Source organism: Sphingopyxis sp. MC1 (assembly GCF_000371385.1).
GTDB lineage: Bacteria > Pseudomonadota > Alphaproteobacteria > Sphingomonadales > Sphingomonadaceae > Sphingopyxis > Sphingopyxis terrae.
In genome coordinates this window covers 1-114,836 of the sequence record NZ_AOUN01000005.1, presented here as the reverse complement: position 1 = coordinate 114,836, position 114,836 = coordinate 1, and the positions used below count along the sequence as shown (strand labels likewise).

The following is a 114,836-nucleotide window of genomic DNA, read 5'->3' as shown; positions in this document are numbered from 1 at the left end:
GCCTGATTGATCGAGATTTCCTTCGGCACGCCGTTGACGAGGTCGCGGCCCTTGATGTGGATCGTCATACCGACGCCATCGGCGGGCACGCGCGCGATGCCGAAATCCTTCTTGATCCGCTCGGCGGTCGATTCGCCGATCAGCAGATTGTGATGGCGGCGAACGTAGGAGACGATCGCTTCGTCCATCTTGTCGCCGCCGGCGCGGACCGAGGTGGTGTAGGCGAGGCCGCGCAGCGAGAGCACCGCGACTTCGGTCGTGCCGCCGCCGATGTCGACGACCATCGACCCGATCGGTTCGGTAACCGGCATGTCGGCGCCGATTGCGGCCGCCATCGGTTCTTCGATCAGCCACACCTGGCTTGCCCCGGCGTTCGATGCGGCGTCGCGGATCGCGCGGCGTTCAACGCTGGTCGAACCCGACGGTACGCAAATCACGATTTCGGGGCTGCGAAACGCGTTGGCCTTGCCGCCGTGCACCTTGGTGATGAAGTGCTTGATCATCTGTTCGGCGACATCGATGTCGGCGATGACCCCGTCACGCAGCGGGCGGATGGCCTCGATGCTGTCGGGCGTCTTGCCCATCATCAGCTTGGCATCGTCGCCGACCGCTTTGACCCGCTTGATCCCGTTCAGCGTTTCGACCGCGACGACCGAGGGCTCGTTGAGCACGATGCCCTTGCCGCGAACGTAAACGACCGTGTTCGCGGTGCCGAGGTCGATTGCCATGTCTTGGGAATTGAACTTCAGAAAACGGGAAAAGAAGGACATCGATACTGCTTCCTGTCATCGGCACCTGCCAGCCGGGTGGGTCTGGTCCTGCCGCCATCGAATGTGAACCCGCGCGCCTACCGGCACAGGACCAATCAGGGGGAGATTCCGGCTCTTCCCGGACGGGGTGGCTGGACAAAATGATCAGGGCTGAGCGGATGGGTCGCGATTTGCGTCCGACTGCGCTAGGACAGCCCCCATGTCAATACGCCGCCTGCCGGAAAAGCTAGTAAATCGGATCGCAGCCGGTGAAGTGGTCGAAAGACCCGCCGCAGCGCTCAAGGAACTGGTCGAAAACGCCCTCGATGCGGGGGCGACTCGCGTTGCGGTGCGAATCGCCGAGGGCGGAATCCTGCGGCTGGAAGTCGACGACGATGGGTGCGGGATGACCGCGTCCGACATGGCGCTCGCGCTCGAGCGCCATGCGACGTCGAAATTGCCGACCGATGCGATCGAGGATGTGACGACGATGGGCTTTCGCGGCGAAGCCTTGCCGTCGATCGCCAGCGTTGCGCGGCTGACACTCGAAAGCCGCGTTGCCGGCGCGGACGGGTGGCGCCGTGTGATCGATAATGGCAGCCTCATCGCCGAAGGACCGGCGGCGCTCGCCAAGGGCACGCGGGTGATGGTCGAGGATCTGTTCGCGCGCGTGCCTGCCCGGCGCAAGTTTCTGCGCAGCGCACGCAGCGAATATGCCGCCTGTCTCGATGTCGTGAAGCGTCTGGCGATGGCGCGTGCCGACGTGGGCTTTACGGTCGAGCATGACGGGCGCCGCGTGCTCGACGTGCAGGGCGGCCAGGATCGTCTCAGCCGTGTCGCGGCACTGACCCAGCGCGACCTGGCGGCAAACAGCATCGGGGTCGATGTCGAGCGCGGCGAGGTCCGGCTCGGCGGCGTGATCAGCCTGCCCACCTACAACCGCGGCATCGCCGACCATCAATATCTGTTTGTCAACGGCCGTCCGGTGAAGGACCGGCTGCTCGTCGGGGCATTGCGCGGCGCCTATGCCGATCTGCTCGCGCGTGATCGCCATCCGGTCGTCGCGCTCTTCCTCGATCTGCCGACGAGCGAGGTCGATGTGAACGTCCATCCGGCGAAGACTGAAGTGCGGTTCCGCGATCCGCAGCTTGTGCGCGGGATGATCGTCGGCGGGTTGCGCCGCGCGCTCGACGAACAGGGGTTTCGCAGCATCCAGCGCCCTGCCGAAGCCGCGCTCGCGGCGTGGCAGCAGGAGCCGGCAGCGCCAGCGCCGACGAGCGGCTTTCTGTTCGGCCAGCGCAGCGAACCCGCGGTGCATCTGTTCGGCGCGGACGTCGCGCCGCCCCCCGCCGATGCGGCGCGCGTCTATGACCGGATGATGCCCTTTGCGGGCGCGTCCGCGCCGCTCGCGGGCCGCGCCGAAGTGGCCGAGGCGCCGCCGCCGGTGGCCGCCGACCATCCGCTCGGAATCGCACGCGGACAGATTGCCAACACCTATATCGTCGCCGAGGCCGAGGACGGTCTGGTCATCGTCGACCAGCATGCGGCGCATGAGCGTCTGGTGCTCGAACAATTACGCCGCGGCATGGCGGGGCAGGCGGTGCCGTCGCAGGGCTTGCTGCTGCCCGAGGTCGTCGAGATCGACGAGCCGGCGTGCGACCGCCTCGAAGCGGCGGCGGCGCAGCTTTCCGCGCTGGGAGTCGAGATCGAGCGCTTCGGTCCCGCGGCGGTGATGGTGCGCGCGACACCCGCGATGCTGGGTGCGATCGACTGCCACAAGCTCGTCACCGATATCGCCGACGATCTCGCGGGCTATGACGCCGCGCTGGGTCTGTCCGAACGACTCGAACTCGTGGCGGCGACGATGGCCTGCCATGGGTCGGTGCGCGCCGGGCGTCCGCTTAACGTCGCCGAAATGAACGCCTTGCTCCGCCAGATGGAAGTGACGCCCCATTCCGGCCAGTGCAACCACGGCCGTCCAACCTGGGTGAAGCTGGCAATGGACGATGTGGAGAAGCTTTTCGGGCGGAAGTGAGGGCGGCGCGAGCGTTCGGAATCATGATGGCCGGGAATCACAACGCCCGGGCCTCATCCGAGACCCGGGCGCCTGTGACGAACGTCGCCATCCCCCTTGTGCACAGGCCAGGCGACCGGCCTGCACTCCCTGGAACCGGGCCTTGCGCCGCGTTGAACCAGAAGCCATTGGGCTATGCGCCGCGCCGGGCTTTGTCACCCATTCGTCGACAGGCTGCGGCGCTTTTGCACCGCCCTGTGGCCGTTCGGCAACATATTCTGCGAATCGTTCGCAGCGAATTGCGCCCCACGGTGGCCATTGCCAGCGGCCCGGACGCCCCCTAAAGCGGCGGCATGACCGCAACGCGCACCGCGCCTGAAGGGGCGTCCGCCCGATGATCCTGCGTCCTTACGAACGCGCCATCTTCAAACGCTATCTGCTTCCGCAACGCGGCGAAGGCTTCATCTTCGTCGCGGCGGCGTTCAGCTTTACCGCGGTGATGCTGGGGGTCGCGGCGCTGGTTATCGTGATGAGCGTGATGAACGGCGTCCGCTCCGACCTGTTCGACAAGATCGTCGGGTTGAACGGGCATGCGGTGGTGCAGGGCTTTGGCGGCCGTCTCGACGACTGGCGCGATCTGCTCAAGGAGGTGAAGGCGACGCCGGGCGTGGTGTCGGCGACCCCGCTGATCGAGCAACCCTTGCTCACCACCTTCAACGGGCGGGTCGAGGGGGTGCTGGTGCGCGGGATGACCGTTGCCGACATTCGCGGCAACGGCGTGCTCAACGGCAAGGTGTTGCAGGGCAATCTCGATTCGCTGACGCCGGGGACGGACAATGTCGCCATCGGCAGCGAATTGGCGCGCAATCTGGGCGCGACAGTCGGGTCGATGATCACGATCATCAACCCCGCAGGCCGGTCGACGCCGTTCGGAACCGTGCCGCGCGAAATTGCCTATCGCGTGTCGGCGATCTTCGAGATCGGCGTCTATGATTTCGACAAGGCCTATGTCGTGATGCCGATGGAGAATGCCCAACTGCTGCTGCTCACCGGCGATCAGGTCGGGATGATCGAGATCAAGACGACCGATCCCGACAAGGTCGGCGAGATATTGCAGCCGCTGGCCGAAAAGGTCGCCGCGCAAGCGGTGATTTCGGACTGGCGATCGATGAACAGCAGCTTGTTCGAGGCGCTGTCGGTCGAGCGCGTCGCGATGTTCGTGATCCTGTCGCTGATCGTGCTCGTTGCCGCCTTCAACATCATCTCTTCGCTCATCATGCTCGTCCGCGCCAAGACGCGCGACATGGCGATCCTGCGCACCATGGGCGCGCCGCGCGATGCAGTGATGCGCATCTTCATGGCGATCGGCCTGTCGATCGGCGTCGCGGGAACCATTGTCGGCATGATCATCGGCTTCAGCCTGCTCTACTTCCGCGCCGGCGTGCTGCGCGGGGCGGAGTTCCTCACCGGGCAGCCACTGTGGGATCCGTCGATCCGCTTTCTGACCGAATTGCCGTCGAAGCCCGATCCGTTCGAAATCCTCGGCATTGCGGTGATGGCGATCGTCTTCAGCTTCCTTGCAACGCTCTATCCGGCGCTCAAGGCCGCAAATACCGATCCCGTGCAGGTGCTGCGCTATGAATGATGTCGTCCTGGAACTTGTCGACCTGAAGCGCAGCTTTACGCAGGGCGACGTTACCATCCATGTGCTGCGCGGCATCGATGCGGCGCTGAGGCGCGGCGAGATCGTCGCGCTGCTCGGCCCGTCGGGATCGGGCAAGTCGACGATGCTGCAGGCGGTCGGTCTGCTCGAAGGCGGTTTCGAAGGCACAATCCGCATCGATGGCGAGGATGTGACGCGCTTCGATCAGGGCGCGCGGACAACCACGCGGCGCGAGAAGATCGGCTTCGTCTATCAATTCCACCATCTGCTCCCCGATTTCAGCGCGGTCGAGAATGTCGTGCTGCCGCAGCTCATTCGCGGCGCGCGCCAGGCAGAAGCCGAAGAGCGCGCTGCCGACCTGCTTGGGCGGCTGGGGCTCGCCGAGCGTCTGCACCACAAGCCGAGCAAGCTGTCGGGCGGCGAGCAACAGCGCGTCGCGGTGGCGCGCGCGCTGGCGAACCGGCCGCTGCTCGTGCTCGCCGACGAACCCACCGGCAATCTCGACGAAGCGACGGCGGACCGCGTGTTCGACCAGTTCGTCAAACTCGTCCGCGATCATGGTTCTGCCGCACTGGTTGCGACGCATAACGAACGGCTGGCGGCGCGGATGGATCGCGTGTGGCGCTTGCACGAAGGACAGATCGAGGCGTAGGTTTTTTACCCCGCCCGCTTGCGGGAGGGGCAGCGAGACTTGGTTCGGTATAGCCGAACCTAGTCGCAGCGGGGTGGGCCGGTGACGATTTGGTTCAGCCCACCCCGTTGCGAGTAGCGAGCAAGCTCGCAACTCTCACTGCCCCTCCCGCAAGCGGGTGGGGACGAAGTGAGGAGAAGGCGAATGGGGCTCTACGATTTCTCAGCGAAACTGCCGGGCGGCGGATCGCAAGCGATGGCCGACTACAAGGGCAAGGTGCTGCTGATCGTCAACACCGCGTCCAAATGCGGCTTCACCCCGCAATATGAAGGGCTGGAGGAGCTCTACCGCGATTACAAGGATCGCGGGTTCGAGGTTCTGGCCTTCCCATGCAACCAGTTCGGCGCGCAGGAGCCCGGCGACGCGGAAGAAATCAAGAATTTCTGCTCGCTGACCTATGATGTCAGCTTCCCGCTGATGGCGAAGATCGATGTCAACGGCGACGACGCCGATCCGATCTTCAAGCATCTGAAGAAGGAAAAGACCGGGCTGCTCGGTAGCGGGATCAAGTGGAACTTCACCAAATTCCTCGTCGACCGCGACGGCAAGGTCGTCTCGCGCCACGCGCCGACGACCAAGCCGGAGCAGTTACGCAAAGAAATTGAGGAATTGCTGGGGTAGGGGATAGGAAGCCGATGCGCTTTCAATTCGATGCTTCTTTCGAAGCAAGGCCGCTCCATAGGGCAGAAGATGTTGTGTTGGATCTGGACAGCATCGAGAGCGCCCTGAAGTTGCTATTGCCGACGGAGCTTAGAGATTTGTTCGAGCAATTCGGAGCAGCGATAATCTTCGATCAGCAAGTGGAATTCCTGGCGCCGCATTGCATTTTTTCTAATGAGGCCGGCCGGATTGGATTGGATCTAATCTATGGTCCTCTTAACGGCGACCACGGAATCGTGAGACGCAATGAGCAACTTTCTTGCCAGTTGCCGGAATGGGCCGTCGCCTTTGCGGAGATTGGAGGTGGGAACATGCTCTTGATCGACCGGCGCGATCATGGTGTGTCCGTCTGGTTGCATGACGAGGTTCTGTCGTCGCGGGCCGTCACACCGATCTATGCGGGGTTCCGTGATTTTCTCGATGCGCTGGTCAGGATCGACGCCCCGCCGCTGCCTTCTATCGATGAGCTTGGGCTGGATTTAAAAGCGATGGGCCTGACGAAAGAATAATCATGGAACGGTGAGGCGCTTTTGTCGACCGCGACGGCAAGGTCGTCTCGCGCCACGCGCCGACGACGAAGCCCGAGCAGTTGCGCAAAGAGAATGAGGAATTGCTAGCATAATCGTCGCCCCCGCAAAGGCGGGGGGCGCTATCGGTTTACGCAGCGACGCTGAATCAAACCTCCAACGGCCCCCGCCTTCGCGGGGGCGACGATTATGGCCATGGTCGAATCGCCATCGTCACGTTAGCGTAATCAAATGGCCTATAGCCCCTTTGTTCCCCTGCGCGTCTTTTCCAGTTTCACCATGCTGGAGGGGGCGATCGAGCCCAAGGCGATCGCGAAAGCGGCGCGTGAGCGGGGTTTTCCGGCGATTGCGGTCGCGGATCGCAATGGGCTGTACGGCGTCATGGCCTTTGGAGATGCGTGCAAGGCGGCGGGCATCCAGCCGATCGTCGGTGCTCTGCTCAGCGTGGCGCGGCCGGGGCAGCGGCTGGCGAGCGGCGCGCCGCTGATCGACTGGATCGCGCTCTATGCGCAGGACGATGCGGGCTACAACAATCTGTGCGCGCTGGTGTCGGCGGCGCATCTCGGCCGACCCGTCGAGCAGGAGCCGCATGTGCTGCTGTCGGACCTTGCCGGCAAGACCGACGGGCTGATCTGCCTGACCGGGGGCGGCGAGGGCGCTCTCGCGCGCTTGCTGGCCGGCGAGCAGAAGGCGGCCGCCGACGAGTATGTCGAGCAGTTGGAGGCGCTGTTTGCCGGGCGGCTGTATGTTGAGCTATCGCGGCGGGGCGATGCAACCGAAAAGGCCGCCGAGGCAGCGCTCATCGAATTGGCCTATGCCCGCGCGCTGCCGCTGGTCGCGACCAATCCCGCCAATTTCGTCGATCCGCAGTTCCACCCCGCGCATGATGCGATGCTGTGCATTGCGCAGTCGGCCTATGTCGAAAGCGAGGATCGCCGCGCTTCCAACCCCGAAGCCTGGTTGAAATCGGCCGAGGCGATGGAGGACAGTTTCTCCGACCTGCCCGAAGCGATCCGCAACACGCTGGTCATCGCGCAGCGCTGCGCCTTCATGGCGCCGAAGCGCAAACCGATCTTGCCGAGCCTTGCGGGCGACCGCGAGGGCGAGGCGGCGCAGCTAAAGGCCGACGCCCACGCGGGCTTGGCCGAACGGCTGGCGCTCTATCCGGACCTTAGCGAGGAAGAACGGCAGGCCTATGTCGAGCGGCTCGACTTCGAGGTCGACGTCATCACGCAGATGGGCTTTCCCGGCTACTTCCTGATCGTTGCCGACTTCATCAAATGGGCGAAGGCGCACGATATTCCGGTGGGGCCGGGGCGTGGATCGGGTGCGGGCAGCCTCGTCGCCTGGTCGCTGACCATCACCGACCTCGATCCCTTGAAACTCGGGCTGCTGTTCGAACGCTTCCTCAATCCCGAGCGCGTGTCGATGCCCGACTTCGACATCGACTTCTGCGAAACCCGCCGCGGCGAGGTGATCCGTTATGTGCAGGAGAAATATGGCCGCGACACCGTCGCGCAGATCATCACCTTCGGTAAGCTGAAGGCGCGCGCGGTGCTGAAGGACACCGGCCGCGTGCTCCAGATGAGCTATGGTCAGGTCGACCGGCTGGCGAAGCTGGTACCGAACCATCCGACCGATCCTTGGACGCTCGAGCGCGCATTGAATGGCGTCAGCGAGCTGATGACCGAATATAAGCAGGATGACGGGGTGCGCCGCCTGTTCGACATGGCGCGCCAGCTCGAAGGCCTGCCGCGACACAGTTCGACCCACGCGGCTGGGGTCGTGATCGGGGACCGGCCGCTCGACCAGCTCGTCCCGCTCTATCGCGATCCGCGCTCGGATATGCCGGTCACGCAGTTCGACATGAAATATGTCGAGACGGCGGGGCTGGTGAAGTTCGACTTTCTTGGCCTCAAGACGCTGTCGGTGCTCAAGGAAGCGCGGCGCCTGCTCGCGCTGCGCGGGATCGATGTCGATCTCGACACGCTCGGCTGGGACGATCCCGCGGTCTATGAGCTGCTCCAGCGCGGCGACACCGTCGGGGTGTTCCAGCTGGAATCCGAAGGGATGCGGCGCACCCTGTCGGCGGTGAAGCCGACCAATTTTGGGGACATTATCGCGCTCGTCGCGCTGTATCGGCCGGGGCCGATGGACAATATTCCCCTGTTCGGCGCGCGCAAGAACGGGCGCGAGCCGATCGCCTATCCGCACCCGCTGCTCGAAGGCATCCTCGCCGAAACCTATGGCATCTTCGTCTATCAGGAGCAGGTGATGCAGGCGGCGCAGATCCTCGCCGGCTACAGTCTCGGCGGCGCAGACCTGTTGCGCCGCGCGATGGGCAAGAAGGTCCAGGCGGAGATGGACGCGCAGCGCGACACGTTCGTCAAAGGCTGCGGCGAGCATAATGGCATCGACGCCAAGGCCGCGAACGAGCTGTTCGACTTGATCGACAAATTCGCAGGCTATGGCTTCAACAAGAGCCATGCTGCGGCCTACGCGCTGCTTTCCTATCAGACGGCGTGGCTGAAGGCGCATTATCCGCACGAATTCTTTGCCGCGTCGATGTCGTTCGACAGCCACCAGACCGATAAATTGTCGATCTTCATCGACGATATGCGCCGCCTCGACATCGCGATCGCGCCGCCGTCGATCAACGACAGCGAGGCCGATTTTTCGGTCGGGCGCAGTGAAGACGGGCTGGCGGTTCGCTACGCACTCGGCGCGCTCAAAGGCGTTGGCGAAAAGGCGATGGAGGCTCTAGTCGCCGAGCGTCAAGCCAAGGGCGATTTTGCGAGTCTCGACGATTTTGCCGCGCGCATCGATCCCAAGCTGCTCAACCGCCGCCAGATCGAGGCGCTGGCGGGCGGCGGCGCGTTCGACTGCGTCGAGCCCGACCGCCCGCGTGCCTTCGCCGGGGCCGAGGCGCTGTTGGCCTGCGCCAATAGTTCGGCGCACGAACGCTCGACGGGGCAGGGCGGGCTGTTCGGCGGCGATGTCGCGATCGCGCCGGTACTCCAGCTGTCCGCCGCCGAACCCTGGACGCTTGCCGAGCGGATGGCGAAGGAGAAGGACGCGTTCGGCTTTTATTTCTCGGCACATCCGGTCGAACAATATGAGGCGGTGATCGCGGCGCGCGGCGCGCGGACCTATGGCGATATCTGCGAAACGGTCGAAATGACGCCCGGAACACGGATCCCGATGGTGATGGCGGCGATGGTCGAAAGCGCGCGCCCGCGCGTGTCGCAGCGCGGCAACCGCTTCCTCAATCTGACACTGTCGGACCGCAGCGGACAATTTCAGTCGAGCTGCTTCGACGAACAGGCGGGCAAGATATTGGAGGCCTTGGCGGCCGACGGTGGCTGCGCCCTGCTCAACGTCGAGCTCGATCTGCTGGAGGGTGAGGAAACGCCGCGCGTGACGGTGCGCGGGGCGCAGTCGCTCGCCGACATTGCGGCGAGTGCGGCGCTGCAACTCGACTGCCGGGTCGAACTGTCCGAGGCGCCGGGCGAGATGCTCCGCTATCTCGAACGGCGCGAGGATGCGCGCGGGCGGGTGATCGTAGCGACGACCGATCCGCTGACGGGCGAGGACATCCGGATCGAGCTGGGACGCGGCTTCGCGCTCGGCCCAGACACCGTCTCGCGGCTCCAAATGGTTGCAGGCGTAACCGATGTGGCGCTTTCGCTGGTTCCGCCGCGCGATTTTCGCGTCCGCTAGGCCCGCCCCCTCTTGCGCGCCGCGCATTTCCGGCCCTATCCCTGACGAAAGACACGGGAGAGACGCATATGGGAATGCAGGGCCAGCCGCTGCTCGTTACAAGCCTGATCGATCATGCGGCGCGCGAACATGGCGCACGCGAAATCGTCTCGCGCTGGGCCGACGGCAGCATGACGCGGTCGAGCTGGGGCGAGGTCGGCAAGGATGCCCGCCGCTTCGCCGCCGCCATGACGCGGCTGGGGATGACGAAGGGCGACCGCATCGCGACGCTCGCGATGAACCATGGCCATCATCTGGTGAGCTGGTACGGGACCGCCGGCATGGGCGGGGTGCTGCACACGGTGAATCCACGGCTGTTCGACGAACAGCTTGTCTATATCGTCAACCACGCCGAGGACCGCATTCTCTTCTTCGACGCGGCCTTTCTGCCGATCGTCGAACGGCTGCGCGATCAGCTTCCCACCGTCGAGCATTTTGTGCTGTTCGATGCGCCGGCGCGCGACGGCTATCTGTCCTACAAGGATCTGATCGAAGCCGAAGACGGCAGCTTCGAATGGGTCGACCTCGACGAGCGCGATCCGGTGGGCCTTTGTTATACCAGCGGAACGACGGGCAATCCCAAGGGCGTGCTCTATGAGCATCGCTCGAACGTCATCCACGCGATCACCGAGATTCAGCCCGACGTGTTCGACATGTCGAACCGCAGCGTCATCCTGCCGATCGTGCCGATGTTTCATGCCAACAGCTGGGGCATTCCCTTCGCGGCCGCGACGGTGGGGGCGAAGCTCGTGTTTTCAGCGACCAACGATGCGCAGGTGCTCTGCGAACTGATGCACGCCGAAGGGGTGACGCACAGCGCCGGGGTTCCGACGGTTTGGCTCGCGATGTTCGCGCATATGGATGCGACCGGGATCGACTATGGCAAGCTTTACCGCGTCATAATCGGCGGGTCGGCGGCGCCGCGCGCGATGATCGAGCGCTTCATGAAGGCCGGGATCGACGTCGGCCACGCATGGGGCATGACCGAAACCTCGCCGATCGGAACGATGGGCAAGCGGCCGTGGAACTGGGACGAAATGAGCTTCGACGAACGCGTCGATATCGTCTGCCGTCAGGGCTGCCCGCCCTTTGGCGTCGAACTGCGTATCGTCGACGAGGAGGAAAATGTCCTGCCGCGCGATGGGGTGACGAGCGGGCGGCTGCAATGCCGCGGACCATGGATCATCCAGCGCTATTTCAAGGCCGACGCCGATGCCGCCGACGGTGACGGCTGGTTCGACACCGGCGACGTGTCGGTGATCCATCCCGACGGCGTCATGCAAATCACCGACCGGGCGAAGGATGTCATCAAGTCGGGCGGCGAGTGGATTTCGTCGATCGAGCTCGAAAATGCCGCAGTGGGCGCGCCCGGCGTTCAGGAGGCGGCTGCGGTCGGCGTATTCCATCCCAAATGGGACGAGCGACCGATCCTGCTGATCGTCCGGAAACCCGGCGCCGAGGCGACCGAAGCGAGCATCCTCGATTATCTGAAGGACAAGGTCGCGAAATGGTGGCTGCCCGACGAGATCGTCTTCGTCGACGAATTGCCGCACACCGCGACGGGGAAGATCCTGAAGCGCCAGATTCGCGACGATTACAAGGATTACAAGCTGAGGTCGTTGGCGGAGGCGTGATGAGGTTCACAAGATAGACAAGTCGTCGCCCCCGCGCAGGCGGGGGCCGCTGTCGGCCTTGCTCAACCGCTGATGGTTTCAAACAGGTCCGCCCATTCCGGATTGGCTTCGCAGACCAGTCGCAGTTTCCATAGCCGGTTCCATTTCTTCAACGCCTTTTCGCGGGCAATGGCTTCGTCGATACGGTCAAATGGTTCGACATAGACTAGTCGCTTCAACTGCCATTTCCTGCAGAACTCCGATCCTGTCCCGGAGCGGTGGGCGGTAATTCGCGCTGGCAGATTGTCGGTGACGCCGATGTACAGAATGCCCATCGGTTTGTTGGTCATGACATAGACATGGGCGCTTCTCGTCACGCGCAGTTCCATGATGCTAGCGGCCCCCGCCTTCGCGGGGGCGACGAACCCCTCAGAACAACTCCATCTGGCCATCGCGTTCAGGTCGGCGGAACAGGTCGCTGCGGAGCGGCGGGAAGCTGCGGTCCATGCCATGTTCGCGCGCGGCGCGCTTGACACGGGTGCGGATGAGCTGCGCCCAAACGCCTCGCCCTTTCATGCGGGAAAAATACTCGGGGTCATTGTCGCGGCCGCCGCGAATGTCCTGCACCATGTGCATCACCTTGGCGGCGCGATCGGGATAATGGGCGTCGAGCCAGGCACGGAACAGCGGAGCGACCTCGTGCGGCAGGCGGAGCAGGATATAGGAGGCGCGGATAGCGCCGGCCGCTGCCGCTGCATCCATGATCGCCTCTATCTCGTGATCGGTAACAGCGGGAATGATCGGAGAGATATTGACCTGCGTCGGGACGCCCGCGTCGATCAGCTTGCGGATCGCCGCGAGCCGCCGCTGTGGATGCGGCGCGCGCGGCTCCAACGTTCGGGCGACTGTTGGGTCGAGCGTCGTGACCGAAATCGCGACCCCGACCAGATTGTCGCGCGCCATGTCGGCGAGCAGATCGATGTCGCGAAGGATGCGATCGGACTTCGTCGTGACGATCAGCGGATGCCGCGTTTCGGCCAGCACCTCGATAACCGCACGCGTCACGCCCCATTCGCGCTCGATCGGCTGATAGCCGTCGGTGTTGGTGCCGATGGCGAGTGGGGCGGGCACATAGCTGCGCTTGGCCAGTTCCTTGCGGAGCAAGGCGGCGGCATCGGGCTTGGCAAAGAGCCGGCTTTCGAAATCGAGCCCCGGCGACAGGTCGTGGAAGGCGTGGGTGGGGCGCGCGAAGCAATAGATGCAGCCATGTTCGCAGCCGCGATACGGATTGATCGAACGGTCGAAACCGATGTCTGGCGAGTTGTTCCGCGCGATGATCGTCTTGGGATGTTCGACGGTGACGGTCGTGCGCAGCGCCGGCGCGGCGCCGTCGATGTCTTCGGCCGTGTCGAGCCAGTCGCCGTCGGCTGCGCGGTCGAGCGATCCGGTCCGCGTAGGGCGGAGGTTGGTCGGGGCGCCGCGGCCCGAAATCGGGGGAAGAGGACGGATCGATTCCACTGCCGTAATCTAGTGGAATGTTGAGAACATATAAAGAACAAATATCGTCGCCCGCGGGAAGCCGGCGGCGACATTTCCGCTATTCCATCAATCGTGGGATCAGGTCGACGAAGTTGCAGGGGCGGTGCCGACTGTCGAGCTGGCTTTCCAAAATCCCCTCCCAGGCGTCGGTGACGGCGCCCGTCGACCCCGGCAGCGCAAAGATATAGGTGCCGCGCGCGACGACGGCGCAGGCGCGCGACTGGATCGTCGAGGTGCCGATCTTTTGAAAGCTGATCCAGCGGAACAGTTCGCCGAAGCCGGGAATATCCTTGCCGTCGAGCCGGTGCAGCGCCTCGGGCGTCACGTCGCGGCCGGTCAGGCCCGTGCCGCCGGTGGTGATGACGACATCGACCGCGGGGTCATCGATCCAGTTGTGCAGCCGCGATACGATAAGATCGGTTTCGTCGCGAATGATCGCGCGCGCCGCAAGCTCGTGCCCCGCGCCGGTCAGCAGTTCGACGAGCTTGTCGCCCGATGTATCGTCGTCGGTGCTGCGGCTGTCCGAAATCGTCAGGATGGCGATGCGAACGGGCTTGAACGGGCGCGCGGGATCAATCGGCATTGGCGAGGCCGGCGGGACCGGCGTAGGTCAGCCGTACCCGATCCTTGCTGTCGGGAAAGCGCGGCCATTTGCCCTGCGCAAGCGCGGCGCGGCTGACCGACGGCTTGCCCTGTTCGGCTTCGTACATCCAGTAATTGCGCAGCACGATGCCGACATAGGCGCGCGTCTCCCAATAGGGGATCGATTCCATGAACAGCAGCGGATCGCCATTGTCGCGCACTTCGGTCGACCAGCGCGCGACCGGCGCGGGGCCGGCATTATAAGCCGCGATCACCTTGGGCAGCAGGCCGCCGGTCGAGGAATCCTTGCTGAGATATTGCAGATAGCTCTGGCCGAAATCCATGTTCACCGCGGGGATGCGCAGGTCGGCGGGATTGACGCTTTCGCCGCGCCACCGCGCCAGATCCTTGGCGGTGCCGGGACGCACCTGCATCAAGCCATAGGCGCCCGCCGGGCTGACCACCGTGCGCTGGAATCGCGATTCCTGCAGCGTGTGGGCAAAGACCAGCGCCGGATCGACCTTCCAACCGCCATTGGGCTCCCACCGCGGCTGCGGATAGCGCGTCGCGGCGGCGAGCTTGCGGCCCTGCGGCGTGTTGTGGGCCAGATAAAGCTGGGTTTCGGGCAGGCTGAGCGCCTGCGCCATGGCAATAAGCTGTTCGTGCTGGCGCGGATCGCCGATGCGCGCCTGCTGGCGCAGCAGCGTGTCGGCGTAGCCGTCCTCACCAATCTCGGCCATCGCGACGGCGGCGCGGACATTGGGCAGTTCTTCGAGCGCGCGGAAGGCGCTGCGGTCGGCGCGGACATTCTCGCGCTGGATATTGGTTTCCACGCCCAGCGTTTCGGCGGCGAGAAGGCCGTAGAAGGTTTCCTCGTTGCTCGCGGCGGCACGGAGGCGGGGCTCGACAAGCTGCGGCTCGCCCGATGCGATCGCCGCGCGTGAGGCCCAATAATAAGCGGCGGCGCGCTGCTCGCTGTCGGGGGCTTCCTTGGCGACGCGGTCGAAAGCGACGAGCGCGGTGCGATAGTCGCGCAGGCGCCATGAAGCGAGGCCTTGCACCCACGCGCCCTGAACCGGCCATGCGCCTTGGCTCGCGCTGCATTCCGTCGCAAGGCGAAGCGCATTGGCGTCGTCATTCTCGATATAATAGGACCAGGCAATCTTCTGCCGCCATTCGTCGCGCGCCTCGGGCGTCAGCTTGTCGGCGACCGCTGCATAGAGCGCCTCGGCGCCGCCGGGATCGTCGTTCTTGATGCGATCTGGGATGGTGCGGGCCAGCCCGGCGGCGACCGGATCGCCGCCCACGCTGTCGGCGCCGAGCCGGCGCGGGGCGCTGCCCGACCAGCTCAAGCGATTCTGGTTGGGCAGGACCGGGACGTCGGTGGCGCCGCGCTTCGCGGCAAGGCTTGCGAGACGGTCGGCCTGCGGCAGTTCGGGCGATCGTGCGAGAACCGGCATCAGGTCCGACACTTCGGCGCGCGGGCTGTTTGCCGCGAGCAGCAATTCGGCGCGCAGGAAATCGTTGAGCGGGCCGTTGTCGGCGCCGTCGAGCATCGATTTTGCATCGGCCCAGCGCTGCCCGCGAATGGCGGTCAGTACCTGCGTGTAGAATTGCTTCTGCTTTGCCGACAGGATTTCGGGCACCGTTTGCGACGGGGCCGAGAAATCGCGATCGGGCGCGTCGGCGGCCATCGCCGGGACGGTTCCGGCCGCAAGGAAAATAAGGATCGAGGCGCCGAGCGCCCATTTCGCTTTCGTCATCTGTCAACGTCCCCGGTTGAGCAGTTTCAGGCTATCCCAGGCCGCCGCCTTGTGCGCTGGCCGGGCGAGGAGCATCGCGGGATGCGCGATTGCCACCGCCTCCACTTTGCCGCCATCATGGTTAATATCGAGTAACTTTCCGCGCACATCGGCGAGCGGGCGTCCCGTCGCAATGCGCAGCATGTCGCTGCCGACGAGCAACAGCCGCTGCGGCCGCGCCAGCGCGACATGGTGCCGCAGCAGTCGGCCGAGCTCCGCCGCGTCGCTTTGGTCGCAGCGGCCGCCCGCCGGGCGCGTCACTGCGAGGCTGGCGATATAACAGTCGCCGCGCGTCAGGCCGATCGCGCGCAGCATCGCGTCCAGCAACGGACCCGCCGGTCCTGTAAATAGCGTCCCGTCACGCTGATCGTCGACCTCGGGCCAGGCGGCGAGGACCATCAGCGCCGAATCCTGCGTTCCCTGCGGCAGCACGCGGCGCGCGTCCCACTGGCTGCCCGGCACGTCGGGGTGCTCGGCGAGCCAAAGCTGAAATTCGTCCCATTCGCCCGGCAAGGCGACCGGCCCCTTGGGTTCGACATTTTGAGGCGCTTCGACGCGCTGGAGCGCGGCGGGCAGCGATGCGACCTCGGGCTCGGCAAGGAGGGGGCTTCGCCGCGGTGCCGCAGCGTCATTAGCGACAGGCACGTCGAGCCAACCGGCCGGCACCTCGCCGACCAGTGCATCGACGCCGGCCAGCGACCACCAGTCGCAATAGCTTTCCGCCAGCAAGGCTGAATTCCGCCCACCCATGAAAATGTTGAAACAGGAGGTTGACGCGCGCGTCAATTGGAAGGCATCGCAAATCGTGACAGAATGAGCGCCGCTTACGATGAATGATCGCGGCGGGGACGGCAGAAAGGGCTTTGAGGTGAGCGAACGGGAATCGATGCCTTATGACGTGGTGATCGTCGGGGCAGGGCCGGCGGGCCTTTCGGCGGCGATCCGCCTGAAGCAACTCGCGAACGAAGCGGGCAGCGAGCTCTCGGTCTGCGTGCTCGAAAAGGGATCCGAAGTCGGTGCGCATATCCTGTCGGGAGCGGTGATCGATCCCAAATCGCTCGACGAGCTGCTTCCCGACTGGCGCGACCAGGGCTGTCCGCTCGCCGAGGTGCCGGTGAACGACAATCAGCATTGGGTGCTGACGAAGAAGAAGAAAATCTCCGTCCCGCATCTGATTACGCCCGGCTTCATGCACAACAAGGGCACCTATACGGGCAGCCTCGGCAATCTCTGCCGCTGGCTCGCCGAACAGGCCGAAGGGCTGGGCGTCGAAATCTTCCCCGGCTTTGCCGCCGCGGAAATCTTGTATAACGACGATGGGTCGGTGAAGGGCGTCGCCACCGGCGACATGGGCATCGCGCGCGACGGCAGCCACAAGCCCGACTATGCGCCGGGGCTTGAGCTCCATGCGAAATATACCTTCTTTGCCGAGGGCGTGCGTGGCCACCTGACCAAGATGCTGAAGCCGCAATTCGCACTCGACGCAGATTGCGAGCCGCAGGTCTATGGCATCGGCATCAAGGAATTGTGGGACATCGATCCCGCAAGTCATGCCCCCGGCCGCGTCATCCACACGCAGGGCTGGCCGCTCGACGCCAACGCCAATGGCGGCGGTTTCCTCTATCATCAGGCGAACGGGCAGGTGGCGCTGGGGTTCGTGACCTGGCTGAACTATCGCAACCCGCACATCTCCCCCTTTCAGGAGATGCAGAAGTGGAAGACGCACCCCGAAATCGCGAAGATTTTGAAGGGCGGCAAGCGCATCTCTTACGGCGCGCGCGCGATCAGCGACGGCGGCTACCAGTCGGTGCCGAAGCTCGCCTTTCCGGGCGGCGCGCTGATCGGCGACAGCGCCGGCTTCCTCAACGTGCCGCGCATCAAGGGCACGCACACCTCGATGAAGTCGGGGATGATGGCGGCCGAAGCGGCTTTCGCTGCGGTCAATGCCGGTCGGTCGGGCGATACGCTGACCGCCTATCAGGACGCCTATGACGACAGCTGGGTGAAGAAGGAACTGGGTGTCGTCCGCAACGTGCTGCCGCTGGTCGAAAAGTTCGGCGATCTGGCGGGGACGATCCTGTCGGGGATGACCATGTGGCTGGAAAGCTTCGGCATCCGCATGCCGTTCACGATGAAGCATCACCCCGACAACACGACGCTCTATCGCGCCGACATGATGCCCAAGCCCGAATATCCGAAGCCCGACGGGGTGCTGACTTTTGACCGGTTGTCCTCGGTGTTCCTGTCGAACACCAACCATGAGGAAGATCAGCCGATCCACCTGCAGCTCAAGGATCCGACGATCCCGATCGAATATAATCTGCCGATGTATGACGAACCGGCGCAGCGTTATTGTCCGGCCGGCGTCTATGAGGTTGTCGGGCAGGACGAGGGCGAACCGCGCTTCGTCATCAACGCGCAGAATTGCGTGCATTGCAAGACGTGCGACATCAAGGATCCGACCCAGAATATCAACTGGGTCACCCCCGAAGGCGGCGGAGGCCCCAATTATCCCAATATGTAAGTTCGCTCGCCGATCGATTCTCGCGCCGCTGGCGGCTACCCTGATGGTGGCTGCGGCGCCCGCTGCGATGGCGGCGGTCGAGCCCGATCAGGCAGCGCTCGCCGCGCTCGTCCGGGCCCGGCTTGCCGAGGAAGCGGGCAATCCCGCCGAGGCGCTGGCTGCGCTGCAATCGCTCGCAAGCCAGGCGCCCGATCTGCCGGGCTTGCGCGCCGAAATGCTCGAGCGGGCGATCGACGCCGGCGACCTCATCGCAGCGCGCAGTGCGGCTGCAGCGCTGTGGGCGAGCGGCGATCAGCGGTTCGACGCGCGGCTCGTGCTCGTCGTCGACGCGATGCGGCGCAGCGACTGGAAGGGTGCGCGTGCCTATCTGGGGACGGCGCAGGACGACAAGTCGGGCGCCGATGCGATATCGCGCCTGATCGATCCGGCGCTGAGCGCGTGGGTCGATGCCGGGCAGCGCGCGCGCCAGCCCGAACGCGCGCTGGTGGCCGCCGCGACGCGCGGGCGCCCCGAACCCGCCTATGCGCTCGAAGCGGCGCTGGTTCAGCTTGCGGCCGGACAAAGCGATGCTGCCGTGGCCGCTGCCTTGGAAACAACGCCGACGGACAGGCTGAGCCAGCTCGTCGCGCTGCGCCTCGTCGCCAGTCTCGATGCTGCGCGGCAGAAGGATGCGGCGGGGACGCTGCGGTCGCGTATCGCCTTGGCGGCGGGTGAGCGCGAGGATCCTCTGCTCTTGCTGCCCGAACAGGCGGTCACCAACCCGCGTGCCGGCGCCGGCCACTGGCTGGCGCTCGTCGCCGATACGCTCGCGCGGTTGCCCAAGAGCAATGCGCGCCTGCCGCTGACCTTCGCGCGCGCCGCGACCTGGCTCAACGATCAGGACTGGACCGCGCGCAGCGCGCTTGCCGACGCCTTGGCGCGCAGCGACCGCGCCGCCGACGGCGCTGCCTTTCTTGCCGGTCTTCGCGGACCCCTGCCGCCGGTATTGCGGATGCGCCTTGCCGAACTGACGGCAGAGGAGGGTGATCATGCTGCGGCGGTGAAGATGGCCGAGGACGCCGTCGCGGGCGATGCGCCGCGCAGCCTGCTCGTCCGGTTCGCCGATCTGGCGCGGCAGAGCGACGATGCCGCGGCGGCAGAGCGGGCCTATACGCGGCTCGAAGCCGCGCTCGGCGATGGCGCCGACAGCGCACCGCTACGCGCAACGCTGCTTGTGGCGCGCGCCGAACTGCGGCTGCAGGCGAAGGATTGGGACGGTGCGGCGCCGCTGATGCAACGCGCGCTCGCGCTGCGTCCGAACGACGCGACGATCCTGAATTTCGTCGGCTATTCCGCGCTCGAACGGCGGATCGATGTCGATCGTGCGCTGGGTCAGATCGAGACGGCATGGAAGGCCGAGCCGCAGAATGCGAGCATAACCGACTCGCTCGGCTGGGCCTATTTCCTGACCGGACGCACCGACAAGGCCGTCGAACTGCTCGAACAGGCGCAGCAGGGCGAGCCCGAAAATGCCGTGATCGTCGAGCATCTGGGCGACGCCTATTGGAAGGCGGGGCAACGTTTCCGCGCGCGCTATACGTGGCGCGCCGCGGCGCTGCTGGCCGAAGAGGATATGGCGGCGCGCGTCGCGGCAAAGCTCGAAGGCGGGCTGACGCCGCAAACGACCGCGCCCTGATCGCGCTATGACCCTGTTCCACGAAACCGGCTGGGCAAAGATCAACCTCGCGCTGCACGTCCGGGCGCGGCGCCCCGACGGCTATCACGAGATCGAGACATTGTTCGCGTTCGTCGACGGCGGCGATGCGATTGCGGCGGCGGTGTCGGACGCCGATGAACTGACTATCGACGGACCGTTCGGCGACGGGCTGAGCGCCGGCGCCGACAATCTGGTGCTGCGCGTGCTCGCCTTGCTGCGCGATCGCTATGGCGCGGCTCGCGTGCCGCCGCTTGCCGTCCGCCTGACCAAGACATTGCCCGTTGCGGCGGGGATCGGTGGCGGGTCGGCCGATGCGGCGGCGATGGCGCGGTTGGTGCGGGCGCATTTCCTGCCCGATGTCGGCGAAGCCGCGCTGGTGCGGCTCGTCGGTACGCTTGGCGCCGATATCGCCGCCTGCGTCGCCAGTGCGACCTGCCTTGGCGTCGGGACCGGCGCCGAATTGAGCCCGGTGCCCGAACTGGCGCTGGGCGGGACTCCGGTGCTGCTGGTCAATCCGCGCGCACCCGTCGCGACCGGGCCGGTGTTCGCGGCCTGGGACGGCACCGATCGCGGCCCGCTGTTCACCGGCGCCGACCTGCGCGCGCAATTGTTTGCGGCGCGCAATGATTTGCAGCGCCCGGCGATCGCGCAATGCCCGGCGATAGCCGACATATTGACCGAGCTTGGCGGGCTGGGCCCGTGGCTTGCGCGCATGTCGGGATCGGGGGCGACCTGTTTCGCGCTGTTCGACGCGCCCGCCGAACGTGATGCCGCGGCCACGGCGCTGGCTGTACGCCATCCCGGCTGGTGGCAGATGGCGGGGGCGCTGCGATGAGCGAGGCGTGGCAACAATTGGGCACGCCGCGCGCCGGCGGGGTGCTGTTGATCGGCGATCATGCGTCGGCGGCCGTGCCGCCCGACATCGACCTCGGCATCGACCCCGCGCTGCTGTCGCAGCATATCGCGATCGACATCGGCGTTGCGGAGGTCGCGGCGTTGCTCGTCCGGAACGGCGCGGTCGACGCGGCGATCCTGGGCGGCGTGTCGCGGCTGGTCGTCGACTGCAATCGCGACGAGGACGCGCCGGGCGCGGTGCCGATCGCCAGCGACGGCCATGCGATCCCCGGCAACACGCTCGATCATGCCGGACGCGAGGCACGGATTGCGCGCTTTTTCCGGCCCTATCACGATCATATCGCGGCGGTGATCGCCGCGCATCGGCCCGCGATGATCCTGTCGCTGCACAGCTTCACCCCCACGCTCGCCAGCGATCCGGCGCAGGCGCGGCCGTGGCATGTCGGCGTTCTCTATAACGAGGACGCGCGGTTGGCGCTGGGGGCGATTGCGGCGCTCGGCGACGAGGGGCTGATTGTCGGCGACCAGCTTCCCTATTCGGGTAAGCTGCTCAACGCGACGATGAACCGCCACGCCGAGGCGAATGGCATCCCCTATGTCGGGATCGAGATGCGGCAGGACCTGGTCGGCGATCCGGCGGGGCATGCGCTCTGGGCGCAGCGGCTGTCCAATATGTGCCGGAAACTGGGTTTGATTCTACCGCGCTAGGCGTGTAGAGGCGCCTTCTGTCGCTATTTTATGAAATAAAATTATCAGAAAGACGCTAAAATGCCTTCTTATCGTTCGCGAACCACCACCCACGGCCGCAACATGGCGGGCGCGCGCGGCCTGTGGCGCGCCACGGGAATGAAGGACAGCGACTTCGGCAAGCCGATCATCGCAGTGGTCAACAGCTTCACCCAGTTCGTGCCGGGCCACGTCCACCTCAAGGATCTGGGGCAGATGGTCGCGCGCGAGATCGAAGCGGCGGGCGGTGTTGCCAAGGAATTTAACACCATCGCGGTCGATGACGGCATCGCGATGGGGCATGATGGCATGCTCTATTCGCTGCCGAGCCGCGACCTGATCGCCGACAGCGTCGAATATATGGTCAACGCGCACTGCGCCGACGCGATGATCTGCATCTCCAACTGCGACAAGATCACGCCGGGGATGCTGATGGCGGCGCTGCGGATCAATATTCCAGTGGTGTTCGTGTCGGGCGGGCCGATGGAAGCCGGCAAGGTGGTGCTGAAGGGCAAGGAGGTCGCGCTCGACCTCGTCGATGCGATGGTCGTCGCAGCCGACGAAGCCTATAGCGACGAGGAGGTTGCGGCGGTCGAACGGTCCGCCTGTCCGACCTGCGGCAGCTGTTCGGGCATGTTTACCGCCAATTCGATGAACTGCCTCACCGAAGCGCTGGGCCTGTCGCTCCCCGGCAATGGATCGCAGCTCGCGACGCATGCCGACCGCAAGGCGCTGTTCCTGCGCGCCGGCGCAATGATCGTCGACATGTGCCGCCGCTATTATGAGGAAGGGGACGAGCGTGTATTGCCGCGCAGCATCGCGAGTTTCGAGGCGTTCGAAAATGCGATGAGCCTCGACATCGCGATGGGCGGATCGACAAACACCGTACTCCACCTGCTTGCCGCCGCGCATGAGGCGGAGGTCGATTTCACGATGGACGATATCGATCGGCTGTCGCGCCGCGTGCCGTGCCTGTCGAAAGTCGCGCCAGCGAAGAGCGACGTCCATATGGAGGATGTTCACCGCGCGGGCGGGATCATGGCGATCCTTGGCGAGCTCGAACGCGCGGGGCTGCTCCACGCGCATCTGCCGACGGTGCACAGCGCGACGCTGGGCGACGCGCTCAACAAATGGGACATTGCGCGCACCAATGATCCGGCGGTGCAGACCTTCTACCTCGCCGCGCCCGGCGGCGTGCCGACGCAGACGGCGTTCAGTCAGGACCGGCGCTGGGATTCGCTCGACCTCGACCGCGAAAATGGCGTGATCCGCTCGGCAACGCACGCGTTCAGCAAGGATGGCGGCCTCGCCGTGCTGTCGGGCAATCTCGCGCTCGACGGCTGCATCGTGAAGACCGCCGGGGTCGACGACAAGATCCTGAAGTTTGCCGGCCCGGCGAAGGTCTATGAAAGCCAGGATGCGGCGGTGGCGGGCATTTTGACCGGACAGGTCGAGGCGGGCGATGTCGTCGTCATCCGCTACGAGGGGCCCAAGGGCGGGCCGGGGATGCAGGAAATGCTCTATCCCACGAGCTACCTCAAATCGAAGGGGCTGGGCGCCGCCTGCGCACTGATCACCGACGGGCGCTTTTCCGGCGGAACGTCGGGGCTGTCGATCGGCCACGTGTCGCCCGAGGCGGCCGAAGGCGGCACGATCGGGCTGGTCGAAAATGGCGACAGGATCGAGATCGACATCCCGAGCCGCACGATCACGCTGGCGGTCCCCAATGCCGAACTGGCGGCGCGCCGCGCCGCGATGGAGGCGAAAGGCGAGGCTGCCTGGCAACCCGAAAAGCCGCGCCCGCGCAAGGTTTCGGTAGCACTTCAGGCCTATGCTGCGATGACGACGAGTGCGGCGCGCGGCGCTGTGCGCGACCTGTCGCAGTTGAAGGGCAAGGGATGAAATCGATCGCGGGGGCAGGGCTGCTGCTCGTTCTGGCGGGCTGCAATGCCGGTCCCGACAATGGCGCGCTGGCAGAGGCCGAAGCGCAGGGGGCGAAGGACGCCGCGATCAGCGGACGGATCGACTGCGCGCTTGGCGGCGCCAAGCTGTTCGACCGCACCTGCACCATTGCCGAAATGAGCAGCGCCGACGGCACGATCCTGATCGTCGGGCGCAGCGACAGCGGTTATCGCCGCCTGCAGGTGACGACCGATGGCCGCGGGGTCGTTTCGGCCGATGGCGTCGATCCGGCGAAAGTGACGGTGATCGGCGACGGGATGATCGAGGTTGCGGTCGGCCCCGACCGCTACCGGCTGCCCGCCAACACCGGCGGCGCGAAGTAACGCGACTTTTCCCGCTCGCATGGTAGGAAAGGGCATGTCCGTTCCCGCCGATGCACCGATCCTGACCGCCGCCGCGATGCGTGAGGCCGAGGCGGCGACGGCGCGCGCGGGCGTGTCGCTTGGAGAACTGATGGAGCGCGCGGGCGCTGCAGTCGCCGAACTTGCCTGGCGCATGGCGGCAGGCGCGCCGATCCTGATCCTGTGCGGTCCGGGCAACAATGGCGGCGATGGCTATGTCGCGGCGCGCCGGCTCAAGGCCCGCGGTGCCGCGGTGCGCGTGGCTGCGCTCGCGCCTCCGGCCACCGATCTTGCCAAGGCGGCGCGCGATGCCTGGGACGGGCCCGTCGAAAGCCTGACCGACAATATCGCTTCGGCGCCATTGATCGTCGATGCGCTGTTCGGCGTCGGGCTGACGCGGCCGCTGGCCGATGATCTGTCGGCGATGCTGCGGCGCTTTTCCGGGCGGCGGATATTGGCGGTCGATGTGCCGAGCGGGGTGGCGAGCGACGGCGATGCCGACTGGTTGCCGCCGTTCGCTGCTGACGTGACGCTAGCGCTCGGCGCGCTCAAACCCGCGCATGTGCTGTTGCCGACAGCGCCCGCCTGTGGGCGCTGTCTGCTGGCGCCGATCGGGATAGCGGCGGATCGCCATATGCAGACCCTGCCTGCGCCGCCGGGCGCGGTGCCCTCTGCGGACGCGCATAAATATAGCCGCGGCATGGTCCTGATCGCGTCGGGGCCGATGCAGGGCGCGGCGGCGCTGAGTGCGGCGGCGGCGCTGCGCGCCGGGGCGGGCTATGTCGTGCTCGAAGGCGATCGCCCGGCGCCGCTGTCGGCGATCATCGTCGAGGAGGGCGACGCCTTTGCCAAACGGCTCGGCGATCCGCGTGTCGGCGCGTTCGTCATCGGACCCGGCTTTCCTGCCGGCGATGCGCTCGATGCGCGATTGGCCGCCGCGTTGGCGAGCCGGACGCCGCTGGTGCTCGATGCGGCGGCGATCCCGGCCGCGCTGCCCCATCTCGAAGGCGGAGACACACGCGTGATCCTGACGCCGCACGCGGGCGAGTTCGCGCGCGCCTTTCCGGAGGCGACCGGCAGCAAGATCGACCGTGCGCGCGCCGCAGCGGCGCAGGCGCATTCCGTGGTGATCTACAAGGGCGCCGACACGGTGGTCGCTGCGCCCGATGGGCGGATATGCGCGGCTTGGCCCGGCAGCCCCTGGCTCGCGACCGCGGGGACCGGCGATGTCCTGGCGGGGGCGTGCGGGGCGATGCTGGCGCGCGGCGGCGACCCCTTCGATGCCGCGGTCGCGGCCGTCGGCTGGCATATTGTGCAGGCGCGGCGTATAGGCGCCGGCCTTGTTGCCGACGATCTCGTCGCCGCGCCGTTCTGACGAAAGCTGTACCCGTGACCGAAACCGACCTGATTGTCCGCATCGCCGCGCGCGGTGATGGCGTAACCGCCGACGGTCGCCATGTCGCGGGCGGGGTTCCCGGCGACCATGTGGCGGCCGACGGAACGCTCGTCGCCGGGCCGAACCGCGCGGTTCCTGTCTGCCGGCACTTCGGCAAATGCGGCGGCTGCCAGCTCCAGCATGTCAGCGAGGCGGCGCTTGCGGATTTCGTGCGCGAGCGCGTTGCCGGGGCGCTCGCCGGTCAGCAGGTGACGGCGGGCGATGTCCGTCTTGCGCATCTGTCGCCGCCGCATAGCCGCCGCCGGGCGGTCCTGACTGCGATCAAGGCGGGCAAGCAGGTCGCGATCGGCTTCAACGCCGCGCAGAGCAATCAGATCATCGACATGCGCGAATGTCCGTTGCTCGCGCCCGAACTGTTCGCGCTGATCGCCCCGATCCGCAATCTGCTCGGGCTTATCGCGCCGCAGCGGCGCCCGGTGAAGGTCAAGCTGCAACGGATCGATCAGGGCGTCGAACTCATCCTCGAAGGCGTGAAGGCCGAGGGGCTCGATGCCGCGATGGCGCTGCAGGATTTTGCCGGCGCCCATGCGCTCGCGCGCTTCGCCATCGATCAGGGCGATGGGCTCGAAATCCTGTGGCAACCCGAACCGCCGACGGTGTGCTTCGGCGACATTGCCGTGGAAGTACCGCCCTTTGCCTTTCTGCAAGCGACGACTGCGGGCGAAGCGGCTCTGCTCGGCGCGGTGCGCGAGGCAATCGGCGATGCGCCTGCGGTGGCCGATCTGTTCGCGGGCGTGGGCACCTTCGCGCTATCAGTGCAGGCGGGACGGAAAGTCTATGCCGCCGAGGGCGCGCGCGATGCGGTCGCGGCGCTGACCGGCGCTGCAAACCGCGCGCGGGCGCTCGTCGCGACCGAGCATCGCGACCTGTTCCGGCGGCCGCTGGTGCCTGCCGAACTCGACCGCTTCGGCGCCGTGATCCTCGACCCGCCGCGCGCCGGCGCCGAGGAGCAGGTGAAGCAGCTTGCCGCCGCATCGACTCCGGTGATTGCCTATGTCAGCTGCAATCCGGCGAGCTTCGCCCGCGACGCGAAGCTGCTCGTCGCGGGCGGCTATCGGCTCGACTGGGTACAACCCGTCGGCCAGTTCCGCTGGTCGACCCATGTGGAACTGGCGGCGCGGTTCTCCAGATAAGCGTCGCCCCCGCGCAGGCGGGGGCCGCTTGCTATCCAGTGCTACCTCGACAGCGACCCCCGCCTGCGCGGGGGCGACGTGTCCTTCAAATCAATGCAGCACAAAGCCCATGAAGGCGTGCAGGCACAGCGCGATCAGCGCCAGGCTGGCTAGCGCGAAGATGGCAAAGCGCCACATCACGCGGTTGACCGTCGCCTGCACGATGCTGTGGACGATACGCAGGCCGACATAGGCCCAGGCGATCTGGGCGTTCAGCCCGCCGCCCATGCCGCCGACCGCGAGCGCCAGCGCGACGGCATAGAAGACCGTCGGCTGTTCCATCAGATGGTTGTAATTATGCGCTTTCCACTGCACCTCGGGCGGAAGCACCTCGTCGAGCCCGCGCCCGGTGGTGCCGACCAGATTCTTGGCGTCGATCTTGGCGCGGTTCATCGCCGGGATGCGCGTCGCATACATCCACACCCACATGACCATCGACCAGAGCGCGAGCGTCGCGACCGGCCCCAATATTGCATTCGTGTCCATGATATCCCCCTCAGCCCAAGGTTGCGATAACGGCCAGCACCGACAGCGCGAGCAGGCACAATGTCGACAGCGCAAACAGCGCGAAACGCACCGGAACCCGGTTGACCGTCGCCTGCCACAGGCTGTGCACGATGCGCAGCACGACATAGGCCCAGGCAAAGCCCTGCGTCAGCGCCGTGTCACCACCCGACAGGTGCAGAAACACGATCACTGCGTAGAAGAGCGTCGGCTGTTCGAGCAGATGCGTGTAATTGTGCGATTTCCAGTTCACGCCGGGCGGCAACACCGGCTCCAGATCGGCGCCGCGGCCGCCGGGCTGCGCCGTTTTGACGTCGATTCCGGCCTTCGCCATCGCCGGGAATCGCGTTGCCGCAACCCAGACGAGCATGATGAGCGTCCAGAGCACGAGCACCGCGCCGGCCGCCAGCAGATTTCCTGGCATAAAGTCCCCCTTGTCCTCGCGGCTCGTTCACGACCTGGCCGCCTGCGCGCGATGCTAGGGCGTGCGTCGCAATATGCAACGGAAACTGATGTCAGGGTGCGCCGCGCGCCAATTCGTCGCGGATCGCGGCCCCGTCGCCGTCGATCCGCGGCGCGAAGCGCGGTTCGACATGCGGCGCGGCGCCATAGCGCACGGGCGAGCGCATCTCGAAAAAGGCCCCGACATCGGGATGTTCACGCCGGTGGAAGAAGCCCGAGGTGCGCAAATGCGGATCGTGGATCACATCGTCGAGATCGCGCGCCACCATCGCGGGAATATCGTTGGCGGCAAAGATTTCCAGCCATTCGGCACTGGTCTTCGCCGGCGTCTTGCGCGCGATTTCGGCATAGACGAGCGACATATGGGTTCCGGCGGCGCGCGCCGCCTCGAACGCCGGACTTACGAGCAGCGCCTCGCTGTCCAGCAACGTCATCAGCCGCGCGGTCGATTCGGGCGTATAGGGTACGATCGCCAGATAGCCGTCGGCGGTGGGGAAGGGCTGGCGCGTCGGATCGAGCTGGCGCGGATAGCCGGCAGGTCCGATCGGCGGATCGAGCGCGGCATCGCGCAGATGCTCGGTGAGCATGAAAGCCGCGAAACATTCAAACATCGGGACTTCGACGGCCTGGCCTTCACCGGTGCGCAATTTGTGAACCAGCGCAGCGAGAATCGCCTGCGCGCCGAACTGGCCTGCGATCTTGTCGGCGATCAGCGAGGGGAAATAGCGCGGGCGCGGGTCGCCATCGACGCGCGGCAAGAGGCTGGTCGTCCCCGTCGCCGCCTGGATGACGTCGTCATAAGCCTGAAGGTCGGCATAGGGGCCATTCTGGCCGAAGCCGGTGCCATGGACGTAGATGATATCGTCCTTCAGCGCCTTGCAGCTCGCATAGTCGAAACCGAGCCGCTCGATCGCCTTGCCGCGGACGTTGTGGAAGAAGACGTCAGCCCCGGCAATCAGATCGCGCAGCACGGCGGCATCGGCGGGCTGCTTGAGATCGAGCGCGATCGAGCGCTTGCCGCGATTGACGGTCAGATGGATCGATCCCATCGTCGGGTCGCTGCGCGCGGACCCCAGATAGCGCGATACGTCACCGAGCCCCGGTGCCTCGACCTTGATGACCTCGGCCCCCAGATCGGCGAGCATCTGCGTAGCATAGGGGCCGAAGATGACCGTCGTCAGGTCGATAATGCGGATGCCCGACAGCATGGTCATGCCCGCACGGTCCCTGTCTGCGCACGCCCCCGCCCCGATCGTGCCGATGACGTCCGCATAGCTTGTCCTCCCATTTGCTTTTCGCCGCCACGATAGAATGGTTGCGGAACAAAACGGAAGGGCAAATCCGCCAGCGGATCAATTGTCTATCGCGAGCGGAAGATCGATCATCACGGCGAAGCCCTCGCTGTCGCGGGCAAAGTGCAAACGTCCGCCAATCGCCCGGACCGCGCGGTCGGCGATCGCCAGCCCCAAGCCCGCACCGTCGCCGCCACGCGCGCTATCGCCGCGGGCGAAGGGGCGCAGCATTGCGTCTGCCTGCTCGGTTGACAGCCCCGGCCCGGCATCGCGGACCATGATGCCCAGCCGGTCGCCCTCGATCCGGGCGGTAACCGATATCGGCGCCGCGCCGTGGCGCAGCGCGTTGCCGACGAGGTTGGCGACGGCGCGGGCTAGCGCGTGCGGGCGCGTGCGAATAACGATATTGTCGCCGAGCGACATGGTCGCGCTGTCGGTTGCCCCACAATCGGCGACGACCTGACGCAGCAGCGGCGCGAGATCGGTGCGTACGATCGCTTCGGATTCGAACCCCCGCGCGAAATCGAGAAATTGGCCGAGCATCGCTTCGATGCGGTCGACCTGCCGCACCGCGACATTCCTTAGCTCGTCGTCGCCGCGGATCATCTCGAGCGACAGGCGAAGGCGGGTAAGCGGGGTGCGCAGGTCGTGACTGACGCCGCCGAGCATCAACGCGCGGTCGGCATCGTTGCGGGCCAGGCGCTGGGTCAGCCGGTTGAAGGCGGTCGCAACCGCCGCGACCTCGGCGGGGCCGTCGGTTGCAACGGGCGGCGACAGGCGTTCGGGGTCATAGGCATCGACCGAAGCGGCGAGCCGGCGCAGCGGGCGATCGAGCCGGCGCTGCAGGAATAGGCCGGCGATTGTCGCGACGAGGAAGGCCGCCGCGAGTGCGGCGAGCAGGCTGGTCATCGCGCTGCGCCGACGCGGCGGCGTCACGCTGACCCAATAATCGTCGGGGCCGAGCGCAAGCCTGATCCACAGCCGCCCGCGCGTGTCGGTAATCCAGTCGAGCTTGTGCTGCGTCGTCAGGCGCGCGGCGAGTGCGCGCATGAACCTGTATTCGATGAAGGTGGGAAAACGCTGCCCGTCGGTCGGGGGATCGGAAACCGGGCGGATCAACAAACGCGATCCGTCGCTGAGATCGGCGATGACTGCTGCTCGGCGCTCGGCAGGGAGATTTCCCACTGTCGTCGACAGCGCATGGATCATGTCGGCGGTCACGTCGGCGACGCGGGTCGTTTGCGGGCCGATTACCCATATCTGTACCAGCAGCCCGGCGAGCAATTGCCCTGCCAGCACGACGCCGATCAGCATAGCGACGTTGCGACTGAACAGCCGCCTAAGCATCGGTGCCCGGCGCCAGCACATAGCCGACGCCCCATATCGTCCGGATGAAGCGGGGATTGGCGGCATCGTCGCCGATCGCCTTGCGGAGACGGCCGATTTGCACGTCGATCGCCCGGTCGGTCACTTCGGCATCGCGCCCGAGCGCGCGGTCGATCAGCTGCGCGCGGCTGAGCGGCCGTCCGGCGCTCCGCGCGAGCGCGGCGAGCAGTGCGAATTCGCGCGACGAGAGCGTCAGCGCCTGGTCTTCGCGGCGCACCGACATCGCAGAAAAATTGATGAGGAAGGGACCGACGGTCACCACCTCGTCGCGCAGCGTCGCCCGGTCGGTCGAAAGGCGGCGCAGCAAGGCATTGATGCGCGCAACGAGCTCGCGCGGGAGAAAAGGTTTGCCGAGATAGTCGTCGGCGCCCATTTCCAGGCCGAGCACACGGTCGACCGGATCGCCGCGCGCCGTCAGCATGATGATCGGGATCGTCTCGCCGCGCTCGCGCAGCCGGCGCACGATCGCCAGCCCGTCTTCGCCCGGCATCATCAGATCGAGCACGATCAGGTCGGCCGGATCGCGCGTCAGGCTGATATCCATCGCCTTGCCGCCGTCGGCCGCGCGCACGGCGAAGCCATGCTCGCCCAGAAAGCGCTGGAGCAATGCGCGCAGTTCGGGATCGTCGTCGACAATCAGGATGCGGGGTGCCTTGGCGTCCATGGACCCGACATGCCAGCCCCGTGGCACCGTCGCCAGAGCCAAAGATGTGACAAAGCATGTCGAAGCGGCACCCCTGTCGCATTTTGCCGCACAGTCGCGTTTGGCCGACATCGCCGCGATACAGGACAGGGGCATTGGATGTTCGTCTTCACCATCAGGAAGGATGAAATCGATGAACACCCCCTCCCGCATTTTGACCGCCTTCGTCGCCACCGCCGCGCTGGCGGCCGTTACCGCCGCCGAGGCCCGACAGGGTTCGTTCCGCGCCCGCGGTTCGAACGGCGTCGTCGCCGGCAGCGCCGGGCCCAAGGGCGGCGTGATCCGCGGCCGCGGCGCTGTGCAGAACGGCGATGGATCGGTGACAACGCGCTCGGGCGGCGCGTTCCGCGGCGCCAATGGAAGCAAAGGCAGGCGACAGTCGACGACGACGGTCAACCCCGACGGTTCGCTGACCCACAGCGGCAGCGCTTCGGCCACCGGCGCGCGCGGCACCTTCGACAGCAGCGGCGCGGTCGCGCGCGCGTCCGACGGGAGCTGGTCGGGCGGCCGTTCGACGAGCGCCACCAATTCGACCACCGGCACCAGCTATTCGGGATCGACGACGATCGACCCTGCGACGGGCAAGCCTGTTCACAGCGGAACCTGCACCGACGCGTCGGGCGCCGTCATCCCCTGCCGTTAACCGGGGCCTCCCCCCTCCAGACCCACCCCGGTTGGGAGGGGCGTCCCCATCGCCCCTCCCGTAACGGCATCGAAGCGCTATCAGGATATTTATGCGAATCAGGATTGTCTTCCCGCTTGCCGCCTTTGCGGCGTTTCTCCCGGCCACAGGTGCGCTGGCCGCGCCCGGCGGCGATTTCGAACGCGCGGCACAGGAATTGCGCGACGCCGACCGCAATGGCGATGGCGTCGTCAGCCGCGCCGAGTTTCAGCAATATCGCGTCGGCCGCTGGGCGAAGATGGATCGCAACGGCGATGGCTATTTCAGCAAGGACGACTTGCCCGCGCTGGCGCGGTCGCGCTGGGATAGTGATCGCCTGACGCAGCTCCGCCGCGATTTCGACAAGAATCGCGACGGTCGCATCTCGCGCGCCGAATTCGTCGGCGGGCCGATGCCGATGTTCGATGCCGCCGACAGCAACCGCGACAATCAGGTCAGCAAGGCCGAATTGCAGGCGTTGGGGCAAAAGGCGAAAGCGCGGTAGCCCGACCTGCAGGCGCAATGGGAAAGGGCTGGCGCATCGCTGCGCCAGCCCTTTTTGTTTGGCTTTTTCGGCCGGTTCAGAAGAGCTTCGTCACCGTCGCGCTGCGGCGTTCCTGCTCGACTTCGCCGGTGTAGAGGCTCACCATCGGTTCGTCGCTGACGACGTGGGTTTCCTCGGCACCGAAGCCGTTGAAGCGTGTCCGCATCGCACAGCCATAGGCGCCGAGCATGCCGATCTCGATGAAATCGCCGGCCTTCACATCGGCCGGGAGATAGAAGGGGCCGGCCATATGGTCGAGGTCGTCGCACGTCGGACCATAGAAGCTGAACGCCGTCATCTCGTCGCTCGCCGTCTCGCGGATCAGCGAAACGGGGAAGCGCCAACCGACATGCGCGGCATCGAACAGCGCGCCATAGGCACCGTCGTTGATATAAAGCTCTTCGCCGCGGCGTTTTTCGACGCGCACGATCAGCGAGCTATATTCGGCCGACAGCGCGCGGCCCGGTTCGCACCACAATTCGGCCGAATAGCTGATCGGCAGGCTTTCGAAGCTGCGGTGGATCGTGTCGAAATAGGCGTCGAGCGGCGGAGGCTCCATGCCCGGATAGGACGACGGAAAGCCGCCGCCGACATCGATGATATCGACCGTCACCGCGGCCGCGACGATTGCCGCGCGCACACGCTCCATCGCCTGGGCATAGGCGTGCGGCGTCATCGCCTGGCTGCCGACGTGGAAGCAGATGCCCAGAGCATCGGCCGCCTGACGGGTCGCCATCAGCAGTTCGGCGACATCTTCGGGCTCGGCACCGAATTTGGCGGCGAGGCTCAGTTTCGAATGATCGGACGAGACGCGCAGGCGCACGAGCAGGTTGAGATCCGGCGCGCCCTCGGTCGCGCGGACGATCTTCTGAAGCTCATCCATCGTGTCGAGCGAAAAGGTCCGCACGCCATGTTTGAAATAGGCTTCGTGGACGGCTTCTTCGGCCTTCACCGGGTGCATGAAGCACAGGGTGGCGCCGGGCAGCGTGCGGGCGACCAGACGCACTTCCGCGATCGAGGCGACGTCATAATGGGTGACGCCCGAATCCCACAGCACGCGCAGCAGATCGGGCGACGGATTCGCCTTGACCGCATACATGGTCGTGCCGGGAAATCGCTCGATGAAGAAACGCGCTGCGCGCCGCGCGGCGTGCGGGCGGACAAGCGTAACAGGTTCGACCGGCGAAAGTGCCTGAATCAGCCCGTGGGCGCTATGATGCTGGTGCAACTCAAGGGACCCCCAAAATTAACGTTAAACATCAAAGGCTGCCTTGCGGTTATTGGAAGTCCCCCTGGGGCAGCGGGGTGCGCATATATGGCGGGGGGTCCCCCCTGTAAAGACCCTTATCGGACCGCGCGTTAACTTCTGGCGTTCAACCGAGCCGCGTTTTGAAATCCTCATAGGAAAAGCGCCGTATCTCCGTCAGTTCGTCGCTCTCGCTGTCCCACAGCCAGATCGACGGCAGCGGGACGCCGTTGAAGCTGTTCGTCTTCACCATCGAATAATGCGCCTGATCGAGGAAGGCGAAGCGCTGGCCGATGCGCGCGCCGCCCGGCAGGCGGTAGTCGCCGATCACATCACCCGCGAGGCAGGACGGGCCGCCGAGCCGAACCGGCTTGCCCGTATCTTCCTCCCCCAGCATCGCGGGGCGATAGGGCGCCTCGATGACGTCGGGCATGTGGCAGGTCGCCGAAATGTCGGTGATGCCGATCGCCATGCCATTGTCGAACAGGTCGAGGATTTCGCCCACCAGGATACCTGCGTCGAGCGCGACGGCTTCGCCGGGTTCGATCATCACGTCGCAGTCGGTCGATGCGCGCACCTGCTTCAGGAAGGCGATGAGATCGTCCGTTTGATAGTCGGCGCGCGTCACATGGTGGCCGCCGCCGAAATTGATCCATTTGAGCTGGCGGAAAAAGGGGCGCAGCATCGGTTCGATCGCCGCCCAGGTGCGCGCGAGCGGAGGGAAATCCTGTTCGCAAAGCGTGTGCATATGCACGCCGTCGACGCCGTCCATATGTTCGGGCAAAAGCTGGCTGATCGGAAAGCCGAGCCGGCTGCACGGCGCCGCGGGGTCATATTTGGGGACATCGCCTTCGCTATGCTGCGGATTGATGCGCAACCCGACATCGAACGTCGCGCCCTTGGCGCGCAATACGTCGAGCAGCGGCCGAAAGCGCGCGATCTGTCCCGGCGAGTTGAAGATCAGATGATCGGACAGCGCCGCTATTTCGGGTAGATCGGCTTCCTTGTAGCCTGCGCAATAGGTTGCAACCTCGCCGCCATATTCCTCGCGGCCGAGTTTGGCTTCGTAAAGCCCCGAGGCGCACACCCCGTCGAGATAGTGCGCGACCGTGGCGCCGAGCGGCCACATCGAAAAGGCCTTGAGCGCGGCAAGCACGCGCGCGCCCGATGCGTCGCCGATGTGGCGAAGGACGGACAGGTTCGCTCGAATCTTCGCCGCATCGACGACGAAGGCCGGCGAGGGGACGCGATCGAGGTCGAAATGGGCAAAGGCTCCGGGGTCGCCGGCACGGGTTTCCATGATATCGTTCCTGTCAGGCCGCGATCGGCCCCTTGAAGATGAAAAAGGCGCCCGCCGCGATCAGCGAAAAGCCGACGAGATGATTCACCGTCAGCTTTTCGCCGAGCCAGAAGACCGCGAAGCCCGCAAAGATGATGAGCGTGATCACTTCCTGCAAGGTCTTGAGTTCGGCGGCAGTGTAGACGCTATAGCCGATCCGGTTCGCCGGAACGGCCAGGCAATATTCGAAGAAGGCAAGCCCCCAGGCGAGCAGCACCGCGAGCCAGATTGGCCGCGACATGTCGCCGAGGTGACCATACCAGGCAAAGGTCATGAAGATGTTCGAAACGAACAGCAGGCCGATCGGCAAAAGATAGGCGATCATTTCTTCTCTTTCGTCAGCGGCAGCACGTTGTTCAGCAATGCCGCGAAGAAATGTCCCGGCTCCTCGACCATCGGCATATGCGCCGAATGTTCGAGCCATACGAGCGTCTTCGACGGCGCCTTGACCTGCGCGAACCAGTCGGCGGCAACGGGCGACGGAACAGTATAGTCGTGGCGGCCGAGGAGGAAGATGATCGGGACGTTCATCTTGTGCACGCCCCGGAAGCTGACATCGGCAAGGCGCGGCCACAGTGTCGTCACCGAAAATTCGCTGCCCTTGCCCCACGCCTGAACGTCGGCGGCGGTATATTCGGGTGAGAGCCGCGGGGTCTGGAAATAATATTTGAGATCGGGCTTGTTGTAGATCAGCGAGCCGTAGGGGATCGCATATTTGCGCCAGCCATCGGCTTTCGCGATCGTGAAGTCGCCCTGCGGATAGGGCGCGAGCGCGTCGATCGCTGCAACGGCCTCCTTGTTCCCGGCGGCCAGCGCCTTTGCACGTGTCCAGGCCATGCCGGCTTTCTCGCCCTCGCGAAAGTCGATGCCTTGGCCGACGCCAACATAGGCGTAGAGCAGATCGGGGCGTTTGACCGCGACCGACAGGCCGACGATCGAGCCCCAACTGTGACCCATCAGCACGACCTTGCGTTTGCCATAGCGTTTCTTCAGCAGTTCGATCAATTCGATGGCGTCGTCGCGGTAACGCTCGGGCGTCATCGTCGGCGCGAGCGCCACCGGATCGTTCAGCGGATAGCTGCGCCCGGCGCCGCGCTGATCGTACTGGACGACCGTGAAAACGTCCTCCCACGGCCGCTGGAACGCCCATGCAAAGGGCATTTCGACGGCGCCGGGGCCGCCGTGAACGAAGACGAGAATCGGATTGTCGCGGTCTGCGCCGCGCACGTTCACAACCTGCCGCGCGCCGCCCAGCGTGGCTTCGAACGTCTCCTGCACACCGTTCGGGGTAACGATCCTGCCGATGTCGGCAACAATCGCGCGCGCGTCGGCATAGGGATCGGCGGTCTGTGCGGCGGCGGGCGCAGTGAGAGCGATCATCGTGATGAATGCAAAAATCAGTCTCATGAAATGCCTCTCATCATCCGGACGCACAAATACCCCGTTCGCGCCGAGTTTTTCGAAGCACCGTTCCGTCTTTGCAACATTGAAAGAAGGAATGGTGCTTCGAAAAGCACAGCACGAACGGGTTTTATGTCGCCAGCGGTGGTTTCAGGCCCAGCCGCCGCTTAGAAATCCAGCGGGCCGTCGAGCTCCTTCACCTGCCACGGCAGACCGTGCTTCATCAGCATATCCATGAAAGGATCGGGGTCCATCTGTTCCATGTTGAACACGCCATTACCGGACCAGGTGCCGGTGACCATCATCGCCGCGCCAATCATCGCGGGCACGCCGGTCGTGTAGCTGACCGCCTGATTGCCGGTTTCGGCATAGGCGTCTTCATGGTCGCAGATATTGTAGAGATAGAGCGTTTTTTCCCTGCCGTCCTTGCCAAGACCGGTTGCGATGACGCCGATGTTGGTCTTGCCCTTCGTCGTCTCGCCCAGGCTCGACGGTTCGGGGAGAACGGCCTTCAGAAACTGCAGCGGGATGATTTCCTTGCCTTCATAGATCACCGGGTCGATCCGCGTCATGCCGACATTCTGCAGCACGGTCAGGTGCTGGATATAGGCATCGCCGAATGTCATCCAGAAACGGATGCGCTTGATCTCGGGCAGATGCGTTTTGAGGCTTTCGATTTCCTCGTGATACATGAGGTACATATTCTTCGGCCCGACCGCCTCGAAGTCGAATTGCTGCTTCACCGACATCGGCGGGGTTTCGACCCAGTCGCCATTTTCCCAGTGGCGCGCGACCGCGGTCACTTCGCGGATGTTGATCTCCGGATTGAAGTTGGTCGCGAAATGCTGACCATGGTCGCCGCCGTTGCAGTCGAGGATGTCGAGCGTGTCGATACGGTCGAAATGATGCTTTCGGAGCCAGGTCGTGAAGACGCTCGTGACGCCGGGGTCGAAGCCCGAGCCAAGCAGCGCCATCAGGCCGGCGTCCTTGAACCGGTCCTGATAGGCCCATTGCCAATGATATTCGAACTTCGCCTCGTCGCGCGGTTCATAGTTGGCGGTGTCGAGATAATGCGCGCCGGTCGACAGGCACGCCTCCATGATCGTGAGATCCTGATAGGGAAGGGCAAGGTTGACGACGTGCGTCGCACCCACCGAGCGGATGAGCGCTGCGGTCGCGTCGATATGGTCGGCGTCGACCTCGGCGGTCTTGATCGTCACGCCGGTGCGTTCCTTGACTGATTCCGCGATCGCATCGCATTTGAACTTGCGGCGGCTGGCGAGCGTGATGTCGGGAAAGATGTCGGGGTTCATCGCCATCTTGTGAACCGCAACCGATCCGACGCCACCGGCGCCGATCACCAGAACCTTGGTCATTCGAAAATCTCCTGTCGCGGCGATCATCGCCGCTTGTCTTGTATGCCGCGCCCTATAGGACGAAGCCATGACACAGCAAAGCCCCGATCCCTTGCTCAGCCCCGACCGTACGCCGACCCTCGCCGGAGTGGAACGCGCGGCGGTCAAAGTCGCTGCACTCCTGCCGCAAACGCCGCTCCTGCCGCTCGATGTTGGCGGGCGAACGATATGGTGCAAGGCCGAATGCCTGCAACCGGTCGGCGCGTTCAAGATTCGCGGCGCGTGGCACCGTCTGACCGACCTGACCCCCGATCAGGCGGCGGCGGGCGTGGTTGGCGTATCGAGCGGCAACCATGCCCAGGGTGTCGCCTGGGCGGCGAAGCGGCTGGGGATCAAGGCGACGATTGTGATGCCAAGCAACGCGCCGCAGATGAAGCTCGCGGCAACGCGCGCGCTCGGCGCGGACGTCGTGCTTTATGACCGCGTTACCGAATCGCGCGATGCGGTCGCCGCCAATTTGCTCGACGAGCGCGGCGGCACGCTCGTCCATGCCTATGGCGACCCGTGGATCATCGAAGGGCAGGGGAGCATGGGGATCGAGGCGCGCGCTCAGCTGGCCGCGCGCGGCATTGTGGGGCCGGACAAGGTCGTCGCCTGCTGCGGCGGCGGCGGCTTGTCGGCGGGACTGGCGCTCGCCTGTCCCGATGCCGAGATCGTCGCGGTCGAACCCGAAGGATGGGACGATGTAACCCGTAGCCTCGCCGCCGGCGAAATCTTGTCGGTAGAGGATCTGGCAGCGCCGACCGAATGCGACGCTTTGCAGACGCCGCAGACCTGGCCGATCAATTTCGCGGTGCTGCAGGCCCGGGGCGTGCGCGGCGTGGTCGTGACGCGCGACGAGGTGCGTCACGCGATGCGCGTCGCGTTCGAAAAGCTTCATCTTGTCGTCGAACCCGGCGGCGCGGCGGCGCTGGCGGCGATCCTTGCGGGGAAGGTCGAGCCGGGCGAGGCGACGCTGGTGACCCTGTCGGGCGGCAATGTCGATCCGCAAAAATATGCCGAGATCATTGCCGGCTGAGCCATCAAGGATATTTGTCGGCGCTGGCGCGTTTACGAAGGCGAAGGAGACGCAAGATGACGAAGACCATGGTTTTGGCAGCCGCTGCAGCGATGGCGTTGCTTGCCGGTTGTCAAAAGGCCGAAGCGCCCGCACCGGCGAAGACCGAAACGACCGAGGTTCCGGTCGAAACCGCAATGCCGGCCGACGCTGCCGACACCGCGTCTGAGGGCGATCCCGCGACCGCGCCGCACCGCTTTGCCAGCTGGGCCGGCAAATGGACCGGGGTCGAGGGCATGTATGTCACCATCACCCCGACCGAACCCGAGCATTACAAGCTGGAGATGCAATCCGATCTCGACACCAAGGGCACATATGACGGCTGGGACAGCGAGCATGGCATCAAGTTCAAGCGCGGCGGCGAGGAACTGAGCCTGCATCGCGGCAATGGCGACGATACCGGCCTGAAATATCTGGCGGGCAAGAAGGAATGCCTGATCGTCAAGAGCGGAGAGGGCTATTGCCGCGACTAGTTGGCCTCCATCCCGGCAGCCCGGCCCCTGCCGGGATGTCGGGATAGGATCATAATTTTCGTCCGTGTCGCCGATTTGTCATCGAACCGACGCGGGAATCGCAACATAGGCTGTCATGCGCGGCCCCGGATACATCGCTTTTCCGGGAGACCATGACCCATGGCCAGCCAAGCAAATCGCAAGATCGCCACCGCCGTCGTCCGCGAGGATGCGGACCAGAAACAGCGATTGCTCGACCGCGCCTTTGCGCTTGCCTTCAAGGGCCTTGTCTATGCCCAGATATGGGAAGACCCGGTGGTCGACATGGAGGCGCTTGCGATCGAACCGGGCAACCGGATCGCGACGATCGCAAGCGGCGGCTGTAACGTCTTCTCCTATCTCACCGCCGACCCCGGCGAGATCGTCGCGGTCGATCTCAACACCGCGCATGTCGCGCTCAATCATCTGAAACGCACCGCGATCGAGCGCTTGCCCGATCATGCCAGTCTTCGCCGTTTTTTCGGCGATGCCGACAGCAAGGCGAATATTGCCGACTACCAACATTATATCGCGCCGCATCTCGACGCGGTCAGCCGGGCTTATTGGGAGGGGCGCGATCTTGCGGGACGGCGCCGGATCGGGGGCTTCGCACGCGGGGTCTATCGGCGCGGCCTGCTCGGCAGCTTCATCGGCCTTGCGCATCTGGCGGCGCGCCTGAACGGCGTCGATCCGCGTGTGCTGCTGACCGCGAAGAGTGTCGCAGAACAGCGGGCGATCTTCGACGCGAAATTCGCGCCCTTTTTCGACCGCGGCTTCATTCGCTGGGTCACCGCACAGCGGTCATCGCTTTTCGGACTCGGCATTCCGCCGGCGCAATATGATGCCCTGGCCGGCGGCGAGCCGATGGCCGATGTCCTGCGCGCGCGGCTCGAAAAGCTCGCCTGCGATTTCCCGCTCGCCGATAATTATTTCGCCTGGCAGGCGTTCGGGCGCGGCTACGGCAAGGATGATAGGGCGCCGCTGCCGCCCTATCTTCAGCGCCATCATTATGACGCGGTCAAGGCGCGCGCCGGTCGCGTGCGGATGCTCCACGCGAATATGACCGACATGCTGGCGGCATCGGACGCCGCGAGCTTCGATCGTTATATCTTCCTCGACGCGCAGGACTGGATGAGCGACGCGCAGCTTGCCGCGTTATGGACCGAGGTCACGCGCACCGCGCGGCCGGGCGCGCGCGTGCTGTTCCGCACCGCGGCCGAACCCAGCCTCCTGCCGGGGCGCCTGCCCGACGATCTGCTGCGCCGCTGGGACTATCGGGCCGAGGATTCAGCCGGCTTCACGTGCCGCGACCGCTCGGCGATATATGGCGGCGTGCATCTCTATGTGCTTCAGGGCGCTGGCATATGAGCAGCCATGGGGCGTTGATGGACCGCGTCTACCGCGGTCAGCGCCACATCTATGATGCTACGCGCAAATATTATCTGCTCGGCCGCGACGCGCTGATCGCCGATCTGGCGCCGCCGGCGGGCGGCAGTGTGCTCGAGATCGGTTGCGGGACGGGCCGCAATCTGATCGCCGTCGGACGGGCATGGCCCGAGGCGCAGCTGTTCGGGATCGATATATCGGCGGCCATGCTGGAAAAGGCCGAAGCATCGCTTGCAAAAGCCGGGATTGCTGCATCGCTCGTTCGGGGCGACGCGTGCGATTTCGACCCGGTGGCGCTGTTCGGCCGCCCCGCTTTCGACCGCGTTTTCATCAGCTATGCGCTTTCGATGATCCCTGATTGGCGGAGGGCGCTGGCGCAAGCGGCGCGCTGCGTCGCGCCCGGCGGGCGGCTCGAAATCGTCGATTTCGGCCAGCAGGACGAATTGCCCGGCCTGTGGCGCCGATTGCTGTTCGGCTGGCTGTCGCATTTCCATGTCGCGCCGCGCGCCGATCTGCCGATCGCGATCGCGAGCCTGGCGGGGGAGGCCGACGCCGCGCGGGTGACTTGCGATCGGCTCTATCGTGGCTATGCGATCCGCGCGGGCCTCGCGCGGCGCTGAAAAGCTGCTATCCCCATGCGCGCAACAGGGGGAGAGTGGGTGATGGAACAGGCGATCGTGACGGCGCGGCCCGGCGATGCAGCGGTTGTGGGCGAAACGCTGGCACAGGCGTTCCAGACCGATCCCGCCTTGTCGTGGATATTGCCCGACCCCGTCCATCGCGCGCGGGCCTTGCGCGGACTGTTCCGCACGCTCGTCCCCGCAGATATGCGCGCGGGCGTAGCGCTGCGATCGCATGCCGGCGAAGCCGCTGCCCTGTGGCGTGGGCCGGGGCGGGCGCACAGCGGCGGGCTTGAGTTTCTGCGCACCGTGCTGCCACTCATCGCAACCTTCGGCACGGCGCTCCCGCGCGGGCTGAAAGTACAGGGCAGCATCGACGCGCACCGGCCCAAAGGGCGCTTCTGGTATCTCCATTATGTCGGCGTGCGCCCCGATCATCAGGGAAAGGGGCACGGCGGGCGGATCATCCGGGCGCAGACGGCGGTGGCCGATGCCGATGGCCTTCCTTGCTGGCTGGAAACGGCGACGCCCGAAAATGTGCCGCTATACGAGCGGCTTGGCTTCGTGATCGAGGCCGAATGGGACGTTGCGGGCGGCGGTCCCCATTTCTGGGGCATGATGCGGCAACCGGTCCTGCCCTAGGCCTGGCGTCGGACGAAATTTTCATAGTCGGCGGCGTGTATGACAGGGAGTGTCGGCGCCGACGCGAGGTTCATCAGTCGCAACCGATACTGGGCCAGCGTCGCCGCGCGCTGAAGCTCGGTCATTCGCGATGGACCGTAAACGATAAATGGTTCGATCACCTGAAAACCGGTGAACCGCAAAATTCCGTGATGGATCGGATAGAGTATGGGATCGATCGGACCGTAGAGCCCGACATCGGAATAGGGTGCCGCCCCGCCGCCGGTCGTAACCGACAGCATCGCTCGCCGCGGCGCCAGGCGCCCTTGGTCAAGCCATTTGCCACCGCCATAGGCGACGCCCACGGCGAACACGCGGTCGATCCACCCTTTCATGATTGCGGGCATTCCCAGCCACCAGATGGGGAATTGAAAGATCACCGTGTCCGCCCACAGCAATTTGTCCATCTCTGCGCGCAGGTCGCTTGAAAAACTGCCGGCGGACGCGGCGAAACGCTCTTCGGCCTGCTGATCGTATCGCTCCGGATCGGCGCGTATCGTGAAATTGCGTCGATCCGATACCGGATCCCACTCCATGGCATAGAGGTCGGACACGATCAGTTCGTGACCGATCGTCGGCAACACTGCGCGGGCGCTATCGGTTAGCGCGCCGCTGAAGCTGCGGGGTTCAGGGTGGGCGTGGACGATCAGGATGCGCATGGCCGTCATTCGGCGCCTGCGGCTCCAACGTTACAGAGGGCTCTCGAAAGGCGGGACGCTTGCGATCAGTCGTCGAAGCCGACGAAGCGCACCGCCTCGTCAACGGTTTTGCGGTTCGATACCACGGCGTTGGCGGGAAACGCCTCGTCGGGCCAGCCCATGGCGACGCAGATCATGATGACCTGATCGTCGGGGATTTGCGCATGTTCGCGTACGACCGGGCTTTGCATGATGCCCTGGCTGTTGATGACGCACCCCAGCCCGCGCGACCAGGCGGCATTGACCAGCGCATTGGTCACCGCCCCGCAATCGAAAGGCGCGATATCGCTGCCGAGCAGCACCCGGTCATAGGTTACGACGATGCTGACCGGCGCGTCGAACTGGCGAAAGCCGCGCAGCACCCAATCCTGCCGCGCATCCTTGTCGTCGCGCGCAATGCCCATCGCCCCGAAGAGCTGCTTCGCGATTTCGATCTGCCGGAAGCGATGCTCCTCGGCGATGCCGTCGAAACGGCGAAACTCGCGGCTGTCGGGCTTGCCGGCGAGAATGCCGTCGGTGTTGCCCTGGCGGATGGCGGCGAGCGCATCGCCGGTGACGACCGAGAAATTCCAGCACTGGTTGTTGAATGACGAAGGCGCGCGCATCGCGACGCCGATGATTTCGGCGATCAGTTCGCGCGGAACGGGCTTGTCGAGGAAGCCGCGGATCGAGCGGCGGCCGCGAACGACCGCATCATACGCTTCGGCTTCAGTCACGCGGCGATTTTGAATTCGAGTTCGAGCCGGCCCCAGATTTCGACCAGCGCCTGCGTCAGCTCGCGCATCATCGCTTCGTCATGCGCCGGGCCGGGCGTGAAGCGCAGCCGTTCGGTGCCGCGCGGCACGGTCGGGAAATTGATCGGCTGAACATAGACGCCATATTCGGCGAGCAATATGTCGCTGATCTTCTTGGCGCGCACCGGATCGCCGACCATCAGCGGGACGATGTGCGTCACCGAATCCATGACGGGCAGGCCGGCATCGCGGAAACATTGCTTGAGGTAAGCGGCGGCGGCCTGCTGCGCATCGCGTTCCTCGCTCGACCCCTTGAGGTGGCGGACGCTGGCGAGCACGCCTGCAACGAGCACCGGCGACAGGCTGGTCGTGAAGATGAAGCCCGGCGCATAGCTACGGATCACGTCGACGATATTCTTGTCGGCAGCGATATAGCCGCCCATCACGCCGAATGCCTTGCCCAGCGTGCCTTCGATGATGGTTACGCGGTGCGCGGCTTCGTCGCGTTCGGTGATACCGCCGCCGCGCGGGCCGTACATGCCGACTGCATGGACCTCGTCGCAATAGGTGAGGGCATTATATTTGTCGGCGAGGTCGCAGATCGCGTGGATCGGGGCGACGTCGCCGTCCATCGAATAGACGCCCTCGAACGCGATCAGCTTCGCCGCGTCGGGATCGTCGGCGGCCAGCAGTTCTTCGAGATGCGCAAGGTCATTATGGCGCCAAACGCGCTTTTCGCAGCCCGAGTTGCGGATACCTGCGATCATCGAGGCGTGATTGAGTTCGTCCGAATAGATGATGCAGTTCGGGAGCAGCTTGCCAAGCGTGCCGAGCGTCGCTTCGTTCGAGATATAGCCCGAGGTGAAGAGCAGGGCGCCTTCCTTGCCGTGCAAATCGGCAAGTTCGGCCTCCAGGTCGATGTGATAGTGGGTGTTGCCGCCGATGTTGCGCGTGCCGCCCGATCCGGCGCCGACGTCGTGCAGCGCTTCTTCCATCGCGGCGATGACCTTCGGATGCTGGCCCATGGCGAGATAGTCGTTCGAACACCAGACGGTGATCGGCTTCGGCCCGTTATGCCCGGCAAAGCAGCGCGCATTGGGGAAGGCCCCCTTGTTGCGCAGAATGTCGATAAAGACGCGGTAACGGCCTTCTTCGTGAAGGCGGTCGATGGCCCGGGCGAAAATATCGTCGTAGTTCACTTGCATGCCCCGCAGTTTCGGGTGCGCGGCCCCCGCCGGCGCGATAACCGGGCGGCAATACGCGCGATTTTCCGTGAAATCCAGTGCGAACGATTCGCAGAATTGGGTCAAATTGTCTCAATTCGCCCGATGCCATACGGCGTCAGCGCGGCCAGCGGCGGGGGCGGGCGATCGTCGCTGCGCGTGAAGACCGCAATGCCGGGCGCTGCCGTATGGGGCCACGCCTGCCCTTCGGTAAGGTGCGCGATCCGCCGCGCAATCCCCGCGGCGCCGTCGATCAGCGTGACGCCGGGGCCGGCCGCTGCCTGCAATTCGTCCTGCAGCAGCGGGAAGTGGGTACAGGCCAGGACGATGACGTCGATGGCATCGCCGCCCGCCTGATCGGTCAGCCCGGCGAGCGCGCGTGCAATCGTGGCGGGATCGACCGGTGCGCCGCGCAGCTTTCCCTCCGCAGCGGTGACGAGTTCGGGGCTGCCGTGGCGAAGCACGGTCTTGTCGCGCGCGAATTTGGCGCTGAGGTCATCGACATAGGGCTGCCGCACCGTCGCCTCGGTCCCCAGCACGCCGATCACGCCGCTGCGCGTCAGTTCAGATGCGGGCTTGATCGCGGGCACGGTTCCCACGATCGGCAGGTCGAGCGCCGCGCGAACATGCGCTAGCGCGATGGTCGATGCCGTGTTGCAGGCGATGACGGCGAGCCGGGGATGGTAGCGTTCGACCAGCCGGCCGAGCAGCGCCGGCACACGCGCCGCGAGTTCGGCATCGCTTTTCTTGCCATAGGGCAGGCCGGCATAGTCGGCGGCATAGACGATCGGCGCCGTCGGCAGCAGCGCGCGCGTCGGCCCGAGGACGGTCAGTCCGCCAAGGCCGCTGTCGAAAAAAAGAATGGGCGCGTCGGGCGCGGGAGTCTGCATGCGAGCCGGTTAGCATGCGCCCGCCCGGCGTCAATCCGGTCCGTTCCGGTACCCACATTCATCGAATCCATTGATTGCCCGCTGCAACATCGCCACAATATTCCCGAACCAACGCCCGGGAGCGCCATGACCATCTTTCTGTTGACCGCCGCCGGCTATCTGCTTGGCTCGATTCCGTTCGGCGTCCTGCTGACGCGCGCGTTCGGCGCCGGTGATCTGCGGCAGATCGGATCGGGCAATATCGGCGCGACCAACGTGCTGCGCACCGGGCGCAAGGGGCTCGCCGCGGCGACGCTGGTCCTCGACGGCGCAAAGGGGGCGGTCGCGGTGCTTCTCGCGCGTCATCTCGTTCCGCAGCTCGGCGATCATGCCGCGATGATCGCGGGGGCGGCGGCGATGATTGGCCATTGCTATCCGGTCTGGCTGAAGTTTCGCGGCGGCAAGGGGGTCGCGACATTGCTCGGCCTCGCGCTGGCGCTCGCCTGGCCGGTCGGGCTGGTGTTCGCGGCGGTGTGGCTGGGGACCGTGTTGCTGCTGCGCATTTCGTCGCTCGGCGGGATGGCGGGAGCGGTCGCGGCGCCGGTGGCGGCGCTTGCCTTCGGCTATCCGGTCTATGCGGTCGGCCTCGCCGGTCTGGCGGTGATCGTGCTGTGGCGCCACCGTGAGAATATCGCGCGGCTGCGCGCCGGAACCGAGCCGCGGGTTGGCGCAAAGAAGGGCGCTGCGTGACGCACGCCGAGCGGCTGGCGCGGATCCGGCTGATCCGCACGGCGCACGTCGGTCCGGTCAGCTGGCACCAGTTGATCCAGCGCTTCGGATCGGGCGAAGCGGCGCTTGCGGCGCTGCCCGAGCTCGCACTCCGTGGCGGCGGCGGCAAACCGCGCATCGCGCCTGCGGAGCTTGCCGAGCGCGAGATGGCGCGCGTCGCCGACATCGGGGCGCGGCATCTGTTCCATGACGAGCCCGATTATCCTGCGCTGCTGCGCGAGGCGGAAGGGGCGCCGCCAATCCTGATCGTGCGCGGCGACGCCGCCATGCTGCGCCGGCCGTGCGTCGCAATCGTCGGCGCGCGTAATGCCTCGGCGGTCGCCTGCCGCTTTGCGCGGCAGATGGCGAGCGATCTTGCCGCGCGCGACGTGACCGTGGTCAGCGGCCTTGCGCGCGGAGTCGATACCGCGGCGCATGTCGGCGCGCTCGGCGGTTCGACCGCGGCGGTCATTGCCAGCGGCATCGACATAGCCTTCCCGCCCGAGAATGCCGCCTTGCAGGACAAGATCGGCGCCGACCAGCTCCTCATTTCCGAACAGCCGCCCGGTACCGAGCCGCTCGCGCGGCATTTCCCGGCGCGCAACCGCATCATCGCGGGACTGGCGCACGGAACGCTGGTGATCGAGGCGGCGCCGAAGTCGGGATCGCTGATCACCGCCCGGCGCGCTGGCGACTATGGGCGCGAGGTGATGGCCGTGCCCGGCTCGCCGCTCGATCCGCGCGCGCAGGGATGCAATATGCTGATCCGCGAGGGCGCGACGCTGATCCAGTCGGTCGATGACGTGCTGGAAGCGCTCGGCCCGATCGACACGCGCATGGTGCGCGAACCTGTGCAGCAATATGCCCCCGTGCCGGTGCCGGAGCCGTCGGGCATGCAGGACCGCGACGTCGTGACCGGCCTGCTCGGCCCGACGCCGGTGGCGATCGACGAGATCGTTCGCCAGTCGGGACATCCTGCCGCGTCGGTGCAAATGGTCCTGCTCGAACTCGAACTGGCCGGGCGGCTGGCGCGCCATGCGGGGGCGCGGGTGTCGCTGCTTTAGAGTCCCCAACGGCTCGGCGCGGTTCAGCCACGGTTCAGCGGCGCGGCGACAGGCTGATGATATTGTATAACATGCCGGGGAGTTGGGTGATGCGGAACAGGTTTCTGACAGGTGTGACATTGACGGCGCTGCTGGCTTCCGGTCCGGCGCCCTTGCCGATTGTTGCGGCGCAAGCGGCGGCGCCGGGCTGGAATGGCGGCTTTTGCCGCAATGCCGAGCCGCTGCCGCAGCTCGATCCCGAAACGCGGCCGCGGCCCGTTCCGGCCACCGGCGGCAAGGGCGGTCGCTATGACAGTGTTGCGCCGGTGATGGCTGCGCCGCCGCCCCCGCCACCCCCTGCGCCGCCGCCGCCGCCGATTATGGCGCCGGTTGCCGAAGTGGCATCGCCGCCGGCGGGCGACGTCGTCGTCACCGGATCGCGCAGCGACGCCAGCGCCGGTGCGGCCGAGCCCGCCGCCATGGAAAAGGAATCGTCGGCCGATTTCGATCGCGCGCCGGGCGCCGTGATGCTTCCGCGTCCCTATCCGCAACCGCAGCCGCAGTCGGGCATCTTGACCGCCGGCGAACATGACGATCTGCTCAATCCGGAACTTTACGCCGCTTATGTCGGGCGCAGCAATCTGGGCCAGCAGATCCGCGACCTGCCGCGCGTCGATACGATGCGCGTGGTCACCGTGAAGGTGAACGATCGTAACGGGCAGCCCATTCCCTTCGCCGATGTCGTGGTGACGTGCAGCGACGGCAACAGCATCACCATGGCCACGCAGGCCGACGGCAGCGCGGTCTTCTTTCCGGGGCTCGACCGGTTGAGCGAACGCATCACGGTGTCGGCGCGCCAGGGCGGACGGACGATCGCCGACGCGCGTCCGGTGCTCGTCGCCGATGCGCCGGGCGGTCAGCTTGTCGGCCTGACCGCGAACCAGATGGCGGCGAAGGCGACCAAGCTCGACCTGATGCTGGTGATCGACACGACCGGCAGCATGGGCGACGAGATCCGCTATCTTCAGTCCGAACTGCGTTCGATCATCAATGCAATCACGACGCGGCACCGCGACCTCGACATTCGGGTGGGCTTTGTCTTCTACCGTGACCTCGGCGATGACTATGTGACACGCACTGTCGGCTTCGACCGCGATATCGGCCGCGCGCAGGGGGTGCTGGCACAGCAGGACGCGAACGGCGGTGGCGACTATCCCGAAGCGATGGACCAGGCGATGATCCGCGCGGTGGGGCAATCCTGGCGTCCCGATGCAGTCAAATCGCTGCTGCTCGTCGCCGATGCGCCGCCGCACGACGACAAGTTCGGGCGCACTTGGGCCGCCGCTGAGGCGGCGCGGGACAAGCGCATCCATATCACCCCGGTCGCCGCCTCCGGCGTTGCGGACGAGGCCGAATATGCGATGCGCGCGATGGCGGCGGCAACGCAGTCGCGCTACCTGTTCCTGACCGACGACAGCGGGGTGGGCAATCCGCACGCGCCGCCGGCGATCGACTGCTATCTCGTGACCCGGCTCGACGCGCTGGTGCGCCGGGTGATCGACAGCCAGATCAGCGGCCGCCGCATCGAACCCGACAAGGACGAGGTGATCCGCAGCGTGGGCGAATATGACGGCGGCAAATGCGTGCTTCCCGCCGACTTCAAATGGGACAGCAACTGACGCTCTGACGTCAGCCATTGACACGCCCTCGCATCTGACCGATGCGGGGGCCGTGGGTTGCTTCGATAAGCCTCTCTTCCTGGTCGGTAAGTCGCGGCCGGCGGGGTGGGGGGTCGGAGGGAAGACCCATGAAGAAATTGCTGTCGGCCGTCGCGCTTGTTGCGATGCTGGCCCAGTCGCCGGTCGTTTATGCCGGCGACAAGGAACCCGTCAAAATTTCCGGACCGGCAAATGCAAAGGGCGTGACGACCGTCGCGATCGGAGCGTTCAACGTCGGATTCATCTTTGAATCGGTCGATCAGACCAAGGCATCGGGCGGATTGATGGGCGCGTTCGGCGGGACGACCAAGGCGAAGAGCGAATTGGTCGGCGTGACGCCCGAAATGATGCAGAAGATAGCCGATGCCGCTTATGCCGATTTCGTCAGTCAGCTCGGTGCCAGCGGCTATACCGTCATACCCGCGGGCGACCTGTTCGGCCATGCGGCGCTCGCCAAGACCAAATCGCTGGAAACGCCGCTCGACATCAACATCGCACTCGAAAAGGGCAGCAAGGGCAAGGCGACCTATTTCAAGCCGAGCGAGCTTGCCTCGCAATTCATGCTGCCGGGCGATTTCACTGGATCGGGGATGAGCAGCATCGGCATCAACATGTCGGCGGGCCAAGCGAGCATGGCGCTGACCAACTATGCCAAGCAATCCGGCGTGGGGGTGATCGACGTCGTCTATCTGATCGACTTTTCGGATCAGAAGCGCCCCGGCTTTTTCAGCTTTGGCGGGCTTCAGGTAAACAGCGGGCTTTCGGTCGCCGCCGACTATTCGCGCATGACGCTGATCGCACCGTCGGGCAAGCAAACCGTCGTCACGGTGAAGGCGCCGGTCGGGGTAGAGGGCGACTTCATCGAAAAGAATGACGCGTCGAGCGGCACCGACAAGGCGCTGCAGTCGACCGCGAACGTCGCCGGCGGCCTTGCCGCGGTGGCGGGCCTTGGCGGGTTGCGCTTCGGCAAGACCCGCAAATTCGCCTTCACCGCCAAGCCCGGCGCCTACGAGGAGGGCGCGGCGAAGGCAGCGAGCCTGGCGAGCGAAATGATGGTGGCGCGCCTCGGCGCAATGCGTTGATCCCCGACGGCGGGCGCTCTATTTCCCCTCTTGACGGAAGGGAGCGGCGCCCGCCACCCTCGCGCGTACGTACGTAAGAGTTTTCGGGGAAACGAATTTTCGATGCAATTGGTGATTGTGGAATCGCCCGCCAAGGCGAAGACGATCGAGAAATATCTCGGCCGTGATTTCAAGGTGCTGGCCAGCTATGGCCACGTCCGCGACCTGCCGCCCAAGGACGGCTCGGTCGATCCGGATGACGGTTTTTCGATGGAGTGGCAGCTCTATCCGGACAAGGCGAAGCGGCTGAAGGATATTCAGGATGCCGCGAAGCAGGCCGACCGTCTGATTCTCGCGACCGACCCCGATCGCGAGGGCGAAGCGATCAGTTGGCACGTGCAGGAATTGCTACGCCAGAAAAAGGCGCTGCCGCAAAAGGTCGACCGCGTGACCTTCAACGCGATCACCAAGCAGGCGGTGACCGATGCGATGGCGCATCCGCGCGGTCTCGACGACGATCTGATCGACGCGTACCGCGCGCGCCGCGCGCTCGATTATCTCGTCGGTTTCACCCTGTCGCCAGTGCTGTGGCGCAAGCTGCCCGGCGCCAAATCGGCGGGCCGTGTCCAGTCGGTGGCGCTGCGCCTCGTCGTCGAACGCGAACGTGAAATAGAAGCCTTTGTTGCGCAGCAATATTGGTCGATCACCGGCCAGTTCGAAATGGACGGCACGCCGTTCAAGGCACGGCTCGCGCGCTGGCGCGGCGACAAGATCGAGCGTTTGACGATCACCAACGAGGCCGATGCGCGCGCCGCCGAAGCCGACGTGAAGGCGGGGCATTTCACCGTCGACAGCGTTGAAACCAAGCCGCTGACGCGAAATCCGCCGCCGCCCTTCACGACATCGACCCTGCAACAGGAAGCCGCGCGCAAGCTCGGGTTCTCGGCCAGCCACACGATGCGGGTTGCGCAGGATCTCTATGAGGACGGCGCGATTACCTACATGCGTACCGATGGCGTTCAGATGGACGGCAGCGCGATCAGCGCCGCGCGGCGGGCGATCGCCGACCGCTATGACGGGGGCTATGTTCCCGATCAGCCGCGCCAGTATCAGACCAAGGCGAAGAACGCGCAGGAAGCGCACGAGGCGATCCGTCCGACCGATTTCGGCAAGGACAAGGTCGGCGGCGGCGATCATGCGCGTCTCTACGATCTGATCTGGAAGCGTGCGCTGGCAAGCCAGATGGCCTCGGCGCGGCTCGAACGCACCAGCGTCGACCTGAGCGACGGAACAGGCAAGACGATGCTCCGCGCGACCGGGCAGGTCATCAAATTCCCGGGCTTCCTCGCGCTTTATGATGAGGGCCGCGACGACAGCAGCGAGGACGACGACGCGCGCCTGCTCCCCGCGATGGCGAAGGGCGATGCCCCAGCCAAGACGGGAGTCGAGGTCGAAGCGCACGAAACCCAGCCACCGCCGCGCTATTCGGAAGCGAGCCTGGTCAAGAAAATGGAGGAACTCGGCATCGGGCGCCCGTCGACCTATGCCTCGATCCTCCAGGTGCTCAAGGACCGCGCCTATGTGCGCGTCGAAAAGAACCGCTTCCTGCCCGAAGAGAGCGGGCGATTGCTCACCGCTTTCCTCGAACGCTTCTTCGGCCGCTATGTCGAATATGATTTCACCGCGGGGCTCGAAGAAGAGCTCGACGATGTGTCGGGCGGCCGCGCCCAGTGGCAGGCGGTGCTCGAACGCTTCTGGCGCGACTTCAAGCCGCGCACCGGCGAGGTGATGGAGCAGAAGCCGTCGGAAATCACCGCGGCACTCGACGAATTTCTCGGCCCCTATCTCTTCCCCGACAAGGGCGACGGCAGCGATCCGCGCGTCTGCCCGAATTGCGGCACCGGGCGGCTTGCGCTGCGCGGCGGAAAGTTCGGTCCGTTCATTGCGTGCAGCAATTATCCCGAGTGCAGGTTCACGCGCAAATTCGCGCAGCCGGGCGGCAGCGACGGCGCCGACACCGGCCCCGAAACGCTCGGCACCGATCCCGAAAGCGGGCTTGAGGTGACGAAGCGCAGCGGCCGGTTCGGACCGTACATTCAGCTTGGCGACGGCAAGGAGGCGAAGCGGTCGTCGATTCCGAAGGATATTCCGGGGGAGGATTTCGACCTCGACTATGCGCTCCGGCTCTTGAGCCTGCCGCGCGACGTCGGGATGCACCCCGAAACCGGCAAGCCGATCGTTGCGGGGCTGGGGCGCTATGGTCCCTATCTGCTCCATGACGGCAAATATGCGAAGCTGACGGGCACCGCGGAAATTTTCGACATCGGCATGAACGCGGCGGTGGCGCGTATCGCCGATGCGGCCAACGGCGGCGGCCGCGGGCGCGCCAAGGCCGAGCCATTGAAGACCTTCGGACCCCACCCGACGAGCGGCGGCGAGATGAAGCTGATGGCCGGACGCTTCGGACCTTATGTGACCGATGGCACGACCAACGCCACGCTGCCCAAGACGGTCGAGCCCGAGGCGCTGACCGTCGAGGAAGCCGTCGCCCTGATCGACGCCCGCGCCGCGAAGGGACCGGCAAAGGGCAAGAAGAAGGCGCCCGCGAAGAAAGCTGCCGCCAAAAAGCCCGCCGCCAAGAAGGCGCCAGCCAAAAAGAAAACGGCGGAATGACAAGGGCAACGCAGAAACAGGATCGCTGTTTTTCTGCGCTATGGTAGCATGGGCGCGTCGGGAGGAATTTCGATGCGCCACCTGCTCGCCCTGATCCTCGCTCTATTTTCGCTTCCGGCCACAGCGCAACAGGTCGGGACGCTGATCGCGGCTGATCCCGTAGCCGACCCGCCGGTCGCCATGCACGCTTGGCGCATCCGCTATTGGACGAGTGGCGGCGATGGCACCGTGCGCGAGGCGACGGGGATGGTTGTCGCGCCGAGCCAGGCCGCGCCGACCGCGTCGCGCCGCGTCATCGCCTGGACGCATGGCGCGTGGGGCGTGGCCGAACGCTGCGCGCCCTCGCTGAGCGCCAGTTTCTTCGCAGCCTCGGCGGGCGTCGAACCATCGGTCCGGGAAGGCTACGTCGTTGTCGCGCCAGACTATATCGGCCTCGGCAGCCCCACCATGCATCCGTTTCTGGTCGGTGAGGACACGGCGCGATCGGTCCTCGATGCGGTCCGTGCGGCGCAGGGCATAGCGGGGGCGGGGGCCGGAAAGCGCTTTGCGGTGTGGGGCGAATCGCAGGGCGGGCATGCCGCCCTGTGGACCGCGACCCGGGCTGGGGCCTACGCGCCCGACCTGACGCTTGTCGGCGCTGCGGCGGCCGCGCCGCCGACCGATCTCGCGGCCAATTTGCGGAGCGGCAGCGACAAGAACGCGCGGGCGCTGCTTCTCTCCTTTGCCTTGCATAGCTGGTCTTCGCTCTACGGCTTTTCGCTCGACCCGATCGCCAACCGGACAAATCAGGGGATCATTCACCGCCTGGCCGAGAATAATTGTGTCATCCTTGGAAAGAAGCCCAAGCTTGGAACGATATTGGGGATCGTGACGGTAGCCCGCGCGACGCGAAACAAGGACATCGGGCGGATCGAGCCTTGGGCTTCGTGGGTGCGGACCAACAGCGTCGATCCGGCGCGTGTGCCGGGACCGCTGCTGATCGCCCAGGGTGACAAGGACACGATCGTCGCGCCCGCCATCACGCGTGCCTTCGCGACCGGCTTATGCCGCAACCGTACCCGGCTGGAATGGATCGATATGCGCGGAACCGATCATGCCGACAGCGCCCGGGACAGTGCCGCAGAAACATTGGCGTGGATCGGGGATCGCTTTGCCGGTGCGCCGCCTCCCGACGACTGCGGGAAATTCTAGCGAGTGGGTCAGATCGCGCAGGGCGGATCGGCGGCGCGGAAGGCGTGCTGGGCGACGTCGTCGTGACGAACAAGGCGGATTTTCGATCCGCTATGGCAATGCGCGTTGGCGGGCAGCTCGACCGTCGTCTGCTGCAGGCTGTTGACGCGCACGACGGCCTGCTCCGGCTTGCCGGGCCGCGTTTCGATCCGCATGACTTCGCCGGCGACGAGATGGTCCTTGCCGCTGCTCGCGAAACGATCGCGCTCGATGACGAGCGCGATCAGCACCGCGATGAGCAGATAGGCCTGCCAATAGCGGAATATCGCTCGGAGCCGGTCGCCGGGGGTGTTGAAGGGGTCGTGCGCCATGTCGCCGCTCAATCGACCCAGTCGAGGCCCATGTCGCGATAGACGCCGCGATCCTCATCCCAATTTTCCTTGACCTTCACGTGCAGGAAAAGGTGGACCTTGCGGCCCATCAGTTCGGCGAGCTCGGCGCGGGCCTTTGCGCCAATTTCCTTGATCCGGCTGCCACCCTTGCCGAGAACAATCGCGCGCTGGTTGTCGCGCGCGACAAAAATCTGCTGGTGGATTTCGGCACTGCCGTCGGGACGGGTCTTGAGCAACTCGGTTTCGACCGTCGACTGATAGGGCAATTCCTCATGGAGCTGGCGATAGAGCTGCTCGCGCGTGATTTCGGCCGCGAGCATCCGCTCGGGTGCGTCGCTAACTTCATCCTCGGGGAAATGCCACGGTCCTTCGGGCATCAGCGCGGCAAGGTGCGCCTTGAGCTCGGGCACGCCGTCGCCGCTGCTCGCCGCGATGAAGAAGGTTTCGTCGAAGGCGAGCCGGGCGTTCAGCTCGGTCGCGATGGTGAGCAGCTTGTCCTTCTTGGTCAGATCGACCTTGTTCAGCACCAGATATTTCTTCTCGGGCCGGTTCGCGACTCCTTCCAGCACGCGTTCGACGCGGCCCGTCAGCTTGGCCGCGGCGTCAACCATGACAAGGATGGCTTCGGCTTCCTCCAGGCTGCCCCACGCCGCGGCGACCATCGCGCGGTCGAGCCGGCGGGTGGGCGCGAAGATGCCCGGCGTGTCGATCAGGATGATCTGCGTGTCGCCGTCCATCGCGACGCCCATCAGGCGGGTGCGCGTCGTCTGCGCCTTGGGGCTGACGATGGCGACCTTTTGGCCGACAAGGGCGTTGACGAGAGTCGATTTGCCGGCGTTCGGTGCGCCGACGACCGCCACGAAACCGCAGCGCTGGGTCATTTTACGTCTTCCTGGGTCAAGATTTCGAGCAGGGCGGTTGCGGCCGCCTTCTCGGCAGCCTGCTTCGAGGGGCCGTCGCCTTCGGCCTCGGCGAGCTTGCCGATCGCGACGGCGACGCGGAAGCGCGGCGCGTGGTCGGGGCCGTCGCGGCGGACGAGGCGATATTCGGGGGGCTTGCGCTTGCGCGCGAGCGCCCATTCCTGGAGCGCCGCCTTGGGATGTTTGGGCGCGGCGACCTGGCCTTCGATCATGCTCCCCCAATTGCGGACGATGAATGCCCGCGCGGCGTCCTGGCCAAGGTCGAGCCACAGCGCGCCGATCAGCGCCTCGAGCACATCGGCGGCGATATTGTCGCTATGCCGCCCGCCGTCACCGATCGCCTGCGCGCCGAACCGGACATGCGCGGTAAGGTCGAGCGCCTGCGCGATCCGCGCGCAGGTTTCGCCAGACGCGAGCGCGTGCAGCCGCGACGACAATTCGCCCTCCGCAGCCTTCGGAAAGCGGGCGAACAATTCGGACGCAATGACGAGCCCGAGCACGCGGTCGCCCAGAAATTCCAGCCGCTGATAATCGCCCGCACCGCTGCTGCCGTGGGTCAGCGCCTCGCGGTAGAGGCCAAGGTCGCGGGGCGTTGCGCCGGTAATGGCAGCAAGCGTTTCCGCTGAGACGCCTTCGTTCAAAAGCCTTCCCCGGCGCGGTTCCAGCGAGCCGCGGTGAACCAGCTGATCGGGTTGATCCAGCTTGCCGACCCGTCGGTGGAGAACATCGTCACCAGCGCATGTCCGACAAGATTTTCCTCGGGCACCAGGCCGATGCCTTGACCCTCGACGGCGGGGAAGCGGCTGTCGGCGCTGCGGTCGCGATTATCGCCCATCAGGAACAGATGGCCGGCGGGCACCGTCACGGGCGCTGTATTATCCTCGGGGATCGAGGTAATATCGAGGATCGCGTAGCTCTTGCCGCTGGGCAGCGTTTCCTTGAAGCGCTTGTAGCGGCACTGACGCTGGCCGTTCGCGCCGATCTCTTCGAACTCCGGCGAATAGCAGGGGAGGGTGCCGTTGGCGCGCGACGCGTCGATCATGTTCTGCGTCACCGGAATGACGAAATCGGCCATCGGTTCGCGCTTCAGCGGCTTGCCGTTCAGCCAGACGATGCCATCCTTCACCTGGATCGTGTCGCCGGGCAGGCCGATCACGCGCTTGATATAGTCGTTGTCGTTGACCGGCGGCGCCTTGAACACGACAACGTCGCCGCGATCGGGCGTACGCGCGAAAATGCGGCCGGGGATCAGCGGCACGCTGAACGGCAGGCTGTATTTCGAATAGCCGTAAGCCATCTTGTTCACGAGCAGATAGTCGCCGATCAGCAGGCGCGGCTGCATCGATTCCGACGGAATGTTGAAGGGCGACAGAAAGAAGCTGCGAAAGATCAGCACCGCGATCGCGAGCAGCGCGAGAAAGCGGATCGTGTCGACCGCTTCTTCCTTGGCGGAAACGGGCGCGGGTTCGGGTGTCGCGGGGGCGGGCTTTTCGGCGGGTATGCTGGCATCGGTCATGGGGGCGCATTGACGGTGAATAGGTCTGCGCGTCAAGCAAATATCGGCGGATGACGCTGGCGCGCAGGCGGTGGCCCGCTTATGAAACGGACGAACATCGCCATCCCCGTTCGCGTCGAGCGAAGTCGAGATGCCCATCGGTCGTTCGCGCCTTGGGGTGTCTCGACTTCGCTCGACACGAACGGACCTTAGAAGGAAGTTTTCGATGACCACCTCCTCCGAAGCGTGGCAGGCGCTCTCCGCGTGGCAACCGCAAACGATCGCCGACCTGATCGCCGCCGATCGGGAGGCGCGGCTTCAGATGCTCGTTCGCAACGTCGCTGACATTCGCTTCGACTTCGCAAAGACGCATCTCGATGGCGAGGCGCTGGCGATCCTTTCGACGCTTGCCGAAGCGCAGGATTTTGCCGGTCGCCGCAAGACGCTTTTCGCGGGCGGCATCGCCAATCCGACCGAAGGCCGTGCTGCAGAGCACAGCGCCGAGCGCGGCGAAGGGGCGCCCGAGTCGGTCCATGTCGCGCAGGCATTGCACCAGCGGATGCGCATGCTGATCGACGCGATCGAGGCCGATGCGTTCGGCGAAATCCGCCATTTGCTCCACATCGGCATCGGCGGCTCGGCGCTTGGCCCCGACCTGTTGATCGACGCGCTGGGGCGGCATGGCTCGCGCTACGACGTTGCTATCGTCTCGAACGTCGATGGGGCCGCGCTCGCCGAGGTCTTCGCCAAATTCGACCCGGCCTATACGCTCGTGGCGGTTGCGTCGAAAACCTTCACGACGACCGAGACGCTGCTCAACGCGGCCTCGGCGCTGCAATGGCTCGAGGAGGCGGGCGTCGATGATCCGGTCGGCCGTTTCATCGCGCTGACCGCCAATCCCGAACGCGCGGTCGAATGGGGTATCGACGAAACGCGCATCCTGCCGTTCAGCGAAACCGTTGGCGGGCGCTACTCGCTCTGGTCGTCGATCGGCTTTCCGGCGGCGCTGGCGCTCGGCTGGGATGCTTTTCAGGACATGCTCGAAGGCGCGGCGGAGATGGACCGCCATTTCCGGCTCGCCGACCGCGCCGACAATATCTGCCTGCTCGCCGCTTTCGCCGACCAGATTTACGCCAACCGGCTAGGCTGCCAGACGCGCGCTGTCTTTGCCTATGACGAACGCCTGCGGCTGCTGCCCGCCTATCTGCAACAGCTCGAAATGGAATCGAACGGCAAGCGGGTGACGCTCGACGGCGCGCCGCTCGCGCAGCAGAGCGCGCCGATTACTTGGGGCGGCGTTGGCACCGACGCGCAGCATGCGGTGTTCCAGCTTCTGCATCAGGGCACGCATCTGACCCCGGTCGAATTCGTCGTCGCCCGCGAACCCGATCATATCCTCGACGATGCGCACCACGAAACGCTGGTTGCCAACTGCATCGCACAAGGCGCGGCGCTGATGACCGGCCGTGCGAGCGAGGACGGCGCGCGCGCCTATCCCGGCAACCGCCCGTCGACGACGATCCTGCTCGAACAGGTGACGCCGCACAGTCTGGGCGCGCTAATCGCCTTCTACGAGCATCGCGTTTTCGCCAACGCCGTGCTGCTCGGCATCAATCCCTTCGATCAGTTCGGGGTCGAGCTGGGCAAGGAAATGGCGAAGGGGCTGGCCGAAGGTACGGTGCATTTCGATCCGGCGACCGAAGCGTTGATGCAGGCCGCGCTGGGGGACTAGGGTCAGAACCCGAAGCGATCACGCCGATCCAAATATTCGATTGGCAAGACGGCGCGGCGTAACCACATAGGCTCTCGCCGCGAATGTCAGCGACAAGTGTCAGAGGTAATTCCATGAGCGATTTCGACTATGACCTGTTTGTCATCGGCGCCGGGTCGGGCGGCGTTCGCGCGAGCCGGGTCGCGGCGTCACACGGCGCGCGCGTTGCGGTCGCCGAGGAGCATCGGGTCGGCGGCACCTGCGTCATTCGCGGCTGCGTGCCCAAGAAGCTGCTCGTCTATGGGGCGCACTTTGCAGAAGATCTGAAGGACGCGCGGCATTTCGGCTGGGACGTTCCCGATTGCCATTTCGACTGGCAGCGGCTGCGCGACAATGTGCTCGGCGAAGTCACGCGTCTCGAAGGTCTCTACGGTCAGACGCTCGATAATCACAAGGTTACGGTCCTCAAGACGCGCGCGACCGTCGTCGGTCCGCAAAAGGTACGGCTCGCCGACGGGACCGAACTCACCGCCGAACGCATCTTGGTGGCAACCGGAGGCTGGCCCTTCGTCCCCGAATTTCCGGGCAGCGAACATGCGATCACGTCGAACGAGGTGTTTCACCTCGACAGTCTGCCGAAGCGCGTGGTGATTGCCGGCGGCGGCTATATTGCCAATGAATTTGCGGGCATCTTCAACGAATTCGGCAGCAAGGTGACGATCGTCAACCGCGGCGACGCGATCCTGCGCGGCTATGACGAGCAGATCTGCGACCGTCTGCTGCAGATTTCGATGACCAAGGGGATCGAATTCCGCTTCAACGCGCCGTTCAAGTCGATCGAGAAGCAGGGCGACGGATCGCTGATGGTCCATCTCGAAAATTGCGATCCGATCGCCGCCGATGCGGTGCTCGTCGCGACCGGGCGGGTACCGAACACCAAGGGACTGGGCCTGGAAGCGGCGGGAGTCGAACTCGACAAGGATGGTGCGGTCAAGGTCGATGACAATAACCAGTCGTCGGTGCCGAGCATCTATGCCGTCGGCGACGTGACCAATCGTATCCAGCTGACGCCGGTGGCGATCCGCGAGGGACAGGCGTTCGCCGACAGTGTCTTCGGCGGCAAGCCGACGACGGTCGATTATGCCAATGTCCCGAGCGCGGTGTTCAGCCATCCCCCGATCGGCGCGGTCGGGATGACCGAGGCAGAGGCACGCAACAAGCTGGGCGCTGTGCGCATCTATACCAGCGATTTCCGGGCGATGAAGAATGTCCTCGCCGGCCGCAACGAACGGGCGCTGTACAAGATGGTCGTCAATGCGGCGACCGACCAGGTCGTCGGACTCCACATGATCGGCCCCGACGCCCCCGAAATTTTGCAGGCCGCCGCCGTCGCCGTGAAGGCGGGACTGACCAAGGCCGACTTCGATGCCACGGTCGCCCTGCACCCCAGCATGGCCGAGGAACTGGTGCTGCTGAAATAGGGCGATAGGCCCACCCTGATCCGTTCGTGCTGAGCTTGTCGAAGCACCGTCCTTCTCTGATACTCGAAGGAAAGTACGGCCCTTCGACAAGCTCAGGGCGAACGGAGTGTTATTGCCGAGCGATAAGCTATACTCTGGCGCGGATCGAGCGAGGGAGGGGCGAATGACAGGCGCGATATTGGTAACAGGCGGCAGCGGCTATATTGCCGGCTTCCTGATCCGGCAGTTGATCGACAATGGCTGGACGGTTCACACGACCGTGCGCAGCCTGAAGCGCGAGGCCGAGGTGCGCAGTTGGCTGGCGGTCGACAACGACCGGCTTCGGTTCTTCGCGGCCGATCTGGAGCATGATCTCGGCTGGGCGGAGGCGATTGCCGGATGCAGCCATGTCGCGCATGTCGCTTCGCCCTTTCCGTTGGGGGTTCCCCAGCATGCCGATGAACTGGTTGTTCCGGCGCGCGAAGGCGCGTTGCGCGCGCTGCGTTTCGCCAGGGCGGCGGGGGTGCGGCGCTTCGTGCTCACCTCGTCGATGGCGGCGATCGCCTATGGACACGGCGACGGCGGCGGCATCTACAACGAAGCCGATTGGACCAACCTCGATAATCCGGCGGTGATGCCCTATCCGCGCTCGAAAACCGTCGCCGAGCGCGCGGCGCGCGATTGGGTGGCGGCGGAGGGCGGCGACATGGAATTCGCCTCGGTGAACCCCGCCGCGGTATTCGGCCCGTTGCTGTCCGACGATTTGTCGACGTCGATCGAGGTGGTGAAACAATTGCTCGAGGGCAAGGTGCCGATGTGTCCCGACGTCGGCTTCGGCATCATCGACGTGCGCGACGTTGCCGACCTTCATTATCGCGCGCTCACCGCGCCGGGTATCCGTAACGAGCGCTATGTCTGTTCGGGACCGTTTCTGAAGATGATCGATGTCGCCAACATCCTCACCGCGAACCTGGGCGAGCAGGCGCGCAAGGTGCCGACGCGGCGGATGCCCGACTGGCTGCTCAAGACGTTCGCGATCTTCCGCCCCGAACTCAAGCAGCTCGTCGCCGAGCTGGGCAATGTCCGCGGCGGCGACAGCCGCCACGCGATGGAAACGCTCGGCTGGACGATGCGGACGCCCGAGGAGGCGGTGCTGGCGACGGCGCACAGCCTGATCGAGCGCGGGATCGTGAAGGTGTGAGCATCTTCGTCATTGCTTCGCTCCGCTCGCAATGACGTTTCGCTAGCCGATCCGGTAGGGCACCACGTCGCGGCGGTCGGGGTCGACCAGGATCGGCCGGTCGCTCGGCGGAAAGGCGCGCTGGTCGCAATCGTCGCGCGGGCAAATGCGGCACGATGATCCGATACGCGTCGCGGCGTGCGGCGCGGTCACATCGACCCCGTCGGCATAGACGAAATCGGCGGCATATTGCGCCTCGCACCCCAGCGCCACGGCATAGCGGCGCGGCGAGCGCGCATAGCTGCCCGACGGTTTTACGAGCCCCTTCGCCATCGACACATAGCGCAGGCCATCGGGCGTTTCGGCTAGCTGGAACAATATGCGGTCGGGGATCGCCGCCGCCTCGTGGACGATCCACAGCGGGCAGGCGCCACCGAAGCGCGCGAATTGCAGGCGGGTGGCGCTGTGCCGCTTGGTGATATTGCCCGCCATGTCGACGCGGCAGAAGAACATCGGGATGCCGCGCGCGCCGGGGCGCTGGAGCGTCGAGAGGCGATGGCACGCCTGTTCGAAGCTGACGCCATAGTCGAGCCGCAGCCGGTCGATGTCGTGCCGCACCGCGCGGGCGCTGGCGCGAAAGGCGGCATAGGGCATCAGCACCGCGCCCGCGGCATAATTGGCGAGGCCGACGTGGAGCAGTTGGCGCGCCGCCGCGGTGCGCAGGGGCGACGCTTCGATCACCGCCGCAATCTCGCGCGCGAGCGCCAGCGCCGCGAGCTGATGCGCAAGCTGAAAGCGGCGTGTTTCGGCGGGCTGCGACGGATCGATGATCAGGTGGCGCATCGTCGCGTCGAAATCGCGCAGCACCTGATGCTGGCGGTAGACGATCGAAATGCCCAGCGCCTCGCGCAGCCGCCGTTCGATCGTCTCGATCGCGGGCGACGGGTCGCGGCCGCGCAGCTGGCCCGCCAGCGTCTCGGCGGCGCGGTCCAGCCGATCGACATAATTGCCCGCGTCGTGGAACCAGTCGCGCACCTCCTCCCACGGCAGGCGGCTGCCCTCGGCGGTGCCGCCGGTCATCGCTTCGTCGATGATCTGGAGCCGCTGGCCCGCGCGGCGATAGGCGGCGTGGAGCGCGACGAACTGGTCGGCGAGCTGCGGTTGCTGGAGCGCGGCGCGCTCAAGCTGTTCGGGCGCCAGCGGTGCGGCGGCGAACAGCGGATCGGCCGCCGCCTCGCGCAGCGCCCCGGCGCGGCGGTCACCGGCATCGGCGGCGACCTCCTCCCATTCGAGCGGGAAAAGCCTTTGCAGCCGGTCGAGCAGGGCAGGGGTCAACGGCCGGTCGTCATGCTCGATCTGGCTGAGATAGGATGTCGAAATGCCGATCCTTTCGGCGAAATCGGCCTGCCGGATGCCCCGTTCCGTGCGAAGCTGGCGCAAACGGGCGCCGGCAAAGATGCGTTGACGGGTCATGGGGCGAAACCTCTCATTTCCGTTCGTGTCGAGCGAAGTCGAGACACCCGGAGACCTTGCGCAACACCGATGGGTGTCTCGACTTCGCTCGACACGAACGGCCTAGGGTGCGGTTCTAGTTTGCAAACCATCACTTTGCAACTTTGCAAATTCGCATTTGCATAGCGGGCGCCGCGGGCGCAGATGGCAGGCTTCAGATAACCGGAGAAGCCGAGTGTCCGCCAATATTGCCGAAATGGAACGCCGCCGTGCCGCCGCCGCCTTGGGGGGCGGGCAGAAGCGTATCGATGCCCAGCACGCCAAGGGCAAGCTGACCGCGCGCGAGCGACTGCTGGTGCTGCTCGACGAAGACTCGTTCGAGGAGCTCGACACCTATGTCGAGCATGACTGCGTCGATTTCGGCATGCAGGACCAGAAGATTCCGGGCGACGGCGTCGTCACCGGATCGGGGACGATCAACGGCCGCCTCGTCTATGTCTTCAGCCAGGATTTCACCGTCTTCGGCGGCTCGCTGTCCAAACGTCACGCCGAAAAAATCTGCAAGGTGATGGACAAGGCGATGCTGGTCGGCGCGCCGGTCATCGGCCTCAATGACAGCGGCGGCGCACGCATTCAGGAGGGCGTCGCCAGCCTCGGCGGCTATGCCGACGTGTTCCAGAAGAATGTGCTGGCATCGGGCGTCGTGCCGCAGATTTCGCTGATCATGGGGCCGTGCGCGGGCGGAGCGGTTTACAGCCCGGCGATGACAGACTTCATCTTCATGGTGAAAGATAGCAGCTATATGTTCGTCACCGGCCCTGATGTGGTGAAGACGGTGACCAACGAAGTGGTGACGCAAGAAGAACTCGGCGGCGCGATCACCCATACGACCAAGAGCTCGGTCGCCGATCTGGCGTTCGAGAACGACATCGAGGCGCTGCTCGCGGCGCGCGACTTCTTCGATTATCTGCCCGAAAACAACCGCAGCGGCGTGCCGGTGCGCCCGACGAGCGATCCCTACGACCGCGCCGAGATGAGCCTCGACACGCTGATCCCGCCCAACGCGAACCAGCCCTATGACATGCACGAGCTGATCCGCAAGACGGTCGATGAGGGCGATTTCTTTGAAGTGCAGCCGGCCCACGCCGCGAACATCATCTGCGGCTTCGGGCGCATCGAAGGGCGCACCGTGGGCATCGTCGCGAACCAGCCGCTGGTGCTCGCGGGGGTGCTCGACATAAATTCGTCGAAGAAGGCGGCGCGCTTCGTGCGTTTCTGCGACGCGTTCGAAATTCCGATCGTGACCTTCGTCGATGTCCCCGGTTTCCTACCCGGCACCGCGCAGGAATATAACGGCATCATCAAACATGGTGCGAAGCTGCTTTTCGCCTATGCCGAGGCGACGGTGCCCAAGATCACGGTGATCACGCGCAAGGCCTATGGCGGCGCGTACGACGTGATGGCGTCGAAGCATCTGCGCGGCGATTTGAACTATGCGTGGCCGACCGCCGAGATTGCGGTGATGGGCGCGAAGGGCGCGGTCGAGATCATCTTCCGCGCCGACATGGGCGATCCCGAAAAGATCGCGCAGCGCACGAAGGAATATGAGGACCGCTTCGCCAACCCCTTCGTCGCGGCATCACGGGGCTATATCGACGAGGTGATCCACCCGCACAATACGCGCAAGCGCATCGCGCTGGGGCTAAGGAAGCTCAGGAACAAGCAGTTGGAGAATCCGTGGAACAAGCAGTTGGAGAATCCGTGGAAGAAGCATGACAATATTCCGCTGTGAGCATGGCTGATTCATTAATCTCTCCTGACGGCGTATTGATGGGCGCAGGCGCTTGGTTCGCCGGAAAGGTGTTTGGACCAAGCGCTGAAGCGCTTGGTCAGAACCTCAGAGCGCATCTGCAAGCGCGTGTGCCGCTGATCTTTGGGCGGGCCGAGGAAATTGCCAAAGCCAAAGATATTGAACTTTTGCCTATCCGATCCGGGCTGCTCACTAGAATGATCGCCGATGCGTCGTTCTCTGACGATGATGGCGAGATTACTGAGTGGTGGGCGAATCTCTTTGTATCAGCGGCCAGTGGAAAAGCCGAAGCAAATATCTTTGCTGTATTTTCAGATATTATGGCGGTCGTCGGTCCTAACGAGGCGGGCGTTCTAAAGGGGTTAGTCTCCTATTACCGGGAGCAGATTGCTGGAATGTCCGTCGCGCATCGGTCAGGCTTAAGGTCGGCGAGTACTCAAATCCAAGAGCGTGTCGTCAGTGCGATTATTGACCGCTTCCCCCTTGCTGAAGGTGATTCTGATGAGGTTCATCGGCAGCTAGCGAACCCCGGCATTCCCTTACCTGTTCGAACTGCATTTTGGGTTTTGCCTGGAAGAAAAGAAGAACGGGCGGTTCTGAGCATGACCACGGAAACATGGTACTCCCAAAGCCAAATCGAGATTCAAATACTTGAACGGGCGAGGGTGCTTCAGTTTAACAGAGTGCCGATACAGCTTGTGAGCAATTATTCATATTATGTCGAGCTCGTAGGATTTACCGAGCTCGGCATCGCTTTCTACGAAGCCTGTTCGGGAGAGCAATTGGAAGGTGCATTATGAAACTAGGCCGTCTGAACCACATCGGCGTTGCGACGCCGTCGATCGCCGACAGTATCGTCTTCTACCGCGACGTGATGGGCGCGACGAAGATCCATGAGCCTTTCGACCTGCCCGATCAGGGGGTGAAGGTGTGCTTCGTCGATACGCCCGGAGCGGGCGGGGCGCTCGATGGCACCCAGATCGAACTGATCGAGCCGCTGCCGGGCAACACGTCGATCGCGGGGTTCCTCGAAAAGAACCCGGCGGGCGGGCAGCATCACATGTGCTACGAAGTGCCGAATATTCACGCCGCCAAGGCCGAATTCGAGGCGATGGGCAAGCGCGTGCTGGGCGAGCCGCGGATCGGCGCGCACGGGACGCTGATTTTCTTTCTACACCCCAAGGATATGGGAGGGGTGCTCACCGAAATTATGGAAACGCCGAAGGGCGGGCACTGAGATTCGGATGAAAGCGCACATCGTCATAGATTGCGAAGCATCCGGTCCATGCCCCGGTTTCGGGAGCATGATCAATTTCGGTGCGTTTGTCGTCGAGCCGGCGCTGGAGCGCGGCTGGCGATCGCCCGTGATCTATCCTTATTCGGACAGCCATGTCGATGCGGCCTACGCGTCGATAGGCTTGACGCATGCGCAGCATGTCGAGACGGCAACGGTAACGCTTGGGGACGCGATGGTCGAATTCGACGATTGGCTGAAGGGGCTCGCAGTCGATCGTTTAGTGTTTTGGTCCGACAATCCAGCGTTCGACTGGCAATGGATCAACCATGGATTTGCCAGCGCAGGCATTCCTAATCCGTTCGGCTTTTCGGCCCGACGCATCGGTGATCTGTTCGCGGGCCTTCGCGGGAATTTCGGCGACACGCAGGGATGGAAAAAGCGCCGGACAACGGTGCATGACCATGACCCGCTCAACGACGCGCGCGGTAATGCCGAAGCGCTGATCTCGATACTTGAAGAATATGACCAGATCGGAAGACTGAGATGACCGACAAACCGACCCTCGACCAATGGGCCGCCGCCGCCGACAAGGAGGTGAAGGGCAAGGACCTCACCTGGCACACGCCCGAGGGGATCGATGTCAAACCCCTCTATACGGCGGAGGACGTAACCACCGATCCGGGTCTGCCCGGCTTTGCGCCCTTCACGCGCGGCGTGCGGGCGTCGATGTATGCGGGGCGGCCGTGGACGATCCGGCAATATGCGGGCTTTTCGACTGCCGAGGAATCGAATGCCTTCTATCGCCGCAACCTCGCGGCGGGACAGAAGGGCCTGTCGGTCGCCTTCGACCTTGCCACCCACCGCGGTTATGACAGTGATCATCCGCGCGTCGTCGGCGACGTCGGCAAGGCGGGGGTGGCGATCGACAGCGTCGAGGATATGAAAATCCTGTTCGACGGCATCCCGCTCGACCAGATGTCGGTGTCGATGACGATGAACGGCGCGGTGATCCCGATCCTAGCCTTTTTCATCGTCGCGGGCGAGGAGCAGGGGGTCGAGCGCAAGCTGCTCGACGGGACCATCCAGAACGACATTTTGAAGGAGTTCATGGTCCGCAACACCTATATCTATCCGCCCGAACCCTCGATGCGGATCATCAGCGACATCTTCGGCTACACGTCGCGTGAGATGCCCAAGTTCAACAGCATCTCGATCTCCGGCTATCATATGCAGGAAGCCGGGGCGACGCAGGTGCAGGAGCTGGCCTTCACGATCGCCGACGGCATCGAATATGTGAAATATGGCGTGGCGAGCGGCCTCGACATCGACAAGTTTGCCGGTCGCCTGTCCTTCTTTTTCGCGATCGGCATGAACTTCTTCATGGAAATCGCCAAGCTGCGCGCCGCGCGCGTGCTGTGGCACCGCGCGATGACGAAGCTGGGCGCGAAGGACGAGCGCAGCAAGATGCTGCGCACCCATTGCCAGACGTCGGGGGTCAGCCTGACCGAGCAAGACCCCTACAACAATGTCATGCGCACGACGATCGAGGCGATGGCGGCGATGCTGGGCGGCACCCAGTCGCTGCACACTAACGCGCTCGACGAGGCGATTGCGCTGCCCACCGACTTTTCGGCCCGCATCGCGCGCAATACGCAGATCGTGATCCAGGAAGAAACGGGCATGTGCAACGTCGTCGATCCGCTCGGCGGCAGCTATTATATCGAGGCGCTGACGCAGCAGCTCGTCGACAAGGCGCAGGAGATCATCGACCGGGTTGAAAGCGAAGGCGGCATGGCCAAGGCGGTCGCCGCCGGTTGGCCCAAGGCGATGATCGAGGAGGCAGCCGCCGCCCGACAGGCGCGGGTGGACCGCGGCGATGATGTCATCGTCGGCGTGAACAAATATCGCCTGAAGGACGAGGATCTGCTCGAAACGCTGGAGGTCGACAACACCAAGGTTCGCGAGGCGCAGGTCGCGCGGATCAACCGCGTCAAGGCGAGCCGCGACGAGGTCGCCTGCCAGGCCGCGCTCACCGCGCTGCGCCGCGCGGCGGCGGCACCGCAGTCGATCGAGACCAATCTGCTCGCGCACGCGGTCGATGCGGCGCGCGCGCGCGCGACGCTGGGTGAAATTTCGGACGCGATGGAGGTCAGCTTCGGGCGCTACGGCACGGTGCCAAAGCCGGTGAAGGGCGTCTATGCCGCGCCCTATCAGGACGACAGCCGCTGGGCGCAGGTCGTCGACGGGGTGAAGGCGGTCGAACGCCGTCTGGGCCGCGCGCCCAAGCTTCTCGTCGCCAAGATGGGGCAGGATGGACACGACCGCGGCGCCAATGTCATCGCCTCGGCGTTCAGCGACATGGGCTTCGATGTGGTGTCCGGGCCCTTGTTCCAGACGCCCGAGGAAACGGTCGTGCTCGCACTCGAAAGCGGGGTCGATGCGGTCGGCGCATCGAGCCTTGCCGCCGGGCACAAGACGCTGATCCCCGAACTCATCAAGGGGCTGCGCGAGGCGGGGCGCGGCGATATCAAGGTGATCGCGGGCGGCGTCATTCCGCCGCAGGATTACGACTATCTGCGCGACGCGGGCGTGCAGGGCATCTATGGCCCGGGCAGCAATGTGGTGGAATGCGCCGCCGACGTCCTGCGCCTGCTCGGCCACAACATGCCCCCGCTGGAGGATGCTGCATGAGCGACCATAAGCCCGAAACGCTGAGCGTTCACGCCGGCACCGCGCCCGATCCGACGACCAAGGCGCGGATCACGCCGATCTACCAGACCGCATCCTATGTGTTCGACGATGTCGACCATGCGTCGCGCTTGTTCAACCTGCAGGAATTCGGGAATATCTACACCCGGATCATGAACCCGACGAACGGTGCGCTCGAAGGCAAGATCGCGGCGCTGGAGGGCGGGCAGGCGGCGCTAGCGGTTGCCTCGGGCCATGCGGCACAATTCCTGGCCTTCCATACGATCATGGAGCCGGGATGCGAGATCGTCGCGGCGAAAAAGCTCTATGGCGGCTCACTCAACCAGTTGGGGCAGAGCTTTCGCAAGATGGCGTGGACGACGCATTTCGTCGATACCGACGATCCGGCGAATATCGCAGCCGCGATAAACGACAAGACGCGCGCCGTCTTCATCGAAAGCCTCGCCAATCCGGGCGGGGTCGTGCAGGATATCGCAGCGATCGCGAAGGTCGCGCACGATGCCGGCGTGCCGCTGATCGTCGACAACACGATGGCGACCCCGATGCTCTGCCGCCCGATCGAACATGGCGCCGACATCGTCGTTCATTCGGCGACCAAATTCCTGAACGGTCATGGCAATGCGATCGGCGGCCTGATCGTCGATGCCGGGACGTTCGACTGGTCAAAAGGCGGCAAATATCCCGCGCTGAGCGAACCCAATGTCTCCTATCACGGGCTGACCTTCACCGATGCGTTCGGACCGCTCGCCTTCATCCTCGCCGCGCGGACGCTCGGCCTGCGCGACCTTGGCCCCGCGCTCGCGCCGATGAACGCCTTTCTTGCGCTCACCGGCATGGAGACGCTTGCGCTGCGCATGGACCGGCATTGCAGCAACGCGATCGCGCTCGCCAAATGGTTGCAGGATCATCCGGCGGTGAGCTGGGTCTCCTATGCCGGGCTGCGCGACAGCCCCTATCACGACCTCGCGCACAAATATCTCGGCGGGCGCGGCGGCGCCGTGTTCACCTTCGGCCTCAAGGGCGGCTACGACGCCGGCGTCAAGCTCGTCTCCTCGGTCAAGCTGTTCAGCCATCTCGCCAATCTTGGCGATACCCGCTCGCTGATCATCCACCCGGCATCGACGACGCACAGCCAGCTTTCGGAGGCCGAGCTGGTCGAAGCCGGCGCCGGCCCCGACGTCGTCCGCGTGTCGGTGGGGATCGAACATATCGACGACATCATCGCCGACCTGGCGCAGGCATTGGAGACCGAAGCGTGACCGAAACCCGCACCGACTGGACGCGCGAGGAAATCGCCGCGCTGTTCGACCTGCCGTTCGCCGAGTTGATGTGGGAGGCGCAGGGCGTCCATCGCCGCCATCACGCGCGCGGCGAGGTTCAGCTTTGCACGCTGCTGAGCATCAAGACCGGCGGCTGCGTCGAGGATTGTGGCTATTGCTCGCAGTCGAAACATGCCGACAGCGGGCTCAAGGCCACCAAGCTGATGGACGTGCGCGCGGTGCTGCAGGCCGCGGCGCAGGCGAAGGATGCCGGGTCGAAGCGTTTCTGCATGGGCGCCGCCTGGCGCAACCCCAAGGACCGCGACATGGCGAGCATCGTCGAGATGGTCGAGGGCGTGCGCGCGATGGGCATGGAAACCTGCATGACCCTGGGCATGCTGACCAAGGAACAGGCGCAGACGCTCGCGGTTGCGGGGCTCGACTATTATAATCACAATATCGATACGAGCCCGGAGAATTACGAGAATATCATCTCGACGCGGACGTTTCAGGATCGGCTCGATACGCTGGAAGAAGTCCGCAATGCGGGGATCAACGTCTGTTCGGGCGGGATCGTCGGCATGGGTGAAACGCGTGCCGACCGCGTCGGCTTCATCCACGCGCTTGCGACGCTCGAACGCCATCCCGAAAGCGTGCCGGTCAACGCGCTGGTACCGGTGAAGGGCACCGTGCTCGGCGACATGCTCGAGGGCACCCCGCTCGCCAAGATCGACGATATCGAATTCGTCCGCACGATCGCGGTAGCCCGCATCACCATGCCCAAATCGATGGTCCGCCTGTCGGCGGGGCGCGAGAGCATGTCGGAGGCGACGCAGGCGCTCTGCTTCATGGCGGGCGCGAACAGCATCTTCACCGGCGACAAGCTGCTGACGACCGCGAACGCGGGCGACAATGCCGACGCGGCGCTGTTCGCAAAGCTAGGGCTGCGCCCGATGGAGAGCGAAGAGCCGATGCGCCAAGGGATGCTGACGGAGGCCGCGGAGTGATCCTCGCCCTTTTCTATTTGGCGGTGGCAGTCGCGGAGGATTCTCCCGTCGATTGCGACAATCAACGATATCAGGTCGAGATGAACTATTGTGCCGGAAAGGCCTATGAGGTCGCGGATGCGGCGCTCAATGCGCAGTGGAAGCTGACCGTGGCCGAGATGCGGTCGCGCGATAAGATGATCGATCGCCGCTATGACAGCCAACCGACGCATTATGACACGCTGCTCGCCGCGCAGCGCGCGTGGCTGACCTATCGCGATCAGCAGTGCCTGACCGAAAGTTTCGCCGCGCGCGGCGGCAGTATGGCACCGATGCTGCACAGCGGATGCATGGAACGACTGACCGAGGCGCGGACCGCCGAACTCAAGGCACTTGTCGAGGAATATTGATGTTCAAGAAAATCCTGATCGCCAATCGCGGCGAAATCGCTTGCCGCGTCATCAAGACCGCGCGGCGTATGGGCATTGCGACGGTCGCCGTCTATTCGGACGCCGACGCGCGCGCGCCCTTCGTGCGGATGGCCGACGAGGCGGTGCATATCGGGCCGTCGCCGGCGTCCGAATCCTATCTGATCGCCGACAAGATCATCGCCGCGTGCAAGGCGACGGGCGCCGAGGCGGTGCATCCGGGCTATGGCTTCCTGTCGGAACGCACCAGCTTTGCCGAGGCGCTCGCCAAGGAAAATATCGCCTTCATCGGCCCGCCGGTGAACGCGATCGCCGCGATGGGCGACAAGATCGAGTCGAAGAAGCTCGCGAAGGAAGCGGGCGTCAACGTCGTCCCCGGCTTCGTCGGCGAAATCCGCGACACCGAGCATGCGGTCGAGATTTCGAACGAAATCGGCTATCCGGTGATGATGAAGGCCAGCGCCGGCGGCGGCGGCAAGGGCATGCGCCTCGCCTATGACGAGAAGGACGTCCGCGAAGGCTTCGAGAGCGTCAAGCGTGAGGGGCTGAACAGCTTCGGCGACGACCGCGTGTTTATCGAGAAATTCATCCTGAACCCGCGCCATATCGAGATCCAGATTCTCGGCGATCAGCACGGCAACATCCTCTACCTCAACGAGCGCGAATGCAGCATCCAGCGCCGCCACCAGAAGGTCGTCGAGGAAGCGCCGTCGCCCTTCGTCACCGAAAAGATGCGCAAGGCGATGGGCGAGCATCCGGTGACCGAAGCGATTACCGGCATCGATCTGGTCGAACAGATGATCCGCGTCGCGGCGGGCGAGAAGCTCGAAATGACGCAGGACGACATCAAGATCGACGGCTGGGCGATCGAGAACCGCGTCTATGCCGAAGATCCCTATCGCGGTTTCCTGCCCTCGACCGGGCGCCTGACGCGCTACAAACCCCCGGTCGCCGGCTGGACCGACGATGGCGAGGAAAATGGCCGCCGCGGGGTCGATGGCGTGCGCGTCGACGACGGCGTTTACGATGGCGGCGAGGTGTCGATCTTCTACGATCCGATGATCGCCAAGCTGATCACCTGGGGGCAGACGCGCGACGAGGCGGCCGATCTGCAGGTGGCGGCGCTCGACCGCTTCGAACTCGAAGGGCTGGGGCACAATATCGATTTCGTCTCGGCGATCATGCAGCATCCGCGCTTCCGCTCAGGCGAGCTGACCACGGGCTTTATTGCCGAGGAATATCCCGAGGGCTTCCACGGCGCGCCGACCGACGAAGCGGTGACGCGCGCGCTCGCGGCGATCGCGGGCTTCATGGCGAGCGCCGAGGCCGATCGCGCGCGGCGCACCGACGGTCAGCTCGGCGACCGGCTCGACCCGCCCGCGAAGTGGCAGGTGACGATCGACGGCACGAGCCACAAGGTCAAACTCGGCCACAAGCATATCAAGGTCGATGGCGAAAAGATCGACATCGCGCTCGAATATACGCCGGGCGACCGGCTGGTGGTGGCCGAGATCGACGGCAGCGAACTGGCGGTGAAGGTCGCGAAAACGCGCACCGGCTGGCGCATGACGACGCGCGGCGCGATCCATAATGTGCGCGTGCTGCCCTGGCACGTCGCGCCGCTCGCGAGCCACATGATCGAAAAGATCCCGCCCGATCTGTCGAAATTCCTCATCTGCCCGATGCCCGGCCTGCTCGTCGCGCTGCATGTGGGCGAAGGCGACAAGGTCGAGGCGGGTCAGCCGCTGGCAACCGTCGAGGCCATGAAGATGGAGAATATCCTTCGCGCCGAAAAATCGGGTGTGGTGAAGACCGTCAACGCCGCGCAGGGCGACAGCCTGGCGGTCGATGCGGTGATCCTCGAGATGGAATGATCCTCAAAATCCGTTTGTGCTGAGCTTGTCGAAGCGCGGTCCTTTCTTCTACGGAATGAGAGAAGAACGGCCCTTCGACAAGCTCAGGGCGAACGGAGTTGGTTGAATGCATATAAATCACGATGCGGACGCCGCCGCCGCACCTGAAATCGCCTTCGACGATTTCCTGCGCGTCGATATCCGCATCGGCACGATCGTCGAGGCCGAGCCTTTCCCTGAAGCGCGCAAGCCGGCGTTCAAGCTGAAGATCGATTTCGGCCCCGCGATCGGTATCAAGAAGAGCAGCGCACAGATCGTCGCGCGCTACGCGCTCGAGGATTTGCCGGGGCGGCAGGTCGCCGCGGTCGTCAACTTTCCCCCGCGCCAGATCGGCAAGTTCATGTCCGAAGTGCTGACGCTGGGTTTCGCCGACGCGGCGGGCGAGGTGATCCTCTTTGCCCCCGACCGCGCGGTGCCGAACGGGTCGCGGCTGTTCTGAATCGTGATCGGGTTAGGCTGAAACACCACCGTCCTTATCTCGTCATCCCGGCGAAGGCGGGGATCCCGCCGGCTCTATCTGACGCACCGGCGAGATCCCGGCCTTCGCCGGGATGACGATTCAGGCAAAAACGATCAGGCTCTAGGCCGCCTCCACTTCCCCCATCAGCCGTTTCGCGAGGAACAGCTTGAACAGGATGAAGGCAACCAGCCCGACCGCGGCGGTTGCGACGTGGAACAGCCAGAAACTGGTCGTCGGTATCGACGAATACCAGGTGCCGACCTCACCGACGATCTTGTTCGCGCCGAAGAAGGCGAGGTAATAAATGCCGACGATCGTCGCGTTGAGCGCCTTCGGTGCCAGCTTGGTGAACAGCGCGAGGCTGACGGGCAGGATATGCGCAAAGCCGACGCTGTTGAGCAGATGGAACATCACGGGCCAGAACAGCCCGATCTTGCCGTCGCCCTGCGTCGCCGCCGCCATGACGAGGCAGAGCCCGCCGGCGATGGTGAAGACGCTGCCGATGATCATCTTGCCCAGTTCGTCGGGTTCGCGGTGGCGCTTGCCGTACCAGACGTAGAAGGCGGCGACCGCTGCGAGCATCGAAAAGCTCGCCGTCGCGTCGATGGTGATCATCCAGCTCGTCGGCAGCGTCTCGCCAAAGAAGGTGAGCTGGAAATGTTGATCGGCCCAGACCAGATAGGCGTTGAAGATTTCCTGATTGGTGAGCAGCGCGACCGCCATCACCGGCACCAGCGTCAGCACCGCCACGACGCGCAGCCAGTCCTGCCGAGACATCGGTTCGCTCGCTTTCGCAGCCGCGCCTTTCGCGGGCCGATTGTCGGCGGGCAGCCATGGTCCCGCCATGATATAGAGGATCAGGCCGATGACCATCACCACGCCCGCGGTGCCGAAACCCCAGTGCCAGCCGACCTTTTCGCCCAGCGTACCCGAAATCAGCGGCGCGGCGATGACGCTAACGTTGATCGCGATATAGAAGATCTGGAACGCCATCGCGCGCCGCAGATCGCCGGGCTTGTAAAGTTCGCCGACCTGGCTCGCGATATTGCCCTTGAACAGTCCCACGCCGACAATCAGCGCGAGGAGGGCGAAGAGGAAGGCGCCCTCGAACGCCATCAGGAAATGGCCGATCGCCATGATCAGGCCGCCGACGATCAGCGTCGCGCGCCGCCCGAGCCAGCGGTCGGCGATGAAGCCGCCGGCGATCGGGGTCAGATAGACGAGTGAGGTATAATCGCCGAAAATCTTTGACGCGAAGGGCTGACCGTCGATCCCGCCGTACCAGCCGCGCAGCCATTCCAGCCCGAAAACCCCGCTCGCATGTTCGGGCAGCAGCAGATATTTGACCATGTAGAGCACGAGCAGCGTCTGCATCGAATAATAGGAAAAACGCTCGCACCCTTCGACGAAGGCCAGATAGCCCAGGCCCTTGGGATGGCCCAGAAAGGCGCGGTCGGCGCGGTTCATGCCCTCTTCGAAATCCGGCGTCGCCTCGGCAATCGTCATATGGTCACTCCCCGAAATTTCGGGCGACCCTAATGTTGCAAATGAAACTTTCCAGACACAATCGACGAACGGCGGCGGGCGTCGATGCGGCTTGTCACGTTCGGGCCGTCAGCGAATCCGCTGGCCGCCCTTCCATAGCGCGGTAACGCGGCCTTGCACCGGCATGCCGTCGAAGGGGGTGTTGCCCGCCCAGGCGGCCATCCGCTTCGCATCGACCTGCCACGGCGCACCCTCGTTGATCAGGATCAGGTCGGCCTCGGCACCCACCGTCAGTGCGCCTGCGTCGAGCCCGAGCAGCTTCGCCGGCGTCGCGGCGAGCAGGTCGAACAGGCGCGCCGGGGTGACATGACCATCGCGTACGAGCTGCAGTCCCATCGCGAGCAGCGTTTCGGCGCCCGCCATGCCGGGCAGCGCTTCGGCGAAGGGCAGGCGCTTGTCCTCGGGGCCGCGGGGATCGTGCCCGGATGCCAGCACGTCGATCGTCCCGTCGGCGATGGCGGAGAGGCAGGCGTGGCGGTCGTCCTCGCTGCGCAGCGGCGGCGACAGGCGGGCAAAGGTACGGAAATCGCCGATCGCCGTGTCCGACAGGAACAAGTGGGCGGGGGTGATGCCGCAGGTGACGGGCAGGCCCTTCGCCTTGGCGGCGCGGACAAGGTCGAGCCCGCGCGCGGTGGTGACCTGGCGGAAGTGGATCGGCGCGCCGGTTTCCTCGACGAGCATGAGGTCGCGTGCAATCGCCATCGCTTCCGCGATCGCGGGCGCAGAGGCAAGGCCAAGCCGCGTCGCCATCTCGCCATCGGTCGCAACCGCGCCGGCGGTCAGCCCTTCGTCCTCGGCGTGGGCGATAACGGTAAGGCCGAGCGAGGCGGCGTAGGACAGGACGCGGCGCATCACGCCGGCATCTGCGATGCGCGCGCGTCCGGTGGCGACCGCGCGCGCGCCCGCCTGCTGCATCAGGCCGATCTCGGCAAGCTCTGCGCCGGCGAGGCCCTTGGTCGCGGCGGCGATCGGGTGAACCCAGAGATCGGGCTTGCCGCCCTTTGCGGCGCGTTCGACCAGACCCGCGCCGTCGAGCGGGCCGCTGTCGGGCATAAGCGCCGCGCGCGTGATGCCGCCGAAGTGAAAGGCCGGCTTGTCGGTCGCGAAGACGCCAAAATCGATGATGCCGGGGGCGAGCCATTGGCCCTTGGCATCGACTGTGTCGGTGTCCTCCGGCGTGTCCGACGGGTTCAGCGCCGCGATGCGACCGCCTGCCACCAGCAGACTGCCCGCTTCGCCGCCGAGCAGGCGCGCATTGGCGATCAGGAGGGGCTTCAGTTCCATCCGGGCACCCCCCGCTTGCGGCGCGTCAATATGTCGAGGCAGGCCATGCGGACGGCGACCCCCATTTCGACCTGTTCGGTAATCGTCGAGCGCGCCGGATCGTCGGCGACATTGCTGTCGATCTCGACCCCGCGGTTCATCGGACCAGGGTGCATGACGATCGCATCGGGCTTCGCCTTGTCCAGCCGCTGCGGGGTCAGGCCGTAGAGCGCGTGATATTCCCGCGCACTCGGCAGATAGGCGCCGTCCATGCGCTCGTTCTGAAGGCGCAGCATCATCACGACATCGGCGCCTTTCAACCCTTCGTCCATGTCGGTGAAGGTCGCGACATGCATCCGTTCCATCGCGGGCGGCGTCAGCGTCGGCGGCGCGACGACGCGCACCTCGTTGCCGAGCAACGTCAGCGCCAGGATGTTCGAACGCGCGACGCGGCTGTGCAGCACGTCGCCGCAGATCGCGATCGTCAGCCCTTCGACCCGTCCGAGCCGCCGACGGATCGTCAGCGCATCGAGCAACGCCTGCGTCGGATGTTCGTGGCGCCCGTCGCCGGCGTTGAGCACCGGGCAATCGACCTTGTCGGCAATCAGTTGCACCGCGCCCGACGACGCATGGCGGATCACCATCGCGTCGGCGCGCATCGCATTCAGCGTCATCGCCGTGTCGATCAGCGTTTCGCCCTTCTTCACGCTCGACTGCGCGGCGTGCATGTTCACGACATCGGCGCCGAGGCGCTTGCCCGCAATCTCGAACGACAGGAGCGTGCGCGTCGAATTTTCGAAAAAGGCGTTGATGATCGTCAGCCCCTTGAGCCGGTCGTCATGCTTCGCCGCGCCGCTGCGATTGAGTTCGACCCACTCTTCGGCGGCGTCGAGGATGTAGGAAATCTCCCACGGGGTGAGCTGGGCGATACCGGTCAGGTGGCGATGGCGAAAGGCATCGCCGCCGGGCGGATAGTCGCTGGCGGGTCGAGGAGTTGCGCTTGTCATTAAAGCCGAGCCTTTAGGTCGCAGCGCGCAAATAGGCAAGCGCCGTGGATACGAACGGACCGAGTTTGCTCTCCGCTTCGGACAGGACGGGATCGAAGAGGCCGAACGCCCACAAGGTCAGGAGTACGACCTCCATCGCGAACAGAAAATGCATATCGTCCGCGAAGGGCTGTTTGCGCGTTTTGTGGCGAACGAGGCGCGAGGCCGCGACGGTCCCGATTGCGCCGCCGATCCTCGCCCAGTCGAGTAGCGTCGCTTCGCGGATGCGCCAAAGCCCTTTGTCGGCGCGCCGCTTGTCGATTACCATCAGCGCAAAAGCGATCAGGTTGGCGGCAATAAGCCAATAGAGAATATAGGCGGTCATTTTCGGCCGTATAACCGCGAAATACCCGCGAAATGTTAAAGTCAGCGCACCAGCGCGTCGATCGCGCCCTGCAGGATGAAGGCGGCGGCCGCGCTGTCGACGCGCTCGGCGCGCTTGGCGCGGCTGATGTCGGCGGCGATCATCGCACGCTCCACCGCGGCGGTCGACCAGCGCTCGTCCCACAACAGCAAGGGTAGCGCGAGCGGCGTGAGGTTGCGGGCGAAGGCGCGGGTGCTTTGGGTGCGCGGGCTGTCGCTGCCGTCCATGTTGAGCGGCAGGCCGACGACGATGCCGACCACCGATTGCGCGGCGATCAACGCCTTGAGAGCCTCGAAATCGACCGTGAATTTCTTGCGGACGATCGTCTTGTCAGGCGTCGCGAAGCTCCATCCCGCGTCGCACAGCGCAACACCGATCGTCTTGGTCCCGACATCGAGCCCGACAAGGCGGCCGCCACCGGGCAGGGCGGCGGCGAATTCGGAAGCGGCGGTGGTAATCATCGATCGACCCCTAATCCCAAAGCCCTGTCATTGCGAGCGAAGCGAAGCAATCGCCAGCCATCGACTTTCGACTTCACTGCTTGCTGGAGATTGCTTCGCTTTGCTCGCAATAACGTGATCAGGTCCTGGCGGGCGGGGCTGCCGCAGGCTTCGTCGGAAGGGGCAGCGCCCCAGCCGGTGGCGGAACCGGCGATGCCTTCCCCTCGAACGCGGCGAGACGCCGCAGCGCATCGGCGCGGACATTCGCCCAGAAGAGGGTGATGTCATAGACATGATAATTGTTGCCGGGCAGCACATAGCCCGCGACGACAAAATGCTGCGCCGCATCGGCGTCGCCGATCAACAGGAAGCCGCGATCGTCGTCGCATTTGGCGCCGACCTTGCCGGTGATGAGGTCGCCCTTGCGGAAGCCATCGGACGGTTTCAGCGTGCCGATATTCGCCTCCGGTCCGGCGGCGGCATCGGGCGTGCCGGTGAGCGGGTTGGTACAGAGCATGCGCGTGCCGGCGCGCGGTCGCCCGTCGAAGCCGATCGTGCCGTCATAGGCGCCGGTGACCATCGACGTATCGGCGGGCTCGGCAAAGCTTGCCCAAGACAGGATGCAGCCTTTTTGATCGGGCGTGTCGCAAGCGGGCAGGCCAAGCGCGGCCATATCGGTGTCGCGGCTGATCGGCCAGCCGATGACGTAGGCGGCCACGATACGCTTCGCGAGCGGCGTGCCCGCGATGCGGTTCTTGAGCAGCGTCGTCAGATGCAGCGCGCCCTGGCTATGGCCCGCGAGAATGATCGGCTTGTCCTTGGGAATGGCGGCCAGAAAGGCGTCGAACGCCTGTTCGACGTCGCGGTAGGCGGCGTCGATCGCCTTGCCCGCCGTTACGCGGTCTTCGGCGAGGAACGCGCCGAGCGTCGCCTGGCGATAGCGCGGCGCCCATATGGCGCCGGCATCGCCGAATGCACTTGCCATGCCGCGCACGAACAGCGTGGCGCGGTAATCGGCGTCGGCATCGCCGAGCGGCGCGTTCCAGCTCGCCTTGCTGTAATAGCTTGTCGGGTGGACGAAAAAGACCGCGGCATCGCCGAGCGGCGCGATCGGTGCCGCTCCCGATGCTTCGGCCGCCTTTGCCGGCGCAATCAGCGGACGCGCGCCCGGTTCAGGGGCGCTTGCTTCGCCGTCTTCCGCTTCGGCGGCGGGCGGCCGCCAGGCCGACGGGTCGTCGGGCAGGCCGGGGCGGGCGATCCACATTTTGGGATTGTCATAGGCGTTGGCCGCCACCGCCGCTTGCGGCACGAAATCGCTGCTCGGAACGAAGGCGACCCGCCCGAACCAGCCGGGATTGAGCTGATAGGCAATGCCGACGCCAAGTATCATCAGGATGACTGCGGCGATGAAATAAAGGAATTTGCGGGCCAAGTCGGGGCTCCATGCGGCGGGAGATACGGGTGCGCTATCTGGCTTGCGCCGCGCCATCAAACAAGCCCAGATGTGGGGTATGACCGACAGCATCGCAAGCGGCGCCGCGCCCGATTCGCCCGTGCTTTCCACTCGCCTCGACGATAGCGATCCGCCGTGGCCGCAGCGCCCCTGGGTCATGGCGGCGCTTTGCGCGACCGCGGGCCTGCTTTTCCACGCCTGCGTCGACCATGGCTATGGCGATCCACTTGACCGTTGGCGGATGGCGCTCGCGACCTTCGTCGCGGTCGCAACGCTGGTGTTCACCCTCGGCATGGAAATCCGCCGCGTGCATTGGGCCGCAGGCTTCGCGCTTCTGTGGGGCGCGATCATGGCGCTGATCGTGTGGAACGGGGCAGGCTATAATTTCGATGCCTCGCCCTTCGAATGGCCCTTCTGGTCGGGGTTGCTGGCGGTCCTGGTCGCCACGCCGCTCTTTCAGACGCGCCGCGACGTCGCGCCCGACGGACGGTTCTGGAAGCTGTGGCAGATGCCCTACGACCGGCTGCACAGCCACGCCTGGACCGACGCGGTGATCGGGGCGGCATCGCTGGCGTTCGTCGGCCTGTCCTTCCTGCTCACCGTGCTGATCGGCGAAATGTTCCACCTGATCGGCATCGACCTGATCCGCGAACTGCTGCGCGGCGAATGGTTCGGCTGGATGCTCGCGGGGGCAGCGTTCGGCGGCGCGGTCGGCCTGCTGCGGGAGCGCGACAAGCTCGTTGCGACGTTGCAGCGGCTGGTGATGATCGTGCTTTCGGTGCTCGCCCCGGTACTCGCCGCAGCGTTGCTGATATTTTTGCTGTCGCTTGTCGGGACGGGCCTGCAACCCCTGTGGCGATCGGGTTTTTCGACCGCGGCGCTGATGATGGCGGCGGCTGCCTTTGCCGTGTTGCTCGCCAATGCGTCGATCGGCAATGGCCGCGAAGAGCGTGCGGGCAACCTGTTGCTGCACGTCGCGGCGGCGGCGCTGGTCGCGGTGGTTCTGCCGCTCGCGGTCATTGCCTTTTATTCGATGCACCTGCGCGTGCTCCAATATGGCTGGACGCCCGAGCGGCTGTGGGGCGTGATCGCGGCGGTAATCGCCGTCGCTTATGGCATATCGGGGCTGTGGTCGGTCGTCCGGGGACGGCATGATTTCGACGATCTGTTGCGGCCCCTGCAACAGAAGCTGGCGATCGGGCTGGTCCTGCTTGCCGGCTTCCTGGCGCTACCAATCGTCGATTTCGGCGCGATCGCAACGCGCGATCAGCTTGCGCGGCTGGAGAATGGCAAGGTCGGTGCGGACAAGTTCGACTGGGCGGCGCTGGCGTTCGATTTCGGGCCGAGCGGGCGGCAGGCGTTGGCGCGTCTCGCCAAGTCGCCCGATAAGGCGCGCGCGAACCACGCGAAAATCGCCATGAGCGCGAAGAACCGCTGGGACCTGGGTCCGGGCGATGGCCGTGATGCGGCGGAAAATGCCTATCGCGTGACGCCGCTCGCCGACAAGGTTCGCGTTCTGCCGGCGGGGCGAAGCATGATTTCCGATGTCGAAAAAGCGATCGAGGATCAGCAATGGTGCCGCGATGCACCCTGTATTCTATACTGGCTGTCGGATCAGCGCGTCGCGGTGATCGGACGGGGGCAGGCGCGGGTGATGATGCTCGAACGCGACGCCAAGGGCCGCTGGAGCCCGAACTATGCGCTGGGCGACAGCCCGTCGCGCGGCGACACGGGGCTGACGATTGACGATCTGGTCAAGGCGCCGGTCGAACTGCGCACGGTCCAGCGCCGACAGCTTTTCGTTGGCGGCAAGTCCGTGGGCGGCAATTTCGAATAAGGGCATCAACGGATCTAGCCGCGCCGCGGCGGTCAGGATCATAGTTGATGCGGTGCGGCGAGGGTGCTAGCGGCGCTGCTTCTCCCGATAAGGCGACAGACATGGCAATCGATCAAGCAACAGTCCGGAAAATTGCGTCGCTCGCGCGCATCGCCATCACCGATGACGAAGCGGCGGCGATGGAAGGAGAACTCAACGGTATCCTCGGCTGGGTCGAGCAATTGGGCGAGGTCGATGTGACCGGCGTCGAGCCGATGACCGCCGTCATCCCGAACACGCTGCGCCTGCGTGACGATGTGGTTGACGCCGACCCGCTGACCGGCGGCAACCGCCGCGACGATATTCTTGCCAATGCGCCCGAACCGCAGCACGGCTTCTTTGGCGTGCCGAAGGTGATCGAATGATACGCCTTGCTCTTTTTCCGTTTGCCCTGACCCCGGATCAAGTCCGGGGGAAGGGCCGTTCTTCTCTTCACCGTTCGAAAAATGAAGAACGGTGCTTCGACAAGCTCAGCACGAGCGGGTTTGGGAAATGACTGATCTTACGAATCTCACCGTTGCAGAAATTCGCGACGGCCACCGCGCGGGTGATTTCTCGGCCGTCGAAGTGGCCGAGGCGTTCAACGCGAACGTCGCCGCGGCCAAGGCGCTCAACGCGTTCATCGTGGAAACGCCCGACCGCGCGATCGAGGCCGCCAAAGTGGCGGATACCGACCGCGCGGCCGGAACGCTGAAGCCGCTGTCGGGCGTTCCTATCGGCATGAAGGATCTGTTCGCGACGAACGGTGTCCAGACGACCGCCGCGAGCCATATGCTCGAAGGTTTTGTGCCGCGGTACGAATCGACCGTCAGCCAAAAATTGTGGGACGCTGGTTGCGGGATGCTCGGCAAGCTCAACCTCGACCAGTTCGCGATGGGGTCGTCGAACGAGACGAGCTATTTCGGCAATGTGATCAGCCCGTGGAGGCGCAACGACGGCGGTAATGCCGCGCTTGCGCCGGGCGGGTCCTCGGGCGGTTCGTCGGCGGCGATCGCGGCGCGGCTCTGCCCTGCGGCGACCGGCACCGACACCGGCGGTTCGATCCGCCAGCCCGCGGCTTTCGTGGGTATTTCGGGGATCAAGCCGACCTACGGCCGCTGCTCGCGCTGGGGCATCGTCGCTTTCGCCAGCTCGCTCGATCAGGCGGGGCCGATGGCGCGCGATGTCCGCGACTGCGCGATCATGCTCGAAAATATGGCGGGCTTCGATCCGAAGGATGCGACCAGCCTCGACCTGCCCGTGCCCAATTGGGAAGCGGCCTTGTCGAGTGATCTCAAAGGCAAAAAGGTCGGTATTCCGAAGGAGTATCGCCTCGAGGGCATCGATCCCGAGATCGACGCAATGTGGGACGCCGGCATCGCGATGCTGAAGGATGCGGGGGCCGAGGTCGTCGAGATCAGCCTGCCGCACACCAAATATGCGCTGCCGACCTATTATATCATCGCGCCGGCGGAGGCGTCGTCGAACCTCGCGCGCTATGACGGCGTGCGCTATGGTTTGCGCGATCTGCCGCAGGGTGCGGGGCTGCAGGACATGTACGCCGCGACGCGCGCCGACGGCTTTGGGCCCGAAGTCAAGCGCCGCATCATGATCGGCACCTATGTGCTGTCGGCGGGCTTCTACGACGCCTATTACACGCAAGCGCAGAAGGTGCGGGCGCTGATCTCGCGTGACTTTACCGCGGCGTTCGAGACGTGCGACGTGATCCTCGCGCCGACGGCGCCGTCGGCGGCGTTCGGTTTGGGCGAAAAGACCGCCGATCCGCTGTCGATGTATTTGAACGACGTGTTCGCGGTGCCCGCGAGCCTCGCGGGGCTGCCCGCGATGTCGGTCCCCGCGGCGCTGAACCGCGAAGGGCTGCCGCTCGGCTTGCAGATCATCGGCAAGGCGTTCGACGAGCAGGGCGTACTCAACGCCGGGTTGGCGATCGAGGAGCGGGCGGGCTTCACCGCGCGGGCGGAGAAGTGGTGGTGATTTAGCGGTGTGCTCCCGCGAAGGCGGGAGCCCAGAGCGGCCTAGCGCTGCCCCGCACTGGATCCCCGCCTTCGCGGGGATACAAGAAGGAACGAAGATGTCTGATTATCGCATCAAGGGCGAAACCGGCGAGTGGGAGGTCGTGATCGGCCTCGAGGTCCATGCGCAGGTCACCTCCAACGCCAAGCTGTTCTCGGGCGCCGCGACGGCGTTCGGGGCCGAGCCGAATACGCAGGTCAGCCTCGTCGACGCCGCGATGCCGGGCATGCTGCCGGTGCCGAACCGCGAGTGCATCCGCCAGGCGGTGCGCACGGGCATGGCGATCGACGCGCAGATCAACAAATGGTCGCGCTTCGACCGCAAAAATTATTTCTACGCCGACCTGCCGCAGGGCTATCAGATTTCGCAGCTTTATCATCCGCTTGTCGGCGAAGGTTCGCTGACGATCGAGGCCGACGAAAAGGCCGGAATCGCCGCCGACAAGGTGATCGGCATCGAACGCATCCATGTCGAGCAGGATGCCGGCAAGCTGATGCACGATCAGCATCCGACGATGTCGTTCGTCGATCTGAACCGTTCGGGCGTCGCGCTGATGGAGATCGTGTCGAAGCCCGACATGCGCTCGCCCGCCGAGGCCGGGGCCTATGTCCGCAAGCTGCGCGCGATCCTGCGCTATGTCGGATCGTGCGACGGCAATATGGAAGAAGGCTCGATGCGCGCCGACGTGAACGTCAGCGTCCGCAAGCCCGGCGACGAATTCGGCACGCGCACCGAGACGAAGAATGTGAACTCGGTGCGCTTCGTCATGCAGACGATCGAATATGAAGCAAAGCGCCAGGTCGAGGTGCTGGAGGCCGGCGGCACGGTCGACCAGGAAACGCGCCTCTTCAACCCCGACACCGGAACGACGCGCACGATGCGGTCGAAGGAAGACGCGCACGACTATCGCTATTTCCCCGATCCCGATCTGTTGCCGCTCGAACTCGACGATGCGTTTCTTGCGGAATGCCGCGAGTCCTTGCCCGAACTGCCCGACGCCAAGCGCGCGCGCTACTTGGGGCTGGGCATTTCGGCCTATAACGCCGACGTACTGACCGCCGAGGTCGAAAATGCCCGTTGGTTCGACGCGCTGCTCGAAACCGGCGCCGAGCCCAAGGCGGCGGCGAATTGGGTGACCAGCGAGCTGTTCGGAGCGCTCAACCGGCTCGGCAAGGACATCGGCGATTGCCCCGTGACCCCGGCGCAGGCGGGCGAACTGCTCGGCCTGGTTGCCGACGGCACGATTTCGGGCACGATTGCGAAACAGGTCTTCGAAAAGATGCTCGAAACCGGCGACGGCGCTGCCGCGATCGTCGATCGCGAGGGCCTCAAGCAGACGAGCGACACGGGCGCGATCGAGGCGGAAATCGCCAAGGTTCTTGCCGCCAATGCCGAAAAGGTCGAGCAGTATAAGGGCGGCAAGGAAGCGCTGTTCGGTTTCTTCGTCGGTCAGACGATGAAGGCGATGCAAGGCAAGGCGAACCCGCAGGTCGTGAACGAGCTGCTGAAAAAGGCACTTTCCTGAAGGCGCTGGCGATGTTGGTAGGGGAGGGCGGCCACCCTTAGTCGGCGGACGCCTTCCACACCGTCCGGCCTTCCTTCACCGTTTCCAGCACCTTGATGTCCTTGATGGCATCGACCGGCGACGCCAGCGGATTTTTGTCGAGGATCACGAAGTCGGCGAGCAGCCCGGCCTTGATACGGCCCTTGCGATTCTCCTCGAACACCTGCCACGCGGGGCCGGTCGTAAGCGCCTGCAATCCTGCATAGGCGTCAAGCCGCTGGTCGGCGCCGCTGACGACGCCGGTGGGCGAGACGCGCGCCATCGACGTCCAGAGCATGAAGCGCGTGTCGAGCGGGGTTACGCTGAAATCGCTGTGGTTCGACGCGATGAGGCCGGCTTCGCGCGCGGCACGGAAGGGACTGATGAAGTCGACCACCTCCTTCGGGAAATTGCTGCGGTGGACGTCGCCCCAATACCATGTGTGGTTTGAAAAATAGGCGGGGCCGACACCGATGCGGGCATAGGCGGGCAATTGGTCGGGGCGCTGGAACTGCGAGTGGATGACGATCGGGCGGCGATCGTCTGCCGCCTTGATCCCCAGCGCATCGAAGCCCTTGATCGCCATGTCGATCGCGGCGTCGCCATTGGCGTGGACGAATATCTGCCAGCCGCGGTCGTTGACCTTGCGGGCCAGCGTGTCGAACTCTTCCTGGCTGACGATCGGCTGCCCGTGCCACGGGTGGTCGCCGCTCGGGCTGCCGCGTTCGTAATCGCGCGTGAAATAGGCGGTCCGCGCCTGCGGGCTGCCGTCGAGGATGAATTTCACCCCTTCGATCTTCACATGGTCCTGATAGGTGCGAAATTGAATGTCGGGTTTCGCCAGCAGCGCGTCGAGACCGGTGTAGATCGGCAGCAGCGCAAGATCGATCTTGAGCCGCGCGCGGGCCGCATCGCTGGTGAAAAAGCCCAGGTCGGCGGGCGAGGTCGCGCCGTCCTGCGCATGGGTATAGCCCTCGGCGAAATAGCGCGCTTGCGCCGCATCGAGCATCGCGAGCTTCTGTTCCGCCGTCGGCTGCGGCATCGCGGGCAGCATCTGGTACATCGCCTTTTCGAGCAGCACGCCGTTCAGCCGTCCGGTGTCGTCGCGCAGCATCAGTCCGCCCGGCGGCGGCTGGCTTGCATCCGACAGTCCCGCCGCGGCGAGTGCCGCGCTGTTCGCGACGAGCCCGTGGAGCGAGATGTGCAGCAGGACGATCTTGTGATCGGGCGATACCGCGTCGAGCTCGGCGCGGGTGATATGGCGCCGCTCTTTCAGCGCTTCGTCATTATATTGCCAGACGACGACCCAGCCGCCCTTCGGAATGGCGCGCCGCGCGATAAAATCGCGGACCACGCCTTGCAGGCCGGCGATGTCGGTGACGGGCGGCAGCGACTTGTCCCACAGGTCGAGCCCGCCCGCCATCTGGAGCGCGACGGCGAAATGCGAATGGGCATCGACGAAGCCCGGCAGCATTGTCGCGCCGGCAAGATCGTGGATCAGGGCATCCTTGCCCGCGGCCCGACGCGCGCCCTTTTCGTCGCCAACGAAAAGGATCTTTCCGTCCTTGGCGACGACGGCCTTGGCCAGATGTGGCGTGTCGCCGTCCATCGTGACGATCGGTCCGCCGCGATAGATGGTCGGGCGATCCTGTGCGCCGGCCGACTGTGTGGCCAGCGCGGTAAAAAGGGCTAACGCCCCGATGATCTTTTTCATATCCCTCTCTCCCGCCGCCTTCTTGGCGGCGGGGAAGGGGAACGGTCAAGCGCTTAGCAAGCTAAATGTGCTGCGGCGGTGCTTCGTCGGGCCCGCGGCCAGGCTCATCGATATCGCCGCCGCCGGGGCTTCCGGGTATTTCCTGCGGCTGCCCCGCGGGGTCCTCGTGCGGCGTCGGCTGCACCGGTTGTTCGGGCGGCGACTGCGGCTCGATGACATCGGGCTTGGGCTTGGGAAGGGGGTCGGGCAGGCTATTGGTGCCGCTGGTCATGATCGTCTCCTCAGACTCGATCAACCTATAGCCGTCTTCATCGTTCCGCTCACGGAATATCGCGGCCTTCCGCCCTTGCCCTCGGCCACGCGTCTGCTATAGCCCCGCCCGGCCCGCACGGGCGTGCGCGGCACAGCGCATGGATTCGTGCACCCGGCCGACAGCTCATGCGGGCGTGGCGGAATTGGTAGACGCGCTGGTTTTAGGTACCAGTATCGCAAGATGTGGGGGTTCGAGTCCCTTCGCCCGCACCATGTCCGCAAGAGCGAGGTCGGATAGAAGAACCCAGCTTTCGGGCCGGGTTTGCGATAAGAGATTTTGAGCAAGGATAAGACCAAGGCAATGAAGACCGTCGAAACGCTGAACGAAGGCCTGAAGCGCGAATATCGCCTGACCATCACCGCGAAGGACATCGACGCGCGCGTCGATGACGAAGTCAAGGCGATCGCGCCGACCGTGCGCATGCCCGGCTTTCGCCCCGGCAAGGTGCCGCCGAACCTGATCCGCAAGATGCACGGCGAAGCGCTGTCGGCCGACGCGCTGAACAAGGCGATCGACGCCGGCGTGCGCGATCTGATGACGAAGGAAAAGCTTCGTCCGGCGCTCCAGCCCGCTGTGAGCCTGGAAGACGGCTATGAGCGCGGCAAGGATGCCGAACTGACGGTTGCGCTCGAAGTGCTGCCCGAAATCGAAGCGCCGTCGATCGACGGGCTGAAGCTCGAACGCTTGACCGTCGCGGCCGACGATGCCGCCGTAATGGCCAAGATCGAGGAATTCGCGGCGCAGATGAAGCGCTTTGAAGATGCGCCCAAGACGAAGAAGGCCGCGACCGGCGATCAGGTCATCATCGACTTCGCCGGCAGCGTCGATGGCGTCGCCTTCGACGGCGGCACCGGCGAAGACATGGCGGTCGAAATCGGTTCGGGCCAGCTCATCCCCGGTTTCGAGGATCAGCTCGTCGGTGTGAAGGTCGGTGACGAAAAGACCGTGAAGGTCAGCTTCCCCGACGAGTATCCGGTCGAAAATCTGAAGGGCAAGCCCGCCGAATTCGCCGTGACGGTGAAGGAAGTGAAGGTTCCGGCCAAAACCGCGATCGACGACGAGTTTGCCAAGTCGCTCGGCCTCGAGAGCCTTGAGAAGCTCAAGGAGCTGATGCAGGGCCAGGTCGAACAGGAACTCAACGGCCTGACGCGCACCTATATGAAGCGCAAGCTGCTCGACCAGCTCGCCGCGAGCCACGATTTCGACGTGCCCCCGACGATGGTCGAAGCCGAATTCGGCCAGATCTGGCAGCAGCTCGAACATGAAGCGAGCCACGAAGCCGATCCCGAGGCGGCGAAGGCTGAACTCGAAAAGGATCGCGACGAATATCGCAGCATCGCGGTGCGCCGCGTCCGCCTTGGCCTCCTCCTCTCCGAAATCGGTCAGGCGCATGGCGTACAGGTCAGCCCGCAGGAAATGCAGCGTCTGGTCATGCAGGCGGCGCAGCAGTATCGCCCCGAAGACCGTCAGCGCTTCGTCGAATATGTCCAGCAGGACGCGCTCGCCGCGGCGCAGCTTCGCGCTCCGCTGTACGAAGACAAGGTCGTCGACTTCCTGTTCGAAAAGGCGGAAATCAGCGATCGCGAAGTGACCCGCGAAGAGCTGGAAGCCGCGATCGAGGCTGACGACGATCATGTCCATGGTCCGGGCTGTGGCCACGACCATGATCATGACGCCAAGCCCGCCAAGAAGGCGGCCGCGAAAAAGCCCGCTGCCAAGAAGGACGCGGTGAAGGAAGAAGCCAAGGCCGAGAAGGCCGAAGCTCCGGCCAAGAAGGCGCCGGCGAAGAAGGCAGCGGCCAAGGCCGACGCCGAGGAAAAGCCGGCAGCCGCCAAGAAGGCGCCCGCCAAAAAGGCCGCCGCCAAGAAATAAGCCTTATATCAGGTGAACAAAAAGGCCGGGCGGCGTTTCTCTGCCCGGCCTTTTTTGTGTCTGGGGGATTCGAATGATATCGGCGACGCCAGCGCGTGCGGGGCGATCATTCTTTGGCGGCGTTCCCGAAGGACCTCATCGGCGCGTCAGGCTCCACCAATGTCAGATCACATCCATATTGTAACAATGCCAGCTGAAGATGGCGGCGGCGCCGCGGTGAGGACGCCAGGCCTCGCCGATTTCGCGGACACGCTTCTCGCTCGGGCGTGCGTCGAGCCGAAGGATGCGGCCAACGGCTTCCTGCACCGCAAGGTCGCCGGCAGGCCAGATGTCGGGGCGCCCTTCGGCAAAGAGAAGATAGATTTCGGCCGACCAGCGTCCGATGCCCTTGACCTTGGTCAGCAGCGCGATCGCCTCTTCATCGTCGGCGGGGAGGGCGGCGAAGTCGAGTTCGCCATCGAGTACGAGCTGCGCCAGACTTTTGGCATAGCCCTGTTTTTGCGCCGACAGGCCGCAGGCACGAAGGGCATCAAACTCCGCGGCCGCCATTACCTCGGCGGGGCAACCCGCCCCGAACCCCGCCTCCAGCTTGTTCCAGATCGAGGTTGCCGCTGCAACGCTGACCTGCTGGCCGACGATGGTACGGAGCAACGTCGTATAGCCGGGCTCGCGGATGCGCGGTTCGGGATAGCCGGCATTGCCCAGCGCGCGGGCAAAATTCGGCTCGCGCGCCGCAAGCGCATCGATCCCGGCGTTCAATTGCTCCTGCGACAGCCCCATCGATATTCTCCTTTTGTTCCGACTGCCGTCATTAGCAACGCTTGATTTGCCACGCAACGCACGACATAGCCCAGCCGAATCGAAACTATGGGGACGAGCATGGCCAAGCTGATTGTCGTGACGCGCGACGGAACCGAACATGAAATCGAAGGCGATACCAGCCTGACCGTGATGGAAAATATCCGCGACGCCGGTTTCGACGAACTGCTCGCGCTGTGCGGCGGCTGCTGCTCGTGCGCGACCTGCCACGTCCATGTCGAGGCGGGCGACGCCGCGGCGCTTCCGGCGATGAGCGAGGACGAGAATGATCTGCTCGATTCGACCAGCGACCGCGACGACACCTCGCGCCTGTCGTGCCAGATTCCGTTCAGCGACGCGCTCGACGGGCTGAAGGTGCGGATCGCCGCCGAGGATTGATCCCATTCGTCATCCCGGCGAAGGCCGGGATCTCGACGGTTCAGCTATAACGCGAAGTTGAGACCCCGGCCTTCGCCGGGGTGACTGCTCATGGGCTCAGGCTCCAGCCGTCGCGACCGCGTAGAGCGCGATCGCTGCAGCATTCGAGATGTTGAGGCTCTCCATCCGCGGCGAGATGGGGAGCTTTGCCAGCACGTCGCAATGTTCCATGACATTGTGCCGCATACCGTCGCCTTCGGACCCGAGCACCAGCGCGACCTTGCTGCCGTCAAGCGTGTCGCCCAGCGTCGTTTCGGTGTCGCCGGTCAGTCCGATTCGCCAATATTGCGCTTCGGCGATTTCCTCGAGCGCCCGCGACAGATTGACGACGCGCACCCACGGCACAGTTTCGAGCGCGCCCGATGCCGAGCGGGCGATCACGCCGCTTTCGGGCGGGCTGTGGCGGTCCTGCGTAACGATCGCCGCGGCGTCGAAGGCCGCGGCGGAGCGCAACACGGCGCCGATATTGTGCGGATCGGTGACCTGGTCGAGGACGACGATCGGCCGCTTGCTCTCCGCATCGACTTCGTCCTGCAAAAGATCGCCGAGATAGATTTCGTCGAGCGGATCGACCTCGATCACCAAGCCCTGATGCGGAGCATCGCGCGCAACGAGCCGCGCCAAGTCGGCAACGTCGGCAAAACTGATGGGAACAACCGGCGGCAAATCGAGCTGGCCGAGTGCTTCGCGCGTCCCCCAGATTCGCTTGACGCGACGTTCGGGGTTGGCGAGCGCGGCCAGAACGGCGTGGCGTCCCCAGAAACGGACGCCCTGACCGCGCGGAGTCTGCCCCTGCGGGCGGCGATGACGGGAAAATTGTCTCATAGCGGCGGCCTTTCCCATGACTGCCATTGACAGGCAAGACTCCTTTCGCCATTGGACCGCTTCCCAACGCGGACCCCATGGACAGGTGGCCGAGTGGTTAAAGGCAGCAGACTGTAAATCTGCCCGGGTTTCCCGTACGCTGGTTCGAATCCAGCCCTGTCCACCACTCTCTGGTCCGAGGGCATCCACAGAAACCCCGCAGACGTCAACGCCGTGCTCATTCCCGACGGCGTATCGGAGGAGCAGGCGCTCCTGATGACCGACGCGCTTGCGACCGCATGGTTCGGCGCGCGCAGCCCCGATATCTTGCCGGGCAGCAGCGTCGCGGTAATCGGGCTAGGGCCGATCGGGCTGATGGTGATCGAGCGCCTCCATCATGGGCGCGCATATCGCCTATGCGATCGACCCGGTCGCCGAGCGGCGTGTGCTGGCGGAGGAGGCCGGCGCTATTGCGCTCCATCCGGGCGAGGCGGTCGAGATGATCCGCGAGGCGACTAAGGGGCGCAAACCCGACTGCGCGATTGCGGTCTTTGGACGCGATGAGACGGTTGATCTCGCGCTGCGCCTCGTCCGCGCGCGGGATACCGTTTCGGTCATCGGTGTGCAGCAATCGCAACGCTACGCCTTTCCGCTTGAACTTTTTTTGCAGCGGGCCTGACGTTCAGGGCTGGGACGTGCTCGGTCCCAGAGGAGCTTCCCACCCTGTTCCCGCTGGTGCAGGCGGGACGCCCGCGGCCCGAGAAATATATCAGCCACCGTTTTGCCATTGAGCGAAGGGGCCAAGGCGCATCAGTTGTTCGATACGCGAGATGGCGGTGCTATCAAGTTGGTCCTGACCCCAGGCTAAGCAATCCCGCCGCAATCGGGGATTTACTCTAACCCGATTTAGTTGGCGGTGCATTGATCCCCTGTCGAGACGGTCCGGCAATTGCTGGATGAGGCTGGCGGCGGCTGCCGGTCATTGCGTTTCAGCCTTTGCGGATTTCATCAGGCGCTCTGCGATCAGCCGGTCGAACCAGCGATTATCATGACTGGGGACGATCACCAGCGCCGGTTCACGAAGATGCAGGTCATGGAGCGCGCGCAGCTGCCGCAAGACTTGGCCGCGCTCTTCCTTGGGATCGAACATGAGCCACTGCAGGAATCGCGGGCGGGTGCGCAGTTTCGTGATGTCGTCAAAACTCCACGCAATGTCTCCGATGAAAAGATACTCCCTGCCGTTGGCGAGGCGGACGAGAATGATGATGCTGCCCGGCGAGTGACCTGGCGCAGGAACTGCTGCGATCCCGGGCGCAATATGCGTGGCCCCGTCGATTGGCGTGGCCGCGAGGGAGCCGATCGCCTCTGCGATCGCTTGGGACCCGCTATGACGAAGGAGGCCGTAGCGCTGCGCTTCGGGAAAGCGAAATCGATCGGCGAATGCGCCGAACGCAGGATGGCGCACGACCGCCATGACATGGTCCTTATGTTCATGGGTCAGGATCACTTGATCCGCCTGCGCGATTCGGTCGAGCAGCAGGGCGTAAGCCGCATCGTCAAATCGCGCCGCAGCCTTGTCACCAATTGCCATCGCGGTCTCGCGATCCGCGGCCGCATCGATCATCACGCGGCTGTCCCGATAGCGGATGCCGAACGCGGTGTAGGCCATCTCGAATTTTCCCAGGCTGCCTCCGGCTTCCACCGCGAACATCGGCGCCGTACCCTGCCCGGTACGATAAAGTTCGACCTCACGGGGCAGATGCCTCGCATCATCTGCGGCGATCACCGTGCGGAGCGCCTCGAGCGGTATCGCATCGTCCGCCTCTCGCGGGGCGCGGCTGTCGAAGACATACCACCAGATTGCAGCGACGAACGCGATGCCCAAAAGCGTGATTGCGGTCTTGACCATGACGGTTCCTCTGATTGACGAACCCCGCATGACCGATTGCGATATCGTCGAAAAATATATTATATAGATGAATGATATAGGACAGGCCTATGGATCTCCGTTCTCTGCGCTATTTCGTCGCCTCCTTCGAAGAGGGTTCGATCAGCGGTGCCGCACGCCGCTGCAATGTGGCGCAACCGTCGGTGTCGCACGCCGTGCAGAAGCTCGAAGCCGTGCTCGGGGCCCAGCTTTTTCAAAGATCCGTGACTGGGCTGACACCGACACCCGCGGGGATCGCGTTCGCGAACCGCGCCCGCGCCATCCTCGCCGATGTGGCCGGACTCAAGGCGAGTATCAGCCGGAAAGAGGCGCCTGCGGCAATCGTGCGGCTTTTCGTCCACCCGACCGTCGCGCTGCGAAAGCTCGCTTGCATTTTCGAAGCAATCGGCACCGGCCCTGAAGTCGATCTGCGATTGGTCGCGGATCGGGGCGAGGCCGATCTCGCGATCGTTCCCGGCGAGGGCGATCGCCGCGAACAACCCCTCTGGGCGGAACGTTATGAATTGCTGATGGCGGCGAAGGATCCGCTTGCGCGGCGCGAACGGCTCCGGATTGCCGATCTCGTCGGCATGCGGATGATCGCGCGGTGCGCGTGCGAGCGACCGCACATCCTCCCCAGAGACGTGATCAAACCGATCATCGTCGCGCAGGCACATGACGAAGAGAGCGTTCTGGCGCTCGTGTCGGCCGGCATCGGTTTGGCCGTCGTTCCTGGATATGATTCAGACACTCCAGAGATCGTGGCCCGGCAAGTGGAAGGGTTCGCCGTCGAACGATGGGTCGTTGCAGTCGGCAATCCCGCGTTGGTGGAACGTGCGCGGAAGGCCGTACGGGACGCTCAACTGCCCTTGTCGCTCTAACCGGATTGTCGACCGGGCAGGCGTGACGCCACGATGTCCCCATTTCGCTGACGAATTGGCGCCGCGTTGCGAGACGGTCGGCCTTCATCCGCAGGTCCGACATCCTCACCTGACGTACGCAGGCGGGGGTCCTCGCTCGCCGGGAAGCCGAACGCTGTGGATATCCTCCTTAGCCGGCGAACCGCCGACAACACTAATGGACGAGATCGCCAACATCCTGCGCCGGGGCGCGACGGCGCAAATAGCGGGCAAGTTCTGCGCGATGGGCGTTATAGATCGCCTCAACGCGCGCCCCGGCGCAAAGGCATTGCCAAATCGTCAGGTCGCAAGGGGTCGCATTCCGCGATGCCGCACCTGCGTTGCTTCTCGTCGAACTCTTTCTCGGCGACCGGTCCGATGCGAACGTAATTGTTTAACAGTCCCTGATCGCGATGCATCTTGCGCGCGCGGACCGCCGACCCCTATCAGTCTTCACGCATCGGCTAACAAAGGTGGGAATGATACATGCGGCAGCCTGGTGGGGAAGGCACTATGAGACGGTTTTTTATCGCGGCTTTGCTGGCGTCGTTCGCGATTTTCGCGCCTGCGGCCGCGGCGCAGACGCCATCATTGTTCGTTGATACCAGAAGTACGACGGTAGAGGCTGCCGGCAGGCTGAATGGACCTGCCAAAGACGATGCGCTTTTCCTTGCCAGGTTTCCCTCCGCGTCGTGGCTCGCTTATGGTTCACCGGATATCGTCGAGGCAAAGGCGCGCGATATCGTCAGCCGCGCCTTGGCAGCAAGGCAGGTGCCGGTTCTGGTGGCCTATAATATCCCCTATCGCGATTGTGCGCTCTATTCGGCGGGTGGGGCGGCCGACAGCGGAGCCTATCACGACTGGATCGGCGGGCTGGCGCGCGGGATCGGAGACCGTTCGGCGATCGTGATTTTGGAACCGGACGGGCTTGGCGTCATTCCATGGCATCGGACGCTTACCGGCGAATTCGAGGGTTGCCGGCCTGAAGGGCAGGGCGAAGCCGCGGCGGCCCGGCGCTATGAGGAACTGCGCGGCGCTGTCGCGATCCTGTCTGCGCTGCCGAACGTTCATATCTATCTGGACGGCACCGGCAGCGGGTGGCTGGCGCCCGGAGAGATCGCCGTTCGGCTGATCAGGGCAGATGTCGCCAAAGCCTCGGGCTTCTTTCTCAACGTCTCGAATTTCGAGAGCGATGACCGCATTATCCCCTATGCGCGGTGGGTGAGTGACTGCATTGCGCTAGTTACCAGAGGCGGACTCGATCCGCGCGAATGTCCAAGCCAGTTCAGCCCGGCAAGCTTCGAAAATACCGCAAGCTGGAAGATGACCGATGCGGCCTATGATCGGCTCTTTGCCAAGCTGCGACTGACGCGCGCGCCGGATCGGCAAAAGCATGCGGTGATTGATACGAGCCGCAACGGCCAAGGGTCGTGGTATCCACCCGCCGGCAAATATCGCGATGCGGAGGTCTGGTGCAACCCTCCCGGTCGCGGACTGGGACGACTGCCCTCGCTGGAAAGCGGGAACCGCTATGTCGATGCCTTCCTGTGGATCAAGGTGCCCGGTGAGTCCGACGGCGCGTGCCTGCGCGGGACGGCGGGACCCGTCGACCCCGAACGTTCGGTCGAGGCGCCGCCCGCCGGGCAGTGGTTTGCAGCGCAGGCGCGCGAACTGATCGAACTGGCCAATCCGCCGCTTGCGTCCGAATGAGTCGCTTGTTCAGGCGGCGGCGGGTGCTGCGGTCGACGCGCGTACCAGCAACTCATGCGCATGGTCGCGCCGCTCCGGCCCCGCAACATCGCCTTTTTGGTCGATAGAGGCAATCAGCCGATCCGCGGCGTCCCAGGCCATTTGGCGCACCGGCTGGTTGACGGTTGTAAGTTGCGGCCAAGCGGTACGCGAGACTTCCGAATTGTCGAACCCTGCCACCGAAAGGTCTGCGGGGACCGATAGGCCAAGATCGCGCGCTGCGGCGACGGCCGCCGCGGCCATATCGTCATTCTGCGCCAGGATGGCGGTGGGACGCGGTGACAGCGAGAGCAGAGTCCGCGCGACGCGGTAGCCGACGTCATAGGTGAAATCGCCGGTGACGATCAGCCTGTCGTCGATAGCCGCGCCCGCTTCGTCGAACGCGCGTCGATAGCCTTCCATCCGGCCCATGCTGGCCGCGTGCGAAGGATCGCCAAGGATGATGCCGATGCGCCGATGTCCAAGCGACAGGAGATGGGCCGCTACCTCTTGGCCCGCAGCGACTTCATCCATTGTCACCACAATGCCGCGCTCGAGGTCGCGGTGGGGCGTGATCCGCGCATAGGGCAGCTTTTGCCGGTCGAGCATGTCGAGTAACAGGGGTTGGTCGCAGGCGGGGGGCGCAAGGAGGACGCCATCGAGCCCCGCGCGGAGCAAAAGCTTCCCCAGTTCTTCCGGACGGCTCGCGACATGGTTGAAGGGAAGGACAACCAGCCGGTAGCGCCCGTCCTCAAGGCGCCCGAGCGCGCCGTTCTGCAGGTCGACGACATAGCTAGGGCTCGGACGTTCGTAAGTAAGGCCGATAAGAAAGGACCGGCGTGCAATCAGGCTCTGGGCGGCGAGATTGGGATGATAGTCGAGTTCGGCCGCCGCCGCCTTCACCTTTTGGCGAACGGCCTCGCTCACATGGGGAGCGTCGTTGAGCGCGCGCGAAACAGTCTTGGGCGTGACGCCGGCGACGCGCGCTATATCGACGATGGTAGTTCGCTTGGAAATCGGCCCCTCTCCCCGCTGCGCCAGAGGACCGATCACGGTCCGATGCCATGCAATTTTACGGATCTTAGCGGCTGGCTTGACATCTGTCGATGTCTAACGGTAAACGTTGACTGAGATTCGGTAAACGTTGACATAAACGGGGAGAGGAAATGAACTTGCCGCGCGGCGCTGTCATGGCGCTTGGGTTCACGTCGCTTGCAGCGCTGACCATTCCCCATTCGGTTACGGTCGCGGCCGCCCAGGCGCCGGTTGCGGATTCCGTCTCCGCCGCTCGGGCCAATCCCGCCAACTGGCCTGCGCGGCCGGCGACGCTCGCTCTCGACCCCGCGGTCGAGCGCCGCATCGATGAACTGCTGGCGGCGATGTCGATTGAGCAGAAAGTGGGCCAGATCATTCAGGCGGATATCAGCAGTGTCACGCCCGATGACGTCTACCGCTATCATCTGGGATCGGTGCTGAACGGCGGCAATTCCGATCCCGGCGGCCGCTATAATGCGCCAGCGAAGGATTGGCTTGCAGCCGCCGACGCCTTTTACGCCGCTTCGATGAAACCGAATGGCAAGTTGCCTCGCATTCCGGTGATCTGGGGCAGCGATGCCGTTCATGGGCACAATAATGTCGTGGGCGCGACGCTTTTCCCGCACAATATTGGCCTCGGCGCCGCCCGCAATCCCGACCTCATCCGCCGCATTGGCGCTGCAACCGCAATCGAGATGCGGGTCACCGGTCTCGACTGGACCTTTGCGCCGACGCTCGCGGTTGTCCGCGACGATCGTTGGGGGCGTACCTATGAAGGCTTTGGGGAAGCTCCCGAGATCGCGACGAGCTACGCCGCGCCGCTGATCGAAGGACTACAGGGAAGGATCGGTGACAAGGACTGGCTCCGCGGCCCGCATATCATCGCGACCGCCAAACATTTCCTCGGCGACGGGGGAACGCATGGCGGCAAGGATCAGGGCGATGCCGAGATGCCCGAGGCGCAGCTGCGCGACCTCTTCAGTCCGCCCTACCTCCCCGCTCTCGATGCGGGCGTCCAGTCGGTGATGGTCAGCTTTTCGAGCTGGAACGGCGTCAAGATGCACGGCAACCGGTCGTTGCTCACCGGGGTGATGAAAGAACGCTGGAACTTCGACGGCTTCCTCGTCGGCGACTGGAACGGACATGGTCAGGTCGCGGGATGTACGGCGACCGATTGCGCGGCGGCGGCCGTTGCCGGGCTCGACATGTATATGGCGCCCGACAGCTGGAAGGATCTGTATCGCACTACGCTCGCGCACGCGCGCGACGGGACGCTCCCGATGGCCCGGCTCGACGACGCGGTTCGACGCATTCTTCGGGTCAAGTTACGCGCCGGCTTGTTCGAAGCGGGCAAGCCCTCGGACAGACCCTATGGCGGACGGTTCGAGCTGCTCGGGAGCAAGGAGCATCGGGCCTTGGCGCGCGAGGCGGTGCGCGAATCGCTCGTCCTTCTCAAGAACGCCAGCGGTCTGTTGCCGCTGAAGCCGGAGGCGACGATCCTTGTCGCGGGCGACGGCGCCGACAATCTTACCAAGCAGACCGGCGGCTGGACACTGAGCTGGCAAGGCACCGGAACGAAGCGCAGCGATTTTCCCAACGCCGAGTCGATCTGGGAAGGCATCGCGGCCGAGGTCAAGGCTGCCGGCGGGTCGGCAATGCTTTCGCCCGACGGACGCTATACGAAAAAGCCGGATGTCGCGATCGTGGTTTTCGGCGAAGATCCTTATGCGGAGTTCCAGGGCGACCGGCCCGACGTCGGCTATGACGACCCCAAGAGCCTCGCGCTGCTGCGTTCGCTGAAAGCCGATGGTGTGTCCACCGTGGCGGTGTTCCTCTCGGGGCGTGCGATGTGGGTCAACCCGTTCCTCAATGCCTCGGACGCCTTTGTTGCAGCTTGGCTGCCGGGTTCGGAGGGCGGCGGCGTGGCCGACATGCTGTTCGGCAAGGCCGAATTTCGCGGCAAGCTCCCCTACAGCTGGCCGAAGACGAGCGACCAGACCGCGGTCAATGTTGGCGATGCGGATTATGATCCGCTGTTTGCCTATGGCTTCGGTTTGACCTCAACCGACAACGGCGACCTTGCACCGCTGTCGGAAGCTCGCGCCAGCGACGCCGCCGTGGACCCCGGCGTTCTTTTCGCCGCCGGAAAGCCTGGTAGCGGGCGGCGCCTGTTGCTCGGAGCACCCGGGGCGCTTTCCACCACTCCCGGTCCACAGCTCATCGAAGCGCGCGGCGCCGACCGCGCCGCGCAGGAGGATTCGGTGCGCCTTCGCTGGACCGGCGCGGGGACAGCCGTCGCGGCGATCGTTCAGGATTCGCCGACGGATCTTTCGCGCCAGTCGAACGGCGATCTCGCGCTCGAGCTGGACGTCAGGGTCGATACGCCGCCGTCGGCCGAGGTGAGCCTCGTGATGGGCTGCGGAGCGCAATGTGCTGGCGGTTTTCCGCTTCGTGCAATGCTCAACGAGGCCGCGAAGACCCGGAAATGGACGCGGATTGCGATCCCGCTTCGCTGTTTCGAGAAGGCCGGCGTCGACATGGCGCGCGTCGAGACGCCGCTCAGCATCACAACCTCGGGAAAGCTTGATCTCATTCTGTCGTCGGCGCGGATCGTCTCGCCGTCAGGGCCGGTGCTGCAGTGCAAATAAAGAGTGATAAAAGGGAGGATGTCATGAACAGGGGTAAAATTTCAGGAGCAATGCTGCTGGCGCTGCTGTCAACGACGGCAGCGATGCCCGCCTACGGCCAGGCCGCGGGAGCAGAAGATCGGGCGAGCGGCGACAACGACGAAATCATCGTCACCACCAATCGGCGTGCCGAAGATTCGCAGGATGTCTCGGGCGTCGTCCAGGCGCTTGGCGCCGAACAGCTGCGGCAGGACGGCATTTCCGAACTGCGTCAGCTTCAGGTTGCCATCCCCGGATTGAGCATCGCCAACCAGGAAGGCAATGTCGAAATCTTCATCCGCGGTGTGGGGTCGGCGAACAACACCGAACTGGGTGACCCGGGCGCTGCGCCGCATCTCAACGGAACCTATATTCCGCGTCCGCGCGGGCTCGGGCTCATGTTTTACGATCTCGACCGGGTCGAGGTGAACAAGGGGCCGCAAGGCACGCTCTACGGCCGGAACGCACTCGCCGGCACGCTCAACATTATCACCGCAAAGCCGCGGCTTGGCGAGTTCAGCGGCTATGCGCAGGCCGAGATTGCCAATCGCTCGTCCTATGGCGCCGAGGGTGCGATCAACATTCCGCTTGGCGAGACTTTGGCGCTGCGCGCCGCGGGCTATTATATCAACCGTGATTATGGCTTCAAAAATGTCTCGACCGGCGCCGAAGCGCGCGATCTGAAGCCCGCTGGTCTTGAGGAAAATTATGCCGGGCGCCTTTCGCTTCTCTGGGAGCCCAGCGATCGCTTGAGCGTCTCGATCGTCGGCGACTATGGCAAGGAAACGGGAACCGGCTATCCGGGTGCCAATATCTTCAGCGCCGTCGTCGGCAGCGGCCTGCGCCCCGACAAGCTGAACCTCAAGCATGTCGTCTATCGCGGCCTTCAGGGCGATATGGAGAATGAGCTCTGGGGCATTCAGGGCAAGATCAACTACGATTTCGGAACCTTCGGCGCAGAGCTCACAGGCAGCTATCGTTCGGTCGACTTTTATCAGGTCAATGCCTCAAGCGACGGTATCGATTATCCAGGCCGCGATCTGTCGGCAGTCCAATATGACAATTATTCGGGCAATTTCTGGCAGACCCGTTCGAAAAGCCAGGTCTATGAAGCGCGCCTGTTCGCGAACGACGATCAACGCTTCCGCTGGAACCTTGGGGCCTTCTATTTCAAGGAAGATCAGGCGGTGGGCTATCTCGCGCTCGCCGATCGCGGCTTTTGCTGCTATTCGGCGACCGAGTTCGTAATGCCCGACGTCAAGGGCGAGAGCTATGCTTTCTACGTTGACGGAACCTATGACGTCGCGGACCGGCTCCGCTTCCTCGCCGGCATTCGCTATACCGACGAGCGCAAGTCGCGTTACGGCATTGGGGGCAACTGGGCCCTGACGCTCGGCGGTGAAAATTTCGACTGCTGCTTTGCCACGCGCATCGGCACCGAAGGTTTCCGGCCGGCGCTGCTGGACCGCCCCAATTTCGACGTCTCGAATATCACGACGCCCCAGGGCATGGCGCAATTCCTCATCGAAGGCGTCAAGACGCCGGGTTTGCGCGACACGCTGATTGCGCAGATCGGCGCGATCGCGGATGGCACCAATCCCAACGGGACCTGCATCGATCGCCCCGACATCGACAATGGCTTCGTCAATTGCCCGACGTTCAACCCGTCGGATCGCAATGGCGGCTTCAGCTACGCCAATTTCACCATTCCGGGGCAGCAGATCGGAAGCTCGAAATTTAATTATGTCGATTGGCGCGTCGGCATCGAATATGATCTGAGCGACGATAACATGCTCTATGCCAAGGTTTCCACCGGTCACAAATCGGGCGGCTTCAACGACAGCTTCGACGGATCGCCGATCCCCGAGACCTTCAGTCCCGAAAAGCTTCTCGTCTACGAGATCGGTAGCCGCAACAGCTTCGACATGTTCGGTCGGCGCGGCGTCTTCAACCTGACCGGCTTTTATTATGACTATACCAACCAGGTGTTTCAGGACCTGACTTGCATCAACCTCGATACAACCCAGCAGCCGCCGGTCTGCAACGGCTATTCGCTGGTCAACCGCAACATCGGTGCATCACGCATCTACGGGGCCGAGGCCGAGATGCGTCTGCGCTTCCCGGGTAATTTCGGTCTCGACATCAACGCGGCCTATCTCGACACAAAGATCACCCGCGGCATCGTCGCCGATGCCCGCGCGCAGGATTTCGGCGCCGGCGGCAACTCGCCGCTGATCAGCCTCGTCGGCAACCGGCTGCCGCTGGCCTCGAAGATGAATGTTAGCGCGCGGCTGTCGCAATGGTTCGACGCGGGGCCCGGCCGCCTCGATTGGCAGGCACTGCTCAACTATCGTTCATCCTATTATCTCAGCCAGTTCAACGAAGCCGACATCGTCTTCCTCGACGGAACGCGCCAGACGGCGTTCGCAGCGGGCTTTCCCGACCGCCAGCAGGGTTATGTCACGCTCAACCTCGGAATCGGTTATACGATCGACAATTTCCGCATCGAGGCCTGGGCGAGCAATTTCCTCAATGAGGAGGTGTCGCAAAAGGCGCTCGTGGGCTCGTCGCTCAACATCCGTTTCCTGAACGACGCGCGCACCTACGGTCTTCGCGTTCGCGTGAACTTCTGATCGCTGGCAAGGGCCGCCCCGCGCGTCGTCGGCGCGGGGCGACTATATTATGGTGCGAAGCATGGCTAGATGGATGAGGCGACCGGTTGCATCGCGCAAGCCGGCGCTTGGGCATGGGGGCAGGGGTGGCGAGCGAAACCCGAACGGCGGACGAGCGGCAGCCGCTCGCATTGCTGTTTCTCTACGCGCTTGCCTATGCCGGGGCCGTAATCGCCTATACTCCCTTTTTGATGCTGCTGCTCCCGATGCGGGTGGCCGAACTGGCGGGTGCGGCGGATATTCGCTGGCTGGGCTATATTTTGTTCGCCGGTGCCCTCGCGGCAAGCGTGTCGGCGATCGCGTCGGGCTGGCTCAGCGACCGGACGCGGAACCGGCGCGGCTGGATCGGAGCCGGACTCGCCCTGTCGGTCGCGCTCCAGCTTTCGATGGCGCATTTTACCAGCGTGGCAGCGCTGCTTTGGCTCGTTGTTGCCTGGCAGTTCGCGCTAAACCTCATGTTGACGCCGCTGATCGCATGGGCGGGCGACTTTGTCCCCGATCGGCAGAAGGGCCTTCTTGGCGGTCTGCTCGCGTTCGCTCCCGCGCTAGGTGCTTGGTCGTCGCTGCTCGTGGCCCGCGAGACCCCGGCGAGTTTCGCGGACAATTTGTGGCTTGTCTCCATGGTCGCCGTTGCCGCCATGCTGCCGCTCCTGGTCGCTGGCCGGCCACGACCGCTGTCGACCGATCCGGGATCGGTGGACATCGTTCAAGCGCCGCGGCGCAAATCGGCCGCAGCGATACGAATGTGGCTTGCGCGCCTCGCGATGCAGGTGCCTGGTGCGGCGCTCGCCTCTTATCTCTATTTCTGGCTCCGCGCGCTCGATCCGGCGATGACCAATCGCGAGAAGATGCTGCTCTTTGCCATCGGTCTGTCGCTGTCGATTGGCGCCGCGATGGCGCTCGGCCGCTGGTCGGACCGGCGCGATCGCCCCTTTGCCGTTCTGGCGTTGCTTGCGGCATGCACCGGCCTGCTGCTCGGCGCGATGGCGGCGGCGCCATCACCGGGGTTGGCCAAGCTCGCCTACCTGCTCTTCAGCGGCGCCAGCGCTGCCTTTCTTGCGCTCCACGCCAGTCAGACGCTGCGCGTGCTTCCCGACCCCGCGCGGCGCGCGACCGGGATCGGTTTGTTCAACCTGACAAACACCGCACCGTCCCTGATCATGCCCTGGATCGCGATCGCAATCGTTCCCGATTTCGGATTCGCGGGTCTTTTTTTGCTGCTGGCGATGCTGGCTTTCATCGCCGCGGCATTGCTTGCGGCGATGCCGCGGGGCGCCCATTGATGGGCGGTGCCGTGCTGATTTTCCGATTATCCCGAGGAGAGTGATATGGCGCTCGTGCCCCAAGATGCATCGACAATTGCCGACGATCCTGTCGGCGGCGCTCACCATGTCGACGCGCCTGAGCTGCGCCTGTTCGTCATGGGGCTCTTCTTCATTTTCGGCGGCATTACCTCTCTGAACGATGTGATCATCCCGAAGCTGAAGGAGCTGTTCACGCTCAACTACACACAGGCTATGCTGGTCCAGTTCTGCTTCTTCACCGCTTATCTGCTGATCGGCATTCCCGGTGCCAAGCTCGTCAAGAAGATCGGCTATATGCGCGGCGCGGTCGCGGGGCTGCTGACGATGATGGTGGGCTGTCTGCTGTTCATCCCGGCGTCGCAGAATGCGGTCTATGGGCTCTTTCTCTTCGCGCTGTTCATCCTCGCGAGCGGCGTCGTGATCGTGCAGGTCGTCGCCAACCCGCTGATCTCGCTGCTCGGCAAGCCCGATACCGCGCACAGCCGCCTGACCTTTGCGCAGGCGTTCAATTCGCTGGGCACGACGCTGTTCCCCATCGCGGGATCGGCACTGATCCTCGGCAGTCTCGCTTCGGTGACCGCCGATCAGCTGACGGGTGCCGAACTCGATGCTTATCGAACCGCCGAAAGCCAGGCGATCGTCCACGGCTATCTTGGCATAGCGGCGGCCCTCGCAATTGTCGCGGCCGCCGTATGGATGTTCCGCAACCGCCTCAAGGGTGAGCGCCACGAGGCCAGCGCCGGACTGGCGGGGATCGATCTGCTCAAGCGTCCGCGCTTCGGTTTCGGCGCCTTGTGCATCTTTCTTTATGTCGGGGCCGAGGTATCGATCGGGTCGCTGATCGTCAGCTATCTCATGCAGGGGCATGTCATGGCGCTGCCCGAACAGACCGCGGGCAAGCTGATCGGCTTCTATTGGGGCGGCGCAATGGTCGGCCGTTTCGTCGGTTCGGCGGTGATGCGCTTGATCAGCCCCGGCAAGCTGCTCGCCTGCGTTGCGGTCGGCGCCATCGCGCTGATCCTCGTTTCGACAAATACGATCGGTGTCGTCTCGGGCTACAGCCTGCTTGCGATCGGACTGATGAACGCCATCATGTTCCCGACCATCTTCAGCCTGGCATCCGAAAAACTCGGCTCCCGCGCCGCCGACGGGTCAGGAATCATCAACGTGGCAATCTTCGGCGGCGCCGTCGTTCCGCTCGCCACCGGTGCGCTCGCCGATCTGACCGGCAGCCTCGGCCTCGCGTTGCTTCTGCCCGCGCTCTGCTACGCCGTCATCGCATGCTTCGGATATTATGCGCGGCAACCCGCCGATAATCCGCCGCAACTGGCGGCCAGCGAATAATCTCGATCGAGGACGTGAGTAGCGATCTTTTTGGCTGAGCTCGGCTGCCGGATTACCGCTGTAAATCTCTCTCGGCGAGGTTGGATGAGGACGGCGGGATCGCGTCGCTGCTGAGGAGGTCTTCGAATAATGTCGCAATGAGGGCGACTTGCGAATGCACGCCCGCTTTCGCGTAAATGCGCGCGAGCTGGGCTCGCGCCGTAATGCGTAACGGTCGGCGAAGTCAGCGCGCCGCGTAGGTCACGCGTCGGGTCGGAAGTCAGCCACGCCGTTGCGATGGCATAGCGAAAGACGAGACTCGCCAATTGCAGGGTGCGGCGGTCGCTTTCCAACTTGCCCCGCGCTTCGATCTTGCGGACCGCCGCCAGCACGTCGGCGGGTTCGATCTCGCCGATCGGCAATCGCCCGATCGAAGCGTTGAGCCGAGTCAGCAGGGATTCGGTGCGAACAACGGTCGACTGTGCCCAACCCTTCTCGCCATCGCGCTGCCGCTTGGCACAATATTCCGCAGCGATGGCTGCGAAGGTGTTGTCGACCGACAGCTTCGCCCCGATCTTCTTTCGCTGCTTTTCGCGCGCCGGATCAGCGCCCAGCGCAATTTGCGCACGGGACGCATCGCGTCCGCTTGCGGGCCTCGCTCAGACTGACGTCGGGATACCGCCCCAGCGATAGCTTGTGCTCCTTGCCGTCGATTGGGAATTTCAACCGCCTGAGCTTTCCGCCCGCTGGCGTCACGAGCACAAAAAGCCCCCCAGAATCCGCCAGCTTGTAGTCGCGCTCAGCAGGCTTCGCGTTGCGGATCGCCGTATCAGTGAGGGTCATATTGGGGGCCATTTTATTCGATGGCGGGCCCGAAACCCAAAAGGCCCCCAAAAGAGGCCCCCAGATTTTCCTGCTGCCAGCGTTTAATCGCGAACGTCCGCGACCAATTCAGACGTCAAATACGGCAGATTTCCGGGGAAAGTCCAGAAATTGGCGGTCAGCGATGTATGGGAAATTGGAGCGGGTAGCGGGAATCGAACCCGCCTAGCTAGCTTGGAAGGCTAGAGCATTACCACTATGCTATACCCGCTTCGCCAAGGTGCGCGCGATTGCCAGTTTGGGGCGGGGTCGTCAAGCGGAACACGCAGCGACGATTGAGAACATCGTGGCAACATGCTAGGAATCGGCGTGTGAGCGAGACCGGCGACAGCGAAGCGGACGGCGGCGAGGCGCCGGTTCGCAAAATCATCCATGTCGACATGGACGCCTTTTACGCCTCGGTCGAGCAGCGCGACGATCCGGCGTTGCGCGGCAAACCCGTCGCGGTTGGCGGGTCTTCACGGCGCGGGGTGGTCGCCGCCGCATCCTATGAAGCGCGCAAATTCGGCGTCCGGTCGGCGATGCCGAGCATCACCGCGAAGCGCCAGTGTCCCGAGCTGATTTTCGTGCCGCCGCGGTTCGACGCCTATCGCGCGATATCGCATCAGATCCGCGCAATCTTTCACGACTACGCCGACGAGGTCGAGCCGCTGTCGCTCGACGAAGCCTATCTCGACGTGACGCGCGACAAGGCGGGGCTGGGCAGTGCGACGGCAACCGCGCGGCTGATCCGGCAACGCATCCGCGCCGAAACCGACCTGACCGCTTCCGCGGGCGTGTCGTACAACAAGTTCATCGCCAAGCTGGCGTCTGATCAGAACAAGCCCGACGGGATGACGGTGATTCCGCCGGGGAAAGGCGCGGCGTTCGTCCAGACGCTGTCGATCCGGCGGTTCCATGGCATCGGCCCCGTGACCGCCGCGAAGATGGAAGGGCTCGGCATCTTTTCGGGCGCCGATCTGGCGGCGCAGGACCGCGCGTGGCTGGCGGGGCATTTCGGCAACAGCGCCGAATGGCTCTATAATCTGGCGCGCGGGGTGGACCATCGCCGCGTCCGGTCGAACCGTCCGCTCAAGTCGCTCGGCGGCGAACGGACCTTTTTCAACGACCTGGTCAGCGACACCGAAATTCGCGAGGCGCTCGCCCATGTCTGCACCGTGGTATGGGACCGGGCGGCGAAGAAGGGCGCGCGCGGGCGGACGGTGACGCTGAAGCTGCGCTATGCCGACTTCCGCACGATCACGCGCGCGAAGTCGGTGGCGGCGCCGATCGCCGACGGGGCGGCGCTGCTCGCGGCGGGGGAGGCGATCCTCGCCCCCTTGCTGCCGGTCGAGCAGGGGATCCGGCTGCTCGGCGTGACGCTGAGCAAGTTCGAGGGCGAAGAAGAGGAGAGCGACACGGCCGCTGCGCCCGCAGATTTGCTGAGCCTGCTCTGATATATAGGTCGCCCCAGCTTTCGCGGGGGCGGCGAGATTATTGGGCCGGTGCGAACACCCGTTCCTTGGTCGCGGTGAAGCGGATCGCCGGGTTGCGCTGCGTCACATAGCCGACTTCCCACGCATCCTTGGCCATGAAGACCGGCGCGCCGTCACGGTCGGTGGCGGCGGCGCCGCGATTGTCGGCCTGGAACTGCTTGAGCGCGGCGGCGTCATCGCTGGCGATCCAGCGCGCGGTATCCCACGGGCTGGCCTCGAGCTTTGCCTCGACCTTATATTCGGCCTCGAGCCGGCTGATCAGCACGTCGAGCTGGAGCTGACCGACGACGCCCACGATCATGTTGGCGCCAATCTCAGGATAGAAGACCTGGATGATCCCTTCTTCGGCCATGTCGTCGAGCGCCTTGCGGAGCTGTTTGGTCTTGGTCGGATCGACGAGCGCCACGCGGCGCAGGATTTCGGGGGCGAAGTTCGGCAGGCCGGTGATCATCACGTCGCTGCGTTCGGAGAGGGTGTCGCCGACGCGCAGCGTCCCGTGGTTGGGGATGCCGATGATGTCGCCGGGCCAGGCGTCTTCGGCCATTTCGCGGTCCTGCGCGAGGAAGAGCATCGGGCGGCTGATCGCGATCGCCTTGCCTGTGCCGCCCTGCGTCAGCCGCATCCCGCGTTCGAACTTGCCCGAACACAGGCGCATGAAGGCGATGCGGTCGCGGTGCGCGGGGTTCATATTCGCTTGCACCTTGAAGACGAAGCCGGTGACGGCATCGTCGTCGGGCCGTACCGGCGCGGGTTCGGCAGGCTGCGGCTGCGGCCCCGGCGCATGCGCCGCGAGCCCGGCGAGCAGATCGACGACGCCGAATTCCTTGAGCGCGGAGCCGAAATAGACGGGGGTGAGGTCGCCGTTCCGATAGGCGTCGACGTCGAAGGACGCATAGCCCGCGGAGGCGAGCTCGATTTCTTCGTTGAACTGATCGAGCGCACGCGAATCGACCGCCGCCGCGAGCTTCGGATCGTCATGGCCGGTGAGCGCGATCCGTTCGCCCTCGAACGCCCGCGAGGCTTCCTTGCCGGGGACCGCGAGCGACGGTTCGACCAGATCATAGAGGCCCGAGAAGGTGCCACCCATCCCGACCGGCCAGTTCATGGGACAGACGTCGAGCGCCAGCCGGTCGGCGACCTCGTCGAGCAGTTCGAAGGGCGACTGGCCTTCGCGATCGACCTTGTTGATGAAGGTGATGATCGGCACCGAGCGCAGGCGGCACACCTCGAACAGCTTGAGCGTCTGCGGTTCGATCCCCTTGGCGGCGTCGATCACCATCACCGCGCTGTCAACCGCGGTGAGCGTGCGATAGGTGTCCTCGCTGAAATCCTCGTGTCCCGGCGTGTCGAGCAGGTTGAAGACAAGGCCCTGATGTTCGAAGGTCATCACCGACGAGGTCACCGAAATGCCGCGCTGTTGTTCGATCTTCATCCAGTCGGAGCGGGCGCGCCGCGCCTGTCCGCGTGCCTTGACCTCGCCCGCCATATGGATGGCGCCGCCCGCAACGAGCAGCTTTTCGGTCAGCGTCGTCTTGCCCGCGTCGGGGTGCGAGATGATGGCGAAGGTGCGGCGGTCGGGGTGGTTCTGGGACATGGCGCCGGGCGCCTAGCAGGTGGCGGCGTCAGTGGAAAGGGCTGACGCAGCATCGTGTCTTCGCGCAGCGGCGGCGCAGTGGCCCCGCTCGTCGCGTTCGGGAATGACGATCAGGCGTCGGTGAGGTCGAGCAGCGTCCGCGCGTCGAGGCCGATGCGGCGCATCTGCTCGGCGACCGGCGGCCAGACGTTGGTCAGGAAATCTTCGCGCATCAGCGTGCGCAGGCGATCGGTCGCACCCTCGGCCACGAACATGCCGACCCCGCGCTTCACCGTGACCAGACCTTCGTCCTGAAAGGTCTGATAGGCTTTGGCGACGGTGAGCGGGTTGGCGCCTTCCTCGGCAGCGAGCGACCGGACCGACGGGAGCATGTCGCCGTCGCGAAAGGTGCCGTCGAGAATCGCATTGGCGATCACGTCACGAAGCCGTTGATAAACGGGTTTGGTCTGATCGAGCATGCCGCCTTAATGCCATAAGACAGCAGCACAGTCAATTGAAGAAAATTAGTTTCTACTGATATTAGGCGACACTAAATGTCCCAAGCACTGACGATTTCGTCATAATATGGACGCGGGCGTTCCGACAGGTCGGCGCCGGGGGTGCCGATAAAGAAATAGCCGACGATCGCGTCGCCTTCGCGCAGCCCGAACGCGGCGCCGACGTTCGGGCTGAACGCCGCCCAGCCGGTGAGCCAGCTGCCGACATAGCCGTGGGCGTGCGCGGCGTGGAGCAGGTTCATGCCGACTGCTCCCGCCGACATCTGCTGTTCCCACAGCGGGATCTTGCTGCCCGCGACGGGCGCCGAGACGAGGAGCAGCAGCGTCGGCGCCTGATGCGCAAACTGGTCGAGCGCAGAGAGATCCATGCCGGCCGCGCCAGGATTTTCGGCCACCCATGCCTGCTTGAGCAGCGCGGCAAAGGCATCGCGCTGTTCGGGCGCGATCGTGATGATGCGCCAGGGGGCGAGCTTGCCATGATCGGGCGTGCGCAGCGCGAGTTCGATAATCGCGCGCAATTCGTCCGCGTCGGGCCCGGGGGCGACCATGTCGCGAGCTTTGCCCGAGCGGCGCGTGGCGAGGTGGCTTTTCAGCGAAGAGGTGTCGTTGAACATCGCGCGCCATGTGGCGTCTCGCCCGCATCCGCGCAACCCCGCCGCGCCGGGCGCTTTGGTTTCATGCGCAATTAGATTCTTCCCATACGCAATTTTCGCGCTAGGTTGCCCCATTCGCGCGGCAGAAGTCCGCGGCAAAACCATCCGGGAAAAGGGACGCATATAGATGAAAGATATGGCCTTATGGGACGAGGGGGACTGGATCGCGGTTATCGCGCTGGTCATCCTGGGGGTCTTTTTGAGCATCGGCGCTTTGGTCGCCGCCAGCAAGAAACCTGAATTCGCCGGCCATCCCAAGGGCCTCTACATGCTGTTCTTTGCCGAGATGTGGGAGCGCTTTTCCTACTACGGCATGCGCGCGCTGCTGATCTTCTACCTGACGCAGCACTGGCTGTTTTCGGACGGCAAATCGAACCTGATCTACGGCGCCTACACCGCGCTCGTCTATATCACCCCCGTACTCGGCGGCTATCTCGCCGACCGTTATCTGGGGCAGCGCAAGGCGGTGCTGTTCGGCGGCGTGCTCCTCGCCTTCGGCCATTTGTTCATGGCGTTCGAGGGCGATCACGGCATCACCGATGCCGCGACGAAGCAGGCCGATCCCGCGATCAACATCTTCTGGCTCGCGCTCGCGCTCATCATCGTCGGCTCGGGCTTCCTCAAGGCCAATATCTCGGTGATGGTCGGCCAGCTCTATCGCCTGACCGACATGCGCCGCGACGCGGCCTACACCATCTTCTACATGGGCATTAACGTCGGCGCGGCGCTCGGCACGATCCTCGTCGGCTATCTCGGCCAGAAGATCGGCTGGGCCTATGGCTTCGGCCTTGCCGGCATCGGCATGGTCGCCGGCCTGATCGTCTTCGTGCTCGGCAAGAATGTCCTGCTCGGCGCCGGCGAGGCGCCCGCACCGCTCGCGAAATCCAAGGAGTGGAGCATCTATGGCGTCGGCCTTGTCGCCGTCGGCGTGATGTGGGCGCTCGTCCAGTATCAGGATGTGATCCAGACGTTGCTCGTCATTTCGGGCCTCGGTCTGCTCGGCTGGGTGCTGTTCCAGGCCTTCAAGCTCGAGAAGGAACCGCGCGAACGCATTTTCGCCATTCTGTTCCTGATCGCGCTCAACCCGCTGTTCTGGGGTCTGTTCGAACAGGCCGGCGGCAGCTTCAACCTCTACACCGACCGCTATGTCGACAAGGGCGGCGTTCCTGCGTCGGTGTTCCAGTCGATCAACCCCATCTACATCATCCTCTTCGCGCCGGTCTTTGCGGCGCTGTGGCAGTGGCTGGGCAAGCGCGGGCTCGAACCCTCGGCGCCGGCGAAGTTCGCGCTGGCGCTCGCGCAGGTCGGGGCGGGCTTCCTCGTCTTCGTGTGGGGCGCGAGCAGCGTCGGACCCGAAGTCGCGACGCCCGTCCTCTTCGTCTTCCTGCTCTATCTTCTCCACACGACCGGCGAGCTGTGCCTGTCGCCGGTGGGGCTGAGCGCGATGAATCGCCTCGCACCGTCGTTCATGGCGTCGCTCATTATGGGCGCCTGGTTCTACATGACCGCGGTCGGCAATTTCGTCGCCGGCAAGATCGGGGAAGCGACCGGCGGCGAAAGCGGCGACATGACCAAGGAGGCGACGCTCGCCATCTATCAGGAAATCGGCCTCATCACGATCGGCGTCAGCGTCGTCGTGCTGGCGCTGTCGCCTATCGTGAAGAAGTGGATGCACCTCGACACGCTGCGCGACCGCGACGACAGCGTTGCCGGAGCTGGCGAACTTGCCGAACCGCAAGCGGCGGGGACGCATCCCGAACCGAAGGGGGCATAAGCATATGATCAGGGGCGTGAAGGGCAGTCTGCTGGCTGCCGTTTCGCTGGCGTTCGCGGGTTGCGCGGCGTCGGGCACCTCGGCGCAGTCGGCGGGCGACAAGCCCGCCGCGAGCGCCGAAAAGCCGGTGAAGTTCAACAAGGATCCTTATCCGTCGACCTATCACGCCTATGCAGGCCGCCCGACGGCGGTACGCGGCGTGACGATCTTCGACGGCGAAGGCGGACGCATCGACAATGGCGTCGCGCTGTTTGCCGACGGCAAGGTGGTGAGCATCGGCGGCCCCGATACGGCGATCCCCGCGGGCTATGACGTCGTCGACGGCACCGGCAAATATCTCACCCCCGGCGTGATCGACATCCACAGCCACCTCGGCGTCTATCCGAGCCCGTCGGTCGATGCGCATTCGGACGGGAACGAGGCGACCAGCCCGACGACGCCCGAAGTCTGGGCCGAGCATAGCGTCTGGCCGCAGGATCCGGGCTTCAGCCGCGCGCTCGCCAATGGCGGGGTGACGAGCCTCCAGATTCTGCCGGGCAGCGCCAATCTGATCGGCGGCCGCTCGGTCGTGCTCAAAAATGTTCCGGCGCGCACGGTGCAGGGGATGAAATTCCCCGGTGCCCCCTATGGCATGAAGATGGCGTGCGGCGAGAATCCGAAGCGCGTCTATGGCAGCAAGGGGCGCATGCCCTCGACCCGCATGGGCAATTTCGCGGTCGATCGCGCGACCTGGGCCAAGGCCGCAGCCTATAAGAAGAAGCTCGACGAAGGGAAGCCGGTCGATCGCGATCTGGCGATGGAAACGCTCGCCGGCGTACTGTCAGGCGAAATCCTGGTGCAGAACCATTGCTACCGCGCCGACGAAATGGCGCAGGTCATCGATATGAGCCACGAGTTCGGATATAAGGTGTCGGCCTTCCACCATGCGGTCGAAGCCTACAAGATCGCCGACGTGCTGGCGAAGGAAGGCATTTGCGCCGCCATCTGGGCCGACTGGTGGGGCTTCAAGATGGAAGCCTATGACTCGGTGCCTGAAAATATTGCGCTTGTTTACAAGGCTGGCGCCTGCACGATCGTTCATTCGGACGACGAAAACCAGATCCAGCGCCTGAACCAGGAAGCGGCGAAGGGGCTTGCCGCCGGGCGGCGCATGGGGATGCAGATCAGCGACGAGCAGGCGTGGACCTGGCTGTCGTACAATCCCGCCAAGGCGCTGGGCATCGCCGACAAGACCGGCAGTCTGAAGCCGGGCAAGATGGCCGACGTCGTGCTGTGGAACGGCAACCCGTTCAGCGTCTATACGCGGCCCGAAAAGGTCTGGATCGACGGCGCGCTGATGTTTGACGCGACCGATCCCAAGCGGCGACCGGTGAGCGACTTCGAGCTGGGGCAGCCCGGCGAGGGAGATGTGAAATGATGCGCGCACTTCTGCTTTCCGCCGCCGCGCTGATCGCGGCCCCGGTCGCGGCACAGGATGTTGCGATCACCAACGCGCGGCTCGTCATCGGCGACGGCAGCGCCCCGATCGAGGGCGGCACCGTCGTCGTGCGCGGCGGCAAGATTGTCGCCGCGGGCGCGGGCGTCGCGGTCCCCGCAGGGATCGAGCGCGTCGACGCCGGCGGCCATTGGGTGACGCCCGGCATCGTCGCGGCGTTCAGCCGTGTCGGACTGGTCGAGGTCGATGCCGTGCAGGGCAGCAACGACCGCTCGGCGCGTCGTTCGCGCTTTTCGGCGGGTATCGACATCGCGCCCGCGCTCAACCCGATGGGCTCACCCGTCGCGGTCAACCGCGCCGCCGGCGTCACCCGCGCGATCGTCGCGCCGGGCGACAGCAGCGGGCTGTTCGCGGGCCAGGGTGCGGTCGTCGATCTGGGCGACGACAATGACATGGTGACGCGCCCGCGCGCGCTGCAATTCATCGAATTCGGTGAAGGCGGATCGTCGAACGCCGGGGGGAGCCGCGCGGCGACCTTTCTGATGTTCCGCGAACAATTGCTCGCGGCGCGCAGCTATGCCCGCAATCCCGCGACGCTTGCCGAATGGGGCAGCGACGCGCTGATCCAGCGCGCCGACGCCGACGCACTGGTGCGCGTGATCAACGGCACGACCCCGCTTTTCGTGCGCGTCGATCGCGCCGCCGACATATTGAACGTGCTGAAGCTCAAGGGCGAATTTCCGGCGCTGAAGCTGGTGCTCGTCGGCGCGACCGAGGGCTGGCTCGTCGCCCGGGACATCGCAGCGGCGAAGGTGCCGGTGCTGGTCTCGCCGTTGAGTGATCTGCCCGCAAGTTTCGAACGGCTGGGCGCGACGCAATCGAACGCCGGGCGGCTCGAAGCCGCGGGCGTCGATGTTTCGGTCGGCGTGTTCGACGACGATGATGCGCACAAGATGGGTTATACCACGCAATATGCCGGCAATCTGGTCGCGCTGACCAAGCTGCCGGGCGCCAGCGGGCTGAGCTGGGATCAAGCGTTCGCCGCGATCACCAGCGCCCCCGCGCGCGCCGTCGGCATGGACGGAACGATCGGATCGCTGCGCGCCGGGCGCGTCGGCGACGTCGTGATCTGGGACAATGATCCGCTCGAACTCGGCAGCCGGCCGACCGCGGTGTGGATCGACGGCAAGCGCCAATCGCTCGTGACGCGACAAGACCGCTTGCGCGATCGCTATGCGACGCCGCAAGAAGGTGCATTGCCCAAGGCCTATGACCGGTAAGCGCCAGAGAGGCTGAGCGCGCCGAGAGATGAAGGAGGCGAGCCGATGAACCCCATGTCGCTGTTGATCGCAACCGCGGTGCTATTCGTCGGCTCGCACCTCCTCCTGTCGCACCCGCTGCGCGACGGGCTGGCCAGTCGGCTCGGCGAGCGGGGGTTCCAGATCGTCTATTCGATCGTCGCCTTCGCTACGTTCATTCCGCTCGTCCAGGCGTGGCGCGCGATGCCGCCCGAACCGCCGCTGTGGACGGTCGACGATCCATTGTGGGCGCTGGCGACGCTGATCGTGCTCTTTGCGAGCATCCTGTTCATGGGGTCATTGATCGGCAATCCGGCGCTGCCGTCGCCCAAGGCGGCGTTCGCCGCCCAGGGGGCGCCGCGCGGGGTCTTCGCGATTACCCGTCATCCGATGATGTGGGGCTTTGCGCTATGGGCATTCGCCCACGCGCTCGTCATGCCGACCGGCGCGCAGTTGCTGCTGTCGGCGACGATCGCCTTCCTCGCGCTCGTCGGATCGGCGGGGCAGGACGCGAAGAAGGCGCGGTTGATGGGCGATGCGTGGCGCCACTGGGCGGCGCGGACGAGCTTCTTACCGTTCGGGCGGCAGGTTGCGGGGGCGGCGCCGTGGGGCGATGCGATCCCGCGCGGCCATGCGCTGTTCGGCGGCATCCTGCTGTGGCTCGCAGCGACCTGGGGGCATGGCGCGTTCGGCTATATGGCCGCGGGCATCTGGCGCTGGATCGGCTGACCGTCATGAATGACGAAGCCCGGATCGCGGACATGGCGCTGCGCCTGCTCGGGCGCGCGTTCAACGAACTCGACGAACAGGAACAGCGCGTCATCTGCGCCATCGCCGAACGCGCACCGACCAGCCGCAACGCGGGCGAGATCGACGATGAGGAAGCGAGCTTCGGTGACCGGCTGGCCGACCGGGTGGCGGCGGTCGGCGGTTCGTGGGGTTTCATCATCGCCTTCGGCGTCGTGCTCGTCGCGTGGATGCTGCTCAATTCGAGCGTCCTCGCGCGTGCGGGGCTCGTCTTCGATCCCTATCCCTATATCTTCCTCAACCTGATGCTCTCGATGCTCGCGGCGATCCAGGCGCCGGTGATCATGATGAGCCAGAATCGGCAGGCGGCGAAGGACCGGCTGTCGGCCCGGCTCGACTATGAAATCAACTTGCGCGCCGAACTGGAAATCATGCGCCTGCACGAAAAGATCGACCGCATGCGCATCGCCGACCTGGTCGAGAAGGTCGAAGATTTGAGCGAACGGCTCGATCGGAACGGGTAGGGGACGGCGGCTTTGGGGTGTATTCTGTTGAAG

Annotated in this window: 102 protein-coding genes and 3 tRNA genes (1 of these 105 running past the window's edge); 62 read left to right on the top strand and 43 right to left on the bottom strand. The window is 64.8% G+C overall.

What is annotated here, in order from left to right; translation table 11 throughout:
* A protein-coding gene (locus EBMC1_RS08830; RefSeq protein WP_003043744.1) for a rod shape-determining protein crosses the window boundary here: on the bottom strand, positions 1-770 show its 5' portion. It extends 277 nt beyond the left edge of the window; only the first 770 of its 1,047 coding nucleotides appear in the window; it begins with the start codon at positions 768-770; its stop codon lies beyond the left edge, outside the window.
* A gap of 199 nt (positions 771-969) precedes the next feature.
* Between EBMC1_RS08830 and mutL the strand changes: the two genes are divergently transcribed.
* From mutL to EBMC1_RS08795, 7 genes are all read left to right on the top strand, one after another.
* Complete coding sequence (mutL, locus tag EBMC1_RS08825; RefSeq protein ID WP_040589966.1) at positions 970-2,784, top strand: DNA mismatch repair endonuclease MutL; 1,815 nt, start codon at positions 970-972, stop codon at positions 2,782-2,784.
* Between the two features lie 373 nt (positions 2,785-3,157).
* Complete coding sequence (locus tag EBMC1_RS08820) at positions 3,158-4,408, top strand: lipoprotein-releasing ABC transporter permease subunit (RefSeq protein ID WP_003043740.1); 1,251 nt, start codon at positions 3,158-3,160, stop codon at positions 4,406-4,408.
* On the top strand, positions 4,401-5,078 hold the full coding sequence (locus tag EBMC1_RS08815) for an ABC transporter ATP-binding protein (protein ID WP_003043736.1): 678 nt from the start codon (positions 4,401-4,403) through the stop codon (positions 5,076-5,078). Before EBMC1_RS08820 ends, EBMC1_RS08815 begins: the two co-directional genes overlap by 8 nt.
* 183 nt (positions 5,079-5,261) lie before the next feature.
* Positions 5,262-5,738 carry a glutathione peroxidase gene (locus tag EBMC1_RS08810; protein WP_003043734.1) on the top strand — a complete coding sequence of 159 codons (477 nt, stop codon included), beginning with the start codon at positions 5,262-5,264 and terminating at the stop codon, positions 5,736-5,738.
* Positions 5,739-5,752: 14 nt separating this feature from the next.
* A complete protein-coding gene (locus EBMC1_RS08805) occupies positions 5,753-6,286 on the top strand; it encodes an SMI1/KNR4 family protein (RefSeq protein ID WP_003043732.1) in 534 nt (177 codons plus the stop codon).
* 249 nt (positions 6,287-6,535) lie between these two features.
* Complete coding sequence (gene dnaE / locus EBMC1_RS08800; RefSeq protein ID WP_003043731.1) at positions 6,536-10,024, top strand: DNA polymerase III subunit alpha; 3,489 nt, start codon at positions 6,536-6,538, stop codon at positions 10,022-10,024.
* Positions 10,025-10,092: 68 nt separating this feature from the next.
* Entirely contained in the window at positions 10,093-11,697 is a 1,605-nt protein-coding gene (locus EBMC1_RS08795; protein WP_040589964.1) for a long-chain fatty acid--CoA ligase, read from the top strand.
* A 62-nt stretch (positions 11,698-11,759) separates the two neighbouring features.
* Here the strand turns inward: EBMC1_RS08795 and EBMC1_RS08790 are convergent, their stop codons facing one another.
* The 5 genes from EBMC1_RS08790 to EBMC1_RS08770 all read right to left on the bottom strand — a co-directional run bounded on the left by EBMC1_RS08790 (position 11,760) and on the right by EBMC1_RS08770 (position 16,349).
* Positions 11,760-12,065, bottom strand: coding sequence for a GIY-YIG nuclease family protein (locus EBMC1_RS08790; RefSeq protein ID WP_003043729.1), 306 nt, complete (start codon positions 12,063-12,065; stop codon positions 11,760-11,762).
* Positions 12,066-12,105: 40 nt separating this feature from the next.
* A complete protein-coding gene (locus EBMC1_RS08785) occupies positions 12,106-13,194 on the bottom strand; it encodes a PA0069 family radical SAM protein (protein ID WP_003043728.1) in 1,089 nt (362 codons plus the stop codon).
* A gap of 79 nt (positions 13,195-13,273) precedes the next feature.
* Positions 13,274-13,798: a molybdenum cofactor biosynthesis protein B gene (moaB, locus tag EBMC1_RS08780; RefSeq protein ID WP_003043727.1), complete on the bottom strand. Its 525-nt coding sequence runs from the start codon at positions 13,796-13,798 to the stop codon at positions 13,274-13,276.
* Positions 13,788-15,560 (bottom strand): lytic transglycosylase domain-containing protein, encoded by a 1,773-nt coding sequence (locus EBMC1_RS08775; RefSeq protein WP_003043726.1) that lies wholly within the window; start codon positions 15,558-15,560, stop codon positions 13,788-13,790. Before EBMC1_RS08775 ends, moaB begins: the two co-directional genes overlap by 11 nt.
* 3 nt (positions 15,561-15,563) lie before the next feature.
* On the bottom strand, positions 15,564-16,349 hold the full coding sequence (locus tag EBMC1_RS08770) for a uracil-DNA glycosylase family protein (RefSeq protein WP_040589960.1): 786 nt from the start codon (positions 16,347-16,349) through the stop codon (positions 15,564-15,566).
* 118 nt (positions 16,350-16,467) lie between these two features.
* Between EBMC1_RS08770 and EBMC1_RS08765 the strand changes: the two genes are divergently transcribed.
* From EBMC1_RS08765 to EBMC1_RS08730, 8 genes are read left to right on the top strand one after another with little or no spacing between them, the layout of a single operon-like run.
* The gene (locus tag EBMC1_RS08765) at positions 16,468-18,123 is read left to right on the top strand and encodes an electron transfer flavoprotein-ubiquinone oxidoreductase (RefSeq protein WP_003043723.1); all 1,656 of its coding nucleotides are present in this window, start codon (positions 16,468-16,470) and stop codon (positions 18,121-18,123) included.
* Positions 18,124-18,166: 43 nt separating this feature from the next.
* A complete protein-coding gene (locus EBMC1_RS08760) occupies positions 18,167-19,798 on the top strand; it encodes a tetratricopeptide repeat protein (protein WP_003043721.1) in 1,632 nt (543 codons plus the stop codon).
* 7 nt (positions 19,799-19,805) lie between these two features.
* Positions 19,806-20,654: a 4-(cytidine 5'-diphospho)-2-C-methyl-D-erythritol kinase gene (locus EBMC1_RS08755; protein WP_003043719.1), complete on the top strand. Its 849-nt coding sequence runs from the start codon at positions 19,806-19,808 to the stop codon at positions 20,652-20,654.
* Positions 20,651-21,382, top strand: coding sequence for an N-formylglutamate amidohydrolase (locus EBMC1_RS08750; protein WP_003043717.1), 732 nt, complete (start codon positions 20,651-20,653; stop codon positions 21,380-21,382). The genes EBMC1_RS08755 and EBMC1_RS08750 overlap by 4 nt, the downstream gene beginning before the upstream one ends.
* A 60-nt stretch (positions 21,383-21,442) precedes the next feature.
* Complete coding sequence (gene ilvD, locus EBMC1_RS08745; RefSeq protein ID WP_003043716.1) at positions 21,443-23,302, top strand: dihydroxy-acid dehydratase; 1,860 nt, start codon at positions 21,443-21,445, stop codon at positions 23,300-23,302.
* Positions 23,299-23,685, top strand: coding sequence for a hypothetical protein (locus EBMC1_RS08740; protein ID WP_003043714.1), 387 nt, complete (start codon positions 23,299-23,301; stop codon positions 23,683-23,685). The genes ilvD and EBMC1_RS08740 overlap by 4 nt, the downstream gene beginning before the upstream one ends.
* Before the next feature lie 34 nt (positions 23,686-23,719).
* Positions 23,720-25,078, top strand: coding sequence for an NAD(P)H-hydrate epimerase (locus EBMC1_RS08735; protein ID WP_003043711.1), 1,359 nt, complete (start codon positions 23,720-23,722; stop codon positions 25,076-25,078).
* A gap of 14 nt (positions 25,079-25,092) precedes the next feature.
* Positions 25,093-26,292: a class I SAM-dependent RNA methyltransferase gene (locus EBMC1_RS08730; protein WP_003043709.1), complete on the top strand. Its 1,200-nt coding sequence runs from the start codon at positions 25,093-25,095 to the stop codon at positions 26,290-26,292.
* 90 nt (positions 26,293-26,382) lie between these two features.
* On the opposite strand, the gene EBMC1_RS08725 is transcribed toward EBMC1_RS08730, so the two are convergent.
* The 5 genes from EBMC1_RS08725 to EBMC1_RS08705 form a co-directional block, all read right to left on the bottom strand.
* Positions 26,383-26,817, bottom strand: coding sequence for an MAPEG family protein (locus EBMC1_RS08725; RefSeq protein ID WP_003043707.1), 435 nt, complete (start codon positions 26,815-26,817; stop codon positions 26,383-26,385).
* Between the two features lie 10 nt (positions 26,818-26,827).
* Positions 26,828-27,259, bottom strand: a complete 432-nt coding sequence (locus EBMC1_RS08720) for an MAPEG family protein (RefSeq protein ID WP_003043705.1) — start codon at positions 27,257-27,259, stop codon at positions 26,828-26,830.
* A gap of 91 nt (positions 27,260-27,350) precedes the next feature.
* On the bottom strand, positions 27,351-28,511 hold the full coding sequence (locus EBMC1_RS08715) for a CaiB/BaiF CoA transferase family protein (protein ID WP_003043703.1): 1,161 nt from the start codon (positions 28,509-28,511) through the stop codon (positions 27,351-27,353).
* A gap of 138 nt (positions 28,512-28,649) precedes the next feature.
* Positions 28,650-29,936, bottom strand: a complete 1,287-nt coding sequence (locus EBMC1_RS08710) for an ATP-binding protein (protein ID WP_156001083.1) — start codon at positions 29,934-29,936, stop codon at positions 28,650-28,652.
* Positions 29,929-30,639 carry a response regulator gene (locus tag EBMC1_RS08705; RefSeq protein ID WP_003043699.1) on the bottom strand — a complete coding sequence of 237 codons (711 nt, stop codon included), beginning with the start codon at positions 30,637-30,639 and terminating at the stop codon, positions 29,929-29,931. Before EBMC1_RS08705 ends, EBMC1_RS08710 begins: the two co-directional genes overlap by 8 nt.
* A 172-nt stretch (positions 30,640-30,811) precedes the next feature.
* Between EBMC1_RS08705 and EBMC1_RS08700 the strand changes: the two genes are divergently transcribed.
* Together EBMC1_RS08700 and EBMC1_RS08695 are read left to right on the top strand one after the other, a co-directional pair.
* Positions 30,812-31,321, top strand: a complete 510-nt coding sequence (locus EBMC1_RS08700) for a hypothetical protein (RefSeq protein WP_003043696.1) — start codon at positions 30,812-30,814, stop codon at positions 31,319-31,321.
* Between the two features lie 91 nt (positions 31,322-31,412).
* Entirely contained in the window at positions 31,413-31,844 is a 432-nt protein-coding gene (locus tag EBMC1_RS08695; protein ID WP_003043694.1) for an EF-hand domain-containing protein, read from the top strand.
* A gap of 76 nt (positions 31,845-31,920) precedes the next feature.
* Here EBMC1_RS08695 and EBMC1_RS08690 read toward each other — a convergent pair whose 3' ends face one another.
* The 5 genes from EBMC1_RS08690 to EBMC1_RS08670 all read right to left on the bottom strand — a co-directional run bounded on the left by EBMC1_RS08690 (position 31,921) and on the right by EBMC1_RS08670 (position 37,245).
* The gene (locus EBMC1_RS08690) at positions 31,921-33,111 is read right to left on the bottom strand and encodes a type III PLP-dependent enzyme (protein ID WP_003043692.1); all 1,191 of its coding nucleotides are present in this window, start codon (positions 33,109-33,111) and stop codon (positions 31,921-31,923) included.
* 145 nt (positions 33,112-33,256) lie between these two features.
* Positions 33,257-34,429 carry a carboxynorspermidine decarboxylase gene (locus EBMC1_RS08685; protein WP_003043689.1) on the bottom strand — a complete coding sequence of 391 codons (1,173 nt, stop codon included), beginning with the start codon at positions 34,427-34,429 and terminating at the stop codon, positions 33,257-33,259.
* A 13-nt stretch (positions 34,430-34,442) separates the two neighbouring features.
* A complete protein-coding gene (locus EBMC1_RS08680) occupies positions 34,443-34,793 on the bottom strand; it encodes a DMT family protein (protein ID WP_003043688.1) in 351 nt (116 codons plus the stop codon).
* Positions 34,790-35,848 carry an alpha/beta fold hydrolase gene (locus EBMC1_RS08675; protein WP_040590004.1) on the bottom strand — a complete coding sequence of 353 codons (1,059 nt, stop codon included), beginning with the start codon at positions 35,846-35,848 and terminating at the stop codon, positions 34,790-34,792. The genes EBMC1_RS08680 and EBMC1_RS08675 overlap by 4 nt, the downstream gene beginning before the upstream one ends.
* Before the next feature lie 188 nt (positions 35,849-36,036).
* A complete protein-coding gene (locus EBMC1_RS08670; protein ID WP_003043686.1) occupies positions 36,037-37,245 on the bottom strand; it encodes a saccharopine dehydrogenase family protein in 1,209 nt (402 codons plus the stop codon).
* A gap of 67 nt (positions 37,246-37,312) precedes the next feature.
* On the opposite strand from EBMC1_RS08670, the gene EBMC1_RS08665 reads away from it, so the two are divergent.
* The 5 genes from EBMC1_RS08665 to EBMC1_RS08645 all read left to right on the top strand — a co-directional run bounded on the left by EBMC1_RS08665 (position 37,313) and on the right by EBMC1_RS08645 (position 41,480).
* A complete protein-coding gene (locus tag EBMC1_RS08665) occupies positions 37,313-38,302 on the top strand; it encodes a threonine ammonia-lyase (RefSeq protein ID WP_003043684.1) in 990 nt (329 codons plus the stop codon).
* Positions 38,303-38,358: 56 nt separating this feature from the next.
* Complete coding sequence (locus EBMC1_RS08660) at positions 38,359-38,814, top strand: hypothetical protein (protein WP_003043682.1); 456 nt, start codon at positions 38,359-38,361, stop codon at positions 38,812-38,814.
* A 159-nt stretch (positions 38,815-38,973) separates the two neighbouring features.
* Positions 38,974-40,200, top strand: a complete 1,227-nt coding sequence (locus tag EBMC1_RS08655) for a DUF3419 family protein (RefSeq protein ID WP_003043681.1) — start codon at positions 38,974-38,976, stop codon at positions 40,198-40,200.
* The gene (locus EBMC1_RS08650; RefSeq protein WP_040589957.1) at positions 40,197-40,838 is read left to right on the top strand and encodes a class I SAM-dependent methyltransferase; all 642 of its coding nucleotides are present in this window, start codon (positions 40,197-40,199) and stop codon (positions 40,836-40,838) included. The genes EBMC1_RS08655 and EBMC1_RS08650 overlap by 4 nt, the downstream gene beginning before the upstream one ends.
* A 42-nt stretch (positions 40,839-40,880) precedes the next feature.
* Positions 40,881-41,480, top strand: coding sequence for a GNAT family N-acetyltransferase (locus EBMC1_RS08645; protein WP_003043675.1), 600 nt, complete (start codon positions 40,881-40,883; stop codon positions 41,478-41,480).
* Here the strand turns inward: EBMC1_RS08645 and EBMC1_RS08640 are convergent.
* From EBMC1_RS08640 to murI, 4 genes are all read right to left on the bottom strand, one after another.
* On the bottom strand, positions 41,477-42,187 hold the full coding sequence (locus tag EBMC1_RS08640; RefSeq protein WP_003043673.1) for an NAD(P)H-dependent oxidoreductase: 711 nt from the start codon (positions 42,185-42,187) through the stop codon (positions 41,477-41,479). The genes EBMC1_RS08645 and EBMC1_RS08640 overlap by 4 nt on opposite strands.
* A 56-nt stretch (positions 42,188-42,243) precedes the next feature.
* The gene (locus EBMC1_RS08635; protein ID WP_003043671.1) at positions 42,244-42,933 is read right to left on the bottom strand and encodes a nitroreductase family protein; all 690 of its coding nucleotides are present in this window, start codon (positions 42,931-42,933) and stop codon (positions 42,244-42,246) included.
* Entirely contained in the window at positions 42,930-44,150 is a 1,221-nt protein-coding gene (gene hemA / locus EBMC1_RS08630; protein ID WP_003043669.1) for a 5-aminolevulinate synthase, read from the bottom strand. The genes EBMC1_RS08635 and hemA overlap by 4 nt, the downstream gene beginning before the upstream one ends.
* Positions 44,151-44,257: 107 nt before the next feature.
* Positions 44,258-45,064, bottom strand: coding sequence for a glutamate racemase (gene murI, locus EBMC1_RS08625; protein WP_003043668.1), 807 nt, complete (start codon positions 45,062-45,064; stop codon positions 44,258-44,260).
* A gap of 126 nt (positions 45,065-45,190) precedes the next feature.
* Between murI and plsY the strand changes: the two genes are divergently transcribed.
* From plsY to EBMC1_RS08595, 6 genes are all read left to right on the top strand, one after another.
* The gene (gene plsY / locus EBMC1_RS08620) at positions 45,191-45,793 is read left to right on the top strand and encodes a glycerol-3-phosphate 1-O-acyltransferase PlsY (protein WP_003043667.1); all 603 of its coding nucleotides are present in this window, start codon (positions 45,191-45,193) and stop codon (positions 45,791-45,793) included.
* Positions 45,790-46,875: a DNA-processing protein DprA gene (gene dprA, locus EBMC1_RS08615; RefSeq protein WP_003043666.1), complete on the top strand. Its 1,086-nt coding sequence runs from the start codon at positions 45,790-45,792 to the stop codon at positions 46,873-46,875. Before plsY ends, dprA begins: the two co-directional genes overlap by 4 nt.
* 89 nt (positions 46,876-46,964) lie before the next feature.
* Positions 46,965-48,533, top strand: coding sequence for a vWA domain-containing protein (locus tag EBMC1_RS08610; protein WP_156001081.1), 1,569 nt, complete (start codon positions 46,965-46,967; stop codon positions 48,531-48,533).
* Between the two features lie 128 nt (positions 48,534-48,661).
* Complete coding sequence (locus EBMC1_RS08605; protein ID WP_003043664.1) at positions 48,662-49,654, top strand: hypothetical protein; 993 nt, start codon at positions 48,662-48,664, stop codon at positions 49,652-49,654.
* A gap of 102 nt (positions 49,655-49,756) precedes the next feature.
* Complete coding sequence (gene topA, locus EBMC1_RS08600) at positions 49,757-52,306, top strand: type I DNA topoisomerase (RefSeq protein WP_003043663.1); 2,550 nt, start codon at positions 49,757-49,759, stop codon at positions 52,304-52,306.
* 72 nt (positions 52,307-52,378) lie between these two features.
* Positions 52,379-53,497 carry an alpha/beta fold hydrolase gene (locus EBMC1_RS08595; RefSeq protein ID WP_003043661.1) on the top strand — a complete coding sequence of 373 codons (1,119 nt, stop codon included), beginning with the start codon at positions 52,379-52,381 and terminating at the stop codon, positions 53,495-53,497.
* 8 nt (positions 53,498-53,505) lie between these two features.
* Here the strand turns inward: EBMC1_RS08595 and EBMC1_RS08590 are convergent, their stop codons facing one another.
* From EBMC1_RS08590 to lepB, 4 genes are read right to left on the bottom strand one after another with little or no spacing between them, the layout of a single operon-like run.
* Positions 53,506-53,847 (bottom strand): hypothetical protein, encoded by a 342-nt coding sequence (locus EBMC1_RS08590; RefSeq protein ID WP_003043658.1) that lies wholly within the window; start codon positions 53,845-53,847, stop codon positions 53,506-53,508.
* Between the two features lie 8 nt (positions 53,848-53,855).
* The gene (gene era, locus EBMC1_RS08585) at positions 53,856-54,749 is read right to left on the bottom strand and encodes a GTPase Era (RefSeq protein WP_003043656.1); all 894 of its coding nucleotides are present in this window, start codon (positions 54,747-54,749) and stop codon (positions 53,856-53,858) included.
* Positions 54,746-55,429 carry a ribonuclease III gene (gene rnc / locus EBMC1_RS08580; protein ID WP_003043654.1) on the bottom strand — a complete coding sequence of 228 codons (684 nt, stop codon included), beginning with the start codon at positions 55,427-55,429 and terminating at the stop codon, positions 54,746-54,748. The genes era and rnc overlap by 4 nt, the downstream gene beginning before the upstream one ends.
* Positions 55,426-56,304 (bottom strand): signal peptidase I, encoded by an 879-nt coding sequence (gene lepB, locus EBMC1_RS08575; RefSeq protein WP_003043651.1) that lies wholly within the window; start codon positions 56,302-56,304, stop codon positions 55,426-55,428. Before lepB ends, rnc begins: the two co-directional genes overlap by 4 nt.
* Before the next feature lie 205 nt (positions 56,305-56,509).
* Here lepB and pgi point away from each other — a divergent pair, with 205 nt between their 5' ends.
* From pgi to EBMC1_RS08560, 3 genes are all read left to right on the top strand, one after another.
* Complete coding sequence (gene pgi, locus EBMC1_RS08570; RefSeq protein WP_003043648.1) at positions 56,510-58,015, top strand: glucose-6-phosphate isomerase; 1,506 nt, start codon at positions 56,510-56,512, stop codon at positions 58,013-58,015.
* 113 nt (positions 58,016-58,128) lie between these two features.
* Positions 58,129-59,475 (top strand): glutathione-disulfide reductase, encoded by a 1,347-nt coding sequence (gene gor, locus EBMC1_RS08565; RefSeq protein ID WP_003043645.1) that lies wholly within the window; start codon positions 58,129-58,131, stop codon positions 59,473-59,475.
* A gap of 163 nt (positions 59,476-59,638) precedes the next feature.
* Complete coding sequence (locus tag EBMC1_RS08560; protein WP_003043643.1) at positions 59,639-60,655, top strand: NAD-dependent epimerase/dehydratase family protein; 1,017 nt, start codon at positions 59,639-59,641, stop codon at positions 60,653-60,655.
* A gap of 42 nt (positions 60,656-60,697) precedes the next feature.
* On the opposite strand, the gene EBMC1_RS08555 is transcribed toward EBMC1_RS08560, so the two are convergent.
* Positions 60,698-62,107 carry a helix-turn-helix domain-containing protein gene (locus tag EBMC1_RS08555; protein ID WP_003043640.1) on the bottom strand — a complete coding sequence of 470 codons (1,410 nt, stop codon included), beginning with the start codon at positions 62,105-62,107 and terminating at the stop codon, positions 60,698-60,700.
* A 214-nt stretch (positions 62,108-62,321) separates the two neighbouring features.
* On the opposite strand from EBMC1_RS08555, the gene EBMC1_RS08550 reads away from it, so the two are divergent.
* The 10 genes from EBMC1_RS08550 (at position 62,322) to EBMC1_RS08505 (ending at position 72,867) form a co-directional block, all read left to right on the top strand.
* Positions 62,322-63,878 (top strand): acyl-CoA carboxylase subunit beta, encoded by a 1,557-nt coding sequence (locus EBMC1_RS08550; RefSeq protein WP_003043637.1) that lies wholly within the window; start codon positions 62,322-62,324, stop codon positions 63,876-63,878.
* A 2-nt stretch (positions 63,879-63,880) separates the two neighbouring features.
* Positions 63,881-64,696: a hypothetical protein gene (locus EBMC1_RS08545; RefSeq protein ID WP_040589953.1), complete on the top strand. Its 816-nt coding sequence runs from the start codon at positions 63,881-63,883 to the stop codon at positions 64,694-64,696.
* A complete protein-coding gene (mce, locus tag EBMC1_RS08540; protein ID WP_003043632.1) occupies positions 64,693-65,133 on the top strand; it encodes a methylmalonyl-CoA epimerase in 441 nt (146 codons plus the stop codon). The genes EBMC1_RS08545 and mce overlap by 4 nt, the downstream gene beginning before the upstream one ends.
* A gap of 7 nt (positions 65,134-65,140) precedes the next feature.
* Positions 65,141-65,680 (top strand): 3'-5' exoribonuclease domain-containing protein, encoded by a 540-nt coding sequence (locus EBMC1_RS08535; protein ID WP_040589949.1) that lies wholly within the window; start codon positions 65,141-65,143, stop codon positions 65,678-65,680.
* Positions 65,677-67,824, top strand: a complete 2,148-nt coding sequence (scpA, locus tag EBMC1_RS08530; protein WP_003043626.1) for a methylmalonyl-CoA mutase — start codon at positions 65,677-65,679, stop codon at positions 67,822-67,824. The genes EBMC1_RS08535 and scpA overlap by 4 nt, the downstream gene beginning before the upstream one ends.
* Positions 67,821-69,101 (top strand): O-acetylhomoserine aminocarboxypropyltransferase, encoded by a 1,281-nt coding sequence (locus EBMC1_RS08525; protein WP_003043624.1) that lies wholly within the window; start codon positions 67,821-67,823, stop codon positions 69,099-69,101. The genes scpA and EBMC1_RS08525 overlap by 4 nt, the downstream gene beginning before the upstream one ends.
* The gene (gene bioB, locus EBMC1_RS08520; protein ID WP_003043621.1) at positions 69,098-70,108 is read left to right on the top strand and encodes a biotin synthase BioB; all 1,011 of its coding nucleotides are present in this window, start codon (positions 69,098-69,100) and stop codon (positions 70,106-70,108) included. The genes EBMC1_RS08525 and bioB overlap by 4 nt, the downstream gene beginning before the upstream one ends.
* Entirely contained in the window at positions 70,105-70,497 is a 393-nt protein-coding gene (locus tag EBMC1_RS08515; protein WP_003043617.1) for a lysozyme inhibitor LprI family protein, read from the top strand. The genes bioB and EBMC1_RS08515 overlap by 4 nt, the downstream gene beginning before the upstream one ends.
* A complete protein-coding gene (locus EBMC1_RS08510; protein ID WP_003043614.1) occupies positions 70,497-72,389 on the top strand; it encodes an acetyl-CoA carboxylase biotin carboxylase subunit in 1,893 nt (630 codons plus the stop codon). Before EBMC1_RS08515 ends, EBMC1_RS08510 begins: the two co-directional genes overlap by 1 nt.
* Positions 72,390-72,495: 106 nt before the next feature.
* Positions 72,496-72,867, top strand: a complete 372-nt coding sequence (locus EBMC1_RS08505; protein WP_003043611.1) for a tRNA-binding protein — start codon at positions 72,496-72,498, stop codon at positions 72,865-72,867.
* A gap of 141 nt (positions 72,868-73,008) precedes the next feature.
* Here EBMC1_RS08505 and EBMC1_RS08500 read toward each other — a convergent pair whose 3' ends face one another.
* The 6 genes from EBMC1_RS08500 to EBMC1_RS08475 all read right to left on the bottom strand — a co-directional run bounded on the left by EBMC1_RS08500 (position 73,009) and on the right by EBMC1_RS08475 (position 78,978).
* Positions 73,009-74,394, bottom strand: a complete 1,386-nt coding sequence (locus EBMC1_RS08500) for a peptide MFS transporter (RefSeq protein WP_003043609.1) — start codon at positions 74,392-74,394, stop codon at positions 73,009-73,011.
* Positions 74,395-74,502: 108 nt separating this feature from the next.
* A complete protein-coding gene (locus EBMC1_RS08495) occupies positions 74,503-75,717 on the bottom strand; it encodes a dihydroorotase (RefSeq protein WP_003043607.1) in 1,215 nt (404 codons plus the stop codon).
* The gene (locus tag EBMC1_RS08490) at positions 75,708-76,703 is read right to left on the bottom strand and encodes an aspartate carbamoyltransferase catalytic subunit (protein WP_003043604.1); all 996 of its coding nucleotides are present in this window, start codon (positions 76,701-76,703) and stop codon (positions 75,708-75,710) included. Before EBMC1_RS08490 ends, EBMC1_RS08495 begins: the two co-directional genes overlap by 10 nt.
* 13 nt (positions 76,704-76,716) lie before the next feature.
* Positions 76,717-77,067, bottom strand: a complete 351-nt coding sequence (locus EBMC1_RS08485) for a DUF1294 domain-containing protein (protein WP_003043601.1) — start codon at positions 77,065-77,067, stop codon at positions 76,717-76,719.
* Between the two features lie 41 nt (positions 77,068-77,108).
* Positions 77,109-77,567, bottom strand: coding sequence for a Holliday junction resolvase RuvX (gene ruvX, locus EBMC1_RS08480; RefSeq protein WP_003043597.1), 459 nt, complete (start codon positions 77,565-77,567; stop codon positions 77,109-77,111).
* A 118-nt stretch (positions 77,568-77,685) separates the two neighbouring features.
* Positions 77,686-78,978, bottom strand: coding sequence for a DUF3089 domain-containing protein (locus EBMC1_RS08475; RefSeq protein WP_003043594.1), 1,293 nt, complete (start codon positions 78,976-78,978; stop codon positions 77,686-77,688).
* Positions 78,979-79,057: 79 nt separating this feature from the next.
* Between EBMC1_RS08475 and EBMC1_RS08470 the strand changes: the two genes are divergently transcribed.
* From EBMC1_RS08470 to gatB, 4 genes are all read left to right on the top strand, one after another.
* Positions 79,058-80,836, top strand: coding sequence for a DUF4153 domain-containing protein (locus EBMC1_RS08470; RefSeq protein WP_003043591.1), 1,779 nt, complete (start codon positions 79,058-79,060; stop codon positions 80,834-80,836).
* 101 nt (positions 80,837-80,937) lie between these two features.
* The gene (gene gatC / locus EBMC1_RS08465) at positions 80,938-81,240 is read left to right on the top strand and encodes an Asp-tRNA(Asn)/Glu-tRNA(Gln) amidotransferase subunit GatC (protein WP_003043588.1); all 303 of its coding nucleotides are present in this window, start codon (positions 80,938-80,940) and stop codon (positions 81,238-81,240) included.
* Positions 81,241-81,367: 127 nt separating this feature from the next.
* The gene (gatA, locus tag EBMC1_RS08460; RefSeq protein ID WP_003043585.1) at positions 81,368-82,849 is read left to right on the top strand and encodes an Asp-tRNA(Asn)/Glu-tRNA(Gln) amidotransferase subunit GatA; all 1,482 of its coding nucleotides are present in this window, start codon (positions 81,368-81,370) and stop codon (positions 82,847-82,849) included.
* Positions 82,850-82,946: 97 nt separating this feature from the next.
* Entirely contained in the window at positions 82,947-84,413 is a 1,467-nt protein-coding gene (gene gatB / locus EBMC1_RS08455; protein WP_003043583.1) for an Asp-tRNA(Asn)/Glu-tRNA(Gln) amidotransferase subunit GatB, read from the top strand.
* Between the two features lie 37 nt (positions 84,414-84,450).
* Here the strand turns inward: gatB and EBMC1_RS08450 are convergent, their stop codons facing one another.
* Positions 84,451-86,145: an amidohydrolase gene (locus EBMC1_RS08450; protein WP_003043581.1), complete on the bottom strand. Its 1,695-nt coding sequence runs from the start codon at positions 86,143-86,145 to the stop codon at positions 84,451-84,453.
* Between the two features lie 61 nt (positions 86,146-86,206).
* Entirely contained in the window at positions 86,207-86,416 is a 210-nt protein-coding gene (locus EBMC1_RS08445; protein WP_003043579.1) for a hypothetical protein, read from the bottom strand.
* Between the two features lie 169 nt (positions 86,417-86,585).
* Here EBMC1_RS08445 and EBMC1_RS08440 point away from each other — a divergent pair.
* Together EBMC1_RS08440 and tig are read left to right on the top strand one after the other, a co-directional pair.
* A tRNA-Leu gene (locus EBMC1_RS08440) sits at positions 86,586-86,670 on the top strand.
* A gap of 88 nt (positions 86,671-86,758) precedes the next feature.
* Complete coding sequence (gene tig / locus EBMC1_RS08435; RefSeq protein ID WP_003043576.1) at positions 86,759-88,330, top strand: trigger factor; 1,572 nt, start codon at positions 86,759-86,761, stop codon at positions 88,328-88,330.
* A 162-nt stretch (positions 88,331-88,492) separates the two neighbouring features.
* Here the strand turns inward: tig and EBMC1_RS08430 are convergent, their stop codons facing one another.
* Complete coding sequence (locus EBMC1_RS08430) at positions 88,493-89,110, bottom strand: DNA-3-methyladenine glycosylase family protein (protein ID WP_003043574.1); 618 nt, start codon at positions 89,108-89,110, stop codon at positions 88,493-88,495.
* Positions 89,111-89,209: 99 nt separating this feature from the next.
* Between EBMC1_RS08430 and EBMC1_RS08425 the strand changes: the two genes are divergently transcribed.
* A complete protein-coding gene (locus tag EBMC1_RS08425) occupies positions 89,210-89,527 on the top strand; it encodes a 2Fe-2S iron-sulfur cluster-binding protein (protein WP_003043571.1) in 318 nt (105 codons plus the stop codon).
* A gap of 96 nt (positions 89,528-89,623) precedes the next feature.
* On the opposite strand, the gene rlmB is transcribed toward EBMC1_RS08425, so the two are convergent.
* A complete protein-coding gene (gene rlmB / locus EBMC1_RS08420; protein WP_040589946.1) occupies positions 89,624-90,391 on the bottom strand; it encodes a 23S rRNA (guanosine(2251)-2'-O)-methyltransferase RlmB in 768 nt (255 codons plus the stop codon).
* Positions 90,392-90,470: 79 nt separating this feature from the next.
* On the opposite strand from rlmB, the gene EBMC1_RS08415 reads away from it, so the two are divergent.
* Together EBMC1_RS08415 and EBMC1_RS18640 are read left to right on the top strand one after the other, a co-directional pair.
* Positions 90,471-90,557, top strand: a tRNA-Tyr gene (locus EBMC1_RS08415).
* Between the two features lie 210 nt (positions 90,558-90,767).
* Positions 90,768-91,049, top strand: coding sequence for a zinc-binding dehydrogenase (locus EBMC1_RS18640; RefSeq protein ID WP_003043566.1), 282 nt, complete (start codon positions 90,768-90,770; stop codon positions 91,047-91,049).
* A 300-nt stretch (positions 91,050-91,349) separates the two neighbouring features.
* Here the strand turns inward: EBMC1_RS18640 and EBMC1_RS08405 are convergent, their stop codons facing one another.
* Complete coding sequence (locus tag EBMC1_RS08405) at positions 91,350-92,279, bottom strand: MBL fold metallo-hydrolase (protein ID WP_003043563.1); 930 nt, start codon at positions 92,277-92,279, stop codon at positions 91,350-91,352.
* A gap of 89 nt (positions 92,280-92,368) precedes the next feature.
* Between EBMC1_RS08405 and EBMC1_RS08400 the strand changes: the two genes are divergently transcribed.
* Both EBMC1_RS08400 and EBMC1_RS08395 read left to right on the top strand, forming a co-directional pair.
* Positions 92,369-93,178, top strand: coding sequence for a LysR family transcriptional regulator (locus EBMC1_RS08400; protein ID WP_003043560.1), 810 nt, complete (start codon positions 92,369-92,371; stop codon positions 93,176-93,178).
* A 531-nt stretch (positions 93,179-93,709) separates the two neighbouring features.
* Entirely contained in the window at positions 93,710-94,906 is a 1,197-nt protein-coding gene (locus EBMC1_RS08395) for a glycoside hydrolase family 6 protein (protein ID WP_003043556.1), read from the top strand.
* A 9-nt stretch (positions 94,907-94,915) separates the two neighbouring features.
* On the opposite strand, the gene EBMC1_RS08390 is transcribed toward EBMC1_RS08395, so the two are convergent.
* Positions 94,916-95,977 (bottom strand): LacI family DNA-binding transcriptional regulator, encoded by a 1,062-nt coding sequence (locus EBMC1_RS08390; RefSeq protein WP_003043553.1) that lies wholly within the window; start codon positions 95,975-95,977, stop codon positions 94,916-94,918.
* Between the two features lie 137 nt (positions 95,978-96,114).
* Here EBMC1_RS08390 and EBMC1_RS08385 point away from each other — a divergent pair, with 137 nt between their 5' ends.
* The 4 genes from EBMC1_RS08385 (at position 96,115) to EBMC1_RS08370 (ending at position 103,945) form a co-directional block, all read left to right on the top strand.
* The gene (locus EBMC1_RS08385; RefSeq protein WP_231292886.1) at positions 96,115-98,607 is read left to right on the top strand and encodes a glycoside hydrolase family 3 protein; all 2,493 of its coding nucleotides are present in this window, start codon (positions 96,115-96,117) and stop codon (positions 98,605-98,607) included.
* 23 nt (positions 98,608-98,630) lie between these two features.
* Positions 98,631-101,258 carry a TonB-dependent receptor gene (locus EBMC1_RS08380; protein WP_040589944.1) on the top strand — a complete coding sequence of 876 codons (2,628 nt, stop codon included), beginning with the start codon at positions 98,631-98,633 and terminating at the stop codon, positions 101,256-101,258.
* A gap of 125 nt (positions 101,259-101,383) precedes the next feature.
* On the top strand, positions 101,384-102,580 hold the full coding sequence (locus EBMC1_RS08375) for an MFS transporter (RefSeq protein ID WP_003043546.1): 1,197 nt from the start codon (positions 101,384-101,386) through the stop codon (positions 102,578-102,580).
* A 45-nt stretch (positions 102,581-102,625) separates the two neighbouring features.
* A complete protein-coding gene (locus EBMC1_RS08370; protein WP_003043544.1) occupies positions 102,626-103,945 on the top strand; it encodes a sugar MFS transporter in 1,320 nt (439 codons plus the stop codon).
* Here the strand turns inward: EBMC1_RS08370 and EBMC1_RS18970 are convergent.
* The 3 genes from EBMC1_RS18970 to EBMC1_RS08360 form a co-directional block, all read right to left on the bottom strand.
* The gene (locus EBMC1_RS18970) at positions 103,894-104,460 is read right to left on the bottom strand and encodes a phage integrase central domain-containing protein (RefSeq protein ID WP_442852382.1); all 567 of its coding nucleotides are present in this window, start codon (positions 104,458-104,460) and stop codon (positions 103,894-103,896) included. The two genes, EBMC1_RS08370 and EBMC1_RS18970, sit on opposite strands and share 52 nt — an antisense overlap.
* A gap of 67 nt (positions 104,461-104,527) precedes the next feature.
* Entirely contained in the window at positions 104,528-104,767 is a 240-nt protein-coding gene (locus EBMC1_RS18770; RefSeq protein WP_231292885.1) for an Arm DNA-binding domain-containing protein, read from the bottom strand.
* 176 nt (positions 104,768-104,943) lie between these two features.
* A tRNA-Gly gene (locus tag EBMC1_RS08360) sits at positions 104,944-105,017 on the bottom strand.
* A 100-nt stretch (positions 105,018-105,117) separates the two neighbouring features.
* Between EBMC1_RS08360 and dinB the strand changes: the two genes are divergently transcribed.
* On the top strand, positions 105,118-106,242 hold the full coding sequence (gene dinB / locus EBMC1_RS08355; RefSeq protein ID WP_003043538.1) for a DNA polymerase IV: 1,125 nt from the start codon (positions 105,118-105,120) through the stop codon (positions 106,240-106,242).
* A 37-nt stretch (positions 106,243-106,279) separates the two neighbouring features.
* Here dinB and EBMC1_RS08350 read toward each other — a convergent pair whose 3' ends face one another.
* The 3 genes from EBMC1_RS08350 to EBMC1_RS08340 form a co-directional block, all read right to left on the bottom strand.
* Positions 106,280-107,875, bottom strand: a complete 1,596-nt coding sequence (locus tag EBMC1_RS08350) for a peptide chain release factor 3 (RefSeq protein ID WP_003043535.1) — start codon at positions 107,873-107,875, stop codon at positions 106,280-106,282.
* Positions 107,876-107,985: 110 nt separating this feature from the next.
* Positions 107,986-108,333 carry a GntR family transcriptional regulator gene (locus EBMC1_RS08345; RefSeq protein ID WP_003043532.1) on the bottom strand — a complete coding sequence of 116 codons (348 nt, stop codon included), beginning with the start codon at positions 108,331-108,333 and terminating at the stop codon, positions 107,986-107,988.
* 71 nt (positions 108,334-108,404) lie between these two features.
* Positions 108,405-108,986, bottom strand: coding sequence for a nitroreductase family protein (locus tag EBMC1_RS08340; RefSeq protein ID WP_003043529.1), 582 nt, complete (start codon positions 108,984-108,986; stop codon positions 108,405-108,407).
* Positions 108,987-109,152: 166 nt separating this feature from the next.
* Here EBMC1_RS08340 and EBMC1_RS08335 point away from each other — a divergent pair, with 166 nt between their 5' ends.
* The 5 genes from EBMC1_RS08335 to EBMC1_RS08315 are packed head-to-tail and all read left to right on the top strand — an operon-like array spanning position 109,153 to position 114,803.
* Positions 109,153-110,799, top strand: coding sequence for a peptide MFS transporter (locus tag EBMC1_RS08335; protein ID WP_003043526.1), 1,647 nt, complete (start codon positions 109,153-109,155; stop codon positions 110,797-110,799).
* A 4-nt stretch (positions 110,800-110,803) separates the two neighbouring features.
* A complete protein-coding gene (locus EBMC1_RS08330; RefSeq protein WP_003043523.1) occupies positions 110,804-112,216 on the top strand; it encodes an amidohydrolase in 1,413 nt (470 codons plus the stop codon).
* Positions 112,213-113,514, top strand: coding sequence for an amidohydrolase family protein (locus EBMC1_RS08325; protein ID WP_003043520.1), 1,302 nt, complete (start codon positions 112,213-112,215; stop codon positions 113,512-113,514). The genes EBMC1_RS08330 and EBMC1_RS08325 overlap by 4 nt, the downstream gene beginning before the upstream one ends.
* A 45-nt stretch (positions 113,515-113,559) precedes the next feature.
* Positions 113,560-114,261, top strand: coding sequence for an NnrU family protein (locus tag EBMC1_RS08320; protein WP_003043517.1), 702 nt, complete (start codon positions 113,560-113,562; stop codon positions 114,259-114,261).
* 5 nt (positions 114,262-114,266) lie between these two features.
* On the top strand, positions 114,267-114,803 hold the full coding sequence (locus tag EBMC1_RS08315; protein WP_003043514.1) for a DUF1003 domain-containing protein: 537 nt from the start codon (positions 114,267-114,269) through the stop codon (positions 114,801-114,803).
* Positions 114,804-114,836 lie beyond the last annotated feature (33 nt).

Coding starts and splice junctions, on each gene's coding strand:
- mutL (WP_040589966.1), top strand. CDS start 970: ATGTCAATACGCCGCCTGCCGGAAAAGCTAGTAAATCGGATCGCAGCC.
- EBMC1_RS08820 (WP_003043740.1), top strand. CDS start 3,158: ATGATCCTGCGTCCTTACGAACGCGCCATCTTCAAACGCTATCTGCTT.
- EBMC1_RS08815 (WP_003043736.1), top strand. CDS start 4,401: ATGAATGATGTCGTCCTGGAACTTGTCGACCTGAAGCGCAGCTTTACG.
- EBMC1_RS08810 (WP_003043734.1), top strand. CDS start 5,262: ATGGGGCTCTACGATTTCTCAGCGAAACTGCCGGGCGGCGGATCGCAA.
- EBMC1_RS08805 (WP_003043732.1), top strand. CDS start 5,753: ATGCGCTTTCAATTCGATGCTTCTTTCGAAGCAAGGCCGCTCCATAGG.
- dnaE (WP_003043731.1), top strand. CDS start 6,536: ATGGCCTATAGCCCCTTTGTTCCCCTGCGCGTCTTTTCCAGTTTCACC.
- EBMC1_RS08795 (WP_040589964.1), top strand. CDS start 10,093: ATGGGAATGCAGGGCCAGCCGCTGCTCGTTACAAGCCTGATCGATCAT.
- EBMC1_RS08790 (WP_003043729.1), bottom strand. CDS start 12,065: ATGGAACTGCGCGTGACGAGAAGCGCCCATGTCTATGTCATGACCAAC.
- moaB (WP_003043727.1), bottom strand. CDS start 13,798: ATGCCGATTGATCCCGCGCGCCCGTTCAAGCCCGTTCGCATCGCCATC.
- EBMC1_RS08775 (WP_003043726.1), bottom strand. CDS start 15,560: ATGACGAAAGCGAAATGGGCGCTCGGCGCCTCGATCCTTATTTTCCTT.
- EBMC1_RS08770 (WP_040589960.1), bottom strand. CDS start 16,349: ATGGGTGGGCGGAATTCAGCCTTGCTGGCGGAAAGCTATTGCGACTGG.
- EBMC1_RS08760 (WP_003043721.1), top strand. CDS start 18,167: ATGGTGGCTGCGGCGCCCGCTGCGATGGCGGCGGTCGAGCCCGATCAG.
- EBMC1_RS08755 (WP_003043719.1), top strand. CDS start 19,806: ATGACCCTGTTCCACGAAACCGGCTGGGCAAAGATCAACCTCGCGCTG.
- EBMC1_RS08750 (WP_003043717.1), top strand. CDS start 20,651: ATGAGCGAGGCGTGGCAACAATTGGGCACGCCGCGCGCCGGCGGGGTG.
- ilvD (WP_003043716.1), top strand. CDS start 21,443: ATGCCTTCTTATCGTTCGCGAACCACCACCCACGGCCGCAACATGGCG.
- EBMC1_RS08740 (WP_003043714.1), top strand. CDS start 23,299: ATGAAATCGATCGCGGGGGCAGGGCTGCTGCTCGTTCTGGCGGGCTGC.
- EBMC1_RS08735 (WP_003043711.1), top strand. CDS start 23,720: ATGTCCGTTCCCGCCGATGCACCGATCCTGACCGCCGCCGCGATGCGT.
- EBMC1_RS08725 (WP_003043707.1), bottom strand. CDS start 26,817: ATGGACACGAATGCAATATTGGGGCCGGTCGCGACGCTCGCGCTCTGG.
- EBMC1_RS08720 (WP_003043705.1), bottom strand. CDS start 27,259: ATGCCAGGAAATCTGCTGGCGGCCGGCGCGGTGCTCGTGCTCTGGACG.
- EBMC1_RS08715 (WP_003043703.1), bottom strand. CDS start 28,511: ATGACCATGCTGTCGGGCATCCGCATTATCGACCTGACGACGGTCATC.
- EBMC1_RS08710 (WP_156001083.1), bottom strand. CDS start 29,936: ATGCTTAGGCGGCTGTTCAGTCGCAACGTCGCTATGCTGATCGGCGTC.
- EBMC1_RS08705 (WP_003043699.1), bottom strand. CDS start 30,639: ATGGACGCCAAGGCACCCCGCATCCTGATTGTCGACGACGATCCCGAA.
- EBMC1_RS08700 (WP_003043696.1), top strand. CDS start 30,812: ATGAACACCCCCTCCCGCATTTTGACCGCCTTCGTCGCCACCGCCGCG.
- EBMC1_RS08695 (WP_003043694.1), top strand. CDS start 31,413: ATGCGAATCAGGATTGTCTTCCCGCTTGCCGCCTTTGCGGCGTTTCTC.
- EBMC1_RS08685 (WP_003043689.1), bottom strand. CDS start 34,429: ATGGAAACCCGTGCCGGCGACCCCGGAGCCTTTGCCCATTTCGACCTC.
- EBMC1_RS08680 (WP_003043688.1), bottom strand. CDS start 34,793: ATGATCGCCTATCTTTTGCCGATCGGCCTGCTGTTCGTTTCGAACATC.
- EBMC1_RS08675 (WP_040590004.1), bottom strand. CDS start 35,848: ATGATCGCTCTCACTGCGCCCGCCGCCGCACAGACCGCCGATCCCTAT.
- EBMC1_RS08670 (WP_003043686.1), bottom strand. CDS start 37,245: ATGACCAAGGTTCTGGTGATCGGCGCCGGTGGCGTCGGATCGGTTGCG.
- EBMC1_RS08665 (WP_003043684.1), top strand. CDS start 37,313: ATGACACAGCAAAGCCCCGATCCCTTGCTCAGCCCCGACCGTACGCCG.
- EBMC1_RS08660 (WP_003043682.1), top strand. CDS start 38,359: ATGACGAAGACCATGGTTTTGGCAGCCGCTGCAGCGATGGCGTTGCTT.
- EBMC1_RS08655 (WP_003043681.1), top strand. CDS start 38,974: ATGGCCAGCCAAGCAAATCGCAAGATCGCCACCGCCGTCGTCCGCGAG.
- EBMC1_RS08650 (WP_040589957.1), top strand. CDS start 40,197: ATGAGCAGCCATGGGGCGTTGATGGACCGCGTCTACCGCGGTCAGCGC.
- EBMC1_RS08645 (WP_003043675.1), top strand. CDS start 40,881: ATGGAACAGGCGATCGTGACGGCGCGGCCCGGCGATGCAGCGGTTGTG.
- EBMC1_RS08640 (WP_003043673.1), bottom strand. CDS start 42,187: ATGACGGCCATGCGCATCCTGATCGTCCACGCCCACCCTGAACCCCGC.
- murI (WP_003043668.1), bottom strand. CDS start 45,064: ATGCAGACTCCCGCGCCCGACGCGCCCATTCTTTTTTTCGACAGCGGC.
- plsY (WP_003043667.1), top strand. CDS start 45,191: ATGACCATCTTTCTGTTGACCGCCGCCGGCTATCTGCTTGGCTCGATT.
- EBMC1_RS08610 (WP_156001081.1), top strand. CDS start 46,965: ATGCGGAACAGGTTTCTGACAGGTGTGACATTGACGGCGCTGCTGGCT.
- EBMC1_RS08605 (WP_003043664.1), top strand. CDS start 48,662: ATGAAGAAATTGCTGTCGGCCGTCGCGCTTGTTGCGATGCTGGCCCAG.
- topA (WP_003043663.1), top strand. CDS start 49,757: ATGCAATTGGTGATTGTGGAATCGCCCGCCAAGGCGAAGACGATCGAG.
- EBMC1_RS08595 (WP_003043661.1), top strand. CDS start 52,379: ATGCGCCACCTGCTCGCCCTGATCCTCGCTCTATTTTCGCTTCCGGCC.
- EBMC1_RS08590 (WP_003043658.1), bottom strand. CDS start 53,847: ATGGCGCACGACCCCTTCAACACCCCCGGCGACCGGCTCCGAGCGATA.
- era (WP_003043656.1), bottom strand. CDS start 54,749: ATGACCCAGCGCTGCGGTTTCGTGGCGGTCGTCGGCGCACCGAACGCC.
- lepB (WP_003043651.1), bottom strand. CDS start 56,304: ATGACCGATGCCAGCATACCCGCCGAAAAGCCCGCCCCCGCGACACCC.
- pgi (WP_003043648.1), top strand. CDS start 56,510: ATGACCACCTCCTCCGAAGCGTGGCAGGCGCTCTCCGCGTGGCAACCG.
- gor (WP_003043645.1), top strand. CDS start 58,129: ATGAGCGATTTCGACTATGACCTGTTTGTCATCGGCGCCGGGTCGGGC.
- EBMC1_RS08560 (WP_003043643.1), top strand. CDS start 59,639: ATGACAGGCGCGATATTGGTAACAGGCGGCAGCGGCTATATTGCCGGC.
- EBMC1_RS08555 (WP_003043640.1), bottom strand. CDS start 62,107: ATGACCCGTCAACGCATCTTTGCCGGCGCCCGTTTGCGCCAGCTTCGC.
- EBMC1_RS08545 (WP_040589953.1), top strand. CDS start 63,881: ATGGCTGATTCATTAATCTCTCCTGACGGCGTATTGATGGGCGCAGGC.
- mce (WP_003043632.1), top strand. CDS start 64,693: ATGAAACTAGGCCGTCTGAACCACATCGGCGTTGCGACGCCGTCGATC.
- EBMC1_RS08535 (WP_040589949.1), top strand. CDS start 65,141: ATGAAAGCGCACATCGTCATAGATTGCGAAGCATCCGGTCCATGCCCC.
- scpA (WP_003043626.1), top strand. CDS start 65,677: ATGACCGACAAACCGACCCTCGACCAATGGGCCGCCGCCGCCGACAAG.
- EBMC1_RS08525 (WP_003043624.1), top strand. CDS start 67,821: ATGAGCGACCATAAGCCCGAAACGCTGAGCGTTCACGCCGGCACCGCG.
- EBMC1_RS08510 (WP_003043614.1), top strand. CDS start 70,497: ATGTTCAAGAAAATCCTGATCGCCAATCGCGGCGAAATCGCTTGCCGC.
- EBMC1_RS08505 (WP_003043611.1), top strand. CDS start 72,496: ATGCATATAAATCACGATGCGGACGCCGCCGCCGCACCTGAAATCGCC.
- EBMC1_RS08500 (WP_003043609.1), bottom strand. CDS start 74,394: ATGACGATTGCCGAGGCGACGCCGGATTTCGAAGAGGGCATGAACCGC.
- EBMC1_RS08495 (WP_003043607.1), bottom strand. CDS start 75,717: ATGGAACTGAAGCCCCTCCTGATCGCCAATGCGCGCCTGCTCGGCGGC.
- EBMC1_RS08490 (WP_003043604.1), bottom strand. CDS start 76,703: ATGACAAGCGCAACTCCTCGACCCGCCAGCGACTATCCGCCCGGCGGC.
- EBMC1_RS08485 (WP_003043601.1), bottom strand. CDS start 77,067: ATGACCGCCTATATTCTCTATTGGCTTATTGCCGCCAACCTGATCGCT.
- ruvX (WP_003043597.1), bottom strand. CDS start 77,567: ATGATTACCACCGCCGCTTCCGAATTCGCCGCCGCCCTGCCCGGTGGC.
- EBMC1_RS08470 (WP_003043591.1), top strand. CDS start 79,058: ATGACCGACAGCATCGCAAGCGGCGCCGCGCCCGATTCGCCCGTGCTT.
- gatC (WP_003043588.1), top strand. CDS start 80,938: ATGGCAATCGATCAAGCAACAGTCCGGAAAATTGCGTCGCTCGCGCGC.
- gatA (WP_003043585.1), top strand. CDS start 81,368: ATGACTGATCTTACGAATCTCACCGTTGCAGAAATTCGCGACGGCCAC.
- gatB (WP_003043583.1), top strand. CDS start 82,947: ATGTCTGATTATCGCATCAAGGGCGAAACCGGCGAGTGGGAGGTCGTG.
- EBMC1_RS08450 (WP_003043581.1), bottom strand. CDS start 86,145: ATGAAAAAGATCATCGGGGCGTTAGCCCTTTTTACCGCGCTGGCCACA.
- EBMC1_RS08445 (WP_003043579.1), bottom strand. CDS start 86,416: ATGACCAGCGGCACCAATAGCCTGCCCGACCCCCTTCCCAAGCCCAAG.
- tig (WP_003043576.1), top strand. CDS start 86,759: ATGAAGACCGTCGAAACGCTGAACGAAGGCCTGAAGCGCGAATATCGC.
- EBMC1_RS08430 (WP_003043574.1), bottom strand. CDS start 89,110: ATGGGGCTGTCGCAGGAGCAATTGAACGCCGGGATCGATGCGCTTGCG.
- EBMC1_RS08425 (WP_003043571.1), top strand. CDS start 89,210: ATGGCCAAGCTGATTGTCGTGACGCGCGACGGAACCGAACATGAAATC.
- rlmB (WP_040589946.1), bottom strand. CDS start 90,391: ATGAGACAATTTTCCCGTCATCGCCGCCCGCAGGGGCAGACTCCGCGC.
- EBMC1_RS18640 (WP_003043566.1), top strand. CDS start 90,768: ATGGGCGCGCATATCGCCTATGCGATCGACCCGGTCGCCGAGCGGCGT.
- EBMC1_RS08405 (WP_003043563.1), bottom strand. CDS start 92,279: ATGGTCAAGACCGCAATCACGCTTTTGGGCATCGCGTTCGTCGCTGCA.
- EBMC1_RS08400 (WP_003043560.1), top strand. CDS start 92,369: ATGGATCTCCGTTCTCTGCGCTATTTCGTCGCCTCCTTCGAAGAGGGT.
- EBMC1_RS08395 (WP_003043556.1), top strand. CDS start 93,710: ATGAGACGGTTTTTTATCGCGGCTTTGCTGGCGTCGTTCGCGATTTTC.
- EBMC1_RS08385 (WP_231292886.1), top strand. CDS start 96,115: ATGGCGCTTGGGTTCACGTCGCTTGCAGCGCTGACCATTCCCCATTCG.
- EBMC1_RS08380 (WP_040589944.1), top strand. CDS start 98,631: ATGAACAGGGGTAAAATTTCAGGAGCAATGCTGCTGGCGCTGCTGTCA.
- EBMC1_RS08370 (WP_003043544.1), top strand. CDS start 102,626: ATGGCGCTCGTGCCCCAAGATGCATCGACAATTGCCGACGATCCTGTC.
- EBMC1_RS18770 (WP_231292885.1), bottom strand. CDS start 104,767: ATGACCCTCACTGATACGGCGATCCGCAACGCGAAGCCTGCTGAGCGC.
- EBMC1_RS08350 (WP_003043535.1), bottom strand. CDS start 107,875: ATGTCCCAGAACCACCCCGACCGCCGCACCTTCGCCATCATCTCGCAC.
- EBMC1_RS08345 (WP_003043532.1), bottom strand. CDS start 108,333: ATGCTCGATCAGACCAAACCCGTTTATCAACGGCTTCGTGACGTGATC.
- EBMC1_RS08340 (WP_003043529.1), bottom strand. CDS start 108,986: ATGTTCAACGACACCTCTTCGCTGAAAAGCCACCTCGCCACGCGCCGC.
- EBMC1_RS08335 (WP_003043526.1), top strand. CDS start 109,153: ATGAAAGATATGGCCTTATGGGACGAGGGGGACTGGATCGCGGTTATC.
- EBMC1_RS08330 (WP_003043523.1), top strand. CDS start 110,804: ATGATCAGGGGCGTGAAGGGCAGTCTGCTGGCTGCCGTTTCGCTGGCG.
- EBMC1_RS08325 (WP_003043520.1), top strand. CDS start 112,213: ATGATGCGCGCACTTCTGCTTTCCGCCGCCGCGCTGATCGCGGCCCCG.
- EBMC1_RS08320 (WP_003043517.1), top strand. CDS start 113,560: ATGAACCCCATGTCGCTGTTGATCGCAACCGCGGTGCTATTCGTCGGC.
- EBMC1_RS08315 (WP_003043514.1), top strand. CDS start 114,267: ATGAATGACGAAGCCCGGATCGCGGACATGGCGCTGCGCCTGCTCGGG.